At 71.8% G+C, this 114858-nt stretch carries 102 protein-coding genes, 4 tRNA genes and 1 other RNA gene (1 of these 107 cut by a window edge); 71 read left to right on the top strand and 36 right to left on the bottom strand.

Annotated elements, in window-relative coordinates:
- Together EUA93_RS05920 and EUA93_RS05915 are read right to left on the bottom strand one after the other, a co-directional pair.
- A protein-coding gene (locus EUA93_RS05920; RefSeq protein WP_129399289.1) for a hypothetical protein crosses the window boundary here: on the bottom strand, positions 1 to 749 show its start. The gene continues 796 nt to the left of window position 1, outside the view; 749 of the gene's 1545 nt are visible here — the first part of the coding sequence; the start codon lies at positions 747 to 749; the stop codon falls past the left edge of the window.
- 44 nt (positions 750 to 793) lie between these two features.
- Complete coding sequence (locus tag EUA93_RS05915; RefSeq protein ID WP_129399288.1) at positions 794 to 1474, bottom strand: pirin family protein; 681 nt, start codon at positions 1472 to 1474, stop codon at positions 794 to 796.
- Between the two features lie 18 nt (positions 1475 to 1492).
- On the opposite strand from EUA93_RS05915, the gene EUA93_RS05910 reads away from it, so the two are divergent.
- Positions 1493 to 2842, top strand: a complete 1350-nt coding sequence (locus tag EUA93_RS05910; RefSeq protein WP_165355074.1) for a GH1 family beta-glucosidase — start codon at positions 1493 to 1495, stop codon at positions 2840 to 2842.
- Positions 2843 to 2995: 153 nt separating this feature from the next.
- Here EUA93_RS05910 and EUA93_RS05905 read toward each other — a convergent pair whose 3' ends face one another.
- Positions 2996 to 3292, bottom strand: a complete 297-nt coding sequence (locus tag EUA93_RS05905; protein ID WP_129399287.1) for a GIY-YIG nuclease family protein — start codon at positions 3290 to 3292, stop codon at positions 2996 to 2998.
- Between the two features lie 241 nt (positions 3293 to 3533).
- Here EUA93_RS05905 and EUA93_RS05900 point away from each other — a divergent pair, with 241 nt between their 5' ends.
- From EUA93_RS05900 to EUA93_RS05885, 4 genes are read left to right on the top strand one after another with little or no spacing between them, the layout of a single operon-like run.
- Positions 3534 to 4586, top strand: coding sequence for a sulfotransferase family protein (locus EUA93_RS05900; protein ID WP_129399286.1), 1053 nt, complete (start codon positions 3534 to 3536; stop codon positions 4584 to 4586).
- A complete protein-coding gene (locus EUA93_RS05895; RefSeq protein WP_129399285.1) occupies positions 4586 to 5524 on the top strand; it encodes a glycosyltransferase family 2 protein in 939 nt (312 codons plus the stop codon). The genes EUA93_RS05900 and EUA93_RS05895 overlap by 1 nt, the downstream gene beginning before the upstream one ends.
- Entirely contained in the window at positions 5521 to 7299 is a 1779-nt protein-coding gene (locus EUA93_RS05890; RefSeq protein ID WP_129399284.1) for a glycosyltransferase family A protein, read from the top strand. Before EUA93_RS05895 ends, EUA93_RS05890 begins: the two co-directional genes overlap by 4 nt.
- A gap of 3 nt (positions 7300 to 7302) precedes the next feature.
- Positions 7303 to 8865 (top strand): glycosyltransferase family 2 protein, encoded by a 1563-nt coding sequence (locus EUA93_RS05885; protein WP_129399283.1) that lies wholly within the window; start codon positions 7303 to 7305, stop codon positions 8863 to 8865.
- Between the two features lie 219 nt (positions 8866 to 9084).
- Here the strand turns inward: EUA93_RS05885 and EUA93_RS05880 are convergent, their stop codons facing one another.
- The 5 genes from EUA93_RS05880 to EUA93_RS05860 form a co-directional block, all read right to left on the bottom strand.
- Positions 9085 to 10257, bottom strand: a complete 1173-nt coding sequence (locus tag EUA93_RS05880) for a nucleotide sugar dehydrogenase (RefSeq protein ID WP_275937859.1) — start codon at positions 10255 to 10257, stop codon at positions 9085 to 9087.
- Positions 10258 to 10439: 182 nt separating this feature from the next.
- Positions 10440 to 11468 carry a hypothetical protein gene (locus tag EUA93_RS05875; RefSeq protein ID WP_129399282.1) on the bottom strand — a complete coding sequence of 343 codons (1029 nt, stop codon included), beginning with the start codon at positions 11466 to 11468 and terminating at the stop codon, positions 10440 to 10442.
- On the bottom strand, positions 11441 to 12931 hold the full coding sequence (locus tag EUA93_RS05870) for a cysteine peptidase family C39 domain-containing protein (protein ID WP_129399281.1): 1491 nt from the start codon (positions 12929 to 12931) through the stop codon (positions 11441 to 11443). The genes EUA93_RS05875 and EUA93_RS05870 overlap by 28 nt, the downstream gene beginning before the upstream one ends.
- Positions 12915 to 13199, bottom strand: a complete 285-nt coding sequence (locus EUA93_RS05865; protein ID WP_129399280.1) for a hypothetical protein — start codon at positions 13197 to 13199, stop codon at positions 12915 to 12917. Before EUA93_RS05865 ends, EUA93_RS05870 begins: the two co-directional genes overlap by 17 nt.
- Before the next feature lie 138 nt (positions 13200 to 13337).
- On the bottom strand, positions 13338 to 14048 hold the full coding sequence (locus EUA93_RS05860; protein WP_129399279.1) for a hypothetical protein: 711 nt from the start codon (positions 14046 to 14048) through the stop codon (positions 13338 to 13340).
- A gap of 159 nt (positions 14049 to 14207) precedes the next feature.
- Between EUA93_RS05860 and EUA93_RS22175 the strand changes: the two genes are divergently transcribed.
- Positions 14208 to 14339: a hypothetical protein gene (locus tag EUA93_RS22175; RefSeq protein ID WP_275937858.1), complete on the top strand. Its 132-nt coding sequence runs from the start codon at positions 14208 to 14210 to the stop codon at positions 14337 to 14339.
- On the opposite strand, the gene EUA93_RS05855 is transcribed toward EUA93_RS22175, so the two are convergent.
- Positions 14333 to 14935 carry a DUF998 domain-containing protein gene (locus tag EUA93_RS05855; protein WP_165355073.1) on the bottom strand — a complete coding sequence of 201 codons (603 nt, stop codon included), beginning with the start codon at positions 14933 to 14935 and terminating at the stop codon, positions 14333 to 14335. The genes EUA93_RS22175 and EUA93_RS05855 overlap by 7 nt on opposite strands.
- A 4-nt stretch (positions 14936 to 14939) precedes the next feature.
- Entirely contained in the window at positions 14940 to 15539 is a 600-nt protein-coding gene (locus tag EUA93_RS05850) for a DUF1294 domain-containing protein (RefSeq protein WP_129399277.1), read from the bottom strand.
- A gap of 115 nt (positions 15540 to 15654) precedes the next feature.
- Between EUA93_RS05850 and EUA93_RS05845 the strand changes: the two genes are divergently transcribed.
- Positions 15655 to 16077 (top strand): DUF1810 domain-containing protein, encoded by a 423-nt coding sequence (locus EUA93_RS05845; RefSeq protein WP_129399276.1) that lies wholly within the window; start codon positions 15655 to 15657, stop codon positions 16075 to 16077.
- Between the two features lie 40 nt (positions 16078 to 16117).
- Complete coding sequence (locus EUA93_RS22170; protein ID WP_275937857.1) at positions 16118 to 16240, top strand: hypothetical protein; 123 nt, start codon at positions 16118 to 16120, stop codon at positions 16238 to 16240.
- Positions 16241 to 16243: 3 nt separating this feature from the next.
- Here EUA93_RS22170 and EUA93_RS05840 read toward each other — a convergent pair whose 3' ends face one another.
- The 6 genes from EUA93_RS05840 to EUA93_RS05815 form a co-directional block, all read right to left on the bottom strand.
- A complete protein-coding gene (locus tag EUA93_RS05840; protein ID WP_129399275.1) occupies positions 16244 to 16684 on the bottom strand; it encodes a VOC family protein in 441 nt (146 codons plus the stop codon).
- Positions 16685 to 16840: 156 nt separating this feature from the next.
- The gene (locus EUA93_RS05835) at positions 16841 to 17626 is read right to left on the bottom strand and encodes an ABC transporter permease (protein ID WP_129399274.1); all 786 of its coding nucleotides are present in this window, start codon (positions 17624 to 17626) and stop codon (positions 16841 to 16843) included.
- Positions 17626 to 18561 carry an ABC transporter ATP-binding protein gene (locus EUA93_RS05830; protein WP_129399273.1) on the bottom strand — a complete coding sequence of 312 codons (936 nt, stop codon included), beginning with the start codon at positions 18559 to 18561 and terminating at the stop codon, positions 17626 to 17628. The genes EUA93_RS05835 and EUA93_RS05830 overlap by 1 nt, the downstream gene beginning before the upstream one ends.
- 274 nt (positions 18562 to 18835) lie before the next feature.
- On the bottom strand, positions 18836 to 19573 hold the full coding sequence (locus EUA93_RS05825) for an esterase/lipase family protein (RefSeq protein ID WP_129399272.1): 738 nt from the start codon (positions 19571 to 19573) through the stop codon (positions 18836 to 18838).
- 14 nt (positions 19574 to 19587) lie between these two features.
- Positions 19588 to 21627 carry an NADPH-dependent 2,4-dienoyl-CoA reductase gene (locus EUA93_RS05820; RefSeq protein WP_129399271.1) on the bottom strand — a complete coding sequence of 680 codons (2040 nt, stop codon included), beginning with the start codon at positions 21625 to 21627 and terminating at the stop codon, positions 19588 to 19590.
- Positions 21624 to 22154, bottom strand: a complete 531-nt coding sequence (locus tag EUA93_RS05815; protein WP_129399270.1) for a PadR family transcriptional regulator — start codon at positions 22152 to 22154, stop codon at positions 21624 to 21626. Before EUA93_RS05815 ends, EUA93_RS05820 begins: the two co-directional genes overlap by 4 nt.
- A 106-nt stretch (positions 22155 to 22260) precedes the next feature.
- Here EUA93_RS05815 and EUA93_RS05810 point away from each other — a divergent pair, with 106 nt between their 5' ends.
- From EUA93_RS05810 to EUA93_RS05740, 15 genes are all read left to right on the top strand, one after another.
- Positions 22261 to 23409: a CaiB/BaiF CoA transferase family protein gene (locus EUA93_RS05810; RefSeq protein WP_129399269.1), complete on the top strand. Its 1149-nt coding sequence runs from the start codon at positions 22261 to 22263 to the stop codon at positions 23407 to 23409.
- Positions 23406 to 24137, top strand: a complete 732-nt coding sequence (locus EUA93_RS05805) for a glutamine amidotransferase (protein ID WP_129399268.1) — start codon at positions 23406 to 23408, stop codon at positions 24135 to 24137. The genes EUA93_RS05810 and EUA93_RS05805 overlap by 4 nt, the downstream gene beginning before the upstream one ends.
- Positions 24138 to 24295: 158 nt before the next feature.
- On the top strand, positions 24296 to 25738 hold the full coding sequence (locus tag EUA93_RS05800; protein ID WP_129399267.1) for a flavin-containing monooxygenase: 1443 nt from the start codon (positions 24296 to 24298) through the stop codon (positions 25736 to 25738).
- A 183-nt stretch (positions 25739 to 25921) separates the two neighbouring features.
- Positions 25922 to 27199 carry an ABC transporter substrate-binding protein gene (locus tag EUA93_RS05795; RefSeq protein ID WP_129399266.1) on the top strand — a complete coding sequence of 426 codons (1278 nt, stop codon included), beginning with the start codon at positions 25922 to 25924 and terminating at the stop codon, positions 27197 to 27199.
- Between the two features lie 46 nt (positions 27200 to 27245).
- Positions 27246 to 28271, top strand: coding sequence for a carbohydrate ABC transporter permease (locus tag EUA93_RS05790; RefSeq protein ID WP_242497251.1), 1026 nt, complete (start codon positions 27246 to 27248; stop codon positions 28269 to 28271).
- Entirely contained in the window at positions 28268 to 29086 is an 819-nt protein-coding gene (locus EUA93_RS05785; RefSeq protein WP_129399265.1) for a carbohydrate ABC transporter permease, read from the top strand. Before EUA93_RS05790 ends, EUA93_RS05785 begins: the two co-directional genes overlap by 4 nt.
- Entirely contained in the window at positions 29083 to 30558 is a 1476-nt protein-coding gene (locus tag EUA93_RS05780; RefSeq protein ID WP_129399264.1) for a GH1 family beta-glucosidase, read from the top strand. Before EUA93_RS05785 ends, EUA93_RS05780 begins: the two co-directional genes overlap by 4 nt.
- 10 nt (positions 30559 to 30568) lie before the next feature.
- Positions 30569 to 31603: a LacI family DNA-binding transcriptional regulator gene (locus EUA93_RS05775; RefSeq protein WP_129399263.1), complete on the top strand. Its 1035-nt coding sequence runs from the start codon at positions 30569 to 30571 to the stop codon at positions 31601 to 31603.
- A 210-nt stretch (positions 31604 to 31813) separates the two neighbouring features.
- A complete protein-coding gene (locus EUA93_RS05770) occupies positions 31814 to 33349 on the top strand; it encodes a DEAD/DEAH box helicase (protein ID WP_129399262.1) in 1536 nt (511 codons plus the stop codon).
- 44 nt (positions 33350 to 33393) lie between these two features.
- Positions 33394 to 33894 (top strand): SRPBCC family protein, encoded by a 501-nt coding sequence (locus tag EUA93_RS05765; protein WP_129399261.1) that lies wholly within the window; start codon positions 33394 to 33396, stop codon positions 33892 to 33894.
- A 158-nt stretch (positions 33895 to 34052) separates the two neighbouring features.
- Positions 34053 to 34688 carry an alpha/beta hydrolase gene (locus EUA93_RS05760; protein ID WP_129399260.1) on the top strand — a complete coding sequence of 212 codons (636 nt, stop codon included), beginning with the start codon at positions 34053 to 34055 and terminating at the stop codon, positions 34686 to 34688.
- Complete coding sequence (locus EUA93_RS05755) at positions 34675 to 35751, top strand: LLM class flavin-dependent oxidoreductase (protein WP_129399259.1); 1077 nt, start codon at positions 34675 to 34677, stop codon at positions 35749 to 35751. The genes EUA93_RS05760 and EUA93_RS05755 overlap by 14 nt, the downstream gene beginning before the upstream one ends.
- Before the next feature lie 61 nt (positions 35752 to 35812).
- Positions 35813 to 36940 (top strand): carboxylate-amine ligase, encoded by a 1128-nt coding sequence (locus tag EUA93_RS05750; RefSeq protein WP_129399258.1) that lies wholly within the window; start codon positions 35813 to 35815, stop codon positions 36938 to 36940.
- 21 nt (positions 36941 to 36961) lie between these two features.
- A complete protein-coding gene (locus EUA93_RS05745) occupies positions 36962 to 37648 on the top strand; it encodes a CPBP family intramembrane glutamic endopeptidase (protein WP_129399257.1) in 687 nt (228 codons plus the stop codon).
- Positions 37649 to 37685: 37 nt separating this feature from the next.
- Positions 37686 to 38465, top strand: a complete 780-nt coding sequence (locus tag EUA93_RS05740; RefSeq protein ID WP_129399256.1) for an SDR family NAD(P)-dependent oxidoreductase — start codon at positions 37686 to 37688, stop codon at positions 38463 to 38465.
- Between the two features lie 25 nt (positions 38466 to 38490).
- On the opposite strand, the gene EUA93_RS05735 is transcribed toward EUA93_RS05740, so the two are convergent.
- The 3 genes from EUA93_RS05735 to EUA93_RS05725 are packed head-to-tail and all read right to left on the bottom strand — an operon-like array spanning position 38491 to position 41323.
- Positions 38491 to 39387, bottom strand: coding sequence for an NAD(P)H-binding protein (locus EUA93_RS05735; RefSeq protein ID WP_129399255.1), 897 nt, complete (start codon positions 39385 to 39387; stop codon positions 38491 to 38493).
- 35 nt (positions 39388 to 39422) lie between these two features.
- On the bottom strand, positions 39423 to 40739 hold the full coding sequence (locus EUA93_RS05730) for a cation:proton antiporter (RefSeq protein WP_129399254.1): 1317 nt from the start codon (positions 40737 to 40739) through the stop codon (positions 39423 to 39425).
- On the bottom strand, positions 40736 to 41323 hold the full coding sequence (locus tag EUA93_RS05725; RefSeq protein WP_129399253.1) for a helix-turn-helix domain-containing protein: 588 nt from the start codon (positions 41321 to 41323) through the stop codon (positions 40736 to 40738). The genes EUA93_RS05730 and EUA93_RS05725 overlap by 4 nt, the downstream gene beginning before the upstream one ends.
- A 107-nt stretch (positions 41324 to 41430) precedes the next feature.
- On the opposite strand from EUA93_RS05725, the gene EUA93_RS05720 reads away from it, so the two are divergent.
- The 17 genes from EUA93_RS05720 to EUA93_RS05640 all read left to right on the top strand — a co-directional run bounded on the left by EUA93_RS05720 (position 41431) and on the right by EUA93_RS05640 (position 60746).
- Positions 41431 to 42642 (top strand): acetyl-CoA C-acetyltransferase, encoded by a 1212-nt coding sequence (locus EUA93_RS05720; protein ID WP_129399252.1) that lies wholly within the window; start codon positions 41431 to 41433, stop codon positions 42640 to 42642.
- 11 nt (positions 42643 to 42653) lie between these two features.
- Positions 42654 to 44891, top strand: coding sequence for a 3-hydroxyacyl-CoA dehydrogenase NAD-binding domain-containing protein (locus EUA93_RS05715; protein ID WP_129399251.1), 2238 nt, complete (start codon positions 42654 to 42656; stop codon positions 44889 to 44891).
- A gap of 169 nt (positions 44892 to 45060) precedes the next feature.
- Positions 45061 to 45759, top strand: coding sequence for an ABC transporter ATP-binding protein (locus tag EUA93_RS05710; protein WP_129399250.1), 699 nt, complete (start codon positions 45061 to 45063; stop codon positions 45757 to 45759).
- On the top strand, positions 45743 to 47281 hold the full coding sequence (locus tag EUA93_RS05705; RefSeq protein ID WP_129399249.1) for a hypothetical protein: 1539 nt from the start codon (positions 45743 to 45745) through the stop codon (positions 47279 to 47281). Before EUA93_RS05710 ends, EUA93_RS05705 begins: the two co-directional genes overlap by 17 nt.
- 41 nt (positions 47282 to 47322) lie before the next feature.
- Positions 47323 to 47856: a DUF6199 family natural product biosynthesis protein gene (locus EUA93_RS05700; protein ID WP_129399248.1), complete on the top strand. Its 534-nt coding sequence runs from the start codon at positions 47323 to 47325 to the stop codon at positions 47854 to 47856.
- Positions 47857 to 48013: 157 nt separating this feature from the next.
- Positions 48014 to 48616 (top strand): TetR/AcrR family transcriptional regulator, encoded by a 603-nt coding sequence (locus EUA93_RS05695; protein ID WP_338036341.1) that lies wholly within the window; start codon positions 48014 to 48016, stop codon positions 48614 to 48616.
- Positions 48609 to 49388 carry a TIGR03084 family metal-binding protein gene (locus EUA93_RS05690; protein ID WP_129399247.1) on the top strand — a complete coding sequence of 260 codons (780 nt, stop codon included), beginning with the start codon at positions 48609 to 48611 and terminating at the stop codon, positions 49386 to 49388. The genes EUA93_RS05695 and EUA93_RS05690 overlap by 8 nt, the downstream gene beginning before the upstream one ends.
- The gene (locus EUA93_RS05685; protein WP_129399246.1) at positions 49385 to 51103 is read left to right on the top strand and encodes an acyclic terpene utilization AtuA family protein; all 1719 of its coding nucleotides are present in this window, start codon (positions 49385 to 49387) and stop codon (positions 51101 to 51103) included. Before EUA93_RS05690 ends, EUA93_RS05685 begins: the two co-directional genes overlap by 4 nt.
- Positions 51100 to 52251, top strand: a complete 1152-nt coding sequence (locus EUA93_RS05680; RefSeq protein WP_129399245.1) for an acyl-CoA dehydrogenase family protein — start codon at positions 51100 to 51102, stop codon at positions 52249 to 52251. The genes EUA93_RS05685 and EUA93_RS05680 overlap by 4 nt, the downstream gene beginning before the upstream one ends.
- Before the next feature lie 10 nt (positions 52252 to 52261).
- The gene (locus tag EUA93_RS05675) at positions 52262 to 52732 is read left to right on the top strand and encodes an SRPBCC family protein (protein WP_129399244.1); all 471 of its coding nucleotides are present in this window, start codon (positions 52262 to 52264) and stop codon (positions 52730 to 52732) included.
- Positions 52729 to 54300, top strand: coding sequence for an acyl-CoA carboxylase subunit beta (locus EUA93_RS05670; protein ID WP_129399243.1), 1572 nt, complete (start codon positions 52729 to 52731; stop codon positions 54298 to 54300). Before EUA93_RS05675 ends, EUA93_RS05670 begins: the two co-directional genes overlap by 4 nt.
- Positions 54301 to 54305: 5 nt before the next feature.
- Entirely contained in the window at positions 54306 to 56234 is a 1929-nt protein-coding gene (locus tag EUA93_RS05665; RefSeq protein WP_129399242.1) for an ATP-binding protein, read from the top strand.
- A complete protein-coding gene (locus EUA93_RS05660; RefSeq protein WP_129399241.1) occupies positions 56231 to 57391 on the top strand; it encodes an acyl-CoA dehydrogenase family protein in 1161 nt (386 codons plus the stop codon). The genes EUA93_RS05665 and EUA93_RS05660 overlap by 4 nt, the downstream gene beginning before the upstream one ends.
- A gap of 83 nt (positions 57392 to 57474) precedes the next feature.
- Complete coding sequence (locus EUA93_RS05655) at positions 57475 to 58329, top strand: ABC transporter ATP-binding protein (protein WP_129399240.1); 855 nt, start codon at positions 57475 to 57477, stop codon at positions 58327 to 58329.
- Positions 58326 to 59036, top strand: a complete 711-nt coding sequence (locus tag EUA93_RS05650; protein WP_129399239.1) for an ABC transporter permease — start codon at positions 58326 to 58328, stop codon at positions 59034 to 59036. Before EUA93_RS05655 ends, EUA93_RS05650 begins: the two co-directional genes overlap by 4 nt.
- Entirely contained in the window at positions 59036 to 59785 is a 750-nt protein-coding gene (locus EUA93_RS05645) for an ABC transporter permease (protein ID WP_129399238.1), read from the top strand. The genes EUA93_RS05650 and EUA93_RS05645 overlap by 1 nt, the downstream gene beginning before the upstream one ends.
- 25 nt (positions 59786 to 59810) lie before the next feature.
- Complete coding sequence (locus EUA93_RS05640; RefSeq protein WP_129399237.1) at positions 59811 to 60746, top strand: ABC transporter substrate-binding protein; 936 nt, start codon at positions 59811 to 59813, stop codon at positions 60744 to 60746.
- An 84-nt stretch (positions 60747 to 60830) separates the two neighbouring features.
- Here the strand turns inward: EUA93_RS05640 and EUA93_RS05635 are convergent, their stop codons facing one another.
- The 4 genes from EUA93_RS05635 to EUA93_RS05620 form a co-directional block, all read right to left on the bottom strand.
- Positions 60831 to 61886, bottom strand: coding sequence for a zinc-binding dehydrogenase (locus tag EUA93_RS05635; RefSeq protein WP_129399236.1), 1056 nt, complete (start codon positions 61884 to 61886; stop codon positions 60831 to 60833).
- A 46-nt stretch (positions 61887 to 61932) separates the two neighbouring features.
- Positions 61933 to 62937, bottom strand: coding sequence for an alpha/beta hydrolase (locus EUA93_RS05630; RefSeq protein WP_129399235.1), 1005 nt, complete (start codon positions 62935 to 62937; stop codon positions 61933 to 61935).
- Positions 62934 to 64481: a flavin-containing monooxygenase gene (locus EUA93_RS05625; protein ID WP_129399234.1), complete on the bottom strand. Its 1548-nt coding sequence runs from the start codon at positions 64479 to 64481 to the stop codon at positions 62934 to 62936. The genes EUA93_RS05630 and EUA93_RS05625 overlap by 4 nt, the downstream gene beginning before the upstream one ends.
- 76 nt (positions 64482 to 64557) lie before the next feature.
- The gene (locus tag EUA93_RS05620) at positions 64558 to 65574 is read right to left on the bottom strand and encodes an AraC family transcriptional regulator (RefSeq protein WP_129399233.1); all 1017 of its coding nucleotides are present in this window, start codon (positions 65572 to 65574) and stop codon (positions 64558 to 64560) included.
- 94 nt (positions 65575 to 65668) lie between these two features.
- Between EUA93_RS05620 and EUA93_RS05615 the strand changes: the two genes are divergently transcribed.
- From EUA93_RS05615 to EUA93_RS21940, 3 genes are all read left to right on the top strand, one after another.
- Entirely contained in the window at positions 65669 to 66541 is an 873-nt protein-coding gene (locus EUA93_RS05615; protein ID WP_129399232.1) for a crotonase/enoyl-CoA hydratase family protein, read from the top strand.
- Between the two features lie 235 nt (positions 66542 to 66776).
- Entirely contained in the window at positions 66777 to 67334 is a 558-nt protein-coding gene (locus EUA93_RS05610; RefSeq protein ID WP_165355072.1) for a tetratricopeptide repeat protein, read from the top strand.
- 601 nt (positions 67335 to 67935) lie between these two features.
- Complete coding sequence (locus EUA93_RS21940) at positions 67936 to 68487, top strand: glycine-rich domain-containing protein (protein WP_476703580.1); 552 nt, start codon at positions 67936 to 67938, stop codon at positions 68485 to 68487.
- Positions 68488 to 68585: 98 nt separating this feature from the next.
- Here EUA93_RS21940 and EUA93_RS05600 read toward each other — a convergent pair whose 3' ends face one another.
- Complete coding sequence (locus tag EUA93_RS05600; RefSeq protein WP_129399230.1) at positions 68586 to 69176, bottom strand: TetR/AcrR family transcriptional regulator; 591 nt, start codon at positions 69174 to 69176, stop codon at positions 68586 to 68588.
- Between the two features lie 134 nt (positions 69177 to 69310).
- On the opposite strand from EUA93_RS05600, the gene EUA93_RS05595 reads away from it, so the two are divergent.
- On the top strand, positions 69311 to 70093 hold the full coding sequence (locus EUA93_RS05595) for a hypothetical protein (RefSeq protein WP_242497250.1): 783 nt from the start codon (positions 69311 to 69313) through the stop codon (positions 70091 to 70093).
- 209 nt (positions 70094 to 70302) lie between these two features.
- Here EUA93_RS05595 and EUA93_RS05590 read toward each other — a convergent pair.
- Positions 70303 to 70375, bottom strand: a tRNA-Arg gene (locus EUA93_RS05590).
- Between the two features lie 174 nt (positions 70376 to 70549).
- Between EUA93_RS05590 and EUA93_RS05585 the strand changes: the two genes are divergently transcribed.
- From EUA93_RS05585 to EUA93_RS21495, 4 genes are all read left to right on the top strand, one after another.
- Positions 70550 to 72388: a phosphoenolpyruvate carboxykinase (GTP) gene (locus EUA93_RS05585; RefSeq protein WP_129399229.1), complete on the top strand. Its 1839-nt coding sequence runs from the start codon at positions 70550 to 70552 to the stop codon at positions 72386 to 72388.
- Between the two features lie 117 nt (positions 72389 to 72505).
- Entirely contained in the window at positions 72506 to 73408 is a 903-nt protein-coding gene (locus EUA93_RS05580) for a sulfite exporter TauE/SafE family protein (protein WP_129399228.1), read from the top strand.
- 236 nt (positions 73409 to 73644) lie between these two features.
- Positions 73645 to 75504: a phosphoenolpyruvate carboxykinase (GTP) gene (locus EUA93_RS05575; protein ID WP_129399227.1), complete on the top strand. Its 1860-nt coding sequence runs from the start codon at positions 73645 to 73647 to the stop codon at positions 75502 to 75504.
- 192 nt (positions 75505 to 75696) lie between these two features.
- Positions 75697 to 76680 carry a TrmB family transcriptional regulator gene (locus EUA93_RS21495; protein WP_165355070.1) on the top strand — a complete coding sequence of 328 codons (984 nt, stop codon included), beginning with the start codon at positions 75697 to 75699 and terminating at the stop codon, positions 76678 to 76680.
- 162 nt (positions 76681 to 76842) lie between these two features.
- Here the strand turns inward: EUA93_RS21495 and EUA93_RS21490 are convergent, their stop codons facing one another.
- From EUA93_RS21490 to EUA93_RS05555, 3 genes are all read right to left on the bottom strand, one after another.
- On the bottom strand, positions 76843 to 77061 hold the full coding sequence (locus EUA93_RS21490) for a hypothetical protein (RefSeq protein ID WP_165355069.1): 219 nt from the start codon (positions 77059 to 77061) through the stop codon (positions 76843 to 76845).
- Positions 77062 to 77244: 183 nt separating this feature from the next.
- Positions 77245 to 77335, bottom strand: a tRNA-Ser gene (locus tag EUA93_RS05560).
- Positions 77336 to 77432: 97 nt separating this feature from the next.
- Positions 77433 to 77894, bottom strand: coding sequence for a hypothetical protein (locus EUA93_RS05555; RefSeq protein WP_129399226.1), 462 nt, complete (start codon positions 77892 to 77894; stop codon positions 77433 to 77435).
- An 81-nt stretch (positions 77895 to 77975) separates the two neighbouring features.
- On the opposite strand from EUA93_RS05555, the gene EUA93_RS05550 reads away from it, so the two are divergent.
- The 3 genes from EUA93_RS05550 (at position 77976) to EUA93_RS05540 (ending at position 80443) form a co-directional block, all read left to right on the top strand.
- Positions 77976 to 78060 (top strand) — tRNA-Ser (locus EUA93_RS05550).
- Between the two features lie 123 nt (positions 78061 to 78183).
- The gene (locus EUA93_RS05545; protein ID WP_129399225.1) at positions 78184 to 79071 is read left to right on the top strand and encodes an AAA family ATPase; all 888 of its coding nucleotides are present in this window, start codon (positions 78184 to 78186) and stop codon (positions 79069 to 79071) included.
- A gap of 7 nt (positions 79072 to 79078) precedes the next feature.
- Complete coding sequence (locus EUA93_RS05540; RefSeq protein ID WP_129399224.1) at positions 79079 to 80443, top strand: VWA domain-containing protein; 1365 nt, start codon at positions 79079 to 79081, stop codon at positions 80441 to 80443.
- A 28-nt stretch (positions 80444 to 80471) separates the two neighbouring features.
- Here EUA93_RS05540 and EUA93_RS05535 read toward each other — a convergent pair whose 3' ends face one another.
- From EUA93_RS05535 to EUA93_RS05525, 3 genes are read right to left on the bottom strand one after another with little or no spacing between them, the layout of a single operon-like run.
- On the bottom strand, positions 80472 to 81800 hold the full coding sequence (locus tag EUA93_RS05535; RefSeq protein WP_129399223.1) for a hypothetical protein: 1329 nt from the start codon (positions 81798 to 81800) through the stop codon (positions 80472 to 80474).
- A gap of 1 nt (position 81801) precedes the next feature.
- Complete coding sequence (locus EUA93_RS05530) at positions 81802 to 82758, bottom strand: hypothetical protein (RefSeq protein ID WP_129399222.1); 957 nt, start codon at positions 82756 to 82758, stop codon at positions 81802 to 81804.
- Between the two features lie 4 nt (positions 82759 to 82762).
- On the bottom strand, positions 82763 to 83194 hold the full coding sequence (locus EUA93_RS05525; protein ID WP_129399221.1) for a hypothetical protein: 432 nt from the start codon (positions 83192 to 83194) through the stop codon (positions 82763 to 82765).
- Positions 83195 to 83368: 174 nt separating this feature from the next.
- Here EUA93_RS05525 and EUA93_RS05520 point away from each other — a divergent pair, with 174 nt between their 5' ends.
- On the top strand, positions 83369 to 84901 hold the full coding sequence (locus EUA93_RS05520; RefSeq protein ID WP_129399220.1) for a potassium/proton antiporter: 1533 nt from the start codon (positions 83369 to 83371) through the stop codon (positions 84899 to 84901).
- Between the two features lie 2 nt (positions 84902 to 84903).
- On the opposite strand, the gene EUA93_RS05515 is transcribed toward EUA93_RS05520, so the two are convergent.
- Positions 84904 to 85407, bottom strand: a complete 504-nt coding sequence (locus EUA93_RS05515; protein WP_165355068.1) for a LytR C-terminal domain-containing protein — start codon at positions 85405 to 85407, stop codon at positions 84904 to 84906.
- On the bottom strand, positions 85404 to 85703 hold the full coding sequence (locus tag EUA93_RS21485; RefSeq protein WP_165355067.1) for a type II toxin-antitoxin system VapB family antitoxin: 300 nt from the start codon (positions 85701 to 85703) through the stop codon (positions 85404 to 85406). The genes EUA93_RS05515 and EUA93_RS21485 overlap by 4 nt, the downstream gene beginning before the upstream one ends.
- Positions 85704 to 85760: 57 nt before the next feature.
- Between EUA93_RS21485 and EUA93_RS05510 the strand changes: the two genes are divergently transcribed.
- Positions 85761 to 87371, top strand: coding sequence for a helicase HerA-like domain-containing protein (locus tag EUA93_RS05510; RefSeq protein ID WP_129399218.1), 1611 nt, complete (start codon positions 85761 to 85763; stop codon positions 87369 to 87371).
- A 156-nt stretch (positions 87372 to 87527) separates the two neighbouring features.
- Here EUA93_RS05510 and eccCa read toward each other — a convergent pair whose 3' ends face one another.
- A complete protein-coding gene (gene eccCa / locus EUA93_RS05505; protein WP_242497249.1) occupies positions 87528 to 91529 on the bottom strand; it encodes a type VII secretion protein EccCa in 4002 nt (1333 codons plus the stop codon).
- Positions 91530 to 91650: 121 nt separating this feature from the next.
- On the opposite strand from eccCa, the gene EUA93_RS05500 reads away from it, so the two are divergent.
- The 10 genes from EUA93_RS05500 (at position 91651) to EUA93_RS05455 (ending at position 102400) form a co-directional block, all read left to right on the top strand.
- Positions 91651 to 93018: a hypothetical protein gene (locus EUA93_RS05500; protein ID WP_129399217.1), complete on the top strand. Its 1368-nt coding sequence runs from the start codon at positions 91651 to 91653 to the stop codon at positions 93016 to 93018.
- A gap of 169 nt (positions 93019 to 93187) precedes the next feature.
- Positions 93188 to 93499, top strand: coding sequence for a WXG100 family type VII secretion target (locus EUA93_RS05495; protein ID WP_090968767.1), 312 nt, complete (start codon positions 93188 to 93190; stop codon positions 93497 to 93499).
- Between the two features lie 36 nt (positions 93500 to 93535).
- Positions 93536 to 93826 (top strand): WXG100 family type VII secretion target, encoded by a 291-nt coding sequence (locus tag EUA93_RS05490; RefSeq protein ID WP_129399216.1) that lies wholly within the window; start codon positions 93536 to 93538, stop codon positions 93824 to 93826.
- A 130-nt stretch (positions 93827 to 93956) separates the two neighbouring features.
- Positions 93957 to 95339, top strand: a complete 1383-nt coding sequence (gene eccD / locus EUA93_RS05485; RefSeq protein ID WP_129399215.1) for a type VII secretion integral membrane protein EccD — start codon at positions 93957 to 93959, stop codon at positions 95337 to 95339.
- 10 nt (positions 95340 to 95349) lie between these two features.
- Complete coding sequence (locus tag EUA93_RS05480; protein WP_129399214.1) at positions 95350 to 96768, top strand: type VII secretion protein EccB; 1419 nt, start codon at positions 95350 to 95352, stop codon at positions 96766 to 96768.
- Positions 96768 to 98024, top strand: coding sequence for a S8 family serine peptidase (locus tag EUA93_RS05475; protein WP_129399213.1), 1257 nt, complete (start codon positions 96768 to 96770; stop codon positions 98022 to 98024). The genes EUA93_RS05480 and EUA93_RS05475 overlap by 1 nt, the downstream gene beginning before the upstream one ends.
- A 34-nt stretch (positions 98025 to 98058) precedes the next feature.
- Positions 98059 to 99126: a sugar phosphate nucleotidyltransferase gene (locus EUA93_RS05470; protein ID WP_129399212.1), complete on the top strand. Its 1068-nt coding sequence runs from the start codon at positions 98059 to 98061 to the stop codon at positions 99124 to 99126.
- A 40-nt stretch (positions 99127 to 99166) separates the two neighbouring features.
- The gene (locus EUA93_RS05465; protein ID WP_129399211.1) at positions 99167 to 100468 is read left to right on the top strand and encodes a UDP-N-acetyl glucosamine 2-epimerase; all 1302 of its coding nucleotides are present in this window, start codon (positions 99167 to 99169) and stop codon (positions 100466 to 100468) included.
- A gap of 12 nt (positions 100469 to 100480) precedes the next feature.
- Positions 100481 to 100975, top strand: coding sequence for a hypothetical protein (locus tag EUA93_RS05460; RefSeq protein WP_129399210.1), 495 nt, complete (start codon positions 100481 to 100483; stop codon positions 100973 to 100975).
- Between the two features lie 78 nt (positions 100976 to 101053).
- Positions 101054 to 102400 (top strand): FAD-dependent oxidoreductase, encoded by a 1347-nt coding sequence (locus EUA93_RS05455; protein ID WP_129399209.1) that lies wholly within the window; start codon positions 101054 to 101056, stop codon positions 102398 to 102400.
- Between the two features lie 74 nt (positions 102401 to 102474).
- Here EUA93_RS05455 and EUA93_RS05450 read toward each other — a convergent pair.
- Positions 102475 to 102560, bottom strand: a tRNA-Ser gene (locus tag EUA93_RS05450).
- 95 nt (positions 102561 to 102655) lie between these two features.
- Between EUA93_RS05450 and ffs the strand changes: the two genes are divergently transcribed.
- The 7 genes from ffs (at position 102656) to EUA93_RS05415 (ending at position 109103) form a co-directional block, all read left to right on the top strand.
- Positions 102656 to 102746: signal recognition particle sRNA small type (ffs, locus tag EUA93_RS05445), an RNA gene on the top strand.
- A 78-nt stretch (positions 102747 to 102824) separates the two neighbouring features.
- Complete coding sequence (locus EUA93_RS05440) at positions 102825 to 105029, top strand: DNA polymerase III subunit gamma and tau (RefSeq protein ID WP_129399208.1); 2205 nt, start codon at positions 102825 to 102827, stop codon at positions 105027 to 105029.
- A 17-nt stretch (positions 105030 to 105046) separates the two neighbouring features.
- Positions 105047 to 105436 (top strand): YbaB/EbfC family nucleoid-associated protein, encoded by a 390-nt coding sequence (locus EUA93_RS05435; protein ID WP_129399207.1) that lies wholly within the window; start codon positions 105047 to 105049, stop codon positions 105434 to 105436.
- Between the two features lie 10 nt (positions 105437 to 105446).
- Positions 105447 to 106043, top strand: a complete 597-nt coding sequence (gene recR, locus EUA93_RS05430; protein ID WP_129399206.1) for a recombination mediator RecR — start codon at positions 105447 to 105449, stop codon at positions 106041 to 106043.
- Positions 106040 to 106627: a DUF5063 domain-containing protein gene (locus EUA93_RS05425; protein ID WP_129399205.1), complete on the top strand. Its 588-nt coding sequence runs from the start codon at positions 106040 to 106042 to the stop codon at positions 106625 to 106627. The genes recR and EUA93_RS05425 overlap by 4 nt, the downstream gene beginning before the upstream one ends.
- A 155-nt stretch (positions 106628 to 106782) precedes the next feature.
- Positions 106783 to 108063, top strand: coding sequence for an aspartate kinase (locus tag EUA93_RS05420; protein ID WP_129399204.1), 1281 nt, complete (start codon positions 106783 to 106785; stop codon positions 108061 to 108063).
- Positions 108060 to 109103: an aspartate-semialdehyde dehydrogenase gene (locus tag EUA93_RS05415; protein WP_129399203.1), complete on the top strand. Its 1044-nt coding sequence runs from the start codon at positions 108060 to 108062 to the stop codon at positions 109101 to 109103. The genes EUA93_RS05420 and EUA93_RS05415 overlap by 4 nt, the downstream gene beginning before the upstream one ends.
- A 103-nt stretch (positions 109104 to 109206) precedes the next feature.
- Here EUA93_RS05415 and EUA93_RS05410 read toward each other — a convergent pair whose 3' ends face one another.
- A complete protein-coding gene (locus EUA93_RS05410) occupies positions 109207 to 109836 on the bottom strand; it encodes a hypothetical protein (RefSeq protein ID WP_129399202.1) in 630 nt (209 codons plus the stop codon).
- Between the two features lie 148 nt (positions 109837 to 109984).
- Between EUA93_RS05410 and EUA93_RS05405 the strand changes: the two genes are divergently transcribed.
- Positions 109985 to 114646 (top strand): LamG-like jellyroll fold domain-containing protein, encoded by a 4662-nt coding sequence (locus tag EUA93_RS05405; RefSeq protein ID WP_242497248.1) that lies wholly within the window; start codon positions 109985 to 109987, stop codon positions 114644 to 114646.
- The last annotated feature ends 212 nt before the right edge of the window (positions 114647 to 114858 follow it).

Here is a 114858-nt window from a genome sequence, read left to right as displayed (position 1 = left end):
GTGCTCGCGTCGACACTGGTGGCGAAGTCGTCGCACACGCGCGCGTCCTGGACGACCTGGCTCGTGGACCCGCCGGCGGCGGGATAGGCGTCGAAGGTCACCGTGCACTCAGCCGAGCTGGACCAGGCGATGGTGACGGTGCCGTCATCGGTGACGACCGGTGCCTGGGCGTCCTCGAACTGGCCGGTCGACCGGGACGCCCGGTGCTGCACGAAGCCGCCGACGGCGGTCCAGGTCACGTAGTCCTGGCCTCGCGACCACGCCGCCCAGGTGCCGGCGGGCGAGATCGCCGGATCACGCCAGGCGTAGCCGGGCAGCCGTCGCGCGTCCCAGTGCACCCCGTCGGAGGTCGCCGCGGCGTACGGCTTGCCCTCGTCCGGCTCGACCAGCGCGGGTCCGCACTCGAACGTCACGGCGATCCCGCTCCCGGCACCGCGCGCCACGACGTTCCAGCACCGCAGGTCCGCCTCGCGGAAGACCGTGGTGCGTGCACCCCACGACCCGGTCTGGACGTCGTACCTGCGGCCCTGGATCTGCCGGCCGCCCTGCGAGCGGGTGACCTCGTAGCGATCGCCGTCGGCGAGCCGCACCACCTGGCCGTGGGGTACGCCCCGGGGCAGTCCGGTCAGCGGCGAGGGCGGGTGCGGGGGCACGTCGGCGCCGCGCGTCGCGACGCTCGCGCTCGCGGTGGTGGGGAGGAGGGCCAGGGCGAGCGCCCCGGTGACGAGCCGAGCCCGGGTCGACGACATCTCGGCAGCATAGGCCTCCGTGGCTGCGCCTCACCGCCGTGAGCTCAGCCGAAGGACCAGACCAGCAGCTCGGTCTCCTCCGACGCCCGGACCACCCGCCCCGGCTCGTCGTCGACTCGTACGGCGTCGCCGTCCCGCAGCTCCAGGCCCTCGAGCGAGACCGCCCCGGTGGCGGCGAAGACGTGCTGGCGCGGGTCCTCGGGCAGCGTGATCGCGTCACCGGGCGCGAGCCGGGCGACGAGGAGCCGGGCCCCCGACGTGCCGATCGGGAGGCCGTCGCCGCCGGCCACCTCGACCAGCCCGGACGCGGGCTGCGGCGCCTCGCCCAGGACGTACGCCGGCTCCCGCCCCGGCACGGACGGCGCGAGCCAGGCCTGGACGAAGCGGCAGCCCCCCAACCGCGCGTCGGCGACCTCGCTGTGCCGGATGCCCGACCCGGCCGACAGCACCTGCACGCGACCGGCCTCGACGACGTGCTGCGCGCCCGTCGAGTCGGTGTGCACGAGGGTCCCCTCGAGCACCCAAGTGACGATCTCGAGCTCCGAGTGCGGGTGGTCGGGATAGCCGGCGCCGGCGGCCAGGACGTCATCGTTGTGGCAGACCAAGGGACCGAAGCCGAGGTTGGTCGGGTCGTAGTGCGGTCCGAAGGAGAAGGAGTGCCGGGTGAGCCTCCCCACCTCTGCGGAGGAGGACCTGTCCGAAGCGGCGTACACGGCCATGCCCATGCCGATATCTTCGCCGATGTGCCACCACCGCATGACTTCCCCCTGCTCCCGCCCGGCTTCCGGTTCGGGACCAGCACCGCGAGCTACCAGGTCGAGGGTGCTGCGACGGAGGACGGGCGCGGGCCGAGCATCTGGGACACCTTCACCGCCGAGCCCGGTCGGGTCGTCGACGGAAGCACGGGCGCCGTGGCGTGCGACCACTACCACCGGGTCGACGAGGACGTCGCCCTGATGAGGGAGCTGGGCACGACCGGCTACCGCTTCTCGATCGCCTGGCCGCGCATCCAGCCCGACGGCCGCGGGCCGGCCAGCGCGAAGGGCCTGGCGTTCTACGACCGGCTCATCGACACCCTCCTGGCCAACGGCCAGCAGCCGATGGTCACGCTCTACCACTGGGACCTGCCGCAGGCGCTCGAGGACGACGGCGGTTGGCTCAACCGCGACACCGTCGAGCGCTTCGCCGACTACGCCGCCATCGTGGGCGAGAAGTTCGTCGACCGCGTCGAGCACTGGATCCCCGTCAACGAGCCCAACGTCGCCTCGATCCTCGGCTACGGCATGGGCACCCACGCGCCCGGCAAGGCGATGCTCTTCGACTGCCTCGCCGCCGCCCACCACCTCCTGATGGCCCATGGTCGCGCGGCGATCGAGCTGCGGAAGGTCGGCGCCGAGTCGATCGGCTGCGCCAACAACCACGCCCCGATCTGGCCCGCCAGCGACGACGACGCCGACGTCGGGATCAGCAAGATCTTCGACGCCCTCTGGAACGGGATGTTCCTCGAGCCGATGCTGCTCGGGCGCTACCCCGTCGACCTGATGCCGCTCTTCGAGGACGTGATGCACGACGGCGACCTCGCCACGATCCGCCAGCCGCTCGACTTCTACGGCGTCAACTACTACAACCCGATGAAGATCGCCGCGGCCGACGAGGAGTCCGACATCCCGTTCGACTTCCGCGAGGTCGTGGGCTACCCGACCACCGACATCGGCTGGCCGATCGTCCCCGACGCCCTGCGCGAGTGGCTGGTCATGTTCCGCGCCCGCTTCCGCGCGGCCCTGCCGCCGATCATGATCACCGAGTCCGGGTGCAGCTACAACATGGGTCCGGACGAGGACGGCGTCGTCGACGACCAGCCCCGCATCGACTACCTCCGCTCCCACGTCAACGCCGTCTCCGAGGCGATCACCCGCGGCGTCGACGTCCGCGGCTACTACACGTGGTCGCTGATGGACAACTTCGAGTGGGCCGAGGGCTACACCCAGCGCTTCGGCCTCGTCCACGTCGACTACGAGACCCTGGCGCGCACGCGCAAGAAGTCGTTCCAGTGGTACGCCGACCTGATCAAGGCGCAGCCGCAGCACCTGTGACGCTCTGGTCGGCCTCGGTTTCGACACGGGCGCCAGCGCGCCCTGCTCAATCAGCGGTCGCCGGCAGCGGTCGCCGCTGGTTGAGCAGCGAGCGCCGGGCAGCGGTCGCCGCTGGTTGAGCAGCGAGCGCAGCGAGCGTGTCGAAACCAAGGCTCACCCGGACGACGTACGCCGCCAGTGCCCTGCCGCGAGCTCGGGGAGGTCGTCGTACCTCCCCTCGATGAGCGCCAGCCTCTTGTCGCGCCGCCACCCCTGGACCTGCTTCTCGAACGCGAAGGCGTCGGCGACGCGCTCGAACTCGCCGGCCCACGCCAGCCTGACCGGCCGACGGCGCTTCGTGTACTCCGCGCCGAGTCCTTCGGCGTGCTCCCAGACCCGGCGGTCGAGGTTGCGGGTGCTCCCGACGTAGAAGCTGCCGTCCGAGCACTCGAGGATGTAGGTCCAGGGCATCGCACCAGTGGAGCGGAGCGGGCGGACCCGCAACAGGGCGCTGCGGGGATCTGTGGATGGGCGGCCTCGGTTTCGACACGGGCGCCAGGGCGCCCTGCTCAACCAGCGGTGGTGCGGGGAGACCTCCTCGACCAGCGGCGGTGGAGGGCGGCCTGCTCAACCAGCGGCGGTGAAGGGCGGCCTCCTCGACCAGCGGCGGTGCGGGGAGCGACCTGCTGATGCCCGCCGATAGGCTCGGGCCATGAGTGAGCGTCGCATCGTGTACGTCGTCGGCTCGGGCCGCAGCGGCACGAGCACGATGGCCGGCACTCTGCGCACGCTGGGCCTGCACGTGCCGCAACCGGAGGTGGTCGCCGACGCGACCAACCCGAAGGGCTTCGGCGAGCCGCGGTGGGTGGTCGACCTGCACACCGAGCTCCTGCAGCGCAGCAACGTGCAGGTGTCCGACGCCCGCCCCCGCGCGTGGCTCGACACCGGCACGACGAGCGGCGACCACGCAGTCCGCGAGCGCGTGACGGCGTGGCTCGAGGAGCAGTTCGCCGTCGCCGACGAGCTCGTCGTCAAGGACCCCCGCGCCGCGTGGTTCCTCGGCCTCTGGCGCGCGGGTGCCGACCGCTGCGGCGCCACGTCGTCGTACGTCACCATGCTCCGGCCGGTCACCGAGGTGGTCGGCTCCAAGCAGACCTACTACGGCCAGATGGGCGCCGGGTCCGACCAGGGCGCCGTCACCCGCACCGCGGCGTGGATCAACATGATGCTCCACACCGAGCGCGCCACCCGCGGCCAGCAGCGCGCCTTCGTCCGCTACGGCGACCTCCTCGACGACTGGACGCAGCCGGTCTTCGCGCTCGGCGAGGCGTTCGACCTGGCCGGAGTGAAGACCGCGATGGCCGTCGACATCGCCGAGGTGCACCGCTTCATCGACCCGTCGCTGCGGCGCGTGACGATGACGTGGGACGACATCGGCGTGCCGGCGCGGCTGCGCGAGCTCGCCGACGAGACCTGGCACGCCCTCGACGCCCTCGCCGGCGACGACTCCACCGAGCTCCAGATGACGTGCGACCAGCTGCGCGCTGCCTATGCGGAGCAGTACGCCGACGCCGAGGCGTTCGCCCACTCGACGGTCGTGGCCCAGCGGCGTACGGCGGCCGCGGAGGCGCGGCGCGAGGCGAGCCAGCCGGCGCCCGACACCCGCAGTGGCGCCGACCGTGTCCCGCACGCGGTGCGCGCGATGGTGCCGCCGGCCGCCCGGCAGAAGCTGCGCAGGGCGATGGGCCGGGAGCGGCCTGCCTGATGCCCGACATCGCCTCGCTCGAGGGGGAGCCCGGCTACGACGTCACCTGGCCCTGGACCGCAGGGGAGCCGCTGACGCCGGGGCTGACGTGCGTGTTCCGGGTCCGCAACGAGGCGCGCAACCTGCCGTGGGTGCTGCCGCCGATCTTCTCCGCGGTGCAGCACGTGCTGCTCGTGGACAACGGCTCCGACGACGGCACCGCCGACGTGGCGCGCCGGGTCGCCGAGGAGTGCGGTGCGGCCGACCGGCTCACCGTCCTCGACTACCCCCACCAGGTCGCCCGTGCGGGCGGTGAGCACCTGGCCACGCCCGCGACGAGCGTCCACTCGCTGACGCACTTCTACAACTGGTGCTTCTCCCACGTCCGCACGACCTACTCGATGAAGTGGGACGGCGACATGGTGCTCTCGCCCGAGGGCGCCGGCATCCTGCGCGACCTCGCGTGGCAGCTGCAGTCGACCCGCGCGATCGTTGCGATGCCGCGCCACCCGCTCACCGTGGTCGACGAGTCGACCGGCTGGCTCGACCTGTCGCTGCGCTTCCTCGAGCCGTGGGTCTACCCGATGGGCCCGGACTTCACCTTCGTGAAGGCCTTCGACTGGGAGCTGCGTGAGTTCCCGCCCGGCGTCGAGCGGATCGTCCTCCAGCAGGGCCTGGTGCTCGAGGTGAAGTGGCTCGACGCCGACGAGTACGCCCATTGGCGCCGCGACGGCGTCGACTTCACCAACACCCGCCTCTACCGCAAGCTGCGCGAGTTCGAGGTCGACGAGGCGATCCGCAACGGCGACCCCGAGGCCCTCGGCGGCCTCGTCAAGGTGACCGCGCCCGAGGGAGTGCACATCATCGACCACGTCAGCCGCGACTGGCTCTGGCGCCAGCCCCGCCCGCTCGTGCAGCACTCGCTGCCCGCCTCCCTGAAGGAACGAGTGCGCCCGTGACCCATCCCCTCGACGACGTCCGGATGCCCGGACCGACCCTGGTGCTGGTCGACGACGCCGACCGCCTCGCGATCGAGGCGCTGCACGGCATCGAGGACGTGCCCGGCATCGAGCCGACGATCGTCCCGCTGTCCTCGCTCGACGGCCCGCGCAAGGGCTGGGGCTCGGTGCTCGTCGTGGCCGCCGATCGCGCGCGGCTGCGGCGGATGGCGAGCGCCGTACCCCTCCTCGGCCAGTGCAAGGTCGTCGCCTGCTGGCTCACCGACGCCCCCGCGCCGTGGGTCCTCGTGCCGCGCCCGGAGTGGCCGCGGCTGGTGCACCTCGCCGCCCGTGAGGCCGGCGACCGCGGCGTGCTCACGGTCGCGCGCTTCGCCTCCGGCGCCCGTGCGCAGCTCGTCGTGATGGAGATGGCGCGCCAGGTCGCGGGACCGGGTGACGCGACCCACGGCGGCCTCGTGGTGGCCTACGCCGGGCGCCCCGCAGCGCCGGGCCTCGACGCCCGGTCGGTGCTGGTCAGCGCCGCCGCCGACGCCGGCGAGGCCGAGCGCGACGTGCCGCCCGACGTGGTCATCGCCCGCCGCGGCGCCACCAGCCAGCAGAGCGTGGCCGAGCACCACGTCATCGACCGCGCCCCGACCGTCGTCACCGATCCGGGCCCCGAGCCGGTCGACGAGCGCGTCTACAACCCGATCGGCTTCCGCAAGGACTGGGATCACCCGGTCGTCGACCTGTCGCGCATCAGCCGCGGGCCGGTGACCGAGGACGTCGTCGCCGCGGCGCGCGCGTTCCAGGGCGTACGCCTCGGCGCCGACGTGCCCACGGCCGACCTGCTCGCGCTCGCGATCTCGGGCGTGCCGATCGTGACCGAGGGCGTCCTCGACGTCGCACCGGCCGTCGCCGCCGCGCTCGACGCCGACGTCGACCTCGACGACCCGCTGCGGCGCGAGGAGCACAGCCTCGCCGTCCGACGCGCCACCTTCGACCACCACTCGACGCTGGCCTGGCGCTCCGCGCTCGCCGATCGGTCCGGCGCCCGTCATGTCGGGCTGCCGCCGGTCAGCGCGCTGCTCGCCACCCGTCGCCCGGAGATGCTCGACTTCGCGCTGCGGCAGGTCGCGCGGCAGCGGGGCGCCGACGTCGAGCTCGTGCTCGCCGCCCACGGCTTCGAGCCCGACCGCGACGCCGTACGACGCGCGCTCGGCGACCGCCCGCACCAGGTCCTGACCTTCGACGGGTCGACGTTCTTCGGAGACGTCCTCACCGCTGCGTCGCGGGCCGCCTCGGGCGAGGTGCTGCTGAAGATCGACGACGACGACTGGTACGCCCCCGACGCGGTGCACGACCTGCTGATGGCCCGCCGCTTCTCGGGCGCCGACGTGGTCGGGATGCCGTCGGAGTTCGTCTTCCTCCACGGCAACGACGCCCGCGAGGCCATCACCGTGCGCCGCAAGCACCCGTCCGAGGTGTTCGCGCGCTTCGTGGCCGGCGGCACCCTGCTGCTCGACCGCGGGCTGCTGCGCTCGCTCGGCGACTTCCGCCGGGTCCGCAAGTTCGTCGACGCGCAGCTGCTCGCCGGCGTAGAGGCAGCGGGTGGCCGGATCTACCGCACCCACGGCCTCGGCTACATCCTGCGCCGCACCGGCGACGGACACACCTGGGTCCGCGACGACGAGGAGTTCCGTCGACCTGACATCGTGGCCTCCGAGTGGCCCGGCTTCCGGCCGAGCCTGGCGCTGGAGGTCGACCCGGTCGACCGTCCCGACGGGGGTGGGTAGGACATGGCTCGGCAGCCGGTGGTGCGTGCCAACGACTGGGGGTCGCTCGCGCCCGCGACCCTCGGCGCCTGGGAGCCGACGAAGTCGGTGACCGTCGTGGTCCCGACCTTCAACTACCAGCGCACGCTGCCCTATGTCCTCGCCGGCCTCGCCGCGCAGTCGTACCCCGCGCACCTGCTCGAGGTGCTCGTCGTCGACGACCAGAGCTCGCCGCCGCAGGAGCTGCCCGACGTGCGGCCCGAGAACACCCGCATCATCCGGGTCGAGGACGGCTGGGGCCGCGCCAACGCCTGCCACCTCGGCGCGCTCGCCGCCGACGGCGAGGTCCTGCACTGGTACGACGCCGACATGCTCGCCCACCGCGAGGAGGTCGAGGCGCACGCCCGGTGGCACCACCTCGTCGACTACGCCGTTCCCGGCGGGCACAAGCTCTTCGTCGACCCGACCTCGCTCTTCGAGGCCGACCCCGCTGCCGTGCGCGACCGCATCGCTGCCGGCGAGGCGGCCGACCTCTTCCCGGGCGAGGAGCACGAGCCGCACCAGTGGGTCGAGGACTACTGGGCCAAGACCAGCGACCTGCGCACCGCCGGCCCGCGCGCGCAGCGCTTCCACATCGGCATGACCGGCTCGGTCACCAAGGCCCTCTACCTCGACTCCGACGGCTTCGACGTCACCCTCCGCCTCGGCGAGGACATGCACCTCGGCCACTCGCTCGCGCAGGCCGGCGGCGTGTTCGTCGTCGACCGCGAGGCCCGCAGCTGGCACCTCGGCCGCTCGCAGGTGCTGCGTCGCGCGGAGCAGGTGAACCGCTACAACGACCCCTACCTCGCCGACCTGGTGCCGACGATGCGCCCCAAGCGCAACAAGCGCGGCCGCGCCTACCAGGTGCCCTACCTCGAGGTCGTGCTCACCGCAGGTCCTGCCGACGACACGATCCGGGTCGTCGACGCACTGCTCGACGGCGACGTGCCGGACCTGCGGGTCACCGTCGTCGGCCCGTGGTCGTCGGTCCACCAGGACCGCGTCCAGCCGGTCGAGGACCCGGTGCTCGAGACCCGCCTGGTCCACCGGTCCTACCTCCACGAGCCGCGCGTCCGGCTGGTCGAGTCCGTCGACGCACGCAGCGACGCCGAGTTCGTCCTGACGCTGCCCGACGTCACGCTCGCCCCGCTCCCGGCCGCGCTCGCTGCGCTGCTCGACGACCTCGAGCGCACCCACCACGGTGCCCGCCTGCTGTCGTACGACTCGGGCGCCGTCGCGCGACTCGAGCGGACCTCCGCCCTCGCGCGGGTCGGCCGCCTGGCCGTCGACGGCGACGACCTCGAGGCGCTGCTCGACGAGGCGTTCGGCACGAAGGCCTACGACGCGACGGCGGTCGGCTTCGTGCCGGTCGGCGACCGCGAGGTCGAGCGCTTCACCCTCCCCGCCCGTCCGCCGATGGACCCCGACAAGTCGGAGACCAAGCTGCACCGCGCGCTCGAGAAGGCCTCGGGCGAGGTCCGGACCCCGCCCGCCCAGGCGCCTGCCGAGGAGCAGAAGCGCGGCCTCTTCGGCCGCAAGAAGTAAGGCGAAGCATCACGGCGTTGGGCTTCCGGCGCCGCGGACACGCGCCGAAGCGAAGCGGAGGCGCAAAAAGACACAGTGATCGATGGTCACGGTCGACCGAACCCACGGCCTTGGTTTCGACACGGGCGCTGGGCGCCCTGCTCAACCAGCGGCCGGTCTCGACACGGGCGCGCCGCGGACGAGAACCCCGGCCTGACATCGACCGAGAAGGAGCTGGGTTCAGTCCCCGCCGAAGAGGTCGCGCGTGTAGACCTTGTCCTTCACGTCGGCGAGCTCCTCGACCATGCGGTTGGCGACGATGACGTCGGACTTCGCCTTGAACTTCTCGAGGTTGCGGTAGACCTTCGAGCCGAAGAAGTGCTTGTCCTCGAGCTCGGGCTCGTAGATCACGACCTTCACGCCCTTGGCCTTGAGCCGCTTCATGATCCCCTGCACCGACGACTCGCGGAAGTTGTCCGACCCGGCCTTCATGATCAGCCGGTGGATGCCGACGACCTGTGGCTCGCGGTCGAGGATGTCGAAGGCGATGAAGTCCTTGCGGGTGGTGTTGGCGTCGACGATCGCCGAGATCAGCGTCTGCGGCACGTCGGAGTAGTTCGCCAGCAGCTGCTTGGTGTCCTTGGGCAGGCAGTAGCCGCCGTAGCCGAACGACGGGTTGTTGTAGTGCGTGCCGATCCGCGGGTCGAGCCCGACGCCGTCGATGATCGAGCGCGAGTCGAGCCCGCGCGAGAGGGCGAAGGAGTCGAGCTCGTTGAAGTACGCCACCCGCATCGCGAGGTAGGTGTTGGCGAAGAGCTTGATGGCCTCGGCCTCGGTGGGCGCGGTGAAGAGCACGGGTACGTCGTCGGCGTCCGCACCCTTGACCAGCAGCTCGGCGAAGGCGCGCGCCCGCTCGGAGTCCTCGCCGACGACGATCCGCGCGGGGAACAGGTTGTCGTGCAGCGCCCGTCCCTCGCGGAGGAACTCGGGGGAGAAGATGACGTCCGCGGTGCCCAGCCGTGCGCGTACGTCCTCGATGTAGCCCACCGGCACCGTCGACTTCACGACCATCGTGGCGTGCGGGTTGATCCGCATGACGTCGCGCATCACCGCCTCGATCGAGGTGGTGTCGAAGTAGTTGGTCTCGGGGTCGTAGTTGGTGGGCGTCGCGATGATCACGAAGTCGGCCCCGGCGTGCGCCTCGTCGGCGTCGGTGGTGAAGGTGAGGTCGAGGTCCTCCTCGGCCAGGAAGCGCGAGATGTCGTCGTCGTGGATCGGGCTCTCGCCGCGGCGCAGCTGCTCGATCCGGTCCGCGACGAGGTCGAGCCCGACGACCGTGTTGTGGCGGGACAGCAGCACGGCCATGGAGAGGCCGACGTAGCCGAGGCCGGCGACGGAGATCTTCGTGGTCACGCCGCCAGTCTGCCGCAGCCCGGTGGCCGCGAGGTGAATCGCGCATGGCGTACGCCGTTTTGCGGACGCGGGCGCACGTCGTGCCGCACCCTTGTCGTTCGCCTGATGGGCCTCCCGGCTGACGTCGTCGTAGCGGATGGGCCCGATCCGGCGCCCGCTCCCGCCCCGGTCCCGAAAGTCGACTAGTCGGCGATCGGCGTCAGGTCGCTCGGCAGGACGGCGGGCACGCCATCGGACTGACGGGGGAGGCGCGACGTCGGCCCGTCCACGCAGACCGAGCCCTCGACCGGCACCAGGTCACCCAGCCACGCGGGGTCCGGACCCTCGTCGACCGGGAGCGTCACCCGCAGGTCGGCGGTGTCGTCGGTGATGGTGGCCGCGAGCACGGCCCAGCCGTCGCCGTACGAGCGGACGAAGGTGCCCCGGGTGGAGCCGCCCCCTCCGCAGGCAGCGGACGTCAGCGTCCATCCGTCCAGCTCGGCCGCCAGACCGCCGAGGCTCCTGGCCGCCGTGCTGCCGACGCCGGCGGGGGCGAGCCGCCGGTTGACCCCGTCCTCGAGCCTCGGCGCCGCGACGCGGACGCCGACCGACTCGAGCGCGGGATCGGCGTTGACCTCGTCGAGCAGCGCCGAGGCGCCCGCCTCGTCCTGCCACTCGGCCGGCGCATCGTCGACCGCGCTCGCGTCGCCGAGTGGTGTCGACTGGATCGGTGGGGCGACGAAGGTCGGGGACTGGCTGTTCAGGCACGTGAGCTCGATGGTGTCCGGCGCGGGCCAGGTGGCATCGAGGTGGTGGCGCGTGACGACCTGCAGCGCCGCCTCGGCACCGTCACCCTCGGGCGTCACGACGAGCTGGGCGAGCGCGTCGCCGCTGGGGGAGACGAGTGCCACCTGGACGGCGTCGCCGCAGGTGCTGGAGGTGCGCAGCCACCCGTGCGACTTCGCCGCGTGCAGCTCGGAGCGCGCGGCCGACGCCACGTCCCGGTCGTACGACGTCGTCCGCCGCGCGACGACCCGGTCGACCTGGCCGTTGCTGCCGAGCGCCGGCCCGGCGACCGTCGCGGAGTCGGGGGCGACCCACGGGTCGGACCACACGGCGACCGCGCGCTCGAGGTCGCTGCGGTCGGAGGTGATCTCCGGGTCGCCGCTGCACGCGGCCAGGAGCGGCGCGGCCAGCGCGAGCGTCAGGACGACGGCGTGACGGCGAACCACGGCTCGTCCCACCCGGAGACCCCGAGGTTCCCGCTGGTGAAGTCGTCCCGGGAGATCGTCTGCTCGTGCCCGGAGGCCGGGTCGAAGATCGTGAGCGTGTCGCCCGTGCTGCCCGTGACCAGCACGACGTGACCCGGCCGGGTCGTGTCGCCGACGTAGAGCGGGACGTTGTGCCCGCTCTCCACCGCGGTCGCGATGTGGTCGTAGGTCGTGCCTCGGTCGCCCGGGGCGACCGTGTCCACCTCGTAGTCCGTGCCGGGCACGCCGCTGCCGCCATCCGAGGACATCTCGTTGGCCACCGCCCACGGCTGGGTGCCGGCGGCCTCGGGCCACGGGAACTGGAGGTCGCCGTCGCGGTCCCGGTGGCTGTTGGTGCGGTCGTGCATGGCGAGCGACTCGTCGGCGAAGCGCTGCTCGGGCGTGCGGGGGTCGGTGATCCCCGTCTCGGGGTCGTACCCGGTCTCGATCCACAGCGCGTAGGCCGGGTCGTTGAGCATCCGCGACATCACCAGCGTCGAGGAGCCGCACGTCGTCTGGTCGGGCTGCTCGTAGGAGCCGTCGGTCGGCGGGTCGAGGTCGTCGAGCTCCGACGGGCTCATCGTGTGCAGCTTGGTCAGGTAGTTGGCCAGCGCGGTGCCGCTCAGCCCTGAGGCCACGCCCGCGATGATCCAGGCGCGCTCCTCGTCGCTGCGGGCGCCGGCCAAGGCGTCGCGCACGGCTTGCTGCTCGGCGGGGCTGAGGTTGCCGAACGCCTCGTCGTAGTCCTCGAGCGCCGAGCCGGACAGGGGTCCGTCCTCGTCCTCCCAGCCGTTGACCAGCGAGACGGGGCTGATGCCGTCGGGCAGGTGGTCGGGCAGGTCGATCTCGTCCATCGCGGTGCGGATCGCGTTGCGCGCGACGTGGATCGCGTCGGCTGCGTCCTCGTAGGCGCCGATGGCCTCCCGGATCGCGTGCACGACGCCCTCGACCACCCCGCGCAGGTGGTCGACGAGCTCCCACGGGAGGAGGTCTCCCCACGACAGCTCGAGGTTCTGGCGCAGCTGGTCGTCGGCGCGCCGGTGGCGCTCGCGGGCGTCGGTCATGGAGTCGGCGAGCGTGTCGAGCGCGGTCGCCACGGCGCGGCAGGCGGGCGGGACGGTGTCGGTGCGGGTGCGCAGGCGCGCCATCGACGTACGGAACCCGTCTCCCGAGGTGCCGTCCCAGGCAGCGGTGCCGATCTTGTCGCGGCAGGTGCCGAGGTCGTTGCTCGCGTCGTCGACGGAGGTGGCGATGCGTCGCCAGACAGCAGCCGCCGCGTTGAGGTCGCCGGGCTTCGGCTCGGGTGGCTGCGTCGCGATCTCGACCGCCTGCGCGACGGCGTCGACGATGGTCTGCGCGGCGTCCCACGGCGGCCAGAGGTCGATGTCCTCGACCGTGGCCAGGACCCCCCTCAGGCCCGAGACGGCGTCATCGAGCAAGCCCATGGAACTCTCCCGCCGAGTTGCCGTCGCTCGCCACGAAGTCGGCGATGCACTGCTCGGTGTTGACGTGGTGCTCGGCGATCACGCCGAGGACCACGCGGAGCACGCCGTCGAGGTCACCGGCCGCGTCGGCGAGCGTCGCGGCGAGATCAGCCAGGTCGTGCCCGGCCGCGTCCGTCGTGCGGCCGAGGGCGTCCTGCACGTCGGCGTGTGCGTCGTCGCCGTGGACCCAGCCGGCCCGGACCGCTGCGGGGTCGAGAATGATCGTCATGCGAACCCTCCCTGTCTGAGGAGAGAGTTCCCCCAGCAGCAGACCCCAAACAAGGGGGTCTGCCGGCTGGGGATGACGGGGCCGGCCCGAGAGCGGCCCCGTCGATCAGCTGTGGTCGATCAGTCGTGGTCGAGCAGGTCAGCCCCGGTCGGTCGAGTCACCGGTGACGACGACGTAGAAGCGCTTGCGGTCGCCGTCGGTGGTGAAGCTGCCGTCGCTGTTGCGCGGGCTCACGACCAGGTGGCTGGTGTTGCCGGTGCCGGGAGGCGCGCAGTTCACGACGCCGGGCGTGCACATCGCGGCAGCGACCTCGCCGGAGAACTCCGGGTTGCTGTCGGCGCCGGGCGCGCGGCCGTTGGTGACGGTGTCGCCGTTCTGGTCGACGGTGTTCTGCAGGGCGATCGTGGCGATGATGCCGTTGTTGGCGAGGTTCTCGCCAGCGTTGATGTAGACGTTGCCGTTGGCGGCGGCGGGCGTCGCCGGGTAGGCGGCGGTCACGGAGAAGCCACCGGACTGGGCGATGATCGTGCCCGTCGCGTCGACGAGAGCCCAGCGGCCCACGCCTGCCGGGCCCTGGGGACCGGTCTGGCCGGCCGGGAGCTGGCCCGCCTTGAAGTCACGGGCGCGGAGCGAGCCGTCCTTGACCTGCTTCGCGCCGATCGTGTTCTTCTTGACGTCCTTGCCCTGGATCGTGCCGTTCTTGATGTCCACCGAGGCGATGGAGTTGTCCTTGATGTCCGGGGAGCCGATCAGGCCCGTGGCGTACGACGTACCGGTGGACGCCACGACCAGCGCCACGACCGAGACGGCGAGGGAGGGGGACGGGCGGCGGACTGCGGGGAAACGCATGGGAGTGACCCTTCGTCGACAGGGCCGCCGGGACCGGCGGCTTGTCTGGTGGTTCGTCGTGGCGCGGGTCACAGATGTCCGACTTAAGTAGGGATCTTCATGAGAGGCCTCTCATGGACCTCTCATCCGTGCCTTGGACCGCTCCGGCAGGGTGGGCGCATGGGCATGGGAAAGAAGTTCGCGGCGCTCGGCGTCGCCAAGAAGGTCTTCGACGAGGCGCGCAAGCCGCACAACCAGGCGAAGATCAAGGCCGCGGTGAAGAAGGTGCAGGACCGGCGCAGGCGCTACTGACCGCGGCGGGGCCGGTACGACCACGCGAAGGCCGCGAGCCCGCCGAGCACCGGCCACAGCGCGGCCCGCTCGAGGGTGCCGGCCACCCGGCTCTCCTCGCCCGACAGCACGAAGCCGACGGCACCCGCCGCGGTGACGATCCCGGTCGCGAGCAGGGCCTTCGCCAGGCGCGGCCTCTCGTGCTTGAGGCGGTGCCCGAGCAGTGCCAGCGCGAGCGGCTGCGCGACGAACAACGGCGTCGCGGCCAGGGCGTGCAGGGTCGCGTCCTGGTCGAGCGGCGCCAGCCCGACGGCGTACGAGCTCGCCCCGGACACCACGAGCAGACCCGTCACCCACGGGCCGAGCGGCGCGGCCATCAGCAGCGCGCCGCCGGCGAGGGCGACTCCGTAGCCCATGAAGGACCCGTTCATCACCGCGTGGCGCGGTGAGCTGTAGCCGTCGGTCGTCCCGACCTCGCCCAGCTTGCTGACGGTGTCGGCGACGAAGCTGTAGCCGCCCCGCGTCCCGGCCGCCGTGACCACCTCGGTGAGGACGTACGTCGGTCGCAGGAGGAGGACGAGCGCGCCGAGCTGCGTCGCGCGGGAGGTGGGGGGCACGGCGTCACGGTAACGGCTTGCCGAGCGCGAGCCAGCCCACTGCGGCGCAGTTGACGACCACGGTGAGCCACAGGACCGTGACGAACGGCTGCTTCCTCGTCTTGTGGCGATGGAGGCGACGGGCCACGAGCGCACCGGGCCACCCGCCGAGCAGCGCCATCGCGTGCAGGGTCGACTCCGGCGTACGCCACCTCCCGGCTCGGGCGGCGGCCTTGTCGGCGCCGTACGTCGCGAACGTCGCCAGGCTCATCACCGCGTAGACGATCGGCACGAGCGCGTGCAGGTCGCCCCGCTGCGTGAGGATTGCGAGCACGACCACCAGGACGCCCACCACGGCGAGCGCCGGCACGGTGCCGCGCGGGTGGGGCGCTCCTGACCGGCGGGCGCCGACCACCGCGACCCGGTCGGCCCGGCGACGGCCGCGTTCGTCGCGTCCCTCCGCGTAGCTGACCTCGCTCCCGGCGACCGGTCGTCGACCGCGGGGGAAGGCACTGACGTGGACGAACACGCGGGACCCGCCGTCGGCCGGGACGATGAACCCGAAGCCGCGCTCGTCGTTCCACTCCTCCAGCACCCCGCGCCCACTGCCGATCTCGTCCGCCATGCCCACATCGTGGCGAGGCGGCCTCGGAACCGGAAGGACCGCCACGCGCCCGCGGATCATCCGGTTCAGCCCGAAGGGTGTGGAGATCCGGGGGTCGGGCCCGTAGGCAGGACGCATGGACCTCGAACGCTTCGTGCGCGCCCAGGACGACGGCGGCACCCACGACCGGGCGCTCGCCGAGCTGCGTGCGGGACGCAAGACGTCGCACTGGATGTGGTTCGTCTTCCCCCAGGTGGCCGGCCTCGGACGTTCGGCGACGGCCCGGGAGTACGCCGTCTCCGGCCTCGCCGAGGCGGTGGCGTACCTCGCCCACGACGTGCTCGGGCCGCGGCTGCGGGAGTGCTGCACGGCGCTGGTCGACCTCGACGCCTCGTCGGCCGACGACGTGCTGGGCCCGGTCGACGCGCTGAAGCTGCGCTCGTCGATGACGCTCTTCGCGCGGGCCGACCCGTCCGAGCCGGTGTTCGGGGCGGTGCTCGACCGCTACTTCGACGGGCGGGAGGACGAGCGGACGGTCCAGCTGCTCGACCCCCGCTAGGGGTGTGCAGATCCGACCGGGAGCGGCGTAGGCAGGAGGCATGACCACCACGCCTCCGCTCCCCGAGCCCGAGATCATCCCGCCCGGCGACCCCAGCGGGCCCGGCCCGATCGATCCCGGGCAGCCCGACGCGCCGCCGACCGAGCCCTCGCCGCTGCCGTAGCAGTCAGCCGATCCGCTCCGCGACCGAGGCGATGATCCCCTCCGGCCCGCGGACGTAGGCCTGCCTCCAGACGCCCTCGTACTCGCCGATGGTGCCCACCAGGCCGTAGCCCTGCTCCTGCGCCCACGCGACGGCGCCCTCGATGTCGTCGACCTCGAAGCCAAGGCTGCGCAGCCCGAGCTCGTTGGCCATCGGGTCGGGCGATCCCCCGGTCATGTCCGGGCGGACGAAGCTCGACAGCTCGACCATGCTCCCGCCGCCCGGGCAGCGCAGCATCACGATCTCCGTGCGCGAGCCCGGGATGGCGATGACGTCGTCGATGAAGTCGCCCTCGACGAACGTCGTGCCCTCGACCTCCAGGCCGAGGCCCACGAAGAACTCCGTCGCCCGGGCCAGGTCACGGACCGTGACGCCGACGTGGTCGAAGCGCTTGATGTGTCCCATGGTCTGATCCTCCGTCGTTGGTGCGGTTGTCGTGCACCGGGGACGGAACGGGCTCCGGTTCCTCGACATCGCAACCGTTACCGAACAGTCCGGTCGTCGAAACGGTCATGGGAGACCGGACTGTTCGGTAACGGTCGCCGCGACCCGGCGTCGGCCTCAGACCCGCGCGGTGTCCTTGCTCATCCGCCAGGCCGCGCCGAGCACGAAGACCGCGAACCACACGACCGCGTTGACGATCGCGAACCACGGCAGGTCGCGGGTCAGCGGCGCACGGGCGACCTCGGCGACGCCGTACATCGGGGTCCAGTAGGCGATGTCGCGGATGAGGGGGCTGTACTGGGAGAGCGGGATGAAGAGCCCGCCCAGGAACGACAGCAGCGCCAGGCCGGGGCCGAGGATCTGCATGGTGTTCTCGCCGGGCACCAGGTAGCCGACGAAGACCCCGAGTGCGGCGAAGCTCATCGTGCAGGCCAGCGTGGTGACGACGCACTCCAGCCAGGTCGCGGTGGGCATGTCGGGCTGGCCGCGGACGGCGCCGATGACGTTGACGACGGCGATCGCGAGCGCCGCCGTCGCGAGCGCGACCAGCGCCTTGACCATGATGTACGCGATCGGGTGCAGCGGGGTGAGCCGCAGCTGGCGGGACCAGCCGAGGGCGCGCTCGACCGCGACCATCGCGCCGCCGGACGCCGCGATCAGCGCGCCGCCGTACAACGCCATCGAGACCATCACGTAGGCCGCGACGTTGCCGACACCGACCCGCTCGTCGCCGCCCGCGCCCGAGCCGAAGACGAAGAACATCGCGGTCGGGAAGACGAGGGTGAAGATGATGGTGCGGCGGTTGCGCATCATCCGGCGGAGCTCGATGCCGAGGATGGTCCGGTTGAACCCGCCCAGCGGCGGGACCCGGCGGGAGGTGGGGTCGATCGTGGCGCTGCTCATCACTTCTCCTCGGTGGTCAGGCTCAGGAAGGCGTCCTCGAGACCGTGCGAGGTGATCTCGACGTCGCGAGCGGCGGTCTCGGTCAGGAGGTAGCGGGCGACCGCGTCGCTGTCCTTGGCGCGGACGAGCACGGTGTCGCCGCGCACCTCGACACCGTCGACGCCGACGAGCGCGGCGAGCCGGTCGGTGTCGGCGCCGGGCAGGGTGGCCCGGACCGTCCGCCCCGCAGCGAGTGCGCGGATCTCGGAGCCGCTGCCGTCGGCGACGACCCGGCCCCGGGAGATCAGCACGATGCGGTCGGCGTACTGGTCCGCCTCCTCGAGGTAGTGCGTGGCGAAAAGGACCGTACGGCCCTGCTGGGCGTCGCGGCGGATGGACGACCAGAAGGCGCGGCGGCCCTCGACGTCCATCCCGGTCGTGGGCTCGTCGAGCAGCAGCAGGGCGGGGTCGGGCAGCAGCGCCATCGCGAACCGGAGCCGCTGCTGCTCGCCGCCCGAGCACTTGCCGACCTTGCGGTCGGCGATCTCGGTGATGCCGGCGTCGGCGAGCACCTCCGGGACGGGACGCGTGTCGGCGAAGAGGCTGGCGGTGTAGGCGACCGTCTCGCGCACGGTCAGGTCCTTGATCAGGCCGCCGGTCTGCATGACGGCCGAGACCAGCCCGCGGGCGATGGCCCGGCGGGGATCGAGGCCGAGCACCTCGACGCTGCCGCTGGTGGGACGGGACAGCCCGAGGACCATGTCGATGGTCGTGGTCTTCCCGGCACCGTTGGGGCCGAGGAACGCCACGACCTCACCGTGGTGCAGCTCGAGGTCGATGCCGCGGACCGCCTCCACGGACCCGAAGGACTTCGTCACGCCCTCGAGGCGGACGGCGGGCACCGGCCCGGTGCCGGTTCCGGGCAGGTCGGGCTGGGACAGCTGGGAGGTGCTCATGTCGCCACGGTCCACCCGGGTGACCGGCCGTGGACACACCGGTCGTCACGACCTCGGCGTGACATCTGTCAGGCCCGTGCGGGCTCGCAAGTCAGTCGCCCACAGGCGGTCCCGCCGCTACCCTCGAGGCCTCGCCCCACCCCTGGGGCGACCGGGCTCCGCAGGCTCGACCTGCGCGGCGACCGGGATCCGTGAACAGTGGTCCGACCACATCGGCAGGGGTTGCCCGGTGGGCCGGGTCGTGAGGCCCGGTCCACCGGTGCCGGGTCCGACCTCAGTCCCGGCCCTGCGCGAGGCGGCCGGCGACGACCGACCACACGTCCGGGTCGACGCCCATCCCGAGGTGGGTGGAGAAGACCTCGACGTGCTCGGCCGACGGCGATGCGTGGTCGATGCACGCCTGCCAGGAGACGATCCCGTCGCGGCGGGAGAACATCACCGTGAGGGGCACCTGGATCGGCGAGCGTGCGTCGAGCCGGCGGGTCACCCGGTCGGCGTCGTCGGAGCCGGGCCCGAAGAAGCGGGCGACCGTCGTGTGGGCGGCACCGCCGGAGACCGGGGTGCCGTAGGTGATCACCCGGCGCACGGCCTCGGGGTGGCGACGGGCGACCTCGCGGGCGACGACGCCGCCCAGGCTCCAGCCCACCAGCGAGGCGGGCGACCCCGCCGCGTCCACGAGCCGCAGGAGCCGCTCGGAGAGGCGCTCGACGTCACGACGCGGGTCGCCGGTGTTCGTGCCGAAGCCCCATCCGCGGGCGTCGTACCCCAGGCGTCGCAGGTAGGCCCGCAGCGGAGCCCCCGAGAGCTCCGGTGCCCGCCACCCGGGGATGTCCACCACGAGGTGGCCGTCACCGCGCGGCGCGGACGCCAGGCGCGGGGCTGCACCCAGCAGGCGTACGGCGTCGAGGCCGGCACCGAGCTCGCCGAGGGCCGTCCGCCTCGACGGGGGACCGGACGGCCGCTCGAGGGTCCGGGCGTCGTCGGGCGACTGGGCACGCGAGCGCACGCCCACGGTCGAGAGGATCCTCACAGCGCGGCCACGACCTCGGTGCCCTGGCGGATCGCCCGCTTGGCATCGAGCTCCGCGGAGACATCGGCTCCGCCGATCAGGTGCACCGTGGCTCCGCCGACCAGACGGGCGGACCCGTGGTCCAGGTCGTCGTACAACCCGCGCACGGAGTCCTGGCCGGCGCACACCACGATCGTGTCGGCCTCGATCACCCGGCTCACCCCGTCGACCGTCACGTGGAGGCCGTCGTCGTCGATGCGGTCGTAGGTCGCACCGCTGACCTGGGTGACCTTCGACTGCTTGAGCACCGCGCGGTGCGCCCAGCCCGACGTCTTGCCGAGGCCGATGCCGATGGGCGTGGTCTTGCGCTGCACGAGCGTCACCTCGCGGGCCGGCGTCCGCGGCAACTTCTCGACGAGGCCGCCCTCGTGCAGGGCCGGGTCGCCGACGCCCCAGTGGGCCATCCAGTCGTCGAGGTCCTCGGGCTCGTGGGTGAGGAAGACGCTCACGTCGACGCCGATGCCGCCGGCACCGATCACGGTGACGCGCCTGCCCGGGGTGACGGCGCCGCTCAGCACGTCGGCGTACGACGCCACTGACGGGTGGTCGATGCCGGGGATCTCCGGGATGCGGGGCTCCACGCCCGTCGCGACGACCACCTGGTCGAAGCCGGCGAGGTCGTCGGGGGTCGCCTCGGTGCCGAGCCGCACGTCGACGCCGAGCACCTCGAGCCGGCGGGTGAAGTAGCGGAGCGTGTCGGCGAAGTCCTCCTTGCCGGGGACGGCCATGGCCAGCCGGAACTGGCCGCCGAGCGAGGCCGACTTCTCGAGGAGCGTCACCGCGAAGCCCCGCTCGGCGGCACTCGTCGCGGCGGCGAGGCCGGCGGGACCGGCCCCGACGACGGCGACCGTCTGCCTGCGCATCGTCGGCATCAGCACGAGCTCGGTCTCGTGGCAGGCGCGCGGGTTGACCAGGCAGCTCGCACGCTCGTTGCTGAAGACGTGGTCGAGGCAGGCCTGGTTGCAGGCGATGCAGGTGTTGATCTCGTCGGCGCGCTCGTCCATCGCCTTGGCGACGAAGGCCGGGTCGGCCAGCAGCGGTCGCGCCATCGACACGAGGTCGGCCTCGCCGGCGGCGAGGATGTCCTCGGCGAGCTCGGGGGTGTTGATCCGGTTCGACGCGCAGACCGGGACGTCGACGACCTGCTTGAGGCGGGCGGTGTACGACCGCCAGGCACCGCGCGGCACCTGCGTGATGATCGTCGGCACGCGGGCCTCGTGCCATCCGATGCCCGTGTTGAAGACGGTCACGCCGGCGGCCTGCAGGTGCAGCGCCAGCTCGGCGGTCTCCTCCCAGGTCTGGCCGCCCTCGACCAGGTCGAGCAGCGAGATGCGGTAGACGATCGGGAAGTCCGCGCCGACCAGCTCGCGCGAGCGTCGTACGACCTCGACGGCGAAGTGCATGCGACGCGCGGGCGAGCCGCCCCACTGGTCGTCACGGTCGTTGGTGCGCGCGGCGAGGAACTGGTTGATGAGGTAGCCCTCGGAGCCCATGATCTCGACCGCGTCGTAGCCCGCCTTGCGGGCCAGGGCGACGCTTCGGGCGAAGGCGGTCGCGGTGTGGTCGACCTCCTTCGTCGACATCGCGCTCGGCTTGAACGGTGTGATCGGCGACTTCTTGTCCGACGCGCTCTGGGAGAGCGGGTGGTAGCCGTAGCGGCCGGCGTGGAGCACCTGCAGCGCGATCGCGCCGCCGGCGTCGTGGACCGCACCGGTGACCCGCTCGTGGCGCATCGCGTGGAGCCGGTTGGTCATCTCGCTCGCGAACGGCTTGAGCCAGCCGCGCTTGGTCGGCGCGTAGCCGCCGGTGATGATCAGGCCGACCCCTCCGCGCGCCCGCTCGGCGAAGAACTCCGACAGCTTGTCGATGTCCCACGGGTGGTCCTCGAGCCCGGTGTGCATCGAGCCCATCACCACGCGGTTGCGCAGCATCAGCGCGTCGTCGCCCGCGCCGAGCGTGAGCGGCTCGAGGAGGTGGGGGTAGAGGGGGTGCGTCATGACGTCTCCTGCAGGTAGTCCGTGATCCAGTCGATCCAGAAGTGCTCGAGCCCGATGCCGCCGCGCAGCACCAGCCACTGGTCCCGCGCCGCCTCGTCCAGGCCGGCGGGGTCGGGGAACTGCTCGCGCTCCATCAGCTCGTACGCCGCCAGCCGGGCGACGTGCTCGGCCCTGGTCGTCTCGAGGTGGGAGGCGAGCCTCGCGCGGTCGCCGTACGACGCCCCGCGCAGCTTGACGGCCAGCTCGCTGCGGAAGGTCTCCATCGGCAGCGGCTCGGCCAGCCACGCCTCGAGCGCCGCACGGCCGAGGTCCGACGGCGTGTGGACCTTCTTGTCGGGGCGGCCCTCCTGGGCGACGACCTCGACCGTGACCCACCCGTCGTCGACCATCCGGCCGAGCACGCGATAGATCTGCTGGTGCGTCGCGTGCCAGAAGAAGCCGAGCGACCTCTCGAAGCGCCGGGTCAGCTCGAGACCGCTCGCGGGTCGCTCGCTCAGTGCGACGAGGAGCGCGTGCTCGAGGGCCATGGCCTCAGTGTGCGACACCTATGCAACGAGTTGCAAGGTGGGAAGCCAGAACGCGCGCGACCACACCCCTCGCGACCGTGACAGCGGCGGTGTCATGATCGGGCGCATGACGTACGAGCTGGGGCAGGGGACCGGGCCGCTGCGGGGCGTGCGGGTGGTGGAGGTCGCGGGCATCGGGCCGGGGCCGCACGCGTGCATGCTGCTGGCCGACCTCGGTGCCGACGTGATCCGGATCGACCGGCCGGGTGGCGGGATGTTCGCCGCCGGCCGGGCCGACCTGCTCAACCGGGGCCGCCCGAGCGTCGCGCTGGACCTCAAGAAGCCCGAGGCCGTGGCGACCGTGCTCGACCTCGTCGAGCGGGCCGACGTGCTGGTCGAGGGCATGCGCCCGGGCGCCATCGAGCGGATGGGGCTCGGGCCCGACGTGTGCCTGGATCGCAACCCGCGCCTGGTGTTCGGGCGGATGACCGGCTGGGGCCAGGACGGGCCGTGGAGCCAGGTCGCCGGCCACGACATGAACTACATCGGCATCACCGGCGCCCTCCACGGCCTCGGCCAGGACCCCGACCGCCCGCACTTCCCGGGCAACCTGCTCGGCGACTTCGGCGGCGGGTCGACGTACCTCGTCATCGGGGTCCTCGCCGCCCTCTTCGAGGCGCGCGCCAGTGGTCGCGGGCAGGTCGTGGACGCCGCGATCGTCGACGGCACCGCCCACCTCAACGCGATCGCGTCGAGCTTCGTGGCCATGGGGATCGCGAGCGGACGCCGTCGCGACGGGATGCTCGACGGCGGCGCGCCCTGGTACGACGTCTACGAGACGTCCGACGGCGCGCACGTCAGCGTGGGTGCGCTCGAGCCGCAGTTCTGGGCGGCGCTCGTCGAGCGGATCGGCGTCGACCTGCCCGACCGCGACGACCCCGCCAACGCCGCCGCGATCCGCGACGCCCTCACCGCGCGCTTCAAGGAGCGCACGCAGGCCGAGTGGGCCGAGGTCTTCGACGGCACCGACGCCTGCGTGGCGCCGGTCGTACCCCTCGCCGACGCCCCCGCCCACCCGCACCTCGCGGCCCGCGGCACCTTCGTCGCGCCCGACGGCATCACCCAACCCGCTCCCGCGCCGCGGTTCTCGCGCACGCGGGCCACCCTCGACCGGGCGCCCGCGCTCCCCGGCGAGCACACCCGTGAGGCACTCGCCGCCTGGGGCGTCGACGGCATCGACGGCCTCCTCGATTCGGGCGCGGCGGTGCAGGCTTGAGGCCCTTCCTCTTCCTCGGCACGCGCGCGGAGGACGACGTCGCGCAGCAGGAGTACGACGCCGTGCTGGCCGGGTGCGGCCTGCGACCGGACGAGCTGGTCCGGGTCCGCCTCGAGCAGGCGCCGCTCGGACCGGTCGACCTGGACGACTGGTCCGGCGTCATCCTCGGTGGCGGGCCGTTCAACACGTCCGACCCCGAGGAGGCCAAGTCGCCCGCGCAGCGGCAGGCCGAGTCCGACCTCCACGACCTCGCGGTGCGCGCCGTCGAGGCGGACTTCCCCTTCCTCGGCGCCTGCTACGGCATCGGGGTGCTCGGCGGCCTCGGCGGCGGCACGGTCGACCGGACCTGGGGCGAGCCGATCTGCGCGCTGCCTGTGAGGCTCACCGACGCGGGGCGGGCGGACCCGCTCTTCGGGCCGATGCCCGCCGAGTTCCTGGCCTACCTCGGCCACAAGGAGGCGGTCTCCCGGCTCCCCGAGGGTGCGGTGCTGCTCGCCTCGACCGACACCTGCCCGGTGCACGCCTTCCGGATCGGGCTCAACGTCTATGCCACGCAGTTCCACCCCGAGCTCGACGCGATCGCGATCTGCGACCGGATCGACGCCTACAGCGCGCACGGCTACTACGAGCCGCACGAGCAGGAGCAGCTCAAGGCCGACGCCCGGGAGGCGCTGGTGACGGAGCCGGTCCGGTTGCTCGCGCGGTTCGTGGAGCTCTACGCCCGCTGAAAGGCCCGCCGGCCGACCTTTGCACCCGAGTCTCCCGGTTCGGCACCCAGATCCAGGCCGACAACCGGGGCGGTCACCGGATATCCGGTGACTCGAGCCGGCCCGCTGAGGTGTAACTCATAGTTACAATTCGCGCTGACCTGACCTACGCTGGACGGATGAGCGAGCACGTCGACGTCCTGATCATCGGGGCCGGGCTGTCGGGCATCGGCGCGGCGGCACACCTGGTCAAGGACCTGCCGGGGACGTCGTACGCCCTCCTCGAGCGCCGCGCCGCGAGCGGCGGCACGTGGGACCTGTTCCGCTACCCCGGCGTCCGGTCGGACTCCGACATGCACACGCTCGGCTACCGCTTCCGGCCGTGGCGCGGCGACACCGCGCTGGCCGACGGCGCGTCGATCCTCGACTACCTCCGCGACACCGCGCGGGAGTACGGCGTCGACCGGCACGTCCGCTACGGCCACCACGTCACGTCGTGCGACTGGGACTCCCAGACCGCCCGCTGGACCGTGACCTCGCAGGTCGACGGCGAGGAACGCACCATGACCGCGGACTTCCTCTGGTCGTGCAGTGGCTACTACGACTACGACCGGGGCTACACGCCCGAGCTCCCGGGCCAGGACCGCTTCCGCGGCCAGGTCGTGCACCCGCAGCACTGGCCCGAGGACCTCGACTACGCCGGCAAGCGCGTCGTGGTGATCGGTTCGGGCGCGACCGCGGTCACCCTGGTGCCGGCGATGGCCGGGACCGGCGCGGCCCACGTGACGATGCTGCAGCGCTCACCGACGTACGTCATCTCGGTGCCGGGCAAGGACAAGGTGAAGCGCGGGCTGACCAGGGTCGTCGGCGAAGGTCCGTCCTACGCCGTGACCCGCTGGAAGAACATCGTGCTCCAGTCCGCGCTCTTCAACGTCAGCAAGCGCCGGCCCGCCCTGGTGCGCAAGGTCGTGCGCAAGACCAACGTCGCGTTGCTGCCCCCGGGCTACGCCGTCGACACGCACTTCAACCCGACCTACGACCCGTGGGACCAGCGGATGTGCCTGGTGCCCGACGGGGACCTCTTCCACGCCATCAAGGACGGCTCCGCCTCGGTGGTCACCGACCGGATCGCGACCTTCACCGAGACCGGCATCGACCTCGCCTCCGGCGACCACCTCGAGGCCGACGTCGTCGTCACCGCGACCGGCCTCAACCTCCAGATCTTCGGCGGCGCCGAGCTCCGCATCGACGGCGAGGCGATCAAGCCGCACGAGACCATGGCCTACCGCGCCATGATGCTGTCCGGGGTGCCCAACTTCGCCTTCACCATCGGCTACACCAACGCGTCGTGGACGCTGAAGGCCGACCTCGTCGGTGAGTACGTCGTCCGCGTCCTGAAGCGGCTCCGGGCCACCGGCACCCGCACGGTCGTGCCCGTGCGCGACGACTCGGTCGCCGAGGTCCCGCTGATGGACTTCGACTCCGGCTACGTCCAGCGCCTCGTCCACACGCTGCCCCGTCAGGGCACCGTGGAGCCGTGGTCGTTGAGGCAGAGCTACCTCCACGACGCCGTCAAGATCCGCACCGCGAAGCTCGACGACGGCGTCCTGGAGTGGTCGTGAACGTTCCAATCGTGGAAGCGCTCCCATGATCTGAGCGTGCGACCCACGCGTGCCATTGACATCCTGTGTGACGCCTGACACATTGTCGGCGGACGGAAGTGGAAGCGCTCTCACACCTCTCACCCGCCGTCCGCCAGGCCGGACGACCAGTCCGGTTCCCCGCAGGATGGCAGGAGTGCAGTGGTGCAGACCCCGAAGAGCCGGCGAGTACGACTCGCCACGAGCGCGCTGGTGGCGCTCACCCTCGCGACGACCGCGGCCGCCTGTGGCGGCGGCGGTGACGACGCGAGTGCAGACGGCACGACCACGATCACCGTGGCCACGTTCAACGAGTTCGGCTACGAGGGCCTGATCGACGAGTGGAACGCGGCCAACGACGACATCAAGATCAAGCAGGTCAAGGTCGGCACCTGGGACGACGCCAAGGCCAACCTCTACACCAAGCTGGCGGCCGGCTCCGGCCTGTCCGACATCGAGGCCATCGAGGGTGACGCGATGCCCGCGATCATGGCCGAGAGCGACGCCTTCGTCGACCTCACCGACCCCGAGCTCGACGGCCGCTGGCTGGACTGGAAGGCCGCTGCCGGCACCAACTCCGAGGGCCAGATGATCGGCTACGGGACCGACGTGGGCCCGGAGGGCATCTGCTACCGCGCCGACCTGTTCAAGAAGGCCGGTCTCCCGACCGACCGCGACGAGGTCGCGAAGATGATGGGCACGTGGGACGACTACTTCGCCCTGGGCGACGAGTTCGTCGAGGCGATGCCCGGTGCCGCCTGGTACGACTCCTCGGGCGGGCTGGCCCAGGCCATGCTCAACCAGGTCGCGAACCCGTTCGAGACCGACGACGGCACCGTCGACGTGGAGAACCCCGAGCTCGAGGCCGTCTACACCGCCGTCACCGACAACGTCGACCGCGGCCTCTCCACCAGGGTCGCCCAGTGGGGCGACGACTGGAACGCGCAGTTCCAGGAGGACGCCTTCGCCACGATGGCCTGCCCGGGCTGGATGATGGGCATCATCGAGGGCAACTCCGAGGGTGTCGACGGCTGGGACATCGCCAACGCCTTCCCCGGCGGCGGCGGCAACTGGGGCGGCTCGTTCCTGACCGTCCCGGCCCAGGGTGAGCACCAGGAGGAGGCCAAGAAGGTCGCTGCCTGGCTGACCGCGCCCGAGCAGCAGGCCAAGGCCTTCGAGGCGGTGGGAGCCTTCCCCAGCCAGGTCGAGGCCCAGGACTCCCCGGAGGTCAACGAGGCCACCAACGCGTTCTTCAACGACGCGCCGATCGGTGAGATCACCGCCGACCGTGCCGCCGCCATCACCGTGCAGCCCTTCAAGGGTCCGAAGTACTCCGACATCCTCACGGCCTTCCAGGCGGCGGTCCTCCGGGTCGACGACGGCTCGAAGGACCCCGACGCCTCGTGGGACCAGTTCCTGGCCGACGTCGAAGCACTGGGCTGACCGGCCCCCGACCGGACCCTGACCGCCCACCACCGAACGGCGAGACGTGAGCACCTCCCTCCCCACGCGGGGTGGCGACACCGAGACGGTGTCGCCACCCCGGCCGCCCGGCCCGAAGGGCCAGCCGACCGGCGGCTCCGGACGCCCCCAGTGGCGGCAGCGGCTGAGCCGCCTCGACCACACGCTCGCGCCCTACCTCTACATCTCGCCGTTCTTCCTGCTCTTCCTCGTCATCGGCATGTTCCCCCTGCTCTACACCGCGTGGGTCTCGGTCCACGACTGGAGCCTGCTGGGCGGCAAGGGGGAGTTCGTCGGCCTCGACAACTACCGCGAGGTCCTCCAGAACCCCTACTTCACCAAGCAGCTGGTCAACACGATCAGCATCTTCGCGATCTCCTCGGTGCCCCAGATCCTCATCGCCCTGGTGCTGGCCGCCCTGCTCGACAACCAGCTCCGGGCCAGGACGGCCTGGCGGATGAGCATCCTGCTGCCGTTCGTCGTCTCGCCGGTCGCGGTGGCGATCATCTTCGGCAGCCTGTACGGCGACCGCTACGGCCTGGCCAACGAGATCCTCGGCGTCGTGGGGATCGACCCCGTCTCGTGGCACACCAACCGGCTCGCCAGCCACGTGGCGATCGCCACGATGGTCAACTGGCGCTGGACCGGCTACAACGCGCTGATCTTCCTGGCCGCGATGCAGGCGGTGCCGCGCGAGCTCTACGAGTCGGCGGCGATCGACGGCGCCGGGCGGCTGCGCCAGTTCCTCTCGATCACCGTCCCGATGATCCGGCCCACGATGATCTTCGTCATCATCACGTCCACGATCGGTGGGCTGCAGGTCTTCGCCGAGCCGCGGCTCTTCGACCAGACGACCGCCCGCAACGGCGGCAGCGACCGCCAGTTCGGCACCATCACGATGCTGATCTACGACTTCGGCTGGCAGCTGCGTGACCTGGGCCGCGCCTCGGCGACCGCCTGGCTGCTCTTCCTGGTGATCTGCGCGTTCGCGGTCGTCAACTTCCTGCTCATCCGACGTCTCGGACGTCTCGGCACGATCGGAGGCAGGGGATGAGCCGCCGTCCGGGCTTCCTCGTCTACGGCCTGCTGATCGCCTTCGTGCTCGGCTCGGCCGCCCCGCTCTACTGGTCGTTCCTGCTGGGCTCGCAGACCAAGGAGGAGGCGTCCCAGGGGATCCCGCCGCTCCTCCCGGGCGGTCACTTCCTCGACAACGCCCAGCGCGTCCTGGACTCGCTCCCCTTCTGGAAGGCCCTCGGCAACAGCCTGATGGTCTCGACGGTCACGGCGTGCTCGGTGGTCTTCTTCTGCACCCTCGCGGGCTACGCGTTCGCCAAGCTCCGCTTCCGGGGGAGCGGTCCCCTGATGGTCTTCGTGATCGCGACGATGGCGGTCCCGACCCAGCTCGGCGTCGTCCCGCTCTTCATCCTGATGTCCAAGCTCGGGTGGGCCGGCAGCGTCTGGTCGGTCGTCATCCCGTGGCTGGTCACCGCCTTCGGCGTCTTCTTCATGCGCCAGTACCTCGTCGACGCCGTGCCCGACGAGCTCATCGAGGCCGCGCGGATGGACGGGTGCTCCCAGATCCGCACCTTCCTGACGGTCGCCGTGCCGGCGGCGCGACCGGCTGCGGCCATCCTCTGGCTCTTCACCTTCATGCAGGTGTGGACCGACTTCTTCTGGCCGCTGATCGCCCTGCCGCCGGACAACCCCACCATCCAGGTGGCGCTCAACCAGCTCCAGAGCGGGTACTTCAAGGACTTCAGCCTGGTCCTCGCCGGGACCACCCTGGCCACCATCCCGCTCCTCGTCCTGTTCGTCCTCGCCGGGCGCCAGCTCGTGTCCGGCATCATGCAAGGAGCCGTCAAGGGATGACCGTCCAGAGCACCCCCGCCGCCGCCGTCGTCGAGCACCGTGGTCGGCTGAGCTTTCCCCCGGACTTCGTCTGGGGGATGGCCACCGCCTCCTACCAGATCGAGGGCGCCGTGGCCGAGGACGGCCGCACCGCCTCGATCTGGGACACCTTCTCCCAGGTCCCGGGCGCCGTGATGAGCGGCGACACCGGTGAGGTGGCGGTCGACCACTACCACCGGATGCGCGAGGACGTCGCGATCATGGCCGACCTCGGCGCCTCGTCGTACCGCTTCTCGGTCGCCTGGCCCCGCGTGCGGCCCGACGCCGGCGCGGTCAACCCGGCCGGGCTCGCGTTCTACGACCGCCTCGTCGACGAGCTGCTGTCGCGCGGCATCGCGCCGTGGCTGACGCTCTACCACTGGGACCTCCCGCAGGTGCTGGAGGACGCCGGCGGCTGGACCAACCGCGACACCGCGCACCGCTTCGTCGAGTACGCCGTCTCCGTGCACGAGGCGCTCGGCGACCGGGTCCCGACGTGGACGACGCTCAACGAGCCGTGGTGCTCGGCGTTCCTCGGCTACTCCGCGGGACACCACGCCCCGGGTCGTCAGGAGGGTGCCGCCGGCCTGGTGGCCGGTCACCACCTGCTGCTCGCCCACGGCCTCGCCGTGCAGGAGCTCCGCAGCCGCGGCGCCGACCGGCTCGGGATCAGCCTCAACCTGACCGTGCCCGACCCGAGCGACCCCGACGACCCGGTCGACGTCGACGCGGCGCGCCGCATCGACTCGCTCCACAACCGGTTCTTCCTCGACCCGATCTTCCGCGGTGCCTACCCCGCCGACCTGCTCGAGGACACCGCCGGGCTGACCTTCGACGGGCGCCCGTGGGTCGAGGTCGTCCACGACGGCGACCTGGCCGCGATCTCGGCACCGATCGACGTGCTGGGCGTGAACTACTACCACGGCAACGAGGTCTCCGGTCACCCGCGCACCGACGTCGTCGGCATCGGCTCCGACCAGCCCGACCGGGTGGCGCTCTCGCCCTTCGTGGGGTCCGAGCACGTCACCTTCCCCAGTCGCGGCCTGCCGGTCACCGACATGGGGTGGGAGATCCAGCCCGAGGGGCTGCACCGGCTGCTGCGCCGCCTCCACGACGACTACCCGCGCCTGCCCGTCTACCTCACCGAGACGGGCGCGGCCTTCGCCGACCGCCCCGACGACGACGGGGAGGTCCGCGACCCCGACCGGATCGCCTTCCTCGACGCCTACCTCCGCGCGGTGCACCTCGCCGTCGAGGAGGGCGTCGACGTGGGTGGCTTCTTCCACTGGTCCTACTGCGACAACTTCGAGTGGGCCTTCGGCTACGCGAAGCGGTTCGGCCTGGTCCACGTCGACTACGCCACGCAGGTGCGTACGCCGAAGTCGAGCGCACGCTGGTACGCCGACCTCGCGCGCACCGGCGTACTCCACTCGGCGGACGGGTCCGACCACTAGCGTGGGCGGGGTGAACAGCACGCGCACCGTCTCGACCGGGGGCTCGCCCACGCTCGACGAGGTCGCGCGCGTGGCCGGGGTCTCCCGCGCGACGGCGTCGCGGGCGATCAACGGCGGCCAGCGGGTCAGCCCCCGCGCGCAGGCCGCGGTCGACCAGGCGGTGCGCACGCTCGGCTACGTGCCGAACCCGGCGGCCCGCAGCCTCGTCACCCGGCGTACCGACTCCATCGCCGTCGTGGTGCCCGAGCCCGACGACCGCGTCTTCTCCGACCCCTTCTTCGCCGGCACCCTGCGCGGCGTGACGCGGGTGCTGGGGGAGCGCGACATCCAGCTCGTGCTGCTGCTCGCCCGCCCGGGCGCCTCCAGCGCGCGCACCCTGCGCTACCTCACCGGCCGCCACGTCGACGGCGCCTACGTGGTCTCCCACCACCGTGACGACCGGCTCGCCGAGCACCTCTCCGACATCGGTCTGCCCTGCGTCTTCGGAGGCCGGCCCTGGACCGGCGGCGACCGGGTGGCCTACGTCGACGTCGACAACACCGCCGGCGAGCGCGAGGCGACCGAGCACCTGATCCGGTCGGGACGCACCCGCATCGGGACGATCGCCGGCCCCTCCGACATGACCGCCTCGGCCGACCGCCTCGCCGGGTGGCGACAGGCGATGACCGCTGCCGGGCTGTCGGCCGACGCCGTCGAGCACGGCGACTTCACCGAGGACAGCGGCGTGCACGCGACCCGCGCGCTGCTCGAGCGGCACCCCGACCTCGACGGCCTCGTCGTCGCCTCCGACCTGATGGCGGCCGCGGCGCTCCGGGTGCTGGCCGAGCTCGGCCGCCGGGTCCCCGACGACGTCGCGGTGACCGGCTTCGACGACCTCGGCGTCGCCGAGCGCACCACCCCGCGCCTCACCACCGTCCGCCAGCCCGTCGTCGCGATGGCCGAGCGGGCGACCCGCCTCCTGCTCGACCGGGTCGACCAGGCCGACGGCAGCCACCCGATGCGGCTGATCATCCCGCCGACGCTGGTGCAGCGCGACAGCACGTGACGCGCGCCCTGAGTCCGTTCTCACACGTCACCGGATTCACGGGAACACCACTTGTCCCAGTAGCGTTGTGCCCATCAGTCGCCCGGCCGGTCTTGCCCCGGGCGCAGGTCGCCGCGCAGCGCGGCACCCTTCCTCACTTCTGAGGCACGTACGCCGCGTCCAGCGCGACTGCGGCTCACGGTGGCGAGACGCCAACCGAAAGCAACTCACATGACCTTCGCCGACCTCGGCGTGCCGTCCTCGCTCGCCCACATCCTGGAGCAGCAGGGCATCACCACTCCCACTCCCATCCAGGCCGCGACGCTGCCCGACAGCCTCGCCGGCCGCGACGTCCTCGGCCGTGGCCGCACCGGCTCCGGCAAGACGTTCGCCTTCCTCCTCCCGCTCGTCGCGCGGCTCGACGCGAGCAAGCTGCCGGCCATGCCGCGCAAGCCCCGCGCGCTGATCCTCGCGCCGACGCGCGAGCTGGTCGGCCAGATCCACGCCTCGCTGGTCCCGCTCGCCAAGGCCGCCGGTCTCTCGACCGTCGTCGTCTACGGCGGCGTCGGCCAGGGCCCGCAGGTCACCGCGCTCAAGAAGGGCGTCGACATCGTCATCGCCTGCCCCGGTCGCCTCGAGGACCTCATGGGTCAGGGCTTCGCCGACCTGTCGTCGGTCGAGATCACGATCCTCGACGAGGCCGACCACATGGCCGACCTCGGCTTCCTGCCGGGCGTGCGCCGGATCATGGACAAGACCCCGCAGTCGGGTCAGCGCATGCTCTTCTCGGCCACCCTCGACAAGGCGATCGACGTCCTGGTCAAGCGGTTCCTGACCAACGCCGTCACCCACGAGGCCGACTCGGCGCAGTCGCCGGTCGCGACCATGCACCACCACGTCCTGCACCTCACGCGCGAGCAGCGGGTGCCGGTCCTGGTGAACCTCACCAGCGCACCCGGCCGCACGGTCGTCTTCACCCGCACGAAGTACGGCGCCAAGGCGCTGGCCCGCCAGCTCAACAAGTCCGGCGTGCCGAGCGTCGAGCTGCACGGCAACCTGTCGCAGAACGCGCGCACCCGCAACATGGAGGCGTTCCACTCCGGCACCGCCACCACGCTGGTCGCCACCGACATCGCAGCGCGCGGCATCCACGTCGACGACGTCTCGCTCGTCGTGCACGCCGACCCGCCGGTCGAGCACAAGGCCTACCTGCACCGCTCGGGTCGTACGGCCCGCGCCGGCAACGAGGGCACCGTCATCACCCTCATGACCGACGACCAGCAGCGCGACGTGCGCGACCTGACCCGTCAGGCCGGCATCAAGCCGGTCACCACCAAGGTCAACGGCCCCGACCACCCGGTCCTGGCCGAGCTGGCCCCTGGTGAGCGCGTCCTCGTGCCCGGCGGCCTCGTCGTCGAGGCGCCGGCCCAGCAGGGCGGCGGCGGTCGGTCGACCGGTGCCAACGCCCAGCGCAAGCGTGCTCGCAAGGGCGGCCAGACCAACGGCCAGTCCCGTCGGGGCAACCCGGCCGGCGCATCCGGCTCGGCTCCGGCCTACAGCACCTCGACCGGCTCCTCGGCCGGCGGTTCCACCGATGGTGGCCAGCGTCGTCGCTCCGGCGGCGGCCAGGGTGGCCAGGGCGCCGGTCAGGGTGCCGGCGGCCAGGGCGGTGGCGGCAACCGCCGTCGCCGCGGTGGCTCCGGCAGCAGCCGGCCGCAGGGCCAGGGCAGCAGCCACAGCGCGTCGTCGTTCTCGCGTGGTCGCTGACCCGTCCCACCCCCTCCACCCGTCCCACGTCCCGGGAGCCCTCGATGAGCCGCACGATGCAGGTCAGTGACAGCGTGCTCGTCGAGGCCGACCGGATGGCGATCTGGAGCCAGGTCGCCGACCCGACCCAGATGCCTCGGTGGAGCCCGGAGAACACCGGCGCCTCGAGCGAGCCCGGGCGCCCGCTCGAGGTCGGCGAGGTCTTCGACGGCACCAACCGTCGCGGTCGGGCACGCTGGGTGACCGAGTGCGTGGTGGCCGAGTCCGACCCGGGCCGGCGCTTCGTCTTCCACGTGCGCAAGATCGGCGTCGGCAGCCCGCGGCTGCGCGGCCGGATCGCGACGTGGGCCTACGACTTCGCCGACGCGGACGGCGGCACGCTGGTCACCGAGACCTGGACCGACAGGCGCACGTCGTGGCCCGACTGGGCGGCGGGCATCTTCGACCGCGCGGCCACCGGTGGCGCGCTCTTCGCCGACTTCCAGCGGCGCAACATCCGCCGCACCCTTGCCCGGCTCAAGGTCGAGCTCGAGCAGCAGGCCTGACCTCTTCTCGTGATCCCCGGTCAGCCGGGGATCACGGAACTTGTCGGCTGTTGCAAGGCCTGACAAGTTCAGCGATCCCCGGTCAGCCGGGGATCGCGACGGCCGGGAATGCCTGCCCGCGCACCATGGTTGCGACTTCAACTAACTGGAGGAGCAGCATGTCGCGCCACACCCTGACCGAGCCGGTCGTCGCCTGGAGCGGCGGCACCGACCAACCCGAGCGTCCCCTGGTCGTGCTGCTCCACGGCCGGGGTGCCGACGAGCGCTCGATCCTCGGACTCGCGGGGCACCTGCCGGAGGAGGCGTCGTACGCCGCGGTGCGCGCGCCGATCGGCGAGGGCGGCGGCTACGCCTGGTTCGACAACCGCGGCATCGGCCGTCCGGTCGCGGAGTCGCTGGCCGAGACCGTCGCGTGGTTCGGAGCCTGGCTCGACGACGTCGCACCGAGCGGCCGGAAGGTCGTGCTGGTCGGCTTCAGCGGCGGCGCCGCCTTCGCCGGTGGCGTGCTGCTCACGGGTCCCGAGCGGCTCGCCGGCGCGGCGATCCTCCACGGCACGCTGCCGTTCGAGGACGCCGGCGTCGACGTCACGCCCGGCCGCCTCGCCGGGAGCCACGTCTTCGTCGCACAGGGCGACGCCGACCACGTCATCCCGCGCGAGCTGCTCGACCGCACGTGGACGTGGCTGGCCGACGAGTCCGCTGCGACAGTGGTGGCACGCCGTGAGCCCGGTGGCCACCAGCTCTCCACCCAGACCGCCGACGACCTGAAGGGTTGGATCCATGACCGCCTCTGACACCGCGTTCGACCACTCCGTGCTCGGCACCCGCGAGCACATCTCCCTCGGCCTCGACACCTTCGGCGACGCGCCCCTCGAGGGTGCGCCCGGCAACCACGCCGCGACCCTGCGCGAGGTCGTCGCGGAGGCGGTCCTCGCGGACCGGGTGGGCGTCGACTACATCGGCCTCGGCGAGCACCACCGCGCCGACTACGCGATCTCCGCACCCGACGTCGTGCTCGCCGCGATCGCCGGGCAGACCGAGCGGATCCGCCTCGGCACCGGCGTCACGGTGCTCTCGAGCGACGACCCGATCCGGGTCTACGAGCGCTTCGCCACCCTCGACGCGGTGAGCAACGGACGCGCGGAGGTGCAGCTCGGCCGCGGCTCCTTCATCGAGTCGTTCGGCCTGTTCGGGCTCGACCTCGGCGACTACGACCGGCTCTTCGCCGAGAAGCTCGACCTCTTCGCCGCGCTCCAGGACGAGGAGCCGGTGTCGTGGGAGGGCAGCATCCGCACGCCGCTCGTGGACCAGCCCGTCTACCCGACCACCGCGGCCGGCAGGCTTCCGGCGTGGATCGGAGTCGGCGGCACCCCGCAGTCCGTCGTCCGCGCCGCGCGCTACGGCATGCCACTGATGCTCGCCGTCATCGGCGGCTCGCCGGCACAGTTCGTGCCGTTCGCCGACCTCTACCGCCGGTCCCTGATCGAGCACGCCGTCCCGGAGCTGCCGATCGGCATGCACTCGCCCGGCCACGTCGCCGCCACCGACGAGCTGGCGCGCGAGCAGCTCTACCCGCACCAGGCCGAGCTCGTCACCCGGATCGGGCGCGAGCGGGGCTGGGGTCCCTACAGCCGGATCGCCTTCGAGCAGGGCGCGTCCCCGCAGGGCGCGCTCTTCGTCGGCTCGCCGGAGACGGTCGCGCAGAAGATCGCCTGGGCGGCCAGGACGCTCGGCCTCTCCCGCTTCCAGCTGAAGTACTCCATCGGCTCGCTCCCGCACGAGCAGCGCCTGGAGTCGATCCGGCTCTACGGCACCGAGGTCGTCCCGCGGGTGCGCGAGCTCCTGGCCACGTCCTAGGACGGGCCGCCCGGCCCTTGGGATGGGGCGCTGCGTTGCCGGCCGGTGGTTGGATCGATCCATGCGCACCATGGGGGTCGAGGAGGAGCTGCTCCTCGTCGACGCGCGGACCGGCCGTCCGCGCAACGTCGCCTCCCAGGTGATCCGGGCGGCCGAGGCGCGCGACGCCGCCGGCTCCGCGCCCAGCGACGACCGCGGTGGGTCGCTCGGGCCCGAGCTGCACACGACCCAGGTCGAGACCGACACCCCGCCCCTCGAGACCCTGCCGGCGCTGGACCACGCGCTGCGGGCCTGGCGCGAACGCGCGCGAGCGTCGGCCCTCGAGGTCGGCGCGCGGGTCGTCCCCACCGGCACCTCCCCGCTCGCCGGTGACACCAGGGTCGAGCGGACCGACCGGTACGACGCGATGGCGCAGCGCTACGGCCTGATGATCGCCGAGCAGCTGGTCTGCGGCTGCCACGTGCACGTCGAGTTGTCGGGGGACGACGAGGGCGTCGGCGTGCTCGACCGGATCCGCACCTGGGTGCCGTTGCTGCTCGCGATCAGCGCCAACTCCCCGTGGTCGCAGTCGGTCGACACCGGCTACGAGAGCTACCGCTGGCAGATGCAGATGCGGTGGCCGAGCTCGGGCCCCCTGCCCGTCCTCGGGACGCCGGCCGCCTACCGCGCCTACGTCGACGCGATGCTGGCCACCGGCGTGCCCGTCGACGAGGGCATGGTCTACGCCGACGCCCGCCTGTCGGCGCTCCACCCGACGGTGGAGATCCGCACGGCCGACGTGTGCCTCGAGGTCCGCGACGCGGTCGTGGTGGCGGCACTGTCCCGGGCGCTCGTGGAGACGGCCGCGCGGGAGTGGGCCGAGGGCGTGCCCGCGGCCGACGTACCGGCACCGCTCGTGCGTCTCGCCGGGTGGAGGGCCGGTCGCTACGGCCTCACCGGCGAGCTCGTGCACCCGCCGACCGGCACCTCGCGCCCCGCCGCCGACGTGCTCGGCGACCTGCTCGCGCACGTGGGCGACGCGCTCGAGGACGCCGGCGACCACGACCACGTCTCGCGCGGGATCGCGCGCCTGCTGGCCGACGGGACGGGCTCACGCGTCCAGCGCGACCTGCTGGGGGCGGCCGGCCGGGACGAGGACGCCCAGGGCGCCGCCGTCGTGCAGCTGAGCCGGATCGCGACCGAGGCGTGAGGGTTTCCTAGGGTGGTCGTCATGCGCTCCTTCATCCGCCGGTCGCTGTGGGACGTGGTCCCGCGCGACCAGCGCGACACCCCGGAGGCCTTCCGCCGTCGCCAGATGGTGGCGGCCGCCGTGGTCGTCGTCGGCGCGGTCGTGCTGGGCTGGTCGCTGCGGCTCGAGCCCGGCGGGAACCTCTTCTACGTCGCCGCGGTCGTGCTGGCCGGGGTCTGGGCGGCCGGTGCGTTCCTGTCGGGCCGCCTCCACCTGGGACGGATGGCCCGTGGTGGGGAGGTCTTCGTCCGGCCGATCGTCGCGCCGATCCTGCTCGGACTGCTGATGGTCGGGGTGTTCGTGCTCGGCGCGCTCGTGGTGCGCGAGATCGATCCGCTGGCGTCCTACGTCTCCTCCGTCCTGGCCTACGCCGACGAGGGGTCGCTGCCGTTGCTGGCGGTCATCACCTTCTTCAACGGCATCGCCGAGGAGCTCTTCTTCCGGGGGGCGATGTATGCCGCGATCCCCCGCCACCCGGTGCTGTGGACGACGCTCGCCTACGTCGTCGCGACGCTGGCCACCGGCAACGTGATGCTCGGGTTCGCCGCGATCCTGCTGGGCGCGGTCTGCGGCCTCGAGCGGCGGGCCAGCGGCGGGATCCTGGCTCCGATCCTGACCCACATCACGTGGTCGCTCTCGATGCTGTTCCTGCTGCCGCTGATCTTCTAGCCTGCGCGGTCGTGCCGCCGAGCGGCAGGATGGTGCCATGACCTCGAGCGCCTACCTGTCCGATCTGTTCTCGCTCGAGGGCAGGACCGCGGTCGTGACGGGTGGCAGCTCCGGCATCGGCCGCGCCATCGCGTCCGCACTCGCCGGCGCGGGCGCCCGGGTCGTGGTGGTGGCGCGCCGGGAGGACGAGCTGGCGGAGACCGTGGAAGAGTTGACGGGTGCGGGCCGCACGGCGGCCTGGGTGTCCGCCGACCTGGGCTCCCGCGCCGGGGCGCGCGCGGCCGCCGAGGACGCAGTCCGGGTCTTCGGCGAGCCCGACATCCTCGTCAACAGTGCCGGCGCCAACATCCGCCCACCCATGGGTGAGCTCGGCGACGACGACTGGGACGCCACGATGGCGATCAACCTCGAGGCGCCCTACGTCCTGGGCCAGCGGTTCGGGCCGGGGATGGCCGAGCGTGGCTTCGGGCGGATCATCCACATCTCCTCCCAGCAGGCGCACCGGGCGTTCGTCCAGAGCGGCGCCTACGGGGTGTCGAAGGGCGCGCTCGAGTCGCTGGCGCGCTCGCAGGCCGAGGCGTGGTCACCCTCCGGCGTCACGGTCAACACCCTCGTGCCCGGCTTCGTGATGACACCCCTGAACCAGCGTCTGTCGTCCGACCCCGACAAGGTGGCGGCGCTCGCGGCGCGCACGATGGTGGGGCGCAACGGCCTGGCCGAGGACTTCGCGGGAGCGGCGGTCTTCCTCGCGAGCCCGGCCTCGGCCTACGTCACCGGGCAGGCGGTCTTCGTCGACGGCGGGTTCTCGGTGCACTGACGCCGACCCGCACCGGTACGTCGGGTCAGGCCCCCGAGGCCTTGCGCTCCGCGAGCGCGCGGCGCACGGACTCCCGGTAGGTCAGCGGCTCGCCCGGCACCACGTCGCGGATCGAGGTGTCCTTGACGATGACCTCGGTCGACATGGAGTCGATGAGGTTGCGGCCGGTGGTGACGTCGACGTCGGTGACCAGGGCGAGCCAGCGCGAGGACAGCCCCGGGGTCAGCAGCGGCACGACGACGATCGGGACCTTGCGGCCGTTCATCTCCTCCGCCACGCCCTGCAGCATCTCGCGGTAGGTCAGCTGGTCGGGCCCGCCGATCTCGAAGACCCGCCCCAACGCGTCCGGGTGGTCCACGACGCCGGCCAGGTAGCGCACCACGTCGTCGATCGCGATCGGCTGGGTCCGGGTGCCGACCCACTTGGGCACGACCATGCCGGGGAGGTTCTTCACCAGCTGCCGGGTGAGCTCCCACGAGATGCCTCCGTGGCCGACGACGATCGCCGCGCGCAGGACGGTGACCGGTACGCCGTCGCCCCCCAGCAGCTCCTCGACCTCGCGACGCGAGCGCAGGTGGTCGGAGAGGTCGTGGTCCTCGTCGCCCAGGCCTCCCATGTAGACGATCTGCTTCACCCCGGCTGCGGCAGCGGCCGCGCTGAAGTGGCGGGCCGCGTCGGCGTCCTTGCGCACGAAGTCGGGGTCGTCGAGGGAGTGGACGAGGTAGATCGCGACGTCGGCGCCCTCGAGCGCGGGCACCAGGCTGTCGGCGTCCATCACGTCGGCGCCGACAGCCTCACCCGGTCCGTCGTACGTCTCGGGGTGGCGGGTCATGGCTCGGACGTCGTGCCCGGCGTCGAGCAGGGCGGGGACGAGGCGGCGGCCGATGAAGCCCGTGGCGCCGGTGACGAGGACTGTGGACATGCCCCCACTCTCTCAGCAGGCCCTGACGCGTCGCCTCATCCCGACGAGGCCCTGCGTCGGGCGTCGAGCCGCGACATCGCCGGCGTGGCGGTGACGCCGTGCAGCAGGACCGATGCGATCACGGTGAACGCGACCGTCGACCACAGCCACGGCTCGTCGGGCAGCTGCTCGTGGCTGGCGGCGTACGCGAGGTAGAACAGCGAGCCGACGCCGCGGACGCCGAAGAACGCCACCGCCGCCGTCTCGCCACGGTCGAGGCCGCCGTCCCGGTGCTCGTCGCGCGCGAGCACGCGCAGGCCCAGGTAGCCGGTCACCGGGCGGACGACGAGGACCAGCGCGAGGGCGAGCACCACGCCGCGCCAGTCGAGGTGCTCGAGCAGCCCGCGCGTCATCGCCATGCCGAGCACGAGGAGCACCAGGAGCGTCATCAGTCGTTCGAGGCGGTCCACCACCGCGTGCATCGCCCGCTGGTAGGAGTGCCCGTGCGCCGAGGCGCGCAGCCGCATCGCGCAGGCAAAGACCGCCAGGAAGCCGTAGCCGTGCACCAGCTCCGCGGCCCCGTACGCCGCCAGCAGCGCCGCGAGCGCGAGCAGGGGCTCACCGTGGTCGGCCAGGCGGAGCGTGTCGGCACGGGCGCGGAACGCCTGGCGGCCCAGCAGCCACCCGGCCAGCACCCCGATCGCCACCCCGACGGCGATCTTGCCGACGACGTACCACCCGATCCACGCCCCCACGTCGGCGAGCCCGAGGCCGCCGGCGATGGCGAGGAGCGCCAGGTGCACGAACGGGAAGGCGAGGCCGTCGTTGAGGCCGGCCTCTGCGGTGAGGGCGAAACGGATGTCGTCGTCCTCCTCGGGCCGGTCGTCGTCGTCGGGGTCGTCGATGTCGTCGGTGAGCGGCTCGCCGACCTGGACGTCCGAGGCGAGCACGGGGTCGGTCGGCGACAGCACGGCGCCGAGCAGGAGGGCCACGGCAGGAGCCAGGCCCGCCACCCACCACCCGAGCAGCGTCATGCCGAGGATGGTGAGCGGCATCGTCACCAGCAGCAAGCGCCACACCGGTGACCAGGTGCGCCACGAGCCCCACGAGCGCAGGTCGAGCGTGCGGTCGATGGCGAGGCCGACGCCCATGAGGGAGACCAGCACGGTGAACTCGGTGACGTGCGTGACGAGGTCGCGGTGGTCCTGCGGCTCGAGGCTCACGCCGTCGGTGAGCGGCAGCAGCCCGATCAGCATGCCGACGGCGACGAGCACCATCGGCGGTGACAGGGCGATGCGTCGGGTGACCTGCGGAAGGACGATCGCGAGCAGCAGGGAGAGGCCGAGGAGGAGGTAGACCGCCGGCCCCGTCATCGGGTCCTGAGGGTCTTGCCGTCGTAGGACGCCTGGCTCTCGTCGATCGCCTGCTCGTAGGCCGTGACCAGGCCGGCGATCGTGATCGGCTTGAGCCGGTGGATGAACTCGCGCAGCTGCTCGGCGGTGTAGCCGGCCTCGCGGAACTGCGGCCACACCTTGGTCCGCACGATCTCCGACAGCTCGTCCGCGACCTGCCTGCCGTGGGCGGCGTACACGTCGGCGACGGCGCTCGCGGCCTCGGGCGAGATGCCCATCCCGGACAGGCCTCCGGGCACGTCGACCTCGCGGTCACCCGTGACCGGTGCCAGCAGCGACAGGTGCAGCGCGATGTCGGACGGGGTGGCGGACTCGGGGATGCGCTCGACGTACTTCTCGATCGCCGACAGCGTGAAGCCGTGCCCCTGGAGCTCGCGGACGAGCTCGAGCCGGGCGACGTGGTCGGGGCCGTAGTAGCCCGAGCGGCCGCGGCGGATGGGGGAGGGGACGAGACCGCGGGAGGCGTAGAAGCGGACGTTGCGCGCGCTGACGCCCGTGCGCTCGGTGAGCTGGTCGAGGGTGAGCAGCTCGTCGGTGTCGCTCATCGGACCATCCTCTCCTCCGCGTGCCCGGACCCGCGCAACGCCGCGAACCGGGGTGACGCCGACCACACCTCTTTGACTGTGACAGTAATGGTGTCACAATCGCTGGCATGGCAGAAGCATTCGTCTACGACCACATCCGCACACCTCGCGGCCGCGGCAAGGCCACGGGCTCGCTGCACGAGGTGAAGCCGGTCGACCTGGTCGTCGGACTCCTCGACGAGCTCACGACCCGCAACCCCTCCCTCGACCCCGGCCGCGTCGACGACGTCGTGCTCGGCGTCGTGACCCCGATCGGCGACCAGGGCGGTGACATCGCCAAGACCGCCGCGCTGAAGGCCGGCTACCCCGAGACCGTCGCGGGCGTGCAGCTCAACCGCTTCTGCGCCTCGGGGCTCGAGGCCGTCAACCAGGCCGCGGGCCGGGTGCGCTCGGGCTTCGAGGACCTCATCATCGCCGGCGGCGTCGAGTCGATGAGCCGCGTGCCGATGGGCAGCGACGGCGGCGCCTGGGCGATGGACCCGGCCACCGCGCTGCAGACCGGCTTCGTGCCGCAGGGCATCGGCGCCGACCTGATCGCGACCATCGAGGGCTGGAATCGCCAGGACGTCGACGCCTATGCCGCCGAGTCCCACCACCGCGCCGCCAAGGCCTGGGCCAACGGCTACTTCGACGGCGCCGTCATCCCGGTGAAGGACCTCTCCGGCGTCACCGTGCTCGACCGCGACGAGACCGTCCGCCCCGACACGTCCGTGGAGGGCCTCGCCGGCCTCAAGCCGTCGTTCGCGAGCATCGGCAAGGACGCCGGCTTCGACGACGTCGCCCTCGAGAAGTACCACTGGGTGCCGGCGATCGACCACGTCCACCACGCCGGCAACTCCTCGGGCATCGTCGACGGCGCCGCCGTCATGGCGATCGGCACCGAGGAGATCGGTACGTCGCTGGGGCTGACGCCGCGCGCGCGGATCATCTCCACCGCCGTCTCGGGCGCCGACCCGACGATCATGCTCACCGGCCCGGCGCCGGCCGCCCGCAAGGCGCTCGCCCGCGCCGGCCTCGAGGTCGACGACATCGACCTGTGGGAGATCAACGAGGCGTTCGCCGCCGTGGCGATGCGCTTCATGCGCGACATGGGCATCAGCCACGACGTCACCAACGTCAACGGCGGCGCCATCGCCATGGGCCACCCGCTCGGCGCCACCGGCGCGATGATCCTGGGCACGCTCGTCGACGAGCTCGCCCGCCGCGACCAGAAGCGTGGCCTCGCCACGCTCTGCGTCGGCGGCGGCATGGGCATCGCCACGATCGTCGAGCTGGTCTGAGGAGACTGCACATGACTGACACCGACACCATCCGCGCCGACGAGCTCAGCGCCGTGCGCTACGACCGCGACGCCGACGGCATCGTCACCCTCACGCTCGACGACCCGACCGCGAGCGCGAACACCATGAACGACCTCTACCTCCGCTCGATGGAGGCGGCCGTCCAGCGCCTCCACGACGAGCAGGACGACGTCGTCGGGGTCGTGGTCACCAGCGCGAAGAAGACCTTCTTCGCCGGCGGCAACCTCAAGAACATGATGTCCGCGACGCCGGACGACGCCGACGAGATCTTCGCGATGGGCGAGGCCGTGAAGTCGAGCCTGCGCCGGCTCGAAACGTACCCGCGCCCGGTCGTCGCCGCGATCAACGGCGCCGCCCTCGGCGGCGGCCTCGAGATCGCGCTCGCGACCAACCACCGCATCGCCGTCGACGACCGCTCGGTCAAGATCGGGCTGCCCGAGGCGACGCTCGGCCTGCTGCCGGGCGGCGGCGGGGTCACCCGCGTCGTACGCATGCTCGGGCTCCAGTCCGCGCTGATGGACGTCCTGATGCCCGGCACCCAGTTCGACCCGCAGGGCGCCCTGGCCAAGGGCCTCGTCGACGCCGTCGTACCGACGCGCGAGGAGCTCGTGCCGGCAGCCAGGGCCTGGATCCTCGAGCACCGCGACGACGCCGACGCCGCGTCGAACCCGTGGGACCGCGCGGGCTACAAGATGCCCGGTGGCACGCCGAGGACCCCGGCGCTGGCGCAGTTCCTGCCGGCCTTCCCGGCGCTGCTGCGCAAGCAGACCAAGGGTGCGGTCTACCCCGCGCCGCGCGCCATCATGAGCGCCGCGGTCGAGGGCGCACAGGTCGACTTCGACACCGCCTCGCGCATCGAGAGCCGCTACTTCACCAGCCTGGTCGTCAACCAGCAGGCCAAGAACATGATCCAGGCCTTCTTCTTCGACCTCCAGGCGATCAACTCCGGCTCGCTGCGCCCGCAGGGCATCGAGCGCTGGACCGCCACCCGGGTCGCCGTCCTCGGCGCCGGGATGATGGGCGCCGGCATCGCCTACTCGTGCGCCCGCGCCGGCATGCAGGTCGTCCTCAAGGACGTCTCGCTGGAGGCGGCCGAGCGCGGCAAGGCGTACACCGAGAAGCTCAACGCCAAGGGCGTCGAGCGCGGCAGGATCACCCAGGACAAGGCCGACGAGATCCTCGACCGGATCACGCCGACCGGGTCGCCCGAGGACCTCGCCGGGTGCGACCTCGTCATCGAGGCCGTCTTCGAGGACCCCTCGCTCAAGGCGAAGGTGTTCGCCGAGGTGGCGCCGCACATCAACGCCGACGCGCTGCTCTGCTCCAACACCTCGACCCTGCCGATCACCGAGCTGGCCGAGGGCGTCGACCGGCCGAAGGACTTCATCGGCCTGCACTTCTTCAGCCCCGTCGACAAGATGCCGCTCGTCGAGATCATCCGCGGCGCGGAGACCTCGGACCTCGCCCTGGCCAAGGCCTACGACGTCGTCCAGCAGATCCGCAAGACGCCGATCGTGGTCAACGACTCGCGCGGCTTCTACACCTCGCGCGTCATCGGCACCCAGATCAACGAGGGCCTCACGATGCTCGCCGAGGGCGTGCACCCGGTCTCGCTGGAGCGGGCCGCGACCTCGGCCGGCTTCCCGGTCGGGCCGCTGCAGATCAGCGACGAGCTCAACCTCGAGCTGATGGCCAAGATCCGTAAGGCCACCGAGGACGCCGCGGCCCGCGACGGTGTGGACCTCGGCGACTACCCGGCCGGCGACGTCATCGCGACCATGATCGGTCTCGGCCGTCCCTCGCGGCTCAAGGGCGCCGGCTTCTACGACTACGACGAGTCCGGACGTCGTACGACGCTGTGGCCCGGGCTCGCGGAGACGTTCCCCGTCGCCGAGGTGCAGGTCCCGATCCGCGACGTGCGCGACCGGATGCTCTTCATCGAGGCGCTCGAGACCGCGAAGTGCTTCGAGGAGGGCGTGCTCACCTCGGCCGCCGCGGCCAACATCGGCTCCATCATGGGCATCGGCTTCCCGGCCCTCACCGGCGGCGCCGCGCAGTTCATGACCGGCTGGCAGGCGCTCGACGAGACCGGTCGACCCGAGGGCCCGGTCGGCCTGGCCGCCTTCCTGGCGCGCGCCGATGAGCTCGCCGACGCCTACGGCGACCGCTTCCGCCCGACGGCGTACCTCCGCGACCTCGCGGCGACGGGCGCCTCCTTCCCGGCCTGACCTTCTCAACCTGCTCGATCCTCCCGACCGACGCGCTGTAACGCCGGGTTGAGAGCTGAACCCACCCCCCTGCAGCAGGGTGGGTACAGCAGGCAACCCGGCGTTACAGCGGGAGACGGGTCCTGCCAAAGCACCTCCGCGCGACCCCGAACCGGGCGACAATCGTGAGGTGGACCAGACCCCTGCCGTCGTCGTCAGCGACCTGCACGTGCGCTTCGGCGACGTGGAGGCGGTCTCGGGCGTCGACCTGAGGGCCGCCAACGGCCGCGCGACCGCGCTGCTCGGGCGCAACGGGGCGGGCAAGTCGACCACCATGAAGGTGCTGGCCGGCGTCGTGCCGCCCACCTCGGGCCAGGTCGCCGTCGCCGGCCACGACGCGGCGACCGACGCGATCGGCGTTAAGCGCGTCGTGGGCTACTGCCCCGACGTCGGGGGCCTCGTGCCGCGCGCGACGCCGTGGGAGCACCTCCAGCTCAGCGCCCGGCTGCGCCGGATGGACGCGTGGGAGGACCGCGGCCGCGACCTGCTCGAGCGCTTCGAGCTCGGCGACGTGGCGCACCGCGTCGTTGGCGGGTTCAGCCACGGCATGAGCCGGCGGCTCAGCGTGGTGCTGGCCGCGCTCCACGAGCCCGCCGTCCTGCTCCTCGACGAGCCCTTCGACGGCGTCGACCCGATCGGCGTCGACGCCACCCTCGAGGTCGTCGCGGACGCCCGCGCGCGTGGCGCCTGCGTGCTCCTCTCGACCCACCTGCGCGACCTCGCCCTCGAGGCGTGCGGCACCGCGATCGTGCTGCGCGGCGGCAACCGCGTCGCCGAGATGCACGCCGCCGAGCTCACCGGTGAGGCCTACCGTGCCCTCCTCGACTAGCGGCCTGCTGGAGGCCGCCCGCGACACCGGGCACCTCGTGCGCTTCCGCGCCGGGACGGTACGACGACCCGCAGCGGCCGTCGTCGGCGCGCTGGTGGTCCTCGGCCTGACCCTCGTCTTCGCGGTCCTCCCCTCCACGCTCGACGTGGAGGCGATCCGCAGCGTCACCGTGCAGAAGGCCGTCACGTCGCTGCAGGCCAACCTCGGCGCCACCTTCGTGGGCTTCCTGCTGCTGTCGGTCAGCTCGGCGATGAGCAGCGGCGGCGGTCGCGAGCTGATGTCGCGCAGCGAGGCGGCGATCCACCCGATCAGCCCGGCGACCGAGCACTTCGGCGCCCTCGTGCTGGCGCCGGTCAACCTCGCCTGGCTCGTCCAGATGTGGGGCCTGCTCGCCGTCAGCGCCCTCGTCGCCGAGCCCGCCCACCTCCTCGGCGCCCAGCTCGTGGTGCTCGCCTGGGTGATCGCCGCCTCGACGATCGGGCAGGCCATCGGATGGACCGTCGAGGGCGTGCGCCGCACCGAGCACGGCGTGCTGGCCGTCCGTGCGGTGAGCGCCGGCTTCCTGGTCCTCGTCGCCGGCCTGCAGCTCGCGGGGATGCTCGGCCCGATCGTCCGGTCCCTGCCGACCACGTGGCTCGCCGAGACCGCACCGACCGACCGCTGGCCCGTGGCGGTCGCCGTCCTGCTGGTCGTCGCGGCCGTGACGACCCTGGTCGGGACGCGACCGGCCGCCTGGGCGCTCGGTCTCCCGCCGCGCGAGGAGCTGCGCGTCCAGTCGGGCGTGCACGAGGCCCGCCCGACGCCCGAGTCGCGCTGGCTCACCCCGGAGCGCGCGCTGCTGCGCCGGCTCGACCGCGACTCGGTCTGGCGCTCGGTCGGGCTGCGCCGCGGCCTGATCGTGCTCGGCGTCGGCCCCGGCCTGGTCGCCCTCGTCGCCGGGCTCCAGTGGAGCTCGGTGATGCTGCTGCCCGGCCTCACCGCCAGCGGCGCCGCGCTCCTCTTCGGCGTCAACGCCTGGTGCCTCGACGGCAAGGGGATGGTCTGGCGCGAGACCCTGCCGGTCTCCGCGCGGGACGTGTTCGACGTACGCACCCTCGTGGTCGCCGAGTGCATGGCGGTCGTGTCCGGGGTGACGATCTTCTTCGCCCTGCTGCGCAACGGCGTGCCGCCGCTGATCATGGGCGTCTCGGTGGCGTCGTGCTGGCTGGTCGTGATGTGCCAGGTGCTGTCGACGGTGATGGCGTGGTCGATCCGGTCGCCCTACTCCGTCGACCTCTCCTCGCCACGTGCGACGCCGGCGCCGCACGCCGCCATGGCCGGGTACGCCGGCAAGCTCTCGCTCGTCACGACCCTGACGGGCATGCTCTTCACGGCCGCCGCGGCGCTGCCCTTCGTCTGGCTCCCGGTCGCCCTCGCCGTCGTCTTCGTGGCCTGGTCGACCCGCAAGCTGCTCCGTGCCCGGCGCCGCTGGCTCGCGCCCGAGGAGCGGGCCCGCATCGTGCTCACCGTCGCCGCGGTCTGACCCGGCGTTTCGCCACACGTTCCGCTGGGGAGATCCCTGTCATGGTCGCCGTGCTCTGGATCGTCGCGTTGCTCCTCCTCGTCCTGACCGTCGTCAACCCCCGCCAGCTCTGGTACGCCACCACCGCCTGGCAGTTCAAGAACCCGCAGGCCAACGAGCCGTCCGAGGCCAGCTTCGCCCTCGGCCGGGTCGTCTCCGGCATCGCGGCCCTGGGGTTCGGCATCGCCGCGCTCGTCACCACGGTCGGGTCGGTCGGGCCGCTCAGCCAGGAGCGCCTCGACTCGGTCGGCTCCGCCGCCGCGCGCGACCTCACGGGTGAGTACGGCAAGTACGGCTCGCCCGGCGTCGCCGCGATCGAGGACGCGATCGGGCGCGACGACGTGGAGGTGCGCGAGGGCCGCACGGTCAACGAGGACGCGCCCTTCGGGGAGTCCTACGGGATCGAGGAGTACTACGAGCTCGAGGGCGTCGAGGACGACTCGATCCGCGGCTGCATCGAGATCGCCTACGACGGCGGCCTCTTCCACGACGGCGACATCGACGTCGACGCGACCTACAGCACCGGCGCCTGCTGACCGCCCTCCCACCCCCGGGTACCTAGGGACGAACTGGTGGGTGAAAGGGGCCGGGGACCTACCGGGACGTCCCTAGATATCCAGAAAGGGAGGGGAGGGGAGGCGTCAAGAAAAAGTCAGGCTTGACTGTTTGTTAGTACGACGGCAGGCTGGCGCCGTGACCTCCACCCGGGTGCCGCAGGCCGACCGGACCCGCGCCATGCGGGCCCGGCTGCTGGAGGCGACGGTCGAGCTGCTCGTGGAGCGCGGGTTCGCCGGCACCTCCACGACGCTCGTCTCCGAGCGGGCGGGCGTGAGCCGGGGCGCGCAGCTGCACCACTTCCCGACGAAGAACGACCTCGTCGTCGCCGCCGTCGAGCACCTCACCGAGCGCCGGGGTGCCGAGCTCGCGGACGCCGTGGCCGGGCTGCCGGCGGGGAAGCGTCGTACCCGCGCCGTCGTCGAGATGCTCGGTGACCACTTCACCTCACCGGTCTTCGCCGCCGCCCTCGAGCTGTGGGTGGCCGCCCGCACCGACGAGGCGCTGCTCGCCGCGGTCGCGCCGCTCGAGCAGCGGGTCGGCCGCGAGGCGCACCGGATGACCGTCGCGGCGCTCGACGCCGACGAGTCACGGCCGGGTGTGCGCGAGCTCGTGCAGGCCACCCTCGACCTGGTGCGCGGGCTCGGCCTCGCGTCCACGATCACCGACGACTCCGCCCGCCGCCGACGCATCCTGCGCGAGTGGGCCGACGTCCTCGAGAAGGAGCTCACGCATGCCTGACGTCCTCGCCCAGGTGCTCGCCGACCTCGCCGCCGAGGGCGACGCGCTCGAGTCACTGGTCGCCGGCCTCGACGAGGACGGCTGGCACACCCCGACGCCCGCACCCGGCTGGGACGTCGCGACCCAGGTCGCGCACCTCGCGTGGACCGACGAGGCCGCGCTCAGGGCGGCCACCGACAAGGACGCGTGGGACGCGCTGGTCCTCGACGCGCTCGCCGACCCGGAGTCGTACGTCGACCAGCAGGCCGCCGCGGTCGCGAGCGAGCCCGGCCTCCTGCAGCTGTGGCGGCGCACCCGCACCGACCTCCACGCCGCGCTGACGGCGTACCCCTCGGGCCAGAAGATGCCGTGGTTCGGGCCGCCGATGTCGGCCGCGTCGATGGCGACCGCCCGGCTGATGGAGACCTGGGCGCACAGCCTCGACGTGCACGAGGGCCTCGGTGTGCGGGTCGTCGACACCGACCGGATCCGCCACGTCGCACACCTCGGCGTCCGCACCCGCAACTTCGCCTTCGCGGTCCACGGCCTCGACGCGCCGACCGAGGAGTGCCGCATCGACCTGGTCGCGCCGTCCGACGACGTCTGGACGTGGGGTCCGGAGGACGCCGCACAGACCCTGACCGGCACCGCCGGCGACTTCTGCCGGCTGGTCACCCAGCGCATCCACCGCGCCGACACCGACCTCGTCGCGCACGGTGGTGACGTCGACCGCTGGCTCGACATCGCGCAGGCGTTCGCCGGGCAGCCGGGCGAGGGCAGGGCGCCACGATGACCGAGGCCCCGGCAAGCCCGGTGCTGCGGATCGGCAACTGCTCCGGCTTCTACGGCGACCGCCTCAGCGCGATGCGCGAGATGCTCGAGGGAGGCCGGCTCGACGTGCTCACCGGCGACTACCTCGCCGAGCTCACCATGCTCATCCTCGGCAAGGACCAGCTCAAGGACCCGAGCCTGGGCTACGCCCGCACCTTCGTCCGTCAGGTCGAGGACTGCCTCGGGCTCGCGCTCGAGCAGGGCGTGAAGATCGTCGCCAACGCCGGCGGCCTCAACCCCGCCGGGCTCGCCGACCGCCTGCGCGAGGTCGCGACGGGACTGGGCCTCGACCCGGCGATCGCGCACGTCGAGGGCGACGACGTCCGCCACCTCTCCTTCGACGGCGCCCTCACGGCCAACGCCTACCTCGGCGGCCTCGGCATCGCCGCGGCGCTCACCGGCGGCGCCGACATCGTCGTCACCGGGCGGGTCACCGACGCGTCCCTCGTGGTCGGGCCGGCAGTCGCGCACCACTGCTGGAGCGAGACGTCGTACGACGAGCTGGCGGGCGCGGTCGTCGCCGGCCACGTCATCGAGTGCGGCACCCAGGCGACCGGCGGCAACTTCAGCGGCTTCCTCGCGCTTCCCCACCGCGACCGGCCGCTCGGTTTCCCGGTCGCGGAGGTCGCGGCCGACGGCTCGAGCGTGATCACCAAGCACGACGGCACCGGCGGGGCGGTCACCGTCGACACCGTCACCGCGCAGCTCGTCTACGAGATCCAGTCCACGCGCTACCTCGGCCCGGACGTCACCGTCCACCTCGACTCAGTCCGGCTCGACGACGACGGCGCCGACCGCGTGCGGATCAGTGGCGTCGTCGGCGAGGCGCCGCCGCAGCGCCTCAAGGTCTGCGTCAACGAGCTCGGGGGCTGGCGCAACAGCGTCGAGCTCGTGCTGACCGGCCTCGACGTCGAGGCCAAGGCCGAGTGGGTGAGGTCCCAGCTCGTGCCGTCCGCCGCCGAGGTGCACTGGTCGGCGGTCTCGCTGCCGCCCGCGGACGCCGACACCGAGGAGTCCGCCTCGACGCTGCTGCGCTGCACCGTCAAGGACCCCTCGCCCGACCCGGTCGGCCGCGCCTTCACCGCCGCGGCCGTCGAGCTCGCCCTCGGCTCCTACCCCGGCTTCACGATGACCGCGCCGCCCGCACCCGCGACGCCGTTCGGCATCTACCGTGCGGCGTACGTCGATCGCGCCGACGTCACGCACACCGTCGTCCACGCCGACGGCCGGCACGAGGTCGTCGCCGACCCGACGTCGTACATGCCGAACCAGGAGGCACCCGGCGCGCGCCCGTCGCCGTACCCGGGTCGCACGGACGTGATGACCCGCCGCCTGCCGCTCGGTCGCTTCGTCCACGCCCGCTCCGGCGACAAGGGCGGCGACGCCAACGTCGGGCTCTGGGTCGCGCACGACGGCGTCGCGCAGGAGAAGTACGACGCCCGCGTGCAGTGGCTGTTCAAGATGATGTCGCCGCGCGGGATCGGTGCGCTGCTGCCGGAGGCGGCCGACCTCGAGGTCGACGTGTGGCTGCTGCCCCACCTCGGCGCGGTCAACCTGGTCATCCACGGCCTGCTCGGCGACGGGGTCGCGGCGTCCACGCGCTTCGACCCGCAGGCCAAGGGGCTCGGCGAGTGGCTGCGCTCGCGGATGGTCTCGATCGAGGACAGCCTGCTGTGACCACCGAGCAGGGAGCCACGACCGACGAGCGCGACGCCCTCCGGGCGACCGCGGCGGAGCTCACCCGCCGCGAGGTCGTGCCGCACCTCCAGGAGTGGGAGGACGCCGGGGAGATCCCCCGCTCGCTGCACCGGAGGGCCGGCGACCTCGGCCTGCTCGGTGTCGGCTTCCCCGAGGAGGTCGGTGGCGGAGGAGACCTGCTCGACTCGGTGGCGATCCAGGAGGCGATGTTCGACGCCGGCGCGTCCAGCGGGCTGATGGCCGGGCTCTTCACCAGCGGCATCGCGCTGCCGCACATCGCCGCGAGCGGCAACGCCGACCTGGTCGACCGCTTCGTCCGCCCCACCCTCGCCGGCGAGACGATCGGGTCGCTCGCGATCACCGAGCCCGGGGGCGGCTCCGACGTCGCCCGGATCACCACCCGCGCGGTGCCTGACGGGGACTCCTACGTCGTCAACGGCGCCAAGACCTTCATCACGAGCGGCGTCCGCGCCGACTTCGTGACCACCGCCGTGCGCACCGGCGGGCCGGGGCACGGCGGCATCTCGCTGCTGGTCGTCGAGAAGGGCACGCCCGGCTTCACCGTCAGCAGGTCGCTGCGGAAGATGGGCTGGCACTGCTCCGACACCGCGGAGCTGTCGTTCGTCGACTGCCGGGTGCCGGCCGCGAACCTCGTCGGCGAGGAGGGGTCCGGCTTCGCCCGGATCGCCGACCAGTTCGTCGTCGAGCGCATCGCGCTGGCCGTCCACGGCTACGGCATCGCCGCGCGTAGCCTCGACCTCGCAGCGGCGTACTGCCGGCAGCGCGAGACCTTCGGGCGTCCGCTCATCGGCAACCAGGCGGTCAGCCACGTGCTCGTCGAGATGCGCCGCCAGGTCGAGGTCGCGCGCACCTACACGCGCTCCGTCGCCGCCCGGCACGTCGCCGGCGAGCTCGTGATCGCCGAGGCCTGCCTGGCCAAGCAGACCGCCGTGGACTGCGCGTCCTACGTCTGCGACCGGGCCGTCCAGCTCTTCGGCGGCACCGGCTACCTGCACGGCACCGAGGTGGAGCGGCACTACCGCGACGCCCGGCTGCTGCCGATCGGAGGTGGCGCGGACGAGGTGCTGCGCGACCTCACCGCCAGGCTCATGGGTTACGCATCATGAAGGAGATCCGATGATCAAGCTCCCCTCCCTCGGTGACGAGGTCTCGGTCCAGATGGACGCCACGCCGGCCGAGGTCTGGGACCTCGTCAGCGACGTCACCCGCATCGGCGAGTTCAGCCCCGAGACCTTCGAGGCGAAGTGGACGCGCGGCTCGACGGGGCCGGAGGTCGGGGCGTACTTCAAGGGCCACGTGAAGCGCAACGGCGTCGGCCCGACCTACTGGTCGGGGTGCAAGGTCACCGCGTGCGAGCCCGAGAAGGTCTTCGAGTTCTCGGTCGGGTCGGACTCGATGACCGTCAACAACTGGGGCTACCGGCTCGAGCCGAAGGACGGCGGCACCCTGGTCACGGAGTACTTCCGGATCGAGCCGAACCTCCCCAACCGGCTCTACTGGCTCCTGCTCGGCCCGCTGCGTCGTCGTACCAACCGGAACGGGATGCGGACGACGCTGGAGCGGATGAAGGCGGTGCTCGAGTCATGAGCAACCGCCAGGCCATGCTCGACAAGCTCGCCGACCTCGACGCGCAGCACGCGGTCGCGGTGGCGGGCGGGGGAGAGAAGTACGTCGAGCGCCACCACGCGCGCGGCAAGCTGACCGCGCGCGAGCGGATCGAGCTCCTCGTCGACCCGGGATCGGCCTTCCTCGAGCTGTCGCCGCTGGCGGGCTGGGGCTCGGACTTCACCGTCGGCGCCTCCGTCGTGACCGGCATCGGCGTCGTCGAGGGGGTCGAGTGCCTGATCAGCGCCAACGACCCTACGGTCAAGGGTGGCGCGTCGAACCCGTGGACGGTGAAGAAGATCTTCCGCGCCTCGCAGATCGCCGAGGAGAACGACCTCCCGACGATCTCGCTCGTCGAGTCCGGCGGCGCCGACCTGCCCACGCAGAAGGAGATCTTCATCCCCGGCGGGCGGCTGTTCCGCGACCTCACCCGCTCGTCGGCGCGCAAGCAGCCGACGATCGCCCTGGTCTTCGGCAACTCGACCGCGGGCGGCGCCTACGTCCCGGGGATGAGCGACTACACCGTCTTCGTCCGGGGCGCCGCCAAGGTCTTCCTCGGCGGTCCGCCGCTCGTGAAGATGGCCACCGGCGAGGAGTCCGACGACGAGTCCCTCGGTGGCGCCGAGATGCACGCCCGGGTCTCCGGCCTCGCCGACTACCTCGCCGAGGACGAGCACGACGCGATCCGCATCGGTCGCCGGGTCGTGGCGCGGCTGAACCGGCAGCGAGCGTGTCGGGACCAGGGCCTCCCGTTCGCCGAGCCCGACGCCGACCCCGAGGGCCTCCTCGACCTCATCCCGACCGACCTCAAGGAGCCCTTCGACCCACGGGAGGTGATCACCCGCATCGTCGACGGGACGAGCGCGCGCAACGGCACGCCGTTCGACGAGTTCAAGCCGCTCTACGGCACCTCGCTCGTCACCGGCTGGGCGGAGCTCCACGGACGCCCGATCGGCATCCTCGCCAACGCCCAGGGCGTGCTGTTCAGCGAGGAGGCCCAGAAGGCGACGCAGTTCATCCAGCTCGCCAACCAGTCCGACACCCCGCTGCTGTTCCTGCACAACACGACCGGCTACATGGTCGGCAAGGACTACGAGCAGGGCGGGATCATCAAGCACGGCGCGCAGATGCTCAACGCCGTCTCCAACAGCACCGTCCCGCACCTCAGCGTGATCATGGCCGCGTCCTACGGCGCTGGCAACTACGGCATGAACGGCCGCGCCTTCGACCCCCGCTTCCTGTTCACCTGGCCGAGCGCCAAGTCCGCGGTGATGGGACCGGCCCAGCTCGCCGGCGTGCTCAGCATCGTCGCCCGCGCCGCCGCCGAGTCGAAGGGCCAGCAGTACGACGAGGAGGGCGATGCCGGCATGCGCGCGATGGTCGAGCAGATGGTCGAGGAGCAGTCGCTGCCGTACACCCTGTCCGGGATGCTCTACGACGACGGCGTCATCGATCCCCGCGACACCCGCACGGTGCTGGCCATCTGCCTCAGCGTGATCGCGAACACCGAGATCAAGGGCGCCGACGGCTTCGGCGTCTTCAGGATGTGACGGCCATGATCCAGCGCCTGCTGGTCGCCAACCGGGGCGAGATCGCCCGCCGTGTCTTCGCCACCTGCCGCCGCCTCGGCATCGAGACGGTGGCCGTCCACTCCGACGCGGACGCCGGGCTGCCGTACGTCGCCGAGGCCGACCACGCCGTCCGGCTGCCGGGCGACGCCCCGAGCGACACCTACCTCCGGATCGACCTGGTCGTCGAGGCCGCGAGGCGGTCGGGCGCCGACGCCGTCCACCCGGGCTACGGCTTCCTCTCCGAGAACGCGGCGTTCGCCCGTGCCGTCATCGACGCCGGCCTCACCTGGGTCGGCCCCCCGCCGGACGCGATCGAGGCGATGGGCGACAAGGTCCGGGCGAAGGCGATCGCCGAGCGCGCCGGCGTACCCGTCCTCTCCGCCCCCGACCAGCCGACCGGGGCCGACCTCCCGCTGCTCGTGAAGGCCTCCGCCGGGGGTGGCGGTCGCGGCATGCGGGTCGTCCGGTCGCTCGACCGGCTCGACGCCGAGATCGACGCAGCCCGCGCCGAGGCCGAGTCGGCCTTCGGCGACGGCACCGTCTTCGTCGAGCCCTACGTCGAGGCCGGCCGCCACGTGGAGGTCCAGGTGATGGCCGACGCGAGCGGTGCGCTCGTGCTGGGGAGCCGCGACTGCTCGGTGCAGCGGCGTCACCAGAAGGTGGTCGAGGAGGCCCCGGCGCCCGGCCTGCCGGCCGACACCTGGGACCGGATGGCGGAGGCGGCCGACCAGCTGTGCGTCGCCATCGGCTACCGCGGCGCGGGCACGGTCGAGTTCCTGTACGACGCCGGGGCGGACCGCTTCTTCTTCCTCGAGATGAACACCCGGCTCCAGGTCGAGCACCCGGTCACCGAGCTCCACCGCGGTGTCGACCTCGTCGAGATGCAGCTCGCGGTCGCCGAGGGTCGTGGGCTCGGCGAGCTCGCCGAGCCGCGCGGAGGCCACGCGATCGAGGTACGTCTCTACGCCGAGGACGCGGCCTACGTCCCCCAGAGCGGTCGCCTGGTCACCTTCGACCTGCCCGCCGACTCCGAGCTCGGTCCGCTCGACCGGGCGGGCGTCCGGGTCGACAGCGGCTTCGCGAGCGGCAACGACGTGTCGACGTTCTACGACGCGATGCTGGCCAAGGTGGTGGCGTGGGCGCCGACGCGCGAGCAGGCGATCCGGATGCTCGTCGGCGCGCTCCGCCGAGCCCGGATCCACGGCGTCACCACCAACCGCGACCAGCTCGTCGAGATCCTCACCGACCCGGTCTTCGTCGCCGGGGAGATGACCACGACGTGGCTCGAGTCGCGTCCGATTTCCGCTGAGTCTCCCAGCGACTCACGTCCGAGCGTCGTCGCGGCAGCCCTCATGCTGGCCGCCGGCGACGCGTCCCGGCGCACCGTCCAGCACGGCGTCCCGGCCGCCTGGCGCAACGTCGTCAGCCAGCCGCAGCGCACCACGTTCGAGGGCCACGAGCCGGTCGAGTGGTGGGGCACCCGCGACGGCTTCGTCGTCGACGGGATCACCGTGCTCGAGGTGTCGCCGACCCACGCCCGGCTCGAGGTCGACGGCGTCGCGACGGAGACACGCGGACAGTGGTACGCCGACCACCCGGGTGCGCCGCGCGAGGTCTGGGTCGACGGCCCGGCGGTGTCCGTTCGCCTGCGCGAGGTGCCGCGGTTCACCGACCCGTCCGACGCGGTGGCGAGCGGGTCGCTGCTCGCGCCGATGCCCGGCACGGTCGTCTCGGTGAAGGTCGCGGCCGGCGACGACGTCACCGCCGGCGACGTCGTCCTCGTGCTCGAGGCGATGAAGATGCAGCACACCGTGACCGCGCCGCACGACGGCACCGTCACCGAGATCGACGTCGAGCCCGGTGCGCAGGTCGCGTCCGGGGAGGTCCTGGCAGTAGTGGAGGAACACGCATGAGCAGCTTCACCGAGTCCGAGGAGCGGCAGGAGCTCCGCACGCAGGTCGCGCGGCTCGCCGGCAAGTACGGCCGCGACTGGTTCGTCGAGCGCGCCCGCGCCGGCGAGAAGACGACCGACCTCTGGATGGAGATCGCCAGAGCGGGCTACCTCGGGGTCAACATCCCCGAGGAGTACGGCGGAGGGGGCGGCGGCATCGGCGACGTGGCCGCCGTCTGCGAGGAGCTCGCCGCACAGGGCTGCCCGCTGCTGATGATGGTCGTCAGCCCGGCGATCTGCGGGACCGTGATCGCCCGCTACGGCACCGAGGAGCAGAAGCAGAGGTGGCTGCCCGGCATCGCCGACGGCACCGGGACCATGGCCTTCGCGATCACCGAGCCCGACGCGGGCACCAACTCGCACAACATCACCACCACCGCCCGCCGCGACGGCGACGAGTGGGTGCTCAAGGGCCAGAAGATCTACATCTCCGGCGTCGACGAGGCCTCTAACGTGCTCGTGGTCGCCCGCGCCGAGGACTCCCGGACAGGCAAGCTCAAGCCCTGCCTGTTCGTCGTGCCGACCGACTCCGCAGGCTTCGAGTTCACCGCCATCGCGATGGAGATCGTCAGCCCCGAGAAGCAGTTCCAGGTCTTCATCGACGACGTCCGGCTGCCCCAGGACGCACTCGTCGGCGACGAGGACGGCGGGCTCGTGCAGCTCTTCGCCGGCCTCAACCCCGAGCGGATCATGGCGGCCTCCTTCTCGACCGGGCTCGCGCGCCACGCCCTCGGCAGGGCGTCGACGTACGCCCAGGAGCGCACGGTCTTCAAGGCGCCCATCGGCTCGCACCAGGCGATCGCCCACCCGCTCGCGATGGCGCACATCGAGAACGAGCTCGCCCGCCTGATGACCCAGAAGGCATCTGCGCTCGTCGACGCCGGTGACGACCTGGCCGCCGGCGAGGCCGCCAACATGGCGAAGTACGCCGCCGCCGAGGCGGCCGTGCACGCCGTCGACGCGGCCGTGCAGACCCACGGCGGCAACGGCATCACGCAGGAGTACGGCATGGCCGGCATGCTCGTCGCCGCCCGCGCGGGCCGGATCGCCCCGGTGAGCCGCGAGATGATCCTCAACTTCGTCGCCATGCACAGCCTGGGGCTGCCCAAGTCCTACTGAGGACGCCACGGCGCGCCCCGGCGTGCGACAAACCAGCCGCCAAGGCATGATCGTGTGACCATCGTCGAGGGCTGGAGTCACGGATGATCGAGTTCCGGTCAGTCACCAAGCAGTTCCCGGACGGGACGGTGGCGGTGGAGGACTTCAGCTTCACGCTCCCGTCGCGCCAGACGACGGTCTTCGTGGGCTCCTCCGGGTGCGGCAAGACGACCCTGCTGCGGATGATCAACCGGATGGTCGAGCCGACGTCGGGGACGATCCTGGTCGACGGCGAGGACGTGTCGGCCCAGGACAAGGTCAAGTTGCGGCGAAGCATCGGCTACGTCCTCCAGTCCTCGGGCCTGCTGCCGCACCGCCGGGTCGTCGACAACGTCGCGACCGTGCCCCTCCTCAACGGCGTGCCGAAGGCCGAGGCCCGGGAGTCGGCGCTGGCGCTGCTCGACAAGGTCGGCCTCGACCGCGGCCTGGCCCAGCGGTACCCGCGGCAGCTCTCCGGCGGTCAGCAGCAGCGCGTCGGCGTGGCCCGCGCCCTGGCCAGCGACCCCAACATCCTGCTCATGGACGAGCCGTTCGGCGCGGTCGACCCGATCGTGCGCACCGACCTCCAGGTCGAGCTCAACCGGCTCCAGCGCGAGCTCGGCAAGACCATCGTCTTCGTCACCCACGACATCGACGAGGCGTTCATCCTCGCCGACCAGGTCGTCATCCTCGGCAAGGGCGGACAGATCGCCCAGGCCGGCACGCCGGCCGAGATCCTGGCCGCGCCCGCCGACGACTTCGTCGCCAGCTTCATCGGGGCGGACAAGGGCAAGCGCACCCTGCACCTGCAGGAGCGCGCGGGCGACGGCGGGCTGACCATCATCGTCGACGGCGACGGGCGACCGGTCGGCGTCCTGGGCGCCGACGCAGGGACCGACGCAGGGTCCGGCGCGTCGTGAACTGGACACGCAACAACCTCGACCTGATCCTCGAGTACACCCTCAACCACGCCCGGCTGGCGATCCTGCCGATCCTGATCAGCTTCGTGCTCGCCATCCCGCTGGGCTGGCTGGCCAACCGCAGCAGCACCTCGCGCACGATCGTGATCACCGCGGGCAGCCTGCTCTACACGATCCCGTCGCTGCCGCTGTTCGTGATCCTGCCGCTCGTCATCCCGACCGGCGTCCTCGACGACACCAACCTCGTCGTCGCACTGTGCATCTACGGCGTGGCCATCATGGCTCGATCGGCTGCCGACGCCCTCGCGTCCGTCGACGACGCAACGGTGGACGCCGCGGTGGCCATCGGCTACTCGCCCGCAGCACGCTTCTTCCGCGTCGAGCTGCCGCTGGCCGGGCCGGTGCTGCTGGCCGGCATCCGGGTCGTCTCGGTCAGCACCATCGCGCTGGTCTCGGTCGGCGTGATCATCGGCTCGGAGAACCTCGGCTACTTCTTCCAGAACGGCAAGCAGCGCGGCATCCTGGAGGAGGTCGTCGTCGGCATCGGCCTGAGCCTGCTGCTCGCCCTCGTCTTCGACCTGGTCATCGTGACGCTCGGGAAAATCCTGATGCCCTGGACCCGCGAGCCGGCCAACAGGACGAGGACTCCGGCCGACGTCAGCCTCGGCGGGGTGCACGGCAACATCCGGCAGACGGGCGCCGGCTGATGGACCTCCTGCTGAGCGCCCTGGGCTGGATCTCTGACGGCTCCCACTGGCAGGCCGGGAGCCAGAGCCCGCTGCCGATCCAGGACCGCCTGGTCGAGCACCTCACCTACACCGTCATCGCCATGGTCATCGCCGCGCTGATCGCGCTGCCGCTCGGCTTCTACATCGGCCACACCGGCAAGGGCCGGCAGTTCGTCATCACCTTCACCGGCTCGATGCGCGCGCTGCCGACCCTCGGCGTCCTGTTCTTCCTGCTGATGGTGTTCGGCTACTTCCTGTCGTACGACACCGCGCCGATCGTGGGCGCGACGATCGCCTTCGTCCTGCTCGCCATCCCCTCGATGCTGGCCGGCGCCTACTCCGGGCTCGAGTCCGTGGACCGCGACACCATCGACGCGGCACGCGCCAACGGGATGACCGAGTGGCAGATCCTCACCCAGGTCGAGATCCCGCTGGCGCTCCCCCTCATCGTCGGTGGCGTACGAGCCGCTGCGCTGCAGGTGATCGCGACCGTCACGATCGCCTCCTACGCCGGCCTCGGCGGGTTGGGCCGGATCATCACCAGCGGCATCGGCCTCAACGACTACGACCTGATCCTGGGCGGTGCGCTCCTCGTCACCGCCCTCGCCCTCCTGGTCGACGGGCTGTTCGCCGTCCTCCAGCGGGCCACGGCCACCCAGGGCCTCCGCGACACCCGTTCCGCGGCACCGCGCCGCACCCAGTCGGTCACCACGGCCGCCGACGCCTGAGACGCGTCACACGAAAGGGACAACCATGACCACCATCTCCCGCACGAGGGTCGGCGCACTCGCGCTCACCCTCGGCCTCGGGGCCGCGCTCTCCGCGTGCGGCTCCTCCGACCCCACCGACCCCGCTGCCTCGGGTGACGACGACAAGATCATCGTCGGATCGTTCCAGTTCCCCGAGAGCGAGATCCTCGGCGAGATCTACGCCCAGGCGCTCGAGGCCGAGGGCATCGACGTCGACACCAAGTTCAACATCGGGCCGCGCCAGCAGACCATCCCGGCGCTGCAGGACGGCTCGATCAACCTGATCCCCGAGTACAACGGCAACCTGCTGGCCTACTACAACCCCGACTACACCGAGCGCACGACCGAGGAGGTCGACGGCGCCCTGGGCGAGGCCGTGGCCGCCGACGACCTCGAGGTGCTCGACTCGTCCGAGGCCGAGGACAAGGACGCCTACGTCGTCACCCGCGAGACCGCCGAGGCCAACGACCTGACCTCGATCGGCGACCTGTCCAAGCTGGTCCCGTTCTCGCTCGGCTCGAACCCGCAGTTCGGCGACCTCGGCTACGGCATCCCGGGCCTGAAGAGCGTCTACGGAGTCGGCACCGAGAAGGGCGAGGTCACCTTCGTGCCGATCGAGGACTTCGGTGGCCCCGACACCGTCAAGGCGCTCGTCGACGACACCGTCCAGGTCGCCGACATCTACACCACCTCGCCGGCCCTGGTCGCCGAGGACCTCGTGGTCCTCGAGGACCCGGAGAACATGATCTCGGCGCAGAACGTCGTGCCGCTGATCGCCGAGTCGGTGAACTCCGAGGAGATCGCCGACGTGCTGAACGCGATCTCGGCCGAGCTCACCACCGACGACCTGATCGCGCTGCGCGAGCGGGTCGAGGGCGACGAGAAGGCCTCGGCCAGCACCGCGGCCAAGGACTGGCTCGACGACAAGGGCCTGCTCTGACCACCTGGTCCACCTGGTCCACCTGATCCGTCAGGGCGAACCCGCCGACGCAGGAGGCCGGACCCGCACCCGGGTCCGGCCTCCTCACGGCTCGACGAGGATCCGGACAGGACTGCCCTCTCCGCTCCGGAGCGTCTCGATGCCCTCCTCGAGGTCCTCCAGCGCCACGACCTTGCTGATCGACCGGCTGAGGTCGAGGCGCCCGGTCGAGACGAGCCGGGCGAGGACCCCGATGTCCGCGACCTCGTAGCCCAGGTGCCCGCGCACCTGCTTGCGGCTGAGGTTGAAGAGCACGCTCATCCCGAGGGAGAGCTCGTCGGCACTCATGCCGACGCCGACGAGACGCCCGCCGTTGCCGAGCGCCTCGAGGCCCTGGTCGAAGGTCGCCTTGATGCCGACCGCGTCGAAGACCGCGTCGAGGCCGACTCCTCCCGTGGCATCGCGGACCAGGGAGACCAGGTCGGGGTCGCTCGGGTCCAGGGCCAGGTCGGCTCCCAGGTCGAGGGCTCGCTGTCGCGCGACCGGGTCGAGGTCGACCGCGACGACGGGGGTCGCACCCACCAGTCGGGCGAGCTGGACGATGTGGGTGCCGACACCGCCCACTCCCCACACGCCCGCCGACTCGCCGATCCTCAGCTGGGCCGTGTGGACGACGGCGCCGTACGGCGTCGACACGGCGTCGGCGAGGACCGCCGCGTGCTCCATCGAGACGTTGTCCGGGATCCGCGTCAGTCCCAGCGCGTCCGCGACGGTGTACTCCGCCCAGGCGCCGTCGTAGGCGAACGCCATCAGCTGGAGGGCCAGGCACCGGCCGAACTCTCCGCGCCGGCACATCGGGCACTGTCGACACGGCCGGCCGGCCGCGGGCACGACCCGGTCGCCCGGCGCCCACCCCTCGACGCCGTCCCCGAGGGCGGCGATCACTCCCGAGGCCTCGTGGCCCTGGGTGATCACGGTCGGACCCATGGCAGGGAACGTCCCGTCGAGCAGCGACAGGTCCGAGTGGCAGATGCCGCTGAACGCCACCTCGATCAGCACCTGCCCGGGACCGGGGGTGGGCACGGGGACGTCGGTGATCTCGAAGGTCAGGGTGGTGGTGTCGAGTCGCTGGGCGCGCATCGTCGTGGGGGTGCTGGTCATCGTCTGGTCCTTCACACGTGGGAGGGGCGGGGCAGGTCGCGTCGGCTCAGGGGTGCAGGTCGGAGTGCGGCTCGGTCAGGCCGAGACGGCGAAGCCAGCCGTCCACAGCGTCGTACGCCCGTCGTCTGGGTCCCTCGAGTGACAGGAAGACGTCGTGCCGCGCGTCCTCGACGGGGATCACCGTGGTCTCGCCGCCGAGGCAGCCGGCCCAGCGGGCGATCTGCCGGACGTCGAGGACGGTGTCGGCCCGGTCGCTCGCCGGGCTGTGCGTGCGTGAGTAGTGCGTCTTGTCGGAGCGCAGGACCAGGGACGGTACGCCGACGTCGAGGCCGTGGTGCAACCGTGCCTGTCCGCGCCGGACGGCGTTCAGCCAGCCCACCGTGACGGGGAAGCCGGACAGCGGCTTCAACGTGAGGTCGTACTGCCAGGATCCGCCTCGCTCGGCGTGCAGCGAGTCGCCGTACACAGAGGTGGCAGGCAGGTCCAGCACCCGCAGTGGGGCGAACCTGGAGAGGATGCGGACGGCCTGGGTGACGGTGTGGCGCATCCGCGGCTTGCCCTGGAGGTCGAACCACGGACTGTTCAGGACCAGCCCCGCCACCAAGTCCGTCCGGCCGGCACGTCGCCTGCGATCGAGCCACAGGGGAGTGATGAGGCCACCTGTGGAGTGGGCCATCACGACGACCGGCTCGTCCGGGTGCTCGTCGGCGACGAGCTCGAGGCTGCGGTCGAGCTCGGCGTCGTAGAGCTCGAGATCCGTGACGTAGTGCGCCGTGTGCCCCTCGCTCCGCGCACGGCCGGACTTGCGCAGGTCCAGCGCGTAGAACGCAAGGCCCCGCTCGGCGCAGAAGTCCGCGAGCTCGGTCTGGAAGAAGTAGTCCGCGAACCCGTGCACGTAGAGCACCGCGCCGTGGGGTCGCTCGTCCTCGAGCGGCACCCGGCGCACGACGACCGCGGTGATGTGACCCTCGCCGTCGGGATCGGTGCCGAGGTCGAGCACGTGCTGCTCGTAGCCCGTCCCGAGCAGGTCGGGCTGCCACGTCGCGCTCACGCCTCGACCTTCGTCCGGTCGGCCGCGGTCGTGGTCGTCGTCGCGGCCGGGACCGGCGCCAGGTGGCGTGCCAGGTCGGCGCGCAGCGTCGTCGCCGAGTCGAGCACGTAGTTCTGGCGGACCCGCCACGGCGATCGGTTGCCCTGGCGCGGGAAGGCCGCGATCGAGCGCTGCACGTATCCCGAGGCGAGGTCGAGCAGCGGCTGCGGCTCGAGGTCACTGTCGGCCACGGGGACGACGGCGCGGTGCCCGCGACGCTCCATCCAGCCCAGCACCTTGCACACGAGACGGTGGGACAGGTCGGCGCGCAGGGTCCACGACGCGTTGGTGTAGCCGATGCACACGGCGAAGTTGGGGACACCGGTGATCATGGCGCCGTTCCACACGTACTGCTCCGACAGGTCGACGCGGCGTCCGTCCACGTGCGGCTCGATCCCGCCGAAGGCGAGCAGCTTGAGCCCCGTCGCCGAGACGACGACGTCAGCCTCGAGGACGCGCCCGGACCGGAGCCGGATCCCCTCCGGGACGAAGCGGTCGACGTGGTCGGTGACGACCTCCGCGCGCTGGTCGCTGATGACGCGGAAGAGGTCACCGCTGGGCACGGCGCACAGTCGCTGGTCCCACGGGTCGTAGGTCGGGGTGAAGTGGTCCGAGACCAGCTGGGGGTCACCCAGCATCCGGGTCGCGGAGTGGGTCAGCAGCTTCCGGGCCCGCTTCGGCCAGCGCTGGCAGAACTGGTAGAAGGCGGTGCTGAAGGCGATGTTCTTCCCACGGATGACGGTGTGGGCGAGCGCACCGGGAAGGACCGCCCGGATCTTCTCCGCCGACGTGTCCCGACCAGGGACCGCGCTGATCCAGGTGGGGCTCCGCTGGAGCATCGTGACGTGACTGGCGGGGTGGTCGCCCTTCAGCATCGCGGGAACCAGTGTCACCGCAGTCGCTCCCGATCCGATGACGACGACCCGCTTGTCGCCGTAGTCGAGGTCCTCCGGCCAGAACTGGGGGTGCACCACGGTGCCGGCGAAGTCGTCGACCCCCTCGAACGCAGGGGCGTGCGGCTGGTCGTAGTCGTAGTAGCCGGCGCAGGAGTAGAGGAAGCCGCACGTCATCGTGCGCTGCTCGCCGCTGCTCCCGTCCTCGATGACGAGGGTCCAGACCGAGGTCCCGGTGTCGAAGTCCGCTGCGACGACGCGGCTGGAGTAGCGGATGTGCTGCTCGATCCCGTACTCGTCCGCCGTCTCGCGGATGTAGGTCAGGATGGACGCTCCGTCGGCAAGGCTCTGGCTGTCGCGCCACGGCCTGAAGGAGTAGCCCAGGGTGAACATGTCGGAGTCCGACCTCACCCCCGGGTAGCGGAACAGGTCCCACGTGCCGCCGAGGCTCTCGCGCGCCTCCAGCACGACGTACGACGACCCCGGTCGTTCGCTCTGGATGCGGTAGGCGGCTCCGACGCCCGAGAGCCCTGCTCCGACGATGACCACGTCGACGTGCTCGACGTCGCGCTCGTGGGTCGATGGGGACTGGTCGTGAGGGTGTGCAGCCATGCATCCGAGTCTGGCGAGCGCGGCGTCGCCACGTTTGATCCGTCGCGACAGTTCCTTGCCCACGCGCGACACCGCCTCACGACGGGGCAGCGCCCCGCTGACGGACCTGCGTGGGCGTCTCGTCCCACCAGCGACGGCAGCATCGCGTGAGGACCGAGTGCTCGGACAGGTCCAGCAACGCCGCGACCTGGGCGAACGGCAGGTCGGTCCCGCGCAGGTACTTCTGCGCGGCCTCCTTCCGGACGCCGTCCACGACGTCGACGAACGAGGTGTCCTCCCGTGCGAGCTGTCGCTGCAGGGTCCTGGGGTGGACCGAGAACAGGTCGGCGATGGCCGTGATGGTCACCGGGCTCGTGCCCAGCGCCTGGGCCACGGCAGTGCGCACCCGTGCCGCCACCAACCCGGGACCGCTGGGGGAGAGGCGGTCGAGGTAGGCGATGGCCAACTGCTTCAGGACCGCGTCCTCGCCTGCGACCGGCTGCCGCATGAGCGACGACGGCACGCGCAGCAGCGCGGCCGGACGTCGGAAACGCACCTCCGTCCCGAAGTAGGCACGATAGGTCTCGGGGTCCGCCACCGGCTCGTGCGGCAGGTCGACGGTGCGGAGCCCGTAGCCCTCGCCCGTCACCGATCGGAGCGCCCCGTGCGCGAAGCCCAGGCTCAGGTCGGTCGCCTGCACGGTCGCGAGATCGCCGCCGCCGGGGACGTTCCACCGCAGGGCCACCACGCCCTTGTCCCCGTAGGGGTCCGCCTCGACGGTGAGTCCCACGGACCGGGAGTGGACGGAGAGGTAGCGAGAGCAGCACTCGAGCGCGTCCCCGACCGTCGCCGACGACTGGAGCGCGAGCGCGAGGGGTCCGAGCATGCTGAGCTCCTGGCGCGCTGCGACGCGCAGCCCGAGGTCCGGGCAGTCCGTCCGCCTCGCCCCGAGCTCCAGGGCACTGGCCACGGCGCGCTCGGGGACCAGCAGCTCGTCGGAGTGGAGTGCGGAGGGGTCCAGCCCGACATCGCGTGCAATGGCGTCCGGGTCGCCACCCAGCTCGAGCACCAGGGAGTGGAACCCCCGGAGAGCCGCAGAGCGCGCCAACGTCATGTCGCCTAGGGTCAAGGCCGCCGACGCCCGCGTCAACTCGGGAGCCGTCGCATTCGGTCAAGCGGTGCGCACGGCCCGCGGGGATGATGCTGGCATGACCGACTACGACACCCTCGACTGGCGCATCGACGACGACGGCATCGCGCTGCTCACGCTGGACCGGCCCGACGCGCTCAACGCGTTCGACCTGTCGATGGCCAACGAGCTCGAGCACGTGTTCGGCGTCGAGGCGCGCCGCGACGACGTGCGGGCCGTGGTCGTGACGGGTGCGGGCCGCGCGTTCTGCGCCGGGATGGACCTGTCCGCCGAGGGCAACGTCTTCGGCCTGGACGAGTCGCTCATGCCCTCGGTGGAGGACTTCCGCGCGAGCTACGACCAGCCGCCCTACGCGTCCGGTGTGCGCGACACCGGCGGGAAGGTAACCCTGGCCATCCACGCCCTGCCCAAGCCGGTCATCGCAGCGATCAACGGCCCGGCGGTGGGGATCGGCGCCACCATGACCCTCGCCATGGACATGCGTCTGGCCTCGACCCGTGCCCGCATCGGGTTCGTCTTCGGGCGCCTCGGCATCGTCCCCGAGGCGTGCTCGTCGTGGTTCCTGCCGCGCATCGTCGGCATCCAGCAGGCACTGGAGTGGGTCTACTCCGCCGAGGTGCTCTCTGCCGAGCAGGCACTCGCCGGCCGCCTCGTCCGCAGCCTGCACGAGCCGGACGACCTCGTGGACGCGGCCACGGAGCTCGCTCGATCCTTCGTCGTCGGCCGCTCGGCGGTCGCCACCGGTCTCACCAAGCAGCTCCTCTACCGCAACAGCGCTGCGGCGGAGCCGCTGGAGGCGCACCTCACCGACTCGTTGGCGATGTACTACACCTCGATCGCGGACGGCAAGGAGGGCGTCGCAGCCTTCCGCGACAAGCGCTCACCTCGGTTCGACGGGGTCGCCTCGGACCTGCCCGACGTCTTCCCGTGAGGATCGAGAACGACGAAGCCGCAGGTCAGCGGACTGACCTGCGGCTTCGTGATCTGCGCGCCTGTTGGGATTCGAACCCCACACCTTCTGATCCGTCGTCGGGCCGAAGAACTTGGGGTCCCCGGGCAGCGACCGGACGCGCCTCTGGCCGACACCGCTCCCATACGAAGTAGCTGGTGGGCGCCGTTCGCCTTTCCGCCCATCTGGCCCTGCAGCCTTCTCTAGACTGACGGTCGTGCCTCGACCCTCCCTAGCCGCGTTCGCTCTGTTGAGCGTCCTTGCCGTCACTGGCTGCAGCGGCGACAGCTCCGAGGACGGGCCGTCGTCGACAGCCTCCTCCTCAGCCAGCTCGTCCGCGGCGGACACCCTGGTCGAGTCTGCGCTCAAGCAGCTCGACGCGGGTGACATCGCGACCGCCCAGGCGACCTTCGAGAACGTGCTGCAGATCGACCCGGGCAACGTCTACGCGCACTACAACCTCGGCCTGTTGGCGCAGGGCACTGGCGACGGCGCGCTCGCTGTCGAACAGTACGACGCGGCACTGGAAACCGACCCGGACTTCACCTCGGCGCTCTACAACAAGGGCATCGTCCTTGAGGCGACAGATCTTGAGGAAGCGGTTGCACTCTACGAGCGTGCCCTCGCGATCGACCCCGACCTCGCGTCAGCGCACATGCGCCTGGGCTTCGCCCTGCTGCACCTCGGCAAGACCGCCGAGGCCGAGGCCCACCTTTCCACCGGAATCGAGCTGGACCCGTCGATGGCGCACGTGCAGGCGCCGTCGTACGACTGAGCACTGAACCGCACGGGCGATCTTCCCGATTTGCCCGTCCGGGCGTCCGTGGATCCATTACCTTCAGCGGGTGCCTGACACTCGAGTCCGCGCCCTCGCGTCCCTGTCCCTCGCCTCCTTGGCCTTGACCGCCATCGCTGGAACCGCCGGGTCGGCTGCTGCCGCGGAGAGGCCGCGACAGGACGTCCGGATCATCAGCGCGTGCTTCAGCGTCGAGACCGGCAAGATCCGGATCGTCCGCAAGATCACGGCGTGCCGGCCCGGCGAGGACCACATCCGCTGGACCCGCGGCGCCGACCGTTCCAACGGCGAGGCTGGACCCGCAGGGCCGGCTGGACCTGCAGGGCCCGCTGGACCCGCGGGGCCGGCTGGACCCGCCGGCCTGGCGGGAGGCATCGGCCCGGCTGGTCCGGAGGGACCTGTCGGCGCGACCGGCGCTGCCGGCTCCACGGGTGAGGCTGGACCCGCTGGCTCCACGGGGGAGGCCGGACCTGCCGGTCCAAGGGGTGAGGCCGGACCTGCCGGTCCGAGGGGTGAGGCCGGCCCGAGGGGTGAGGCTGGGCCCGCTGGTGCGAGGGGCGAGGCCGGACCTGTCGGTCCCATGGGAGAGGCCGGACCCGCCGGTCCGCAGGGTGAGACCGGACCTGCCGGGACGGCTGAGTTCTCATCGAACCTGGCGAGCGGGACCTACACGGTCCCGGACGGCGTGCACGCGCTCCGCGTTCAGGTCTGGGGCGGCGGCGGTGGCACGTCGAGCATCTGGAACGGCGGCCAGGGCGGCTTCGTCAGCGCCGATGTCTACGTGACCCCCGGGTCGACCATCACCTTCAGCGTCGGCGGCCCTGGCGCGCAGAGCTTCAGCAACACCAGCACCGACGGAGGCACCACCACACTCACGACCTCCGACGGGTTGACCTTCACCGCCCCGGGCGGCCATCGCGGGAGCTTCCAAAACGCCCCCGGCGCCGGGGGCTCGGCCGGAACGGTCACGGGGAGCCGGGGCGCGGGCCACGTCACCAACGTCGTCGCGCAAGCCGGAGCCACCGTGTCGTCACCTGACCCCGGGGCGAACGCAGGCAGCGGTCTGCCCGGATTCGGTGGTTCCTTCGACGCGGGCGGTGGACACGGCCTGGTCATCATCACGGCCCTCTGACGCCATGGGCTGACGCGCGACCCCGGGCGCGCGTGCTCCAGCTGGGGGCTCCATTTCTCGAAGCTCTGGCGGGAGAGCAGTGCCGACAGCACGCATTGCTATGCCTGCTGCTGGAGCGCTTCTTCCAGGTCGTCTCGACTGCGGTAGACGAGCAGCCCCTCGACTCCGCGCAGGAGGGTCTCGCAGACGACCGCGGGGTCGGCGAGACAGCCGGCGGCCATGGCCCCGTCGCGCAGCATGACGAAGTGGCGGGCAGCGGGTCCCGCATCGGGCTTGCCGGTCTCGGCGAACAGGTCTTCGACCGTGGCCAGAAACCAGTCGCGGTGCTGGAGCACCGCGCGGTGCACCGGGTGAGCGGGGTCCGGGTACTCGGCAGCTGCGTTGAGGAACGCGCAGCCGCGGAAGCCCGGCCGCTGGATGTCCTCCGCGATCGCTGTGGCCACGGCCCGGATCACTTCCTCGGTCGACTTGCCGGCCAGTCGCACGTCGGCGACACGCGCGCGAAGCAGTTCGTCGCTCTGGGTCAGGTAGGCGACGAGGAGGTCGTCCTTGCTGGCGAAGTGCCGATACAGCGTCGCCCGGGTCACCTCTGCTGTGGCAATGATCCGGTCGATGCCGACGGAGTGCAGTCCCTCGGCGTAGAACAGTCGGCTCGCCGTGCTGAGCAGTCGTGCGCGTGCCTCGGACATCGTTCGTGCTCCTCACCTGTGAATCGAACGTTAGCAGATAGAACGGTCGGTCTTGACGCGGGCCGGAGGAGCCTGCATGCTCAACGAGACCGATCGGTCTATCCACCCAGTTCAGCAAGCGAAGAGAGAGTCCGATGTCCAATCTCACCGAGGCCGAGGCAGTCACCACCCGGCCCACGACCGACGTCAGCACCGCGGCGCTGCGCAACCTCTACGCCGCCCGGTTCACGTTCGCGATCGCCTGGGCGGGTCTGCTCGCCATCAGCTCGGCGGAGCTGAACCCCTTCGCCATCACGCTCCTCGTCCTCTATCCGCTCGCCGACCTCGGTGCCGCCGTCTACGACTTTCGCTCGTCGGGCGCCACGCGACAGCGGGTCCCGCTACTGGTGAACATGGCCCTGAGCCTGGCCACCGCCGTCGGTCTGGGCGTCGCGATCGATTCCGGGCTCCCCGACGTCCTGCGCGTGTGGGGCGCCTGGGCGATCACCGCCGGCGCCGTGCAGCTGGTTGTCGCATCCCAGCGCCGCGGCCTCGGCGGCGGCCAGTGGCCGATGATCCTCAGCGGCGGGATCTCGGTCCTCGCCGGCGGCAGCTTTGTGGCCATGGCCTCGGGCGACAACGCCTCGCTGTCCAGCCTTGCCGGGTATGCCGCGCTCGGCGGCATCTTCTCGCAGTCTCCGCGTTCCGGCTGCACCGCAGCAACGCGAGCGTCGAGCGATGACCGCAGCGACTCCGGGTTCCGTGATCGGTGCGGCAGGAGCCCGCGAGACGTACGACGTGGTGATCATCGGCGCCGGTGCACGAAGCTGTGGGGACTGCTGCACGAACGGGTGACAGGTTGGGTCAGGCCGCCTGGGGTGGCGGCTGGGGTCATGATCAGCGCTCCGACACGGTCCATCGATCTGACCTCGGCATGATGCACATCCTTCGGTGCCGAGAGATCGACGCAGGTTCAGATGTCACCCACCCGTGCGGCAGTCCCCGGTGCAGATAGACGTCGAGACGATTGTGCAGGCAGCAGAGTGTGTCCGCCGGTCCGTCCGACACCGCCTGGGCCGATCGGACCGGCGACGAGCAAAGGGTCTCCAATCAGCGTTTCCGCCGGTTGGAGACCCTTTACGTCCTGCGCGCCTGTAGGGATTCGAACCCCAAACCTTCTGATCCGTAGTCAGATGCTCTATCCGTTGAGCTACAGGCGCATGTCCGAGCCGGCCGACTGGCCCGCGGGGACTGCACGACAATAGCCGACCCCGACCGACCGAGCGAAATCAGCATCCCCCATATCGGTGGATCGGTCGGTGTGACGCTTGCCCTAGGGTGCCTAGACCCGCACACGCGGCGGCCGCACCCGCCGCACGATGAGAGGCAGCGCGATGGCAGATCTCGAGGCAGTCCTGGACGAAGCCGGTGTGACGAACCCGAAGGTCCGGGAGTTCGTGAAGGAGTACGCCGAGCTCACCGGAGCCGAGCGCGTCGAGGTGGTCAACGCCTCCGACGACGCGCGTCTCCTGGAGGAGGCGGTCGCGGCCGGGGAGCTGGAGATGGCCGGGGCCGGGCGCTACTACTCGCGCAGCTACCACAAGGACACCGCTCGCTCCGAGGAGCGCACGATCGTCGCGACCAGCGACGAGAAGGACAGGGGCGTCTACAACAACTGGCGCCCGGCCTCGGAGATGAAGCCGATGCTGCACGACCGGATGCGCGGCGCGTCCGCCGGCAAGACGATGTACGTCATCCCCTACCTGATGGCGCCCGCCGGCAACGCGCTGGCTCCGTGGGCGGCCGGCGTCGAGCTCACCGACACCCGCACCGTCGTGCTCCACATGATCCGGATGGCGCGTGTCGGCGTGCAGTTCGTCAACGACCTCGACGACCCGGACTCCTTCGTCCGGGCGGTCCACGTGACCGGCGACCTCGAGCACCTCGGCCAGGGCACGGCCGACGACCAGCGCTACTTCGTCACCGTCGCCGACGAGCGCACGATCCTGCACTTCGGCTCGTCCTACGGCGGCAACGCGCTCCTGGGCAAGATCGCCCACGGCCTGCGGCAGGGGGCGTACGACGGCTGGGCGAGCAGGAAGTTCCTCGCCGAGCAGTACATGCTCATCGGCATCCACGACAAGGAGACGGGCAAGACCTGGCACGTCTGCGGTGGGTTCCCCAGCGCCTCCGGCAAGACCAACCTGGCCATGATGGCCGCACCCGACGCGCTCGGCGACCGCTACCACGTGTCGTTCTACGGCGACGACATCGCCTGGCTGTGGGTCGACGAGGAGTCCGGGCGGTTGATGGGGATGAACCCGGAGTACGGCGTCTTCGGCGTCGCGAAGGACACCAACGAGACGACGAACCCCAACGCGCTCGCCTCCATCGGCGAGGAGACCCGGGCGATCTTCACCAACGTCGCCCACAACCCCACCACCGGCGAGGTGTGGTGGGAGGGCAAGACGCCCAAGCCGCCGACCGACGTGCACGGCTGGCTCGACTGGACCGGCGCGCCGCTGGCCGACCGCAAGTCCGACGACTCGGCCGCCTGGGCGCACCCGAACAGCCGCTTCACCACCACGCTCGACAACGTCCCCAACATCGCGAGCGACTACGACGAGCCGGTGGGCGTGCCGATCGACGCGATCATCTTCGGCGGTCGCACCCGCGACCGCGAGCCGCTGATCCGCGCGATCACCGACCTCGCGGAGGGCGTGTACGACGGCCTCACGCTCGGCGCCGAGGCCACCTTCGCCGCCGAGGGCGTGGACGGCCAGCTGCGCTACGACCCGATGTCGAACCGGCCCTTCATGGCCTACGGCGAGGGCGACTACGCCCGCCACTACCTCGACGTCGTCGGTGCAGCGACGGAGCAGCCGATCTTCGCGCACGTCAACTGGTTCCAGCGCGACCCCGACGACGGTCACTTCCTCTGGCCCGGCTACCGCGACAACCTGCGCCCGCTGCTCTGGCTGCTGCAGCTCAAGGCCGGCGAGGTGGAGGGGCGGCGCACGGCCGTCGGGATCCTCCCGACCGAGGAGGAGCTCAACCTCGAGGGCGTCGACATCACGCCGCACGACCTCGAGCGGATCCTCACCATCGACCACGAGCGCTGGCGGCAGGAGATGGGCTTCCGCGAGGAGCACCTCTCCCAGTTCGACCGGATGCCGGAAGAGATCTGGGAGGCCCACCGCCGGGTGGCCGCCGACCTCGACGCCGAGGACTGATCCCGGGAGCTCCGCCGCGGGTGGGTGAAAGGCCACACCGATCACTGATGAGGCATTACTTATCAATTCAGTGTACTTTGGTGACAACGCCCTGATCCTGCCCTCGGAGGAGTCCCCGTGCAGAAGCTCGTCATGTTCGCCCTCGTGGGCGTGGCCGCCCAGCTCGTCGACGGAAGCCTGGGCATGGCCTACGGCGTCACCTCGACCACGCTGCTGCTGATGATCGGCACCAACCCCGCGATGGCGTCGGCCATGGTCCAGCTCGCCCAGCTCGGCACCACCGCCGCCTCGGGCATCTCCCACCACACTTTCGGCAACGTCGACTGGCGCGTCGTACGCACCATCGCGCTCCCGGGCGCGATCGGCGCCTTCATCGGGGCCACGCTCCTGGTCAACATGCCGGTCGACCTCGCGAAGGTCGTCATGTCGGTGCTCCTCCTCGCGCTCGGCTCCTACCTCCTTGTGCGCTTCACCGTGAAGGGCTTCGACTCCAGCCGGGTCGGCGAGCCGCTCGGCCGGACGTTCCTCGTGCCGCTCGGTGGCGTGGCGGGCTTCGTCGACGCGACCGCCGGCGGCGGCTGGGGCCCGATCGGCACGCCGGCGCTCCTCGCCAGCGGCCGGATGGAGCCGCGCAAGGTCATCGGCTCGGTCAGCACCTCGGAGTTCGTCGTCACCCTCGCCGCCTCGATCGGCTTCCTCACCGCACTCGGCTTCTCCGGCATCCAGTGGCAGATCGTGGCCGGCCTGCTGATCGGTGGCGTGATCGTGGCGCCGTTCGCCGCGATGCTCGTCAAGGTCATCCCGGCCCGCATGCTCGGCTCGCTCGTCGGCGGCCTGATCGTCCTCACCAACTCCCGCACCCTCATCAACGCCGACCTGGTCACCGTGCCCGGTGGCGTCGCCATCGCGATCTACCTCGCGATCGCTGCCGTCTGGGCCTACGCCATCGCGCACTCGTGGCGCGCCCACCGGGCCGACACGGCCGAGCTCGACGAGGTGCGCGACGTCGTGGAGGCCTGACCCGCCCGCTGCGCCCACACCCGCCCGGATCGCGAAACCCCTGCTCCAGCAGGGTTTTCGCGCGTTCTGACGTCTCCACGCGTGCTGAAACGAATCAATGCGGAGGCCGCGAGACCCACGTCACACATCTGTGATCGATCCAATATGTGCGGACTCCGGCGGCGGTTAGCGTCCCCGCAAGTCGCCGACAACGAGGCCGCGCGAACCAGCCGCTACGCACGCTGAAGGAAACGGTCATGACCGCAACGATCGACCCCCAGACGACCACCGAGACGGGGCACCCGACCACCCACCAGGGCATCCTGGCGTGGGTCGCCGAGGTCGCCGAGCTGACGCAGCCCGACAGCATCCACTGGTGCACCGGCTCCGACGAGGAGTGGGCCCAGCTCACCGAGTCGCTCGAGGCGACCGGCACGTTCACCCGCCTCAACCCCGACGTCATGCCGAACTCGTTCCACGCGGCCTCCGACCCGACCGACGTCGCCCGCGTCGAGGACCGCACCTACATCTGCTCCGTCGACGAGCGCGACGCCGGCCCCACCAACAACTGGATGGACCCGGCGAAGATGAAGGAGCTCATGCGGGGGCTCTACGCCGGCTGCATGCGCGGCCGCACGATGTACGTCATCCCCTTCGTGATGGGCCACGTCGACGCCGAGAAGCCGATGTTCGGCGTCGAGGTCACCGACTCGGCGTACGTCACCGTCTCGATGCGGGTCATGGCCCGGATGGGCACCGAGGTCCTCCACCGGATCGAGGAGCTCGCCGAGGCAGGCAACGACCCGCAGTGGGTCCCTGCGCTCCACTCCGTCGGGATGCCGCTCGAGTCCGGCCAGGCCGACGTGGCGTGGCCGTGCAACGACACGAAGTACATCGTCCAGTTCCCCGAGGAGCGGATGATCTGGAGCTTCGGCTCCGGCTACGGCGGCAACGCCCTGCTCGGCAAGAAGTGCTACGCGCTGCGCATCGCCTCGGTCATGGCGCGCGACGAGGGCTGGCTGGCCGAGCACATGCTCATCCTCAAGCTCACCTCCCCGCAGGGCGTGACCAAGTACGTCGCCGCCGCCTTCCCGAGCGCGTGCGGCAAGACCAACCTCGCGATGCTCAAGCCCACCATCCCGGGCTGGACCGTCGAGGCCATCGGCGACGACATCGCCTGGATGCGCATCGGCGAGGACGGTCGCCTGTGGGCGGTCAACCCGGAGTTCGGGTTCTTCGGGGTCGCGCCCGGCACCAACGAGCACACGAACCCCCACGCCATGGAGACCATCCGCAAGGGCAACTCGGTCTTCACCAACGTGGCGCTGACCCCCGACGGCAACGTCTGGTGGGAGGGCCTGGAGGACACCCCGGCCGAGGCGACCAGCTGGAAGGGCGAGCACTGGACGCCCGAGATCTTCGAGGAGACCGGCGAGCTCTCCAGCCACGCCAACAGCCGCTACTGCACCCCGATCAAGCAGTGCTCGATCCTCGCCGACGAGTACGACGACCCGCGCGGCGTGCCGATCGACGCGATCCTGTTCGGTGGTCGCCGCAAGACGACGATCCCGCTCGTCACCGAGGCCCGCGACTGGAACCACGGCACCTTCATGGGCGCCACGCTGTCGTCGGAGACCACGGCGGCCGCCGTCGGCGCCGTCGGCGTGGTCCGCCGCGACCCGATGGCGATGCTGCCGTTCATCGGCTACAACGCCGGTGACTACTTCGGCCACTGGGTCGGCATCGGCAAGGACAACGACGCGGCCAAGCTGCCGAAGATCTTCTACGTCAACTGGTTCCGCCGCGACGACGAGGGCGGGTTCCTCTGGCCCGGGTTCGGTGAGAACAGCCGCGTCCTGAAGTGGGTCATCGAGCGCATCGACGGCCAGGCGGCGGCGATCGAGACCCCGATCGGCCACGTGCCGGCGCCGGGCTCGCTCGACATCGACGGGCTCGACCTCACCGAGGAGCAGGTCGCCCAGGCCCTCGCCGTCGACGCCGCGGAGTGGAAGGCCGAGATCCCGCAGATCGAGGAGTGGTTCGAGAAGTTCGGCGACGACCTGCCGGCCGTCCTCTGGAGCGAGCTCGACACGCTCAAGGCCCGCCTCGACGCCTGATCTCCTCCGGCGGGCGAGGCCCGCCGCAGCGTCGTACGACCCGTCTCCCCACCGTCTCGGGGACGCGGGTCGTACGCGTTGCAGGGGGCTGTGGTTGGGCACGTTGTGGCAGCATCACCCCCTACGGGGACGTGATGGGGTCGCGTTGGGAAGGCGAGGTGAGTCATGCCCCTGGGGCAGCACGAACGCGGGATGTTCGAGGAGCAGGCCACGCCGCTCTACGAGGAGATCGTCGCGTCCGGCGGCCTGAGCGCCACCGACAAGCGCATCGTCAAGCGTGGTGAGCTCCAGGAGGCCTTCGAGCTCCTGGTCGAGGTCGGCCTCGTCGTGAAGAGCGAGGACGGCGCCCAGTGGCGCGCGGTCGACCCGGCCGCAGTGCAGGCCCAGGTCGTCGCTCCGCTCGGCCAGCAGGGCGCCGAGCTGATCGCCGAGTCGGCCCACTGGGCGCAGGCCTTCAGCACGCTCTCGCACGCGTGGCGCCGCTCGCCCAGCGCCGTCGGCGGCCCGTTCGCCGAGATCCGCGGCGCGACCATCGGCAGCTTCCTGGCGTCGATGGTCAGCGACGCGGAGGAGGAGCTGCTCACCGCGCAGCCGCAGGACCGCCGGGGCGTCAAGCAGCTCGGGGCGGCGGGCGCACGCGAGATCGCGGCCCTGCGACGCGGGGTGAAGATGCGCACGCTCTACCAGCACGCGGCCCGACGGGGTGCCGACACCCGCAAGTACGTCGCCGCGGTGACCGCCGAGGGCGCCGAGGTGCGCACCCTCGACGAGTTCTTCAACCGGCTCATCGTGGTCGACCGGCGACTGGCGATCATCCCCAGCCACGAGGGCGTGAGCGCCGCGATGGTGATCAGCGAGCCGTCGATGGTGAGCTACCTCGTCGACATGTTCGAGCGGCACTGGGAGCGCGCGCGGCCGTTCACGAGCAGCGAGACCTCGCTCATGCGCGACATCGCCGCGGAGCAGCGCGCGATGACCATCCGGATGCTGCTCGAGGGCAGGGCGGACCCGGCCGGCGCCAAACGGCTCGGCGTCAGCCCGAGGACGTACGCCGGCTACGTCGCCGACCTGAAGAGCGAGTTCGAGGTGGAGACGCGGTTCCAGCTCGGCTACGAGATGGGCAAGCGGGGCATCTCCGGTCGCGAGACCGACGAGGGTGCCGCCGGCCGCCGCTGAGCGGTTCGACAGGCCCGAAGCAGGACGAGGGCAGCAACTCGATGAGTTGCTGCCCTCGCGGCCGGGACTCGCCTGTGGGGGAGGCTTCCGGACCAGAACTCGTGGGGGGTTGAGGGGTCCGGGTCCCGGCTCTTCACTGCGTGCACATCATGGCACGTCAGGTCAGTCGAGCGTCTTGATCTTGAAGCCCCAGGTCGTGTCGCCCAGGTTCTGGCTGCCCCTGGACTTGAAGCCCCAGGTCGTGTCGCCGAGGTTCTGGCTGCCCTTGGACTTGAAGCCCCAGGTCGTGTCGGCGTGTGCTGCGGTGGCCCCGAGGCCGATGAATCCGGAGCCGAGTGCGGCCACGAGGGCTGCTGCGGCAAAGCGGCGTACAGGGGTCATGTCTTTCACCTCGAGGGTTTCATGTCACAGGGGATGACACTGTCATTCTCCCCCACGCCCGTGGTGGCGTCACACCCATGGTGTTGCAGGTCTGTGCATTGCAGATACCTGCAAAAGGTTGCAATTCGGCCGATCGGCGGCAAAAGGATCGGCCCCCTTCCGCAGAAGGGGGCCGAATCGCGGCGGAGGCGGAGGGATTTGAACCCTCGATGGGGTTGTAGCCCCAAACCCGCTTAGCAGGCGGGCGCCATAGACCGGACTAGGCGACGCCTCCATGCCCGATCCGAAGGTCGGGCGCAGAGAAGGCTACAAGGCCGGGCGCTCCAGCGCCGAATCAGGTCGCGAGTTCCGCCGGCCTGCGTCGATCGGCGTCAGGACTTGCGGAGGCCCTGGCCGCGCTGGAGGTGCTCCTGGAGCTCGCGCACGAACGCCTCGCGGTTGATGGCGAGCATCTCCACCGGGATCGTGCTGGTCCGGCCGTCACGCAGTCGGAGCACCACCACGGGCGCGTCCGCGACGGTCGTGGTGACGGCGTCCTCGACGTCCTTCCAGCGGCCGGACGCGGCGCCGACGCCGCGCACCCACTGGACGCGGTAGCCCTCGTCGGTGGCCCGGACGACCCAGCCCTTCTCGCGCCACGTCCACCACGTCGCGACCAGGAGCGCGATCGTGAGCCCGACCGGCACGAGCAGGAACACGGTGTGCAGGTCGACGACCGCGATCGCGATGGTGCACACGAGGATGAGCACGGCGACCACGCACAGCACCACGCCCAGCAGGCGCGCCGCGACGGCGGGGGCGAGGCGGTAGACGGTGGCGGTCTCGGACGTCACGGCGGAGATTTCATCACGCGAGGGATGCCCCGGACCCGTTGGGTAGAGTCCGGCGATGTGCGACGCTCCGGCGTCGTACGAGGAGAGGTGCCGGAGCGGCCGATCGGAACCGCCTTGAAAGCGGTCGTAGGGAGACCTACCGCGGGTTCGAATCCCGCCCTCTCTGCTGAGCCCATCGCTCCGCGATGGGCTCAGCAGAGACGGCGGGAACGGAAGGGCGTGAGCGCAGCGAGCGCTCCGCGAGCAAACCTCCTCAGCTCGTCGGAGGCACGCAGATAGTGTCGATCCCGTGACCTCCACCTGGTTCGAGTCCGCCGACGACGCGGCCGGCCGCCTGCGCGCGGCCGGCTACCTCACCGACGACGCGACGGCACTGACGGCGTACCTCGCGGGGGCGCTGGAGAAGCCGCTGCTGGTCGAGGGACCGGCAGGCGTCGGCAAGACCGAGCTGGCCAAGGCGGTCGCGCGGGCGACGGGTGCCGAGCTGGTGCGGCTGCAGTGCTACGAGGGGCTCGACGAGGCTCGGGCGCTCTACGAGTGGAACTACAAGAAGCAGCTGCTCCGCATCCAGGCGGCGCAGGCCCCCTCGCGAGGGAGTGACGCGACGTGGGACGAGACCCACGACGACATCTTCACCGAGGAGTTCCTGCTCACCCGTCCGCTGCTGAGCGCGATCCGGCGCGACGACCCGACCGTGTTGCTCGTCGACGAGGTCGACAAGACCGACGTGGAGGTCGAGGGCCTGCTGCTCGAGGTGCTGAGCGACTTCCAGGTCACGATCCCCGAGCTCGGCACGGTCACCGCGACCCGGCGCCCCTTCGTCGTGCTGACCTCCAACGCCAGCCGTGAGCTGTCCGAGGCGGTCAAGCGACGCTGCCTGTTCCTGCACCTCGACTACCCCGACGCCGAGCGCGAGCGGGAGATCGTCAGCAGCCAGGTCCCCGGCCTGGACGACAGGGTCGCCGCCCAGCTCGTCGACGTCGTCGTACGCCTGCGCGAGCTCGAGCTCAAGAAGGCCCCCTCGATCGCGGAGTCGGTCGACTGGGCGCGGACCCTCATCGCGCTGCAGATCGGTGACCTCGACGAGGCCACCGTCGCGCGCACGCTGGGCGTCGTGCTCAAGCACGCCTCCGACCAGCAGCGCGCGATCAAGGAGCTGAAGCTGGCGTCCGGGTGAGGTCGCGATGAGCCTGCTCGACACCCACATCGGCTTCGTGGAGGCGCTGCGCTCCGCGGGCCTGTCGGTCTCGCTGGCCGAGGGGCTCGACGCGATCGCGGCGCTCGAGCAGGTGCGCTGGCACGACCGCGAGACCGTGCGGGGGGCGTACGCCGCCACGCTGGTCAAGCGGCAGCCGCAGCGGGTCACCTTCGACGCGGTCTTCGACATCTACTACCCGCGGCTGGTCGGCAGCGGCGTCGCCGGCGACGAGCTGCCGGACGAGGCCGGGCCCCGCGACACCGGCCCGGAGCTCGCCCGCTTCCGGCAGGCCCTCGCGGCGGCGCTCGCGTCCGGCGACCAGCAGGCGTTGCAGGACCTTGCAGTCGAGGCGGTCGCCCGCTTCGGCGCGATGCCCGGTCGCGGACCCGGCCTGTCGAGCTGGTCGGCGTACACCTCCCTCCAGCGCGTGTCGCCGGCCGAGCTGCTGGACCGGCTCGTGCAGGGGCTGCTCGCCGACGGACTGGACGGCGACCGCGCGCAGCGGACCGCCGGGCGCCGCATCGGCGACTTCACCCGGATGGTCGAGGGCGACGCCCGCCGCCGGATCGCGGAGGAGAAGGGCCCCGAGCACGTCGCCGACGTGACCGTCCGTCCCACGATCGACCGGCTCGACTTCACCGCCGCCCGCCGGAGCGACCTCGAGGAGATGCGCCGCGAGATCTACCCACTGGCGCGCAGGCTCGCGGCCCGGCTGGCCAAGGAGCAGCACGCCCAGCGTCGCGGCCCCCTCGACGTACGCCGCACGGTGCGCGCCTCGATCGCGACCGGCGGGGTCCCGCTGACGACGTACCACCGCCCGAAGCGCCCGCACCGCACCGACCTCGTCGTGCTGTGCGACGTCAGCGGCTCGGTGGCGAACTTCGCGCAGTTCACCCTGCTGCTCGTCTTCGCGCTCCGGGAGGCGTTCTCGGGGGTGCGCGCGTTCACCTTCGTCGACGACGTCGTGGAGGTCACCGACACCTTCCGCCGCGGAGCCGACGTGGTCGAGGTGATGGAGGCGCTCGCGCCGAGGATCTCGCAGGCGGCGCTCTTCGGGCGGACCAACTACGGACGCGCGCTCACCCGGTTCGCCGAGCAGCACGGCGACGCGATCGGCCCGCGGTCGTCACTGCTCGTGCTGGGCGACGCCCGGTCGAACTACAGCGACCTGGCGCTCCCCGTGCTGTCCGACCTCGCCGGTCGGGCGCGGCACGCGTGGTGGCTCAACCCCGAGCACCCGCGCCACTGGGGGTCGGGCGACAGCGCGGCGGACACCTACGGGGAGGTCGTGCCGATGACCGAGTGCCGCAACCTCGCCCAGCTCGGCGAGTTCGTGCACGGGATCGTCTGACGGCAACAGCACCGGGCGACCGGCTCGATCAGCCCGCGAGGTAGCCCAGCTCCTGCATCCGTGCGATCTCGGCTCGGAGCTCGGGGTGCTCGGCGACGTCGGCGGCGCGGGCGCCGGCGACGTAGAGCGGGCCGCCGTCGGCACTGGAGCCGTCGAAGACGACCGTGACGCGGTTGCTCGTGCGGGCGTTGATCAAGGAGCCGAGCAGCGCGACCGGGTCGGAGCGGTCCTCGAGCGAGAGCATGCGGGTCGTCTCGGGGATCCGGGGGACCAGCGCCGAGGGGGCGCCCGCGGTGACGACCTGGTCGACCACGAAGCGCTCGGAGCTGGCGCCGGCGGCGATCTCGGCCGCGAGCGCGCCGCCTGCCGCGGAGCCGACGAGCATCACCCGGGCGTCGTCGTCGGTCACCGCCTTCTCGATCGCGCGGACGACCTGGCGGGCCGAGGTCGACGGGTCGGCCCCGACGAGGCGCAGCCGGCCGGTGTCGTCGCCGAGGCCGCTGGGGAGGTAGGCGATGTAGCGCCCGGTGCCGACGCGCTGGACGCTGATCCTGCGGTCCTCGGCGACCAGGTTGGCCATCAGCTCCTCGAGCGAGCGGGGCGCGGTGCCCTCGTCGCTGGAGGCCTCGGGATCGGGGGTCTCGACCTCGACGAACGAGCCGGCCGAGTCGCGGAAGGCGGACACCGCGTCGGTCGAGAAGGGGTCGATCCCGATCGCGCGCAGGCCACCCCGGGCCGCGTGGGCGCCCTGGTCGGAGGCGAGCACGCCCGCGGTGAGCAGCGAGCGCATGTGCAGGCCGTCGAGCAGGCCGCCGCCACCGGACAGGTGGTCCATCAGGTCGGGGTTGCTGTCGGCGAGCTCGCTCAGGTAGGCGGTGACGCCGTCGCGGTCGAGCGCGTCGGCCTCGATCAGGCCGGCACTGACGATGGCGCCGCCGAGCGCGACCTCGGGTGCGAGGTAGCCGATGGCGCGGCCCGCGATGGAGCCGAGGGTCTTGTAGGCGGCCTGCTGGAGCTCGTCGATCCACCGGTAGGTGAGGACCGTGGCGCGTACGACGAGGGCGTCGGCGTCGAGCTCGACCGATCGGGTCAGCAGCCCGTGCTTGCCCGTCGTCGCGGCGCGGACGTCCTCCTCTGCCTGGCCCCAGGTGGCCTTCGAGAGCTCGCCCGAGTCCACGACGTCGTCGTCGCCGAGGATCTCGGCCCCGAGGCGGGCACGGGTGCGCATCTCGTTGCCGGAGGAGTCGAACAGGTCGGCCAGCGCCAGCATCTGGTCGTACTTGTCGGCGATGACCGACGCCGAGGAGTCGGCCTCGGACTCGGCGGCGTGCGTGCGGGGGATCTCGAGGTCGCCCATGTCAGGCCACGTCCTCTCCGGGGCCGGCCTGGACGACCTGCGCGAGCACGGGTGCGAGCTCGGTGGCCAGGTCGTCGGGGTCGACGCGCGCCACGGCGACCCGGGCGCCGTCGTCGTGGCGCGGGGTCAGGGAGTGCCACCCGTCCTTGAGCAGCACCCACGAGATGACGCCGACCGAGGTGGTCGCGCGCTCGGAGACCTCGGCGGCCAGGATCCGCAGCCGGCCGCGGCTCTCGGTGTGGACGCAGGAGACGGCTGCGGATGCCTCGGCGTCGCCGAGCTCGTCGCCGTCGGCGTGGACCGCGCCGTCGGACTGGCCGACCAGCACCGGCACGAGGTCGGAGCGTCCGGCCCGCAGGGCCTCGCCCACGGAGTCGGCCAGGGCGTAGGGGACGTCGAGCAGGGCCGGGACCTGTGACGTGGTGACCGGGAGGTCCTCCGGCACGGCGGTCACCCGGGCCAGCTCGGTCGTCCACTGGTCGACGGGGAACCACGCCAGCTCGAAGACGATCCCGTCGCACGTCGACAGGCTGGCGACGGCGTGTCCGGTCTGGCGGTGCCAGGCCTTCACCTGGGTGCCGCCGGCGGCGACGTCGAGGTCGAGCGCGAGCCGGGGGGTGGCGAGGAGGCCGATCGCGCCGATGATGCCGGGGTCGGCGCCGTCGTCGGTGATCAGGCCGCGTCGCCGCAGCGAGTCGTCCGGGTCGTGGAGGGTGCCCAGGGCGTCGGTGTAGGCGGAGTCCTCGACGGAGCCGCGGCTCTGGCCGAGGCGTCCGGACAGTGATCCCGCGCCGTGGGCGGTGCCGTCGGAGTCGCGTACGTCGAAGGGGAGCGGTGCGTCGCCGGCGAGGCCGGCCATGTGGCGCAGCTCGGGCAGCGTGAGGGCCAGCCGCCGGGCCATCCCGTCGAGGATGCTCGTGGGCGGCGGGGGCGGGGTGGTCAGGTCGATGGTCACCATGTGGTCAGAGCCCCGGGAGCGTCACGGTCAGCCAGTCCTTGTGACCGGCCGGGGGAGGGTCGAACGCGAGCAGGGCGGCGTCGCTCGCGTCGGGCTCGGTGCCCTCCGCGTCGTCGCCGGACTCGCTGGCACGGGTGCGGGCGTCCTCGACGAGCGTGGTGGCCTTGGTGCTGCGCACGTCGATCGCCTCCTTGAGGGTGTCGACCTCACCGAGGTGCCTGGCGAGGGAGTCGGCGGCGGTCTCGTGGTGGGCGGCTGCGGCGCGGAGGTGCGAGGCGCGCTCCTTGATCCGCTCGCGCATCGAGTCGGCGGCCTTGCCGTGCCACGGCACGGCCTCGGCCTGGGCGACGAGCCGGGCGGCGAGGGCGCGGATGTCGCCACCCTGCTCGCGCAGCTGGGCGACGCGCTTGCGGCCCGCGGCGGTGTCGCCGTACATCGATCACACCCTTTCGTCCGGGTGGGGGGTACCCGGAACAGGCCGTCCCCAAACGTCCTGAGGACGTCGGGTATTCCCGCCCCCGAGGGCGTGGAACGACGACGGTCCGGCTCCCTCCCGCACCGATAGGATCGTGGCACACAACTGCCAGCGACAACCAGAGACGGGGTGCCGGTGACCTTCGACGTCCACCAGCTCGACCTGTTCGTGCTGGTCGGTGCTGTGGTCACGCTGGCGGCGATCCTCGCTGTCCGGGTCTCGGCCGGTGCCGGGCTCCCGTCGCTGCTGATCTACCTCCTGATCGGGGTCGCGCTCGGCGAGGGCGGTCCCTTCGGGATCCAGTTCGACGACGCCAAGCTCGCGCACGCGCTCGGCTTCGGCGCCCTGGCGATCATCCTCGCCGAGGGTGGTCTCACCACCGACTGGCGCCAGATGCGCTCCAGCGTGCGCCTGGGCCTCTCGCTGGCGACCCTCGGCGTCGCGGTCTCGGTCGCGGTCGTCGCCGTCGGCACGCACTACCTCCTCGGCCTGCCGTGGGAGCTCGCGATCCTGCTCGGCGCGATCTGCTCGCCGACCGACGCGGCGGCGGTGTTCTCCGTGCTGCGCGCGCTGCCGCTGCCCAAGCGCCTGACCGGGGCGCTCGAGGCCGAGTCCGGCCTCAACGACGCCCCGACCGTGGTGCTCGTCGGCATCATCTCCACCGGCGCGGCCGCCGAGTCGGGCGTGCTCGAGACGGCCGGACTGATCGTGTTCGAGCTGATCGCCGGCGCCCTGATCGGCGTGGCGTGCGGCGTCGCCGGGGCGTGGGTCATGCGCCGGGCCGCGCTGCCGTCCTCGGGCCTCTACCCGCTGGCCGTGCTGTGCCTGGCGTTCACGGCGTACGGCGCCGCCGCTGCAGTGCACGCGTCCGGCTTCGCCGCGATCTACGTCGCCGCGCTGATCCTCGGCAACAGCGAGCTGCCGCACCGGGTGGCCACCCGGTCGTTCTCCGAGGGTGTCGCCTGGCTCGCCCAGATCGGCCTGTTCGTCATGCTGGGCCTGCTGCTCTCGCCGTCGCGCATCGACCTCGACACGGTCGTCCAGGCGCTCGCGACCGGGCTCGTGCTCACGGTGGTGGCGCGCCCGCTGTCGGTGTTCGTCAGCAGCGTCGTGCAGCCGATGGCCGCGCGCGACCTCGCCTTCATCTCCTGGGCCGGCCTGCGCGGAGCGGTGCCGATCGTCCTCGCGACGATCCCGCTCTCCGAGGGCGTCGAGGGCTCCTACGACATCTTCGACATCGTCTTCGTGATGGTCGTGATCTACACGCTGCTCACCGGCCCGACCCTGCCCTGGGTGGCCCGGACCCTCGGCGTCGCCCAGCGCAACGAGCCGCGCGGCCTGGAGGTCGAGGCCGCGCCGCTCGACAAGGTCGCCGCCGACCTGCTCCAGGTCACCATCGCGCCCAGGTCGCGGATGCACGGCGTCGAGGTCGGCGAGCTCCGGCTGCCGCAGGGCTCCTCGGTCTCGCTGGTGATCCGCGCCGACAACGTGCTGGTGCCGGAGCGTCGTACCGTCCTCCGGGCCGGCGACGACCTGCTGGTGGTCACCCCGCGCAAGCTCCGCGAGGCCACCGAGGAGCGGCTGCGGCAGGTCTCGGCCAACGGCCGCCTCGCGCTCTGGCTCGGTGACAGCAAGCGGCGCGAGGTCGAGCGGGGCACCGAGCAGTAGGACTACTCGGAGCCGGTGGCCCGGCAGTACGTCGCGTCGGCCTGGGCGACGACCGACTCGACCTGCTTCTTCTTCAGGGTCTCGAAGCCCTCGCCGAGGATCACCACGACGCCGGGGCCGAGCGCGGTGCCGGGGACGACCTTGGCGCCCTTGAACTGCTGGCGGACCAGGTCGACCGCGGGGTTGGTCGGGTCGTCGGCCCAGATCTGCGTGGCCGGCGAGGGCTCCGGCGCGTTGCCGATGTCACCGGGGACGAAGCCGCGCTCCTCGAGCTGCGCGCTCGCCGTGCCGGCCAGGCCGCTGCGGCCGCTGCCGTTGTAGACGCTGACCACGACCTGGTCGCGGCGCACCTCGTCGCCGGCGGCGACGCTCGCCTCCTCGCAGATCGCGACCGGCTCGTCCTTCGGGAACGGCTCGGTGAAGGCCGCCCATCCCCACAGCGTGGCGACGAGGAGGAGGCCCACGAGCACGCCGAGGGTGGCTGCGGACTTGAGGGCGCCGCTCACGTGTCCACCGACTGGTGGATGCGGGCGTGGAGCACGCTGCGCTGCTGGAGCGCGGCGCGGAGGGCGCGGTGCAGGCCGTCCTCGAGGTAGAGGTCGCCGCGCCAGTGGACGACGTGGGCGAACAGGTCGCCGTAGAAGGTCGAGTCCTCGTCGAGCAGGGTGTCGAGCTGGAGCGTGTCCTTGGTGGTCACCAGGTCGTCGAGGCGCACCTGCCGCGGAGGCAGGTCGGCCCACTCGCGGGACGTCAGCCCGTGCTCGGGGTAGGGCCGGCCGACGCCCACCCGCTTGAAGATCACGCCGGTGATCATAACGACGCCCTCGTCGTGGCCCTCGCGGCTGACTACTCTCGGCCTATGACCGAGACCCCTGGCGCGACGCCCGCAGACGACTCGACGCGGGCCGAGCCCGCGGTCCCGGACGACCCGATCTCCGCCGCGGTCGCGCCGGGCTACGCGTTCGAGGGGCCGGCCCTCGAGCTCGGCGGCCTGATGCTGAGCGCCGACGACCTCAGCGACGTCCGGATCAGGATCCCGCTCGCGATGGTCAACCGCCACGGCCTCGTCGCCGGGGCCACCGGGACGGGCAAGACCAAGACCCTGCAGCTGCTGGCCGAGCAGCTCAGCGCCAACGGCGTACCGGTGTTCGCGGCCGACATCAAGGGGGACCTGTCCGGGCTGAGCGTCCCGGGCGAGGCGAGCGACAAGCTCACCGCCCGCACCGCGAGCGTCGGCCAGGCGTGGACGGCGACCGGCTTCCCGACCGAGTTCTACGCGATCGGCGGGCAGGGCATCGGCGTACCGGTCCGCGTGACGATGACCGCGTTCGGCCCGACCCTGCTGGCCAAGGTGCTCGGCCTGAACGAGACCCAGGAGTCCTCGCTCGGCCTGGTCTTCTACTACTGCGACAAGAACGGGCTGCCGCTGCTCGACCTGTCCGACCTGCGCGCCGTGCTGCAGTACCTCACAGGCGACGAGGCCGGGAAGGCCGAGCTCAAGTCCATCGGCGGCCTGTCGCCGCAGACGGCCGGGGTGATCCTGCGCGAGCTCGTCTCGTTCGAGGCGCAGGGGGCCGACGTGTTCTTCGGCGAGCCGGAGTTCGAGACCAAGGACTTCCTCCGCACGACCGACGACGGCCGCGGCGTGATCAGCCTGCTCGAGCTGCCGAACCTCCAGGACCGGCCGGCGCTCTTCTCGACGTTCCTGATGTGGCTGCTCGCCGACCTCTTCCACGACCTGCCGGAGGAGGGCGACCTCGACAAGCCCAAGCTCGTCTTCTTCTTCGACGAGGCGCACCTGCTCTTCCACGACGCGTCGGATGCGTTCCTCGACCAGATCGCCCAGACCGTGCGCCTCATCCGGTCCAAGGGCGTCGGCGTCTTCTTCGTGACGCAGTCGCCGACCGACGTGCCCGACGACGTGCTCGCGCAGCTCGGCTCCCGCGTCCAGCACCAGCTCCGCGCCCACACGCCCAACGACGCCAAGGCCCTGAGGGCGACCGTCAACACCTACCCCAACAGCGCGTACGACGACCTCGGCGAGGTGATCACCTCGCTCGGGATCGGCGAGGCGATCGTGACCGTGATGAACGAGCGCGGTGCCCCGACCCCCGTGGCCTGGACCCGCCTCCGTGCGCCCGAGTCGCTGATGGACGCCGCGCCGTCCGACCAGATGGAGGCGGCGGTGAAGGCCTCGCCGCTGACCGCGAAGTACGCCGAGTCGATCGACCGCGAGTCCGCCCGCGAGCTGCTCGCGAAGAAGCTCGAGGAGGGCGCGCGCAAGGCCGCCGAGGACGCGCGGGTGAAGGAGATGGCCCGCGAGCAGAAGAACGAGCGGGTCACCAAGAAGGCCGAGAAGCCGAAGGACAGCATGATCGAGACGGTCGTGAAGTCGTCGGCGTTCAAGGACTTCATGCGCACCGCGAGCCGCGAGATCGCGCGGGGGATGTTCAAGAGCGGGCGCCGCTGAGTCCTGCCTGGGCGGTGCGTGACCCACATGCCGCCGCCTCGGAATGTGGCCTGCTCACCGCCCCGAGGCGAGTCGTCGTACGACACGCGCCCGAGCGGTGAGTGACCCACATTCGGCGTCAGGAGAACGTGGCTCACTCACCGCCCGGACGGCGACTCACATGCTCGCGTCGAGCCAGGCCAGCTGGGCGGTCTGGGTGCCGCCGTCGCGGGTGACGACGCGGGCCCGGCCCTCGGGCGCGGGCTGGGGACGCAGGTTGCCGATCAGCACGCCCTCGTCGCGGGGGCCCGACAGCATCACGCCGGGCATCGCGAGGTCGCGCAGCGACTGGATGACAGGCTCGTAGAGCGCGCGGGAGGCGCCACCGGTGCGGCGGGCGACGACGACGTGGAGGCCGACGTCGCGCGCCTGGGCCATCAGCGGCTGGAGCGACGAGACCGGCGAGGACTGGGCGGTCGCGACCAGGTCGTAGTCGTCGACGACCACGAACACCTCGGCGCCGGTCCACCACGACCGGTTGCGCAGCTGGTCGGGCGTCACGTCCTGGCCGGGGATGCGGCCCTCGAGGTAGGTCGCGATGTCCTTCAGCGTCGGCGTGGCCTGGGTGGCGGACGTGAGGTAGTTGAGGAGGTACTCGTCGGGCACCTCGCCGAGCATCGAGCGCCGGTAGTCGACGAGCACGATCTGGGCTTCCTTCGGCGTGCGCGTGCGCATGACCTCGTGGACGTAGGCCCGCAGCAGCGCGCTCTTGCCCGACTGGCCGTCGCCGAAGATCAGCATGTGCGGCTCGGCGTCGACGTCGAGGCCGATCGGGGCCAGCTCCTTCTCGTTGATGCCGAGCAGGATGTGCTTCTCGGGCATCTTGCGGCGCACGGCGTCCTCGCGGATCGCCTCCAGCGTGACCCGCTCGGGCAGCAGCCGGAGCTTCGGGCCCTGGGGGCCCTGCCAGGCGGCGGCCATCTTGTCGATGAGGTCGTCGACGCCGTCGCCGAGGGTGTCGGCGTTGCCGTCGCCGTCGATGCGCGGCAGCGCGCCGAGGAAGTGCAGCTTGGACGGCACCAGGCCGCGACCCGGACGCCCGACCGGCACGAGGGCGGCGACCTTGCGGTCGACCTCGGAGTCGAGCGGGTCACCGAGCCGGAGCTCGAGCTTGGAGCCGAAGACGTCGCGCATCGCGGCGCGGTAGTCGGCCCAGCGGGTCGAGGCGGTGACGATGTGGAGGCCGAACGTGAGGCCGCGCGCGGCGAGCTGCTGGATCTCCATCTCGAGGTCGTCGAACTCCGCGCGCAGCGTGCTCCAGCCGTCGATGACCAGGAACACGTCGCCCCAGCCGTCGTCGGCGCGGCCCTGGGCGCGGCGCGAGCGGTAGGTCTCGATCGAGTCGATGCCGTTCTCGCGGAAGTAGGCCTCGCGCCGGTCGACGATGCCCTCGACCTCGGCCATGACGCGGCGTACGACGTCGGGCTCGGAGCGGGTCGCGACGCCCGACACGTGGGGCAGCCGGGTCAGCGGGGCGAAGGTGCCGCCGCCGAAGTCGAGCACGAAGAACTGCGACTCCATCGGGGTCGTCACCAGCGCCATGCTCGTGACGATGCTGCGCAGCAGCGTGCTCTTGCCCGAGCGCGGGCCGCCGACGACGGCGACGTGGCCGGCGGCGCCGGTGAGGTTCAGCGTCATCGTGTCGCGTCGCTGCTCGCGCGGGCGGTCGACGGTGCCGAGCGGGATGACCAGCCCCGGCACGCTGCGCCACTGCTGGGAGACGAGGCCGAGGTCGGGGTGCTCGACCAGGTCGGGCATGAGGTCGTCGAGGGTGTCGGGGACGTCGAGCGGCGGCAGCCAGACCTGGTGCGCCTCGGGACCCTTGCCGATCATCCGGGTGACCGCGACGTCGAGCAGGGAGGGCTGCTCGCCCTGCTGCTGGGGCTGCGGCGCGGCGACCTCCTCGTCGGTGTCGTGCGTCGGCTCGAGCGCCTGCACCTCGGAGATCGTGAACGGCAGGATGCCGCGGATGCCACCGCCCTCGTCGCGGGTGACGCGGGTGCGGCTCGACGGCGGCCCCGAGACGTACGCCGCCTTGAACCGCAGCAGCGTGGACTGGTCGGGCTTGAGGTAGCCCAGGCCCGGGACGGCGGGGAGCTCGTAGGCGTCCGGGACGCCGAGGACCGCGCGGGACTCGCCGGCGGAGAAGGTGCGGAGGCCGACCCGGTAGGAGAGGTGGGACTCGAGACCGCGCAGGCGGCCCTCCTCGAGGCGTTGCGAGGCGAGCAGCAGGTGCAGGCCGAGCGAGCGGCCGAGGCGGCCGATGGCGACGAACAGGTCGATGAACTCCGGCTTGGCCGAGAGCATCTCGGAGAACTCGTCGACGACGATGAAGAGCGACGGCATCGGCTCGAGCGGCTCGCCGTTGGCGCGGGCCTTCTCGTAGTCGCGGACCGAGGCGTAGTTGCCGGCGTCGCGCAGCAGCTCCTGGCGACGCGTCATCTCGCCGGACAGGGCGTCCTGCATGCGGTCGACGAGGGTGAGCTCGTTGGCGAGGTTGGTGATGACGGCCGAGACGTGCGGCATGTCGGCCATGCCCGCGAAGGTCGCACCACCCTTGAAGTCGACGAGGACGAGGTTGAGCTGCTCGGAGGAGTGGGTCATCACGAGACCGAGGACGAGGGTGCGGAGGAACTCCGACTTCCCGGAGCCGGTCGCGCCGATCACCAGGCCGTGCGGGCCCATGCCCTGCTGGGCGGACTCCTTGATGTCGAGGTGGATCAGGCCGCCGGAGTCGCCGATGCCGATCGGCACCCGGAGCCGGTCGCGGGCCGGTCGCGGACGCCAGGCCGCGGCGGGGTCGAACTGGAAGATGTCGCCGAGGCCGAGCAGGTCCATGTGGTCGGGCGTGGTCGAGGTGATGTCGACGGCGCCCCCGGAGGAGGCCGACTCCGCGCTGGCGGTCTTGAGCGGCGCGATGCGGCGGGCGAACGCCTCCGCGGTCGGGAGGTCGCACTGGTCGGCGAGCGCCTTCACGGGCTCGTGGCGCAGGCGGAGCGCGAGCACGGGGCGCTTGCCGAGCTCGTCGGGGCCGTCGGCGAACTCGAGCCGGAGCCGGGTGGAGTCCTCGAGCTCGTCCCATCGGGTCGGCAGGTCGAGCAGCGTCACCCCGTGCAGGCCGTCGGGCGGCACGATGTGGTTGCCGGGCGGCAGGTGCCCGCCGTCGATGACGAGCAGGATGTGCGGGGTCGCGGCGCGCTCGTCGGCGCCGAAGCGGGGCCGCTCGGCGAGGTCGGGGGGGAGCAGGTTGCCGAGGTCGTCGAGCGACGTCGAGACGAGCCGCATCGGGCCGACCGCGTCGGACTCGCGCTGGCTCTGGGCGTGCGGCAGCCACTTCACCCAGTCCCAGTGGGTGAGGTTCTCCTCCGAGCTGAGCACCGCCACGATGAGCTGGTCGGGGTTCTGGAACGCCGTCGCCGAGCAGATCATCGCGCGGGCGGTCGAGCGGACCTCCTCGGCGTCGCCGCACAGCTCGAGGCGGTCGAAGGCGCGCAGGTCGATCGACGCCGGCAGGTTGGGCTGGATGCGGTGCACGACCAGGAGCCGGTGCAGCGCCGACGCGGCGGCCGGGTCGACCTGGTCGACCGGTGCGCTCTCCGGCGGCACCAGCTCGAGCGAGAGGGGCTGGGAGTTGAGGCCGTAGCGCACGTGGAGGAAGTGGTCGTCGGAGCCGGTGTGCTCCCACAGGCGCGTGCGGTCCTCGGCGAGCGAGGGGAGGGCGGCGGGCTCGGGGTGGTGCCAGTTGAGCGCGCGGCGCTGCTGGTCGGCGGCGTCGCGGGCGACCTTGCGAATGTTGCTGAGGTAGCGCAGGTACTCCGTGCGCGAGCCCGTGACCTGCTGGGCGCGCTGCTTACGCTGCCGGTCGATCTGCACGACGATGAAGCCGAGCGTGGCGAAGAGGAACATGCCGGCGGCGAGGAAGCTGCGGCTCCGGTTGGCGCCACCCATCGTCGCCACGAGCACGATCGAGCCGAGGCTGCCGAGCATCGGGATGGCGTTCATCAGGACGCCGCCGGCGCCCTCGCCCTCTTGGAGCTCCGGCGGCGGCTGGAGCACGATCTGTCCGCCCGGCATCTCCGGCTCGTCGAGCCGCTGGCCGCCCCGCAGTGTCGTGCTCACGCATCCCCCAGTGCCTCATCTGATGAAGTCGCGATGATGATAGGTGTGCTGCCACTGGCGCCGCACCAACGACTACCCTCCAGTCGAGAAGCGCCAGCCCGATGCACCGAAGGGGGAATCCGTGTCGGAGGTCGCGATGCCCGGCCCCACCGGGACCACCATCGCCGTGAGCGTGCACGGCGCGGCCGGTGTGCTCGACCTCGTGGTGCCCACGGGCGCGACGTCGGTCGACGTGGCCCGCGAGTACGCCAAACAGGCGCAGGTCCCCGGCATCCCGCTCCTGCAGACCGCGCTCGGCCAGCGGCTCAACGCCTCGGTCCCGCTGCACGAGGCCGGCATCCAGTCCGGCGACGTGCTGGTCGCGACCGCCGGGGTGCACCTCCCGCGCAAGCAGACGCTGCTCGACGCGGCGAAGAACGCGCCCGAGAGCCCCGCGCTCGCGTCGATGATCGCCACGATCGCGGCCGCCATCGCCGTCCTCGCCGCGTGGTACGCCGGACGCACGGGCGACGACACCGTCCGCACCGTGGCGACCGGGATCCTGCTCGCGTGCGGCCTCGTCGGCGCACTCCCGGTCGGACGGCACACCCGCCAGCGCGCTGCCGCTGCCCCTGCGTTCGCGGCTGCCGCGGCGTTCGCGGCGCTCTACGAGCCGGGGGTGCACCTCCTGCCCGCGATCCTCGGCGCCTGCGGGATCTCCGCGGCCGTCGTGGCCGGCATCGGGCGCGCACTGTCCGAGCACGGCGACGAGGTCGGCGCCGTCTGGATCGCGAGCGGCCTCACCGTCTTCGCCTGCTGCGCGCTGCCCGCCCTGCTCGGCTGGGACGACCGCGTCGCGTGGACCCTGCTGGTCTTCTTGTCGATGATGGCCGCGCGGTTCGCGCCCTCGCTCGCCATCGACGTGCCCGACGAGGCGCTGCTGGACCTCGACCGGCTCGCGGTGACGGCGTGGTCGGCCCGCGACAGCCAGCGCTCCGGCAGGCGCGGGCGCATCGTGGTGGCCGGTGACGCGATGGAGCGGCTCGTGCGCCGGGCCTCGCGGATCGTCACCGGTGCGTCCGTCGCGGTCCTGGTGACGATGGCGGTGTCGAGCCCGCTGCTGCTGCGCACCGCGACGATCGACCTCGACGTGATCGGCGCGCGCTGCCTGGTGTTCTTCGCCGGCTGCTCCCTGCTGCTCGCGGCGCGCTCCTACCGGCACGCGGCCGCGCGCGTCCTGCTGCGCCTCGCCGGGCTCAGCGGTCTCGCGGCGCTCGCCGCCCACCTCGTCGTGGGTCCGGGTGCCCCGCACCTCGGCTCCTTCTTCTACGCGGTCGTCGCCCTCGGCGCGATCGCGCTGGCCGCCGCGGTCGCCACCGGTCGCGGCTGGCGGTCGGTGTGGTGGTCGCGCCGCGCGGAGGTCGCCGAGTCGTTCTGCGGCAGCTTCGCCTTCGCCTCGGCCGTGGTCGCGGCGGGCGTCTTCCGCCGCCTCTGGGAGATGACCTCCTGAATCGGGAGGTCGATCGGTGGATTGATGTTTAGCCCCGATTTCGCCGGGTAGAGACACGTCAGCGCGGGGGGTCGGGACGTCTCCCCGAGCAACAGATCACCGACATCGGCGATCACCAACCCACAGAGAATCTCGGTCCGGTTCGACCGCCGAGGGAGAAGGATCTTTCATGAGCGAGATGTACGGCCAGACAGAGAAGGCTCTCTCCAAGGGCGCCGACTACGTGGACCAGGCCCGCGGTGACGTCAAGAACAAGTGCGGCGTCCTCTCCGGCAACATCCAGACGATGATGGGTGGATGGGGCGGCCAGGGTGCCACCGCGTTCAACAACCTCATGATCGCCTGGGACCAGAAGCAGGAGACCATCCTGAAGGCCCTCGACCAGCTCTCGGCCTCGATGAAGGAGACGGAGCGCGACAACGTCTCGACCGACGAGAACCAGTCCGCCACCCACACCAACCTCCAGGGCCGTCTCGGCTGACGCCGACACCTGACTTCTCAGATCTAGGAGATCGACATGACTTTTGACGGAATCAAGGTTCAGCACGGTTCGCTCGACGCCGGTGCGGCCGACGTGATGAAGGCGGCCAAGGACATCGAGTCCCGCCTCGACCAGCTCGAGAGCGAGCTCAACCCCCTGAAGTCGGACTGGAACGGTAACGCCAAGATGGCCTACGACCAGGCCAAGGCCAAGTGGGACCAGGCCATGCAGGAGATGACCCTCCTGCTGCAGCAGGCCAGCCAGGGCGTGGACTCGTCCAACGCCGAGTACAAGGCGGCCGACGCCCGCGGTGCCAACCGCTTCTGAGCACGGACCACCTTCCGAGGCCGGTCGTCCCTCCGGGGATGACCGGCCTCGGGCCATTTCCGGGTGTGCACTGATCTAGGCTGCTGCCCGTCCACGCACGTCCAGGACTTTTTCCAGGGGGAAGACACCAATGAGTCAGGGGTCCTCGGTCGCGTCCGGGCTGGTCCGGGTGACCATCGCCTCGGGGTCGCGGCGGGTCGATCTGGTGCTGCCGGGCTCGATCCCGGTGGCCGAGCTCGTCCCCGAGCTCGCCCGCTCGGTGGGCCTGCTCGACGCCTCCACGGTCTACGGCGGCTACAAGCTGGTGACCCAGGAGGGACGGATCCTGGCCAACGACGCCGGCCTGACCATCCAGGGCATCGAGGACGGCGGCCTGCTCACCGTCACCGCCGGCGTCGACGACAAGGCGCCCCGCGTCTACGACGACGTGGTCGAGGCCATGGCGGACGTCGTGGAGAACGAGCTCAAGCCGTGGGAGCCGGCCGCCGGTCGTCGTACGGCACTCGGCGCGGGCAGCATCCTGCTCGGCCTCGGCGCCCTGGCCCTGCTGCTCCAGGGCGAGAGCCTGCTCGGCGGGGTCGCCGCCGGTGTCATCGCCGGGCTCCTCGTCGTCGGCGGCGTGGTGCTGGCCCGGTCCCAGGAGGAGCCCGAGGCCGGCGTCGCGGTGTCGCTGCTCGCGGCGGCCTACGCCGGTGTGGCCGGCCTGCTGCTCGCCCCCGGTGACCTGCCCGACTGGAGCTGGCCGCTCGACGACTCCTTCTTCACCGACCCGCTGCTCTTCGCCGGCCTCGGCGTCCTCGCCGTCGGCCTCGTCGCGGTGGTCGGCCTGCAGGACGGTCGCCCGCTGGTGATCCCGGCCATCGTCGTCGGGGCCGTCGTGGTGGCCAGCTCGGTCGTGATCCAGGTCTTCGACCTCGAGCCCGGCCCGGTCTTCACCGTGCTGATGACCCTGGTCGTGCTGGCCGGCAGCATCTTCCCGTGGCTCGCCCTCGGCGTGACCGGCACCAACGTCGACCAGCTCTACTCGCTCCACGACATCACCGCCGACCCCGAGGAGATCGACCCCCACGAGGTCGCCGACGACGCACGCGTCGGCCACGAGATCCTGCTCGCCGTCTCGGCCACCGTCGGCACGCTGCTGGTCCTCTTCGCGCCCTTCGCGGTCGCTCGTGGGGTCTACGGCACGGTGCTCGCCGCGGTGTGCTGCCTCGCCGTCATGTTCCGCACCCGCCAGTACCGCACCGGCGCCGAGGTGCTGGCCGGCCTCGCCTCGGGCATCCTCGGCCTCGTCTCCGTCGCCGTCTCGATGCTGCTGATCCACGACGGGTGGCGCGCCGGTGCCGCGATCGGCCTCGCCTCGGTCGGCGCGCTGCTCCTCGCCCTCACCCTCGTGCCCGCCTCCGCGTCGGTGCGCCGCGGCCGGATGGGCGACGTCGTCGAGACGATGACGCTGCTCGCGCTGCTGCCGCTGATGGTGCTCGCCGCCGGGTTCGTCTCCGCCGTGGCGGGCTGAGGCGGCAGGGATGGCGACCAAGAAGGACCTCGTCGAGGCGCACGCGTTCAGCCGGCGACGGCTGGTGACGGCGTTCGTCTCCGGCGCTCCCGGCGGCCGCGAGGTCGAGCCGGTCCGTCCGGGCCGGGTGCTCATCGGCGGCGTGGCGCTGTCGGTGCTGCTGCTGGCCGGAGCGGCGATCGCCGGCTTCCTGCTCGGCCGCCCGCCGGCCCAGTGGCTCGACGAGGGCAGCTTCATCATCTCCAAGGACACCGGGGAGCAGTACGTCGTGCTGCGCGGCGGCGACGACCCGCTGCTCCAGCGGGTGCCCAACTACGTCTCGGCCCAGCTCCTGCTCGGGGAGCCGTCCCTGACGCCGTTCACCGTGCGCGACAAGTACATCCGCACCGTCCAGCTCGGCGAGGACCTCGGCATCGACAGTGCCCCCTCCGGCCTGCCGACCGCCGACGAGCTCGTGGACGACGGCTGGACCGCGTGCACCGGGAGCGACGTCGGCATCCGGATCGCCATCCAGCGCACCCCGACCGTGGACGACCTCGTCGGTGCCGGCTTCCTTGTCGCGAGCGGGGGCAAGGAGTGGCTGATCGCGACCGCGCCGCCGGTGGGCAGCACCCAGGGCCGGGCCTACCGCTTCCCGATGCCCACCAACGCGACCGCGGCCTCCACCGTCGGCAACCGCATCGGCTTCGCCGCGACCCCGGTCGAGGTCGACCAGGAGTGGCTCAACCTCTTCCCGCTCGGTGACGCCCTCGACGAGGCGGCGTTCGGCGTGACCGCCAAGGGCCAGCCCGTGCCGTACGCCGACACCGGGACCGACCTGTCGCAGTTCAAGGTCGGCGACCTGCTGCGCTCCGGCACCGGCCGCTACTACCTGCTCGGCGACGAGCGGCCCGAGGAGCTCTCGCCCTTCGCCGGCATGGTCTACGACGTCGTCGGCAAGACCGCGACGGAGCTGCCCGAGGAGCTCGTGGCCTCCTTCGGCGACGAGAAGTACCCGGCGGAGTGGCCGTCGGCGGTCCCGCAGGCCGTCACCAGCGGCGCGCTCTGCGCGGAGCTCCACCCTTCGCCCGACGCGGCCCCCGTGGTCAGCCTGGCCACGAACCCGACCGGCGCCGCCGACCCGGAGGACGTGAGCCCGGGCCGCCACGACGTCGACGTGCAGCCGAGTGCCGGCTCCTACGTGCTCGCCGGTTCCGACGAGGCCGCCCTGGACGGGACGCCCTACGTCATCGACACGAAGGGGGAGAAGTACGAGCTGGTCGGCCCGTCCGTCTCCGACTACATCGGCTACGGCGAGGTCGTCCCGCCGCTGGTCCCGAGCGCCTGGCTGGAGTTCTTCGAACCGGGCGTCGACCTCTCGACCGCGGCCGCCCGCCGCGTGCCGGTCGACGCACCGGCCCCGGACGACGCCGAGGCGGACGCCGGCTGATGTCCGCGCCGCGCCAGACCCGTGCCCGCCTGCGTACGACGCTCGCGGCCGGCTTCCTCGCGGCCTCGGTCGTCCCGGCCTGGGCCAGCGCCCCGGCGGCGTACGCCGACCACGACGCGCCGTGCAACCCCGGCGAGGTCCCGGGCAACGAACGGCTCGCCGACACGCACGAGAAGGACAACCTCGCCTTCGACCGGATGCACGTGAAGCAGGCCCAGGAGCTCGCCTCCGGCGCCGGGGTGAGGGTCGCGGTCATCGACAGCGGCATCGTCCCGGTCGACGGGCTGTCCCTCGCCCGCCCGCCGGTCGTCAACGGCACCGGCTACCTGTCCGGCCACGGCACGATCGTCGCCAACCTGATCGCCGGACCGCACGGCGTGGCACCGGATGCCACGGTCTACGACTACCAGGTCTACGACTCGGAGGCGGCCGACACCACGCAGGGCCAGCGCCGGCTCACCTCCGCCGGGATCGTGGCCGGCATCGACGCGGTGATCGCGGCCTACCCGCGGGAGAGGTTCGACATCGTCAACATCTCCCTCGCGGTGCCGTCGGACGACCCGGCGCTCGAGGCGGCCGTCGCACGGCTCGTGGCGCTGCCGCTCGTCGTGGTGGCGTCGTCGGGCAACCGGGTCGAGGGCGGCGCGTCGAGCGACCCCGGGTTCAAGGGCACGCCCGACAGCGACGAGGACGTCTTCCCGGCCGACTACCCGGGCGTGCTCGCCGTCAGCGCGACCCCGCCCAACGGCGACGACCCGAGCTCCTACGTCGTGCCCAACAAGGACACCGACGTCGCCGCCCCCACCGTGGGCGCGATCTCGGTCAACGCGACGGGCCAGGTCTGCGTGGTCGGCGACGTCGCGACGTCGTGGTCGGCCGCCGAGGTCAGCGGGGTGCTCGCCCTGCTGCGCCAGCGGTTCCCGCGCGAGACGCCGAAGCAGCTCGTCGCGCGGCTCGAGGCCACCACCGAGGGCTCCGGCCCGCCGGTCGATCCCGACGACCGGGAGAACGTGAACCCGTGGAGCGGCGCCGGTGTCGTGCAGGCGCACGACGCGATGACCCGCCAGATCAAGCCGGGGCGCGAGGGCAGGCTCGAGACGACGGTGGCCGAGACCCGCGCCGACGCACAGGCGCCGCCGGCACCCCAGCGGCTCGACCTCTTCAGCACCCCGCGCGCCATCCTGCTCTGGTCGGGGCTGGTGGCGGGCTCGCTCCTGGCGCTCGCCTTCATGCTCCGCCCATTGGTGCGACGTTGACCCACGCGGCACCGCGACGTGGTGGAATCTGGACATGACCGACACCACCGACGAGCCGGTTGCCGTCATCCTCGCGGGTGGTCAGGGCTCACGCCTGTGGCCGATCAGCCGCGACCGCCGGCCCAAGCAGTTCCAGCCGGTCGTGGGCGATCGGCCCCTGCTGACCAGCACCATCGAACGGCTCAGCGAGATCGTCGACCCGTCGCGGATCCACGTCTCGACCCGTGCGCGCTTCGCCGACGCCGCGCGCGCGACGCTCGGTCCGGTGCCGCCGGAGAACCTGATCCTCGAGGAGGACCCGGCCGGGCCGGCGACCGCCTTCGCGCTCAGCATCGCCACCCTGGCGCACCGCTACGGCAACGCCCCCGCGCTGATCGCGCCGTCCGACCACCTGATCACCGAGGACGACGCCTTCAACCAGGCCTCGCGCGACATGCTCACCCAGCTCGGCACCAGCCCGGAGTCGATGCTGGTGCTCGGTGCGGAGCCCGGCGGGTTCGACGGCAGCCTCGGCTACATCCACACCCAGGGCGAGGGCGGGCCCGTCGAGGTGATCACCAGCTTCTACGAGAAGCCCGACCCGGCGACGATCGACGAGCTCGGCGACGCGGGCTCGCTCTACTGGAACACCGCCTGCTACGGCGTACGCGTCCAGCAGGCGTGCGACGCCTACCGGGCAGCGATGCCGCTGATCTTCGACGGCATCGAGCGCTTCGCCGCTGACCGGCCCGACGTCAACGGGTACCGCGGTGCGGCCATCGGCGGCCACGAGCTCTACCCGCTGATCGCCGCCGGGATGGAGTGCCTGGTCGTCCCGCGCCAGCTCGGCTGGAGCGACATCGGCACCTGGCGGCGCCTCGAGCGCGTCCTGTCCGACGAGGTCGTGCAGTCCACCGTCCTCGCGCTCCAGCTCGAGAGCGACGACGTGCTGGTCGCCAGCATGGACGGCCGGCCCGTGGTCACCCTGGGCGCGAGCAACCTCATCGTGGTCACCCACGAGGACGCGGTCTACGTCCTCGACAAGAACCGGGCGATGAACGCCGGTTCGCTCGAGCAGCTGCGCGCCCTCCTCGCGGCCACCACCCGCGAAGACCTCCTCTGACGCCCTGACTCTTCCTGCCCCTGCACCTGCGAAGGAACCCATGTCCCACGAGAACGCCCAGCACATCGTCGTCGTCGGCACCAAGCCCGACATCATCAAGCAGGCGCCGATCTACCACGAGCTGCGCAACCGCGGGCACGACGTGGTGCTGTGCCACACCGGCCAGCACTACGACCACAACCTCTCCCAGTCGATGCTCGACGAGTTCGGCGTCCGCGAGGACGTGAACCTCGAGGTCCGCGGCGGGGTCAACGACCTCGTCTCCGGGATCACCGCCAAGCTCGCGCTCTACCTCCGCGGCTTCGCCGAGCGGGGCGGCTTCCCGATCACCTACGTCCACGGCGACACCACCACCGCGATGGCCGGCGCGCTCGCGACCTTCGGCGAGCGCCAGGCGCTGGTCCACGTCGAGGCGGGCCTGCGCACCCTGTCGCCGAAGCCCGAGGTCCTCCAGAGCTGGCTCGACCAGGGCGCCGACCTCGACTGGGCGTCGTTCCGGGCCCAGTCGATCGACCGCAGCAGCTGGTCCAAGGGAAGCCGCGAGCCCTCGCCCGAGCAGTTCAACACGCGCGTCGCGGACGCCGGCACCGACCTGCACGCGGCTCCCGTCGAGCTCAACCGCGAGTTCCTCGTCGACGAGGGCTTCGCGCCGGCCGCGATCGACGTCGTCGGCAACTCCGTCGTCGACGCCCTCGCCCAGGCCGTTGAGGGCAGCGACAAGAACCAGGTCCTGCAGAAGTTCCCGCAGATGGGCGACGGCTCCTTCCTCCGCTTCTGCGTGCACCGCCGCGAGAACACCACCAACCGCGACCGCTTCAACCTCCTCATGGACGCGATGGAGGCGCTGCTCGAGCAGGGCCACCACGTCCTGTTCATCCGGCTCCTCGGCACCGAGGCCGCCATCGACAACTTCGGTCGACGCCAGTGGCTCGAGGACCTCGAGGCGAGGTACGGCGACGCGCTGATCTCCACGCCCGTGTGGGACAGCTACCTCGACGTCGTCGCCGCGATGTCGATGTGCGCGGTGATCGTCACCGACTCCGGCTCGATCGTGGAGGAGGCCAACGTGCTGCAGGTGCCGTGCGTGACGCTGCGCTTCGGCTCCGACCGCTCGGAGACCTTCCTGGCCGGCAGCAACTTCCTCGCCCCGCCCATCGACCGGGCGCTCCTGGTCAGCGTCGTGCACAACGTCTTCGAGCACCGCGCCGAGCTGTCCTGGGACCGGGTCTACCCCGAGGGCGCCAGCACGATGCTCGTCGACGCCGTCGAGCGACGCCTCGACGAGGGCAGCCTGCTGATCTCCGAGGAGTGGCGCTACGGGCTCAAGAACCAGCTCCGCTGAGCGGCGGTCCCCGTGCTCGTCACCAACCACGTCCTGACCGGCGCGCTCGTCGGCCTCGCCTCACCGGGGCCCGTCACCGCGTTCGTCGGCGGCGTGGCCTCCCACTTCGCGCTCGACGCGGTGCCCCACTGGGGCGATCGTCCGATGGAGGAGGTGATGCCGATCGCGGTCGCCGACGGCCTCACCGGGCTGGCCGCGATCGCGGTCGTGTGGCGTCGTACGCCGCCGGGGTGGCGGTTGCGGGTGCTCGCCGGGATGGCCGGGGCGTCCGTCCCCGACCTCGACAAGCCGGGCAGGGTGTTCCTGGGCGCCTCGCCGTTCCCGCGCGTCGTCGACGACTTCCACGCCCGCATCCAGACCCGCGAGTCGTCGGCGCGGATGCCGCAGGAGGTCCTCGTCGGGATCGGTACGGCGACGGTGCTGGGGCTGGTGCTGGGGCGGATGCGCCGGAGCGCGGGCCGCTCCCGGAGCACATCGACGACGCCGACCCCGACCACGTCCGCGTGATGGATCTCTCACGAAAGTAAGGCCACCCTAAGTTTAGGCTGGGAGGAGTTCGCCCGTCCCCAGCTCCAGGAGCCCCTCGTGTCCCGCCCCCTCCGCGTCGCCGTCGTCGGCGCCGGCCCCGCAGGCATCTACGCCGCCGACATCCTGACCAACCAGCACCCCGAGGCCAGTGTCGACGTGATCGAACGGCTGCCCGCGCCCTACGGCCTGGTTCGCTACGGCGTCGCGCCGGACCACCCGCGGATCAAGGAGATCATCAAGGCGCTGCGACGCGCGCTCGGCAAGCCGGGCGTGCGCCTCATCGGCAACGTCGCCTACGGCCGCGACCTCAAGCTCGACGAGCTGCGCCAGTTCTACGACGCGGTCATCTTCGCGACCGGCGCGACCGAGGACCGCGACCTCGACGTCCCCGGCGTCGACCTGCCCGGCAGCCACGGCGCCGCGGACTTCGTCTCCTGGTACACCGGACACCCCGACCACCCCCGCGACTGGCCGCTCGACGCCAGGCACGTCGCGGTCATCGGAGCCGGCAACGTCGCGCTCGACGTCGCGCGGATGCTGGCCAAGCCGGTCGCCGAGCAGATGACGACCGAGGTCCCCGACAACGTCGTACGAGGTCTCGCGGCCAACCAGGCCACGGACATCCACGTCTTCGCGCGGCGCGGCCCGGCGTCGATCAAGTTCAGCCCGATGGAGCTGCGCGAGCTCTCGCACTCGCCGAGCGTCGACGTGCACGTGACCGAGGAGGGCTTCCAGGTCGACGACGCCGGCCAGGCCGCCATCGCGGCGTCCAAGGGCACCCGGCTGGTCGTCGACACGCTCCTGAAGTACCTCGAGGCCGAGCCCACCGGCGCCCCCCACCGCATCCACATCCACATGTGCCAGGCCCCCGTCGAGATCCTCGGCGACGGACGGGTCGAGGGCCTGCGCACCGAGCGCACCGAGCTGCAGGGCGACGGCACCGCCCGCGGCACCGGAGAGTTCATCGACTGGCCCGTCCAGGCCGTCTACCGCGCGGTCGGCTACCGCTCGACCAACCTCGCCGACGTGCCCTTCGACGACGCCAACGGCGTCGTGCCGAACGCGGGCGGCCGCGTGCTCGACCTCGACGGGGCCCAGGTGCCCGGGGTCTACGTCACCGGGTGGGTCAAGCGTGGACCGGTCGGCCTCATCGGCCACACCAAGTCCGACGCCTCGGAGACCATCGCGAACCTCCTCGAGGACCTCGACGCCCTGCCGGCCCCCGAGCGCCCGGAGCCGTCCGCGATCCTCGAGCACCTCGCCGCGGGCGGCACGAAGCCGTTCCTGTGGGAGGACTGGGAGCGCCTCGACGCCCACGAGATCGCCCTCGGCGAGGCCGACGGCCGCGAGCGGATCAAGGTCGTCGATCGCGACGAGATGCTCGAGGTCTCGCGCCGCGCCTGAGCGACGACGCCCGGACGAGGACCGCCCTGCACGACGAAGGCCCCGCACCGATCGGTGCGGGGCCGACGTGTCGGCGGAGGTAGGGGGATTCGAACCCCCGAGGGCTATTAACCCAACCCGCTTTCCAAGCGAGCGCCATAGGCCACTAGGCGATACCTCCGCGGAGGAGAGTACCGGTCGGCTCACGGGCCGGTGAAATCGCCTGCGCCCCACCGGGTTTGGGCAGCGGACATCCGCCCGCCTAGACTCCCTCGCAACCCCCCACGCGGCGACATCTCGCCCAATTCCCCCAGGGCCGGAAGGCAGCAAGGGTAAGTGAGCTCTGACGGGTGCGTGGGGGGCCTCTCCATGTCCGGGTCCGGGCGGATCCACCGGGGCGCACGCCCGGTGGTCGCTGTGGGTGGGCCCGGTTAGGGTTCACGACGTGGAGTCACCGCTCGCGCTCTATCGCCGCTACCGGCCCGAGACCTTCCAGGAGGTCATCGGGCAGGACCACGTGACCGAGCCCCTGCGCGCCGCCCTGGCGGCCAACCGGGTCAACCACGCCTACCTCTTCTCCGGTCCGCGCGGCTGCGGCAAGACGACGTCGGCCCGCATCCTGGCCCGCGCGCTCAACTGCGCGCAGGCACCGATCTCCGACCCGTGCGGCGAGTGCGACAGCTGCCGCGACCTCGCTCGCGGCGGCCCCGGGTCGATCGACGTCATCGAGATCGACGCGGCGTCCCACGGTGGTGTCGACGACGCCCGCGACCTGCGCGAGAAGGCGTTCTTCGCACCCGTGCGCGACCGCTACAAGGTCTACATCATCGACGAGGCCCACATGGTGACGACGCAGGGCTTCAACGCCCTGCTCAAGCTCGTCGAGGAGCCGCCGCCGCACCTGCGGTTCATCTTCGCCACGACCGAGCCCGACAAGGTGCTCCCGACCATCCGCTCGCGCACCCACCACTACCCGTTCCGGCTGATCCCGCCGCGGCTGCTGAGCGACTACCTCTCCCAGCTCGCGGGCGAGGAGGGCGTCGACATCGAGCCGGCCGCCCTCCCCCTCGTCGTCCGGGCGGGGGCGGGGTCGGCGCGTGACACGCTGTCCGTCCTCGACCAGCTCCTCGGCGGCGCCGGACCGGCCGGCGTGACGCACAAGCTGGCCTCCGACCTGCTCGGCTTCACCCCCGACTCGCTCCTCGACGAGGTGGTCGAGGCGTTCGCCACCCGCGACGGCGCGACGGTCTTCTCGGTCGTCGACAAGGTCGTCGAGACCGGCCAGGACCCGCGCCGGTTCACCGAGGACCTGCTCCGTCGCCTGCGCGACCTGGTGATCGTCACCGCCGTCCCCGACGCCCCTGCCACCGGCCTCATCGACGTCCCCGAGGACGCCGGCGAGCGGCTCGTCGCCCAGGCCGCCCGGTTCGGCGCGATCGAGCTCAGCCGGGCGGCCGACATCGTGGCCGCCGGACTCACCGAGATGCGCGGTGCCACCGCGCCGCGCCTGCTCCTCGAGCTGCTCTGCGCCCGGGTGCTGCTGCCGGGTGCCGACCACACCTCCGACGGTGTGATGGCCCGCCTCGAGCGGCTCGAGCGCCGGATGGACGTGAGCGGTGCGCCGAGCGGTCCGGCCCAGGCCCGCGCCGCCGCGGCGCCGGCCGCCCCGCCGGCCGACGTGCCCGCGGCCCAGGCTCCACCGGCCGCTGCCCCCGTCGTGACGCCTGCTCCCGAGCCCGCGTCCGACCGGTCCGAGGAGCCCGCGCCGCCGCCCCCGGTCCCGACCGCTGCGCCGACACCTGGCCCGACGCCGACCCCTGCGACCACTCCGGCGACCACTGCTGAGCCGACGCGCGACGACGGCCCCCCGCCCCCGCCGCCGATGCCCACGAGCGCGCCGCCCGAGGCGCCCCCGGTGGTGGCCGAGCCCGCACCCGTGCCGGCGGCCTCCGCGGCGCCCCAGGAGCCGGTCGCGGCACAGCCCGCGGGACCGCGCGGCGGCCTCAGCCTCGTCGACGTACGACGCCTGTGGCCCGACATCCTCGAGCAGACGAAGAACCGTCGCCGCCTCGCGTGGATGGTGCTCTCCCAGCACGCCCACGTGGTCGACGTCGACGGCACCCGCCTGACGGTCGGATTCGCCAACGCGGGCGCGCGTGACTCCTTCGTCAACGGCGGCTGCGACGAGATCCTGCGCCAGGCCGCGATCGACATCGTCGGCATGGACTGGCGCGTGGAGTCCATCGTCGACCCCAGCGGCGCCGCCGCCGAGCAGCCCGTCGTGAAGCAGGCCGCCACCGACTCCTACGCGCCGCCCGCGGCACCGCGGGCCGACCCGGCCCCGCCGGGAGGCGCGGCGCAGGCGACGCCCGACGCGCCACCTGCCTGGGTCGTCGGCGACACGGCCGTGCCGACCCAGCAGCCCGCACCGCCCGCCGAGCCCGCGGTCTCCGCGGCGCCGGCACGGGAGGCGCTCGAGGCGGCGCGGTCCGGGGTGCTGGCCCGCGAGCAGGTCGGGCCGGTGCGCAACGCCGACGACGACGTGGACGCCGACGACGACCCCGATGCCGACTCCGGCGCGATCGACACCGAGGCCCTGCTGAGCCAGACCCTCGGTGCCAAGCTCATCGACGAGATCAAGAACGACTGACGACCAAGGACGATGCGATGACCCAGAACCCCTTCGACGCCCTCGGTGGCGGCGGCTTCGACATGAACGCGCTGCTTCAGCAGGCGCAGCAGATGCAGCAGCAGCTCGAGGAGGCGCAGGCCAACCTCGCGCGGCAGACCGTCGACGGCACCGTGGCGGGCGGTGCCGTCACCGTCACCGCCAACGGCGTGGGAGAGCTGGTCGGCGTCACGATCCGCGCGGGCGAGTTCGACGGCAGCGACCCCGACGACCTGTCCGACCTCTCCGACCTGATCGTCGCCGCCTACCGCGACGCCCGCGCCAGGTCCGAGGCGCTGGCCGGCGAGTCGCTCGGCCCGCTCACCGAGGGCCTCGGCGGCGGCGACGCGGGCGGCGGCTTCGGCTTCACGCCCCCCAGCCTGGGTTGAGGGGCACTCGTTGTACGAAGGTGTGGTCCAGGACCTGATCGACGAGCTGGGCCGGCTGCCCGGCGTCGGTCCGAAGAGCGCCCAACGCATCGCCTTCCACCTGCTGCAGGCCGAGCCGGTCGACGTACGCCGTCTCGCCGACGTCCTGATCGAGGTCAAGGCCAGGGTGAAGTTCTGCTCGATCTGCTTCAACGTCAGCGAGGACGAGCAGTGCCGGATCTGCCGCGACGAGCGGCGTGACCCGAGCGTGCTGTGCGTCGTCGAGGAGTACAAGGACGTCGTCGCGATCGAGCGCACGCGCGAGTTCCGCGGGCGCTACCACGTGCTCGGCGGTGCGATCTCGCCGATCGACGGCATCGGTCCCGACCAGCTCCACGTCAAGGAGCTGCTGCCGCGCCTGGCCGACGGCACGGTCACCGAGGTCATCCTCGCCACCGACCCCAACCTCGAGGGCGAGGCGACCGCGACGTATCTCACGCGCCTGTTGTCGCCCATGGGGTTGCGTGTGACGCGTCTGGCGAGTGGACTGCCTGTGGGTGGCGACCTCGAGTACGCCGACGAGGTGACGCTCGGACGAGCGTTCGCCGGAAGGAGATCAGCGCAATGACCGGGACGGACGAGAAGGTGTTCGGCGAGCAGATCGCCGACTCCGTGGAGAGCTTCCTGCTCGCCCTGCGGGCCATCGCGCGTGAGGGCAACGGTGCCCAGGCGGTCTCCCTGCTGCTGCTGGAGATCAGCCAGGTGCTGCTCGCCGGCGCGCGCCTGGGCGCGCAGAACGACTTCACCCCGCGTGAGGAGTTCCAGCCCGACGTCGGGCCCGAGGCCGACATCGACGAGCTGCGGCTGCGGCTCGCCGACATGCTCGGCGGCGTCGACGCGTACACCTTCGTCTTCGACCCCTACGTCCCCGAGGTCGTCGAGAGCCGGCTGTCCGACGACATGGCCTCGATCGCGATCGACCTCGAGAACGGGCTGCGCCACTTCCGCGCCGGCAACGTCGACGAGGCCCTGTGGTGGTGGCAGTTCTCCTACGTCAACAGCTGGGGCAACCTCGCCGGAGCCGCGCTCAACGCGCTGCTGACCGTCGTCGCCCACGACCGCTTCGACACCGACTTCGACGCCGACGCCGAGGCCCTGGCCGTCGCCGACGAGATCCTCGGGAGCGCGCCCGCCGAGGTCACCGCCCCCTAGCCGCGAGCCGGTCGCCGGGCGGGGATGAGATGGACCCCGACCCGCTGGCTCGCGCGCCGTAGAATCTCCGGTGGTCCGCCGGCAAGGGCGCCGGAGGGCACGTCAGACGCACGCGGCCGCTGACGGCCGCACCCCGATCCGCAGAGGTTCACACCGTGGGCATTGTCGTGCAGAAGTACGGCGGCTCCTCGCTCGCCGACGCCGACGCGATCAAGCGCGTCGCCCGCCGCATCGTGGAGGTCAAGAAGTCCGGTCACGACGTGGTCGTCGCCGTGTCCGCCATGGGCGACACGACAGACGACCTGCTCGACCTGGCCAACGGCGTCTCGCCGCTCCCGCCGGCGCGCGAGATGGACATGCTGCTGACCGCGGGCGAGCGCATCTCGATGGCGCTCGTCGCGATGGCCATCAGCGACCTCGGCTTCACGGCCCGTTCCTTCACCGGTTCCCAGGCCGGCGTGATCACCGACTCGGTGCACGGCAAGGCCAAGATCATCGACGTCACGCCGGGCCGCATCACGCAGGCCATCGGCGAGGGCCACATCGTCATCGTGGCCGGCTTCCAGGGCGTCTCCGCGGACACCAAGGAGATCACCACGCTCGGGCGCGGTGGCACCGACACGACCGCGGTGGCGCTCGCCGCCGCGCTGGACGCCGACGTCTGCGAGATCTACACCGACGTCGACGGCGTCTTCACCGCCGATCCGCGCATCGTGCCGAGTGCCCGCAAGCTCGACAAGGTCTCCTACGAGGAGATGCTCGAGCTCGCCGCGTGCGGCGCCAAGATCCTGCACCTGCGGTGCGTGGAGTACGGCCGCCGCTACGACATCCCGATCCACGTCCGTTCGTCGTTCAGCCAGCTCGAGGGCACCTGGGTCAGCAACGACCCGAAGCCCGGTCAGGAAGAGACCAGCATGGAACAGCCCATCATCGCCGGCGTGGCCCACGACCGCAGCGAGGCCAAGATCACCGTGGTCGGCGTGCCCGACAAGGTGGGCGAGGCGGCCCGCATCTTCGAGGCGCTGGCCGACGCCCAGATCAACCTCGACATGATCGTGCAGAACATCTCCGCCGCGGCCACGAGCCTGACCGACATCTCGTTCACCCTGCCGCGCACGGACGGCCAGACGGCGATGACCGCGCTGGCGCGCATCCAGCCCGAGGTCGGCTACGACAAGCTGCTCTACGACGACAAGATCGGCAAGGTCTCGCTGATCGGTGCGGGCATGCGCTCGCACCCCGGCATCACCTCGAAGTTCTTCGGCGCGCTCGCCTCGGCGGGCGTCAACATCGGCATGATCTCCACGTCCGAGATCCGCATCTCCGTCGTGGTCGACGAGAGCTCGGTCGACGACGCGGTCCGCGCCACCCACACGGCGTTCGACCTGGACGCCGACGAGGTCGAGGCCGTGGTCTACGGAGGAACCGGACGATGAGCGTCAACATCGGCATCGTCGGCGCGACCGGCCAGGTCGGTGTCGCCATGCGCCAGATCCTGCTCGAGCGGGAGTTCCCGGCCGACCAGGTCCGCTTCTTCGCCTCGTCGCGCTCCGCCGGCACCGTCCTGCCGTTCGGCGACCGCGAGATCACCGTCGAGGACGCCGAGACCGCCGACCCGACCGGGCTCGACATCGCGCTCTTCTCGGCGGGCGCCACCACCTCGCGTGCACTGGTGCCGAAGTTCGTCGACGCGGGCGTGATCGTCGTCGACAACTCCTCGGCCTTCCGCAAGGACGACTCCATCCCGCTCGTCGTCTCCGAGGTCAACCCCGACGCGATGGCCTCGGTCATCGAGGCCGGGCGCGGCATCATCGCCAACCCCAACTGCACGACCATGGCTGCGATGCCGGTGCTCAAGCCGCTGCACGAGGAGGCCGGCCTGACCCGGCTCGTCGTGTCGACCTACCAGGCCGTCTCCGGCTCCGGTGTGGCCGGCGTCGACGAGCTAGCCAACGGCGTGGCCGAGGCGGGCGACAAGGCGCGCGAGCTGGCCTACGACGGCGCGGCGATCGCCTTCCCGGAGCCGGTGAAGTACGTCGAGCCGATCGCCTACAACGTCCTGCCGATGGCCGGCTCGGTCGTCGACGACGGGCTCAACGAGACCGACGAGGAGCAGAAGCTCCGCAACGAGTCCCGCAAGATCCTCGGCATCCCCGACCTCCTCGTCTCGGGCATCTGCGTGCGGGTGCCGGTCTTCACCGGGCACTCGCTGGCGATCAACGCCGAGTTCGAGAGGTCGATGACCCCCGAGCGCGCCCGCGAGATCCTCGCGACCGCGGCGGGCGTCGAGATCGACGAGGTGCCGACCCCGCTGAAGGCGGCCGGCAAGGACCCGTCCTACGTCGGCCGGCTCCGCAAGGACGAGGGCGTCCCCGACGACCGTGGCCTCGCGCTGTTCGTCAGCAACGACAACCTCCGCAAGGGCGCCGCGCTCAACACGGTGCAGATCGCCGAGCTGATCGCCGCCGCTCGCTGACAGCGGTCCCCGACTCTCGTGATCCCCGGCTGACCGGGGATCACTGAACTTGTCGGCCTGTGCAAGGCCTGACAAGTTCAGTGATTGACGGACAACGGTCCCGTCAACGGACGTCGTACGACCCGGGCTCCGGCCCGTCGGGACCCGGGTCGGCGACGGCGTTCGTGAGCGCCCAGGAGCCGGTGTAGGACGCTGCCGCGAGGACGGGCACGGCGACGGCCGTCCACCACTCGTCGAGCGAGCCGAGCAGGAAGAACATCACCAGGACGGCCAGTACGCCGACCGCGAGCAGGCTGGTCGACCCGGCGTCGGCGACCCCGAGCGCGCGCAGGAGGACGGTGCCCGTCCAGGCGAGGAGCGCCAGCACGACGACCAGCACCGGGAAGCCGATCGCGCCGCCGCACGACGACGTACCGCGCCCCGCGTCGCACGCCACGCCGGCCAGCCAGGTGAGCAGCACCGCAAGGACGCCGACAGCGAGGCCCGCGGCTACGGCCGCCACCGGGCCGGACAGCGCGGGCAGCTCGCGTCTCGGACGAGGCTCGGCCGGCGCGACGGGGGAGGCGTCGATGGTCTGCTCGGCCGTCTCGACGACGGTCGGTGCCTCGGCAGGCACCTGCTCGGCTGCAGGCTCACTGTCAGGCTCGACGGCCTGCTCCTTCTTCCGCCGCAGCGAGAAGGACGGCATCTCGAGGGAGGGGCGGTCGTCGGGCTCTCCGCGATCTGGGGCCATGCCCGCAGTCTGCCACCGCGAGAATTCACGATTATGGACGCAGTTCTTGACTCTGTGTGACCTACGTCACTACTTTCGGCTCAATCTCGAGGACGCAGACCGCACCCGTCGCCCACCGAGCTCTCCACCGAGCCAAGGGAATCGAACGATGAGTCTGCTGCTCCACAGATCTGCCCTCCGTCGTGCGGGGTCACGCCTCGTGGCGATGGCCGCGACCCTCGGGATCGCACTCCCGCTGACGGCGATCGCCGCCACGACCGTGGCCACACCGGCGTCCGCGGCGCCCGGCGACGACGACGTGCTGCGCGTCCTGCTGTTCAGCAGCGGTGACGGCGTGCACGGATCCGTCGCCAACACCCGCGCGGCCGTGCGGGAGATGGCCAACAACCTCGCCGTCCAGTACGGCCTGGACAACAACGGCCAGAGCACGGCCGTCGCCGACATCCAGGAGACGACCGACGCCGGCGCCTTCACCACGGCGAACCTCGCCAACAAGGACCTGCTCGTCTTCGCGCACACCGCCGGCGTGCTGTTCAACACCTCCCAGCGCACCGCGCTGGAGTCCTACATCCGCGGTGGCGGCGGCTTCGTCGGCATCCACTACACGGCCTGGTCGCCGGACCAGACCGAGCACGACGTGAACCCCTTCTACCGCCGCCTGGTGGGCGCGGCCGCGACCGGCCACCCCGAGCCGGCGGGCGGGCAGCGGGGCACGGTGTCGCTGGGCGCCGCCAGCCCGCTCACCGCCGGCATGCCGTCGTCGCTGTCGTACACCGACGAGTGGTACGAGTGGGACGTCAACCCGACGCAGAACGTGCGCACGCTGGTCTCGGTGGACGAGTCGTCGTACGCCGCCGGCGCGCGGGTCGGTGAGGAGGGCACGTCACACCCCGTGACGTGGTGCCAGAAGATCGACTCCGGCCGCTCGTGGTACTCCTCGCTGGGACACCACGCCTCGGCGTGGACCGCGGCCAACGACGGCGGCAACGCCAACGACAACGACGCCGACGACTTCGTCCGGGCCCAGCTCCGCCTCGGCATGGCGTACTCCGCCGGCCTCCTGGCGGCTGACTGCTCGCCGCCGCAGAAGGACCAGCAGGGCGAGATGAGCCCGGTCACCCCGTGGCCGCTGGTGCCGATCAACGCCGCGCTGACCGCGGACGGCAAGGTCCAGTCCTTCGGCTCGGTCACGTCGGGCTGCACCGACGGCAACCCCTACGACTACAGCGGCAACGACTGCGTGACCCAGGGCGGGCAGACCGAGATCGACGTGTGGGACCCCGCGATCCCGCGCACGTTGGCGAACCTCGTCTCGGGGATCGTCCCGAACGCGACCTACACCGACCTCTTCTGCTCGATGCAGGTGCAGATGCCGCACCGGCGCGCGACCTTCACGGTCGGTGGTGACGACAACCTCGGGGGCAACGCCCCGAACGACGCCGCCATCGGCGTGACGAGCTGGACGACCACGGCCGGCCTGCGCAACGAGGCCCCGATGAACATCCCGCGCTGGTACCCGACCGGTACGACGATGCCCGACGGCTCGATCGTGGTCCAGGGCGGCTCGCTCCGTGGCGGCCCCGGCGGCCCCGGCGTCCAGACGCCGGAGATCTACACGCCGAACGCCGGCAGCTCGTGGAAGCTGCTGACCGGCGCGACCAGCGCCCAGGCGTACGGCGACGGCGCCGGCGCGCCGCAGGACGAGAACCGCTGGTGGTACCCGCGGGCCTTCGTGGCGCCGACGAACGGCAACCTGTTCAACATCACCGGCACCCAGATGTACGAGCTGAACCCGTCGGCCAACAGCGGCACTGGATCGATCACGATGCGCGGCACGCTCGGCACGGGCACCGGCAACCAGGGCGCCCTCGGGAACCCCGTCGGTGCGACCTCGACGGCCACGATGTACCGCCCCGGCAAGATCCTGCAGGTCGGTGGCGGCTGGTGGGCCAACGGCGGAGGTCCCGCCGGCGCCCGTGCCGGCTTCACCGTCGACATCACCGGCGGGACGGCCAGCCCGGTCGTGACCGCCACGCAGCCGATGAAGTACGGCCGGCACTGGGCCTCCTCGGTCGTCATGCCGGACGGCAACGTCATGGTCACCGGCGGCTCGCGTGACAACAACGGCCAGTCCGGCTTCGTCACCAACGCCGAGATCTGGAACCCCGACAACGGCCAGTGGAGCGAGGTCAAGATCCCCTACGAGCACGCCCGCCTCTACCACTCGGTCAACCTGCTCCTGCCCGACGGCAGGATCATGATCGGCGGCGGCGGCGCTCCCGGCCCGCACAGCTACACCGACGTCGAGTACTACTCGCCGGCCTACCTCTTCGACGGCAGCTCCCCGGCACCCCGGCCGGTGATCACCAACGTCCCGAAGAAGATCGGCTACAACGGCACCTTCGGGGTCACGTCGAACAGCCCGGTCCAGCGGGTCACCCTGGTCCGCAACGGGTCGGTCACGCACGGCTTCAACAACGACCAGAACTTCCAGGACCTGGCGTTCACGCAGTCGGGGAGCACGGTCACCATCACTTCGCCGAGCAACGGCAACTACGCCCCGCCCGGTGCGTACATGGTGTTCGTCTGGAGCGGTGGCACCCCGTCCGTCGCCAACATCGTGCAGATCGACCCCGCGGTGCGGACGGACACGCCCGCACCGAAGGTCGTCGACCAGTTCGAGTACCCGCGGATCCCGGCCGACTTCCGGACCGGCACCCCCGCGGCGACCTTCGACGTGGCTCCCGGCAACGGCCGGATGGCGCCGTGGGAGGTGACCAGCCAGGTGCAGCTGATCCGCTCGGCGGCAGCCAGCAATGGTGGCCTCGGCTCGACCGGCTACCACCTCGCCCTCAACAACACCGGCAGCATCACCCGGACGCTCAAGGGCCTCGACGTCGGGCGCACGTACCGGGTCTCGCTCCGGTACGCCCGGGACAGCAGGTCGGCAGGCACCACGGCCGCCACGGGGACGGTGAGCATCGCCAACCTCAACGCCACGCTGTCGGCGGGGACGGCCCTGTCCTCGCAGACCGCCTTCGGCACCTATGTCGGCACCTTCACCGCCAGCGCCCGGCAGCACTCGCTGACGATCGCCGGCGGCGGCAATGGGAACAACCTCGTGGTCGACGACCTGGTCGTGGTGGGCGCGCAGTCCGGCACGGCCGAGCCGGCCGTCAGCTACCAGTTCGACGAGGGCACCGGCACGACGTCGGCCAACTTCGGCTCGGACGTCACGGCAGGCCGGGCGACCTTCACCGGTGCGACCGGCTGGAGCACCACCGGCATCACCGGTGGCTCGGCGAACCTCACCGGCGGCAGCAACGCCAACGCCGTCGACCTGCCGGACAACCTGCTGCAGGGCGAGGCCAGCTTCTCGACCTCGATGTGGGTGCGCCCGGACACGACGGGCAACTGGATCAACCTGCTCCACATCGGCGACGGCGTCGGCGGTGCGGGCGGCTTCTTCCAGATCCAGATGCAGACCCAGATCAACGGCAGCACGGGCCTGGCGGCCACTTTCAAGAAGAAGAGCAGCGCCCTCGAGGAGCGGGTCTACGCGACCCCGACGAAGGACGTCGTCGCCGGGCAGTGGAACCACGTCGCCTTCACGAGGCAGGGCACCACGGGCTCGCTCTTCCTCAACGGCGTCAAGATCGCGACCCGGTCCGACCTGACCATCTCGATGGCCGACGTCGGCCCGACGGCCGACAACTGGGTGGGTCGCAACGGCTTCCCCGACCCGTCGTTCGACGGGCTCGTGGACGACGTGCGCATGTGGACCTCGACGCTGTCGGACTCCGACGTCGCGGGCCTGTACGCCGACGGCAGCGCGCTCGCCACGACCACGACCGTCAGCACGTCGCCGGCGTCCCCGTCGGCGTACAACGCCCCGGTGACGGTCTCGGCGACGGTCAAGGACGCCACCAACGCCAACCCGACGGGTGTCGCCGAGCTCTGGATCGACGGCGCACGTGAAGGTGCCCAGCGCACCGTGACCAACGGAGCGGTCTCGTTCCCCGCGGTCACGATGTCGCCGCGTGCCCACAGCGTCCAGGTGAGGTTCGTGGCCGGTGGCGGCTGGAAGGACTCGAGCGGGACGGTCTCGCACACGGTGAGCCGGCCGCCGGTGAACACGGTCGTGCCGATCCGCTACCGCTTCGACGAGAACACCGGGACGAGCGCGGCCAACTCGGGCACGACCACGTCGGTCGGCGCGGGGACGCTCCAGGGCAACGCAGGGTGGGTCGGGGCGGCGAGGTACAACGCCGGCCTCAACCTGCCGGGAGCCGGCCACGTGAAGCTGCCGAACGACCTCACGGCGGGCATGACAACGGAGTTCACCGTCTCCACGTGGATCCGTCCGACGGCCCTGCCGAACTGGACCTCGCACCTCCAGATCGGCAAGGACACCAGCGAGTTCCTGCTGCTGCAGTCCAGGACCGAGAACGGCACCCGCGGCTTCGGTGCCACGCTGCGCCGGGACAACGGCGAGCAGTTCCGGATCCAGCTGGACGGCACCACCGACCTGCCGCTCAACCAGTGGACCCACGTCGTGGTCACCCTCGGTCCGTCGCCGACCGGCGGTGGCACGACGGCGAAGATCTACTTCAACGGCGCGCTCCAGGCCGGCGGGACCAGGAACAACATCCCGGTCAGCATCGGTGACATCGGGGACGGCGGCACCACCGCCAACTTCGTGGGCAACGGCAGCTGGAACGACCCGCGCCCGACCGAGCAGGTCGACGACCTCCGGATCTACCCCTACGAGCTCACCGCGTCGGAGGTGACCTCGATCTACACCGGCTGAGCCCCCCGGAGGAACGCACAGGGGCCGGACCCACCCCCCGGGTCCGGCCCCTGTGTCCTGCCCGCCCGCGTGGGCGCCGGCAGCGCGGTCTAGTCCGTTGCGGGTCCGGGGGACACGCAGGATCCACGCCACGGAACGGACCGGCAACAAAACGGGTCGTCCCGGTGACGTGCCAATCCGTGCCCACCGACCGGGGCGAACGACGCGCGAAA

Origin of the sequence: Nocardioides oleivorans (genome assembly GCF_004137255.1) — a bacterium.
Lineage (GTDB): Bacteria > Actinomycetota > Actinomycetes > Propionibacteriales > Nocardioidaceae > Nocardioides > Nocardioides oleivorans.
Note: the sequence above shows the minus strand (reverse complement) of the source record. Positions and strands in the feature narration are given on the sequence as shown.

Excerpts from the sequence above, each read along its gene's own strand:
- EUA93_RS05915 (WP_129399288.1), bottom strand. The coding sequence starts at position 1,474 with ATGGGCATGGCCGTGTACGCCGCTTCGGACAGGTCCTCCTCCGCAGAG.
- EUA93_RS05905 (WP_129399287.1), bottom strand. The coding sequence starts at position 3,292 with ATGCCCTGGACCTACATCCTCGAGTGCTCGGACGGCAGCTTCTACGTC.
- EUA93_RS05900 (WP_129399286.1), top strand. The coding sequence starts at position 3,534 with ATGAGTGAGCGTCGCATCGTGTACGTCGTCGGCTCGGGCCGCAGCGGC.
- EUA93_RS05895 (WP_129399285.1), top strand. The coding sequence starts at position 4,586 with ATGCCCGACATCGCCTCGCTCGAGGGGGAGCCCGGCTACGACGTCACC.
- EUA93_RS05885 (WP_129399283.1), top strand. The coding sequence starts at position 7,303 with ATGGCTCGGCAGCCGGTGGTGCGTGCCAACGACTGGGGGTCGCTCGCG.
- EUA93_RS05870 (WP_129399281.1), bottom strand. The coding sequence starts at position 12,931 with ATGGGCTTGCTCGATGACGCCGTCTCGGGCCTGAGGGGGGTCCTGGCC.
- EUA93_RS05865 (WP_129399280.1), bottom strand. The coding sequence starts at position 13,199 with ATGACGATCATTCTCGACCCCGCAGCGGTCCGGGCCGGCTGGGTCCAC.
- EUA93_RS05860 (WP_129399279.1), bottom strand. The coding sequence starts at position 14,048 with ATGCGTTTCCCCGCAGTCCGCCGCCCGTCCCCCTCCCTCGCCGTCTCG.
- EUA93_RS22175 (WP_275937858.1), top strand. The coding sequence starts at position 14,208 with ATGGGCATGGGAAAGAAGTTCGCGGCGCTCGGCGTCGCCAAGAAGGTC.
- EUA93_RS05850 (WP_129399277.1), bottom strand. The coding sequence starts at position 15,539 with ATGGCGGACGAGATCGGCAGTGGGCGCGGGGTGCTGGAGGAGTGGAAC.
- EUA93_RS05845 (WP_129399276.1), top strand. The coding sequence starts at position 15,655 with ATGGACCTCGAACGCTTCGTGCGCGCCCAGGACGACGGCGGCACCCAC.
- EUA93_RS22170 (WP_275937857.1), top strand. The coding sequence starts at position 16,118 with ATGACCACCACGCCTCCGCTCCCCGAGCCCGAGATCATCCCGCCCGGC.
- EUA93_RS05840 (WP_129399275.1), bottom strand. The coding sequence starts at position 16,684 with ATGGGACACATCAAGCGCTTCGACCACGTCGGCGTCACGGTCCGTGAC.
- EUA93_RS05835 (WP_129399274.1), bottom strand. The coding sequence starts at position 17,626 with ATGAGCAGCGCCACGATCGACCCCACCTCCCGCCGGGTCCCGCCGCTG.
- EUA93_RS05830 (WP_129399273.1), bottom strand. The coding sequence starts at position 18,561 with ATGAGCACCTCCCAGCTGTCCCAGCCCGACCTGCCCGGAACCGGCACC.
- EUA93_RS05820 (WP_129399271.1), bottom strand. The coding sequence starts at position 21,627 with ATGACGCACCCCCTCTACCCCCACCTCCTCGAGCCGCTCACGCTCGGC.
- EUA93_RS05815 (WP_129399270.1), bottom strand. The coding sequence starts at position 22,154 with ATGGCCCTCGAGCACGCGCTCCTCGTCGCACTGAGCGAGCGACCCGCG.
- EUA93_RS05810 (WP_129399269.1), top strand. The coding sequence starts at position 22,261 with ATGACGTACGAGCTGGGGCAGGGGACCGGGCCGCTGCGGGGCGTGCGG.
- EUA93_RS05800 (WP_129399267.1), top strand. The coding sequence starts at position 24,296 with ATGAGCGAGCACGTCGACGTCCTGATCATCGGGGCCGGGCTGTCGGGC.
- EUA93_RS05785 (WP_129399265.1), top strand. The coding sequence starts at position 28,268 with ATGAGCCGCCGTCCGGGCTTCCTCGTCTACGGCCTGCTGATCGCCTTC.
- EUA93_RS05780 (WP_129399264.1), top strand. The coding sequence starts at position 29,083 with ATGACCGTCCAGAGCACCCCCGCCGCCGCCGTCGTCGAGCACCGTGGT.
- EUA93_RS05770 (WP_129399262.1), top strand. The coding sequence starts at position 31,814 with ATGACCTTCGCCGACCTCGGCGTGCCGTCCTCGCTCGCCCACATCCTG.
- EUA93_RS05765 (WP_129399261.1), top strand. The coding sequence starts at position 33,394 with ATGAGCCGCACGATGCAGGTCAGTGACAGCGTGCTCGTCGAGGCCGAC.
- EUA93_RS05760 (WP_129399260.1), top strand. The coding sequence starts at position 34,053 with ATGTCGCGCCACACCCTGACCGAGCCGGTCGTCGCCTGGAGCGGCGGC.
- EUA93_RS05755 (WP_129399259.1), top strand. The coding sequence starts at position 34,675 with ATGACCGCCTCTGACACCGCGTTCGACCACTCCGTGCTCGGCACCCGC.
- EUA93_RS05750 (WP_129399258.1), top strand. The coding sequence starts at position 35,813 with ATGCGCACCATGGGGGTCGAGGAGGAGCTGCTCCTCGTCGACGCGCGG.
- EUA93_RS05745 (WP_129399257.1), top strand. The coding sequence starts at position 36,962 with ATGCGCTCCTTCATCCGCCGGTCGCTGTGGGACGTGGTCCCGCGCGAC.
- EUA93_RS05740 (WP_129399256.1), top strand. The coding sequence starts at position 37,686 with ATGACCTCGAGCGCCTACCTGTCCGATCTGTTCTCGCTCGAGGGCAGG.
- EUA93_RS05735 (WP_129399255.1), bottom strand. The coding sequence starts at position 39,387 with ATGTCCACAGTCCTCGTCACCGGCGCCACGGGCTTCATCGGCCGCCGC.
- EUA93_RS05730 (WP_129399254.1), bottom strand. The coding sequence starts at position 40,739 with ATGACGGGGCCGGCGGTCTACCTCCTCCTCGGCCTCTCCCTGCTGCTC.
- EUA93_RS05725 (WP_129399253.1), bottom strand. The coding sequence starts at position 41,323 with ATGAGCGACACCGACGAGCTGCTCACCCTCGACCAGCTCACCGAGCGC.
- EUA93_RS05720 (WP_129399252.1), top strand. The coding sequence starts at position 41,431 with ATGGCAGAAGCATTCGTCTACGACCACATCCGCACACCTCGCGGCCGC.
- EUA93_RS05715 (WP_129399251.1), top strand. The coding sequence starts at position 42,654 with ATGACTGACACCGACACCATCCGCGCCGACGAGCTCAGCGCCGTGCGC.
- EUA93_RS05700 (WP_129399248.1), top strand. The coding sequence starts at position 47,323 with ATGGTCGCCGTGCTCTGGATCGTCGCGTTGCTCCTCCTCGTCCTGACC.
- EUA93_RS05690 (WP_129399247.1), top strand. The coding sequence starts at position 48,609 with ATGCCTGACGTCCTCGCCCAGGTGCTCGCCGACCTCGCCGCCGAGGGC.
- EUA93_RS05685 (WP_129399246.1), top strand. The coding sequence starts at position 49,385 with ATGACCGAGGCCCCGGCAAGCCCGGTGCTGCGGATCGGCAACTGCTCC.
- EUA93_RS05675 (WP_129399244.1), top strand. The coding sequence starts at position 52,262 with ATGATCAAGCTCCCCTCCCTCGGTGACGAGGTCTCGGTCCAGATGGAC.
- EUA93_RS05670 (WP_129399243.1), top strand. The coding sequence starts at position 52,729 with ATGAGCAACCGCCAGGCCATGCTCGACAAGCTCGCCGACCTCGACGCG.
- EUA93_RS05665 (WP_129399242.1), top strand. The coding sequence starts at position 54,306 with ATGATCCAGCGCCTGCTGGTCGCCAACCGGGGCGAGATCGCCCGCCGT.
- EUA93_RS05660 (WP_129399241.1), top strand. The coding sequence starts at position 56,231 with ATGAGCAGCTTCACCGAGTCCGAGGAGCGGCAGGAGCTCCGCACGCAG.
- EUA93_RS05655 (WP_129399240.1), top strand. The coding sequence starts at position 57,475 with ATGATCGAGTTCCGGTCAGTCACCAAGCAGTTCCCGGACGGGACGGTG.
- EUA93_RS05645 (WP_129399238.1), top strand. The coding sequence starts at position 59,036 with ATGGACCTCCTGCTGAGCGCCCTGGGCTGGATCTCTGACGGCTCCCAC.
- EUA93_RS05640 (WP_129399237.1), top strand. The coding sequence starts at position 59,811 with ATGACCACCATCTCCCGCACGAGGGTCGGCGCACTCGCGCTCACCCTC.
- EUA93_RS05635 (WP_129399236.1), bottom strand. The coding sequence starts at position 61,886 with ATGACCAGCACCCCCACGACGATGCGCGCCCAGCGACTCGACACCACC.
- EUA93_RS05625 (WP_129399234.1), bottom strand. The coding sequence starts at position 64,481 with ATGGCTGCACACCCTCACGACCAGTCCCCATCGACCCACGAGCGCGAC.
- EUA93_RS05620 (WP_129399233.1), bottom strand. The coding sequence starts at position 65,574 with ATGACGTTGGCGCGCTCTGCGGCTCTCCGGGGGTTCCACTCCCTGGTG.
- EUA93_RS05615 (WP_129399232.1), top strand. The coding sequence starts at position 65,669 with ATGACCGACTACGACACCCTCGACTGGCGCATCGACGACGACGGCATC.
- EUA93_RS21940 (WP_476703580.1), top strand. The coding sequence starts at position 67,936 with ATGGGAGAGGCCGGACCCGCCGGTCCGCAGGGTGAGACCGGACCTGCC.
- EUA93_RS05600 (WP_129399230.1), bottom strand. The coding sequence starts at position 69,176 with ATGTCCGAGGCACGCGCACGACTGCTCAGCACGGCGAGCCGACTGTTC.
- EUA93_RS05595 (WP_242497250.1), top strand. The coding sequence starts at position 69,311 with ATGTCCAATCTCACCGAGGCCGAGGCAGTCACCACCCGGCCCACGACC.
- EUA93_RS05585 (WP_129399229.1), top strand. The coding sequence starts at position 70,550 with ATGGCAGATCTCGAGGCAGTCCTGGACGAAGCCGGTGTGACGAACCCG.
- EUA93_RS05575 (WP_129399227.1), top strand. The coding sequence starts at position 73,645 with ATGACCGCAACGATCGACCCCCAGACGACCACCGAGACGGGGCACCCG.
- EUA93_RS21495 (WP_165355070.1), top strand. The coding sequence starts at position 75,697 with ATGTTCGAGGAGCAGGCCACGCCGCTCTACGAGGAGATCGTCGCGTCC.
- EUA93_RS21490 (WP_165355069.1), bottom strand. The coding sequence starts at position 77,061 with ATGACCCCTGTACGCCGCTTTGCCGCAGCAGCCCTCGTGGCCGCACTC.
- EUA93_RS05540 (WP_129399224.1), top strand. The coding sequence starts at position 79,079 with ATGAGCCTGCTCGACACCCACATCGGCTTCGTGGAGGCGCTGCGCTCC.
- EUA93_RS05535 (WP_129399223.1), bottom strand. The coding sequence starts at position 81,800 with ATGGGCGACCTCGAGATCCCCCGCACGCACGCCGCCGAGTCCGAGGCC.
- EUA93_RS05530 (WP_129399222.1), bottom strand. The coding sequence starts at position 82,758 with ATGGTGACCATCGACCTGACCACCCCGCCCCCGCCGCCCACGAGCATC.
- EUA93_RS05525 (WP_129399221.1), bottom strand. The coding sequence starts at position 83,194 with ATGTACGGCGACACCGCCGCGGGCCGCAAGCGCGTCGCCCAGCTGCGC.
- EUA93_RS05510 (WP_129399218.1), top strand. The coding sequence starts at position 85,761 with ATGACCGAGACCCCTGGCGCGACGCCCGCAGACGACTCGACGCGGGCC.
- EUA93_RS05495 (WP_090968767.1), top strand. The coding sequence starts at position 93,188 with ATGAGCGAGATGTACGGCCAGACAGAGAAGGCTCTCTCCAAGGGCGCC.
- EUA93_RS05490 (WP_129399216.1), top strand. The coding sequence starts at position 93,536 with ATGACTTTTGACGGAATCAAGGTTCAGCACGGTTCGCTCGACGCCGGT.
- eccD (WP_129399215.1), top strand. The coding sequence starts at position 93,957 with ATGAGTCAGGGGTCCTCGGTCGCGTCCGGGCTGGTCCGGGTGACCATC.
- EUA93_RS05480 (WP_129399214.1), top strand. The coding sequence starts at position 95,350 with ATGGCGACCAAGAAGGACCTCGTCGAGGCGCACGCGTTCAGCCGGCGA.
- EUA93_RS05475 (WP_129399213.1), top strand. The coding sequence starts at position 96,768 with ATGTCCGCGCCGCGCCAGACCCGTGCCCGCCTGCGTACGACGCTCGCG.
- EUA93_RS05470 (WP_129399212.1), top strand. The coding sequence starts at position 98,059 with ATGACCGACACCACCGACGAGCCGGTTGCCGTCATCCTCGCGGGTGGT.
- EUA93_RS05465 (WP_129399211.1), top strand. The coding sequence starts at position 99,167 with ATGTCCCACGAGAACGCCCAGCACATCGTCGTCGTCGGCACCAAGCCC.
- EUA93_RS05435 (WP_129399207.1), top strand. The coding sequence starts at position 105,047 with ATGACCCAGAACCCCTTCGACGCCCTCGGTGGCGGCGGCTTCGACATG.
- EUA93_RS05425 (WP_129399205.1), top strand. The coding sequence starts at position 106,040 with ATGACCGGGACGGACGAGAAGGTGTTCGGCGAGCAGATCGCCGACTCC.
- EUA93_RS05415 (WP_129399203.1), top strand. The coding sequence starts at position 108,060 with ATGAGCGTCAACATCGGCATCGTCGGCGCGACCGGCCAGGTCGGTGTC.
- EUA93_RS05410 (WP_129399202.1), bottom strand. The coding sequence starts at position 109,836 with ATGGCCCCAGATCGCGGAGAGCCCGACGACCGCCCCTCCCTCGAGATG.
- EUA93_RS05405 (WP_242497248.1), top strand. The coding sequence starts at position 109,985 with ATGAGTCTGCTGCTCCACAGATCTGCCCTCCGTCGTGCGGGGTCACGC.